The organism is Kutzneria buriramensis (assembly GCF_003387475.1).
GTDB lineage: Bacteria > Actinomycetota > Actinomycetes > Mycobacteriales > Pseudonocardiaceae > Kutzneria > Kutzneria buriramensis.
Map to the genome: position 1 here is coordinate 226730 of NZ_QUNO01000011.1, position 112446 is coordinate 339175.

The window sequence follows — 112446 nt, forward strand, 5'->3', positions numbered from 1 at the left end:
GGGCCGGCGCGGCGGAGGCTGCGGGGGACGGCCTGCGCCACCCCCACCGCTCGGACGGCCGCCACCGCCGGCGCCGCGGCCCGGAGCGGCCGGACGGGGCGGCACACCGCCGCCACGCTGACCGCCGGCGCCTGGAGCAGGACGGCCGGGAGCGCCACCCCGACCCGGCGGCACCTGCCGCGGCGGGGGCGGAGGCGGCTGCCGGTCACGGTCCATCCGCTCACGGTCCGGTCGCTCGCCGCGGCCGGGCGGCGGCGGTGTCGGACGCGTGCGGGCGGCGGCCGGCCGCGGCGCCTGGTCCCGCGGTCCACGCTGGGCGGGCTCGCGCGACGGCGACTCACGATCCTCACGGATCGGCTCGCGCCGCACCGACCGGGCCGGCGGCGGGAAGTCGTCCTCGTCGATCGGGGGCTTGCGCTGAAGGATCAGCCGGATCGCGCCGATCACCACGGTGAGCACGGTGGCGACCGCCATCACCGGGAAGTTGCCGATCAGCGGCGGGCCGATCGCGATGGCCTTGGCGGCGAGGCCGCCGGTGCCGCCGGCGAACAGCGCCAGCACCACGCCGGCCACCAGGATCATGATCAGCGGCGGCTGCACCATGGGCCCGAACAGACTGCGCCGCTTCACGAAGGTCACGGCCGCCACGCAGCCCACGGTGTAGAGGACCTGGAACGGCAGGCCCAGCGCCTTGCTGGTCATCTCGTTCAGCAGCGCGCCGACCGCGGTCAGGGCGAGCGCCGTCAGCACCGCGCCCCACCAGGGCATGGCTCGTGAGCCGAAGGCGGGAGAGTCCCCCCACGAGGAGGTCCCGGGCTCGGTGTCAAGATCGCTTCGGCGATCGCGCGTGGCGGTCACGAGACGACACGGTAGCCCGTTTGTGTCGCGAAGCTTGTGAACGCTCCGTGAGAACGAGCGTCAGTCACCCCTACGGGCTGCCGCCGATGCCCGAGTGACCGGCGAAAACCGTCGAATGATCACCCTCCGTCCCGTGTTTGCTCAGTGTGAAGCGGCTCCGCCATCGGGGTAAACGGGCCCGCCGTGACCTCGTCCGCACGACGCACCGTCGACAGCGGCGTCGGACTGCCCGCCGCGTCGGTCAGCGGCTGCACCGCCCCCCGGAAGCCCTCCAGCGAGTCCAGCTCGCGGCGCCGCGCGGACAGGAAGCGCTGGAGGTGGGTGCTGGACAGGTTGACGGCGTCGATGGCCGTGTTCGCCGCCCGGTTCGCGGCCGCGGCCTGGGTCCGCACCTGCTCGACGTCCGCGGCGATGGCCCGCTCGGTCGCCGCGAACAGCGCCGCCGAGGCCAGCACCGCGAATCCGGTCGGACCGCACAGGAAAACCCGCCGGTCCAACAGCCACCGCAGCAGCTCCGGGTCGGCATCCATGGCCGCGACCACCGCCGCGTCCGACGGCACGAACATCACCGTGCCGTAGATGGCGTCCGCCCAGCGGGCATAGCCCTTGCCCGCCAGCTCCGCCGCCCGCGACCGGATGTTGCGCACGTGCACGCGCAACGCGTCGGCCCGCTCGTCGGCGTCGTCGGCCTCCATCGCCTCGGCCCACACCACCATGCTCATCTTCGCGTCCACCGGCACCTGCCGGCCGCCGCCGACCGAGAGCACCAGGTCCGGCCGGACCGTGCCGCCGCCGGCCAGGTCCGTCTGCAACGTGAAGTGCAGCCCCTCGCGCAGCCCCAGGGTGCGGGCCGTCTCGACGAGCACCTGCTCGCCGAGTTCACCCCTTCCGGTGATCGAGGAGAACGCCACCTCGTACCGGCGCAGCGTCGCCTGCTGCCGGTCGAACCGGGCGCGTTCGGCCTCCACCGCCGCGAACGCCGCGTCGGTCCGACGCACGCTGTCCTGGTACATCCGCCACAGCAGCACCAGGCCACCGGCCAGCAACAGGGCCAGCACGATCGCCGCGGTGCTGATCACTTCCGCACTCACGGTACCCACAGTGCCACTGCCCTCTGACAGTTTTTTCGCCGCCCGTGCCGGGCGGGGCGAGGCCGCTCGTGACCGGTGCCTCGCCCTTGCTGGATTTCGAACGCCGCATCGGCTCGGCGGTGGGTCGGGTCTACTGGCGGCGATCGAAATCCAGCAACCAGGCGAAGCACCGGCGCGGCCTCGCGACTCCGGGCTGGCGGCGTTGTGCCGCTTGCCGGTGTCGCTCGCCTCACTTCAAGACTCGCCGAGCATCCTCCACAGTGTTGTCGGGGTCTGGCCTTAGCTTGGGAGTCCATGCGGGTCCTGCACACCTCCGACTGGCACGTCGGCCGCACCTTCCACGGCCGCGACCTGCTCGCCGACCAGGAGACGGTGCTGGTCGGGCTGGCGTCGATCGTCGAACGCGAGCGGGTCGACGTCGTCGTGGTGGCCGGTGACCTCTACGACCGCGCGGTGCCGTCCGCAGAGTCCGTCGACATGTGCGCACGGGTGCTGGGCGCGATCCGCGAGGCCGGCGCGCGGATCGTGATCACGCCGGGCAATCACGACTCCGCCCAGCGCATCGGCGTGTTCGGCAACTTCGCGGCGGCCGGCGGCCTGCACCTCAAGACGAAGCTGTCCGCGCTGGACACCCCGGTCGTACTGGACGACGTCGCCTTCTATGGACTGCCCTATCTGGACCCGGAACCGTCCCGGCACGCACTCGGTGTGGACGGCCGCGGCCACGCCGCCGTGCTGGGTGAGGCGATGCGCCGCGTTCGTGGCGATTTACGCAACAGAAGCGGACTTGGCACCATGGTTCTCTCGCACGCCTTCGTGACCGGCGGCGAACCCAGCGAGTCCGAGCGCTCCATCCGTGTCGGCGGCATCGACCACGTGCCCGGCTCGGTCTTCGACGGCGTCGACTACGTCGCCCTCGGCCACCTGCACGGCGCGCAGAAGCTGGCCGAGAACCTCCGCTACTCGGGCAGCCCGCTGGCCTACTCCTTCTCCGAGGCGCGGCACCGCAAGCAGGTCCTGCTGGTCGACCTTGACAGCTACGGTTTGCACAAGGTCACGCAGGTCGTGCTGCCTGTTCCGCGCAGGTTGGCCACGGTCGCCGGCCGCCTCGACGATCTTCTCTCCGACCCCCGGCACGCCGGTCTGGAAGAGTGCTACCTGTCGGTCGCGGTCACCGACGACGTACGACCCCTTGACCTGCAACGGAAGTTGCAGGAGCGGTTCCCGTTCGCCGTGCACGCCGAGTGGCGCCCGGACGGCGGTCGGGCCGCGACCGAACTGCGCTACGCCGACGCCGTGCGCGGCCGCAGCGATCACCAGATCGCCGCCGGTTTCGTGCACGACGTGCGGGGCAGCGAGGCGACCGGATCGGAATCGTTGTTGCTGGAGCAGGCTTTCCGGGAGGTGGAGACGGAATGAGGTTGCACCGATTGGAGTTGTGCGCCTTCGGCCCCTATGCGGGCCGTGAGGCGGTGGACTTCGACCAGCTCGGCGCCGACGGCCTTTTCCTGCTGCACGGGGAGACCGGCGCCGGTAAGACGACGCTGCTCGACGCCGTGGCGTTCGCGCTGTTCGGCCGGGTGCCGGGCGCGCGCGGCGACGTGAAGCGGCTTCGTTACGACAACGCCGATCCCGACCTGCCGACCGAGGTCATGCTGGAGCTTTCCGTTCAGGGACAACGGTTTCGGCTCACCCGCAGCCCGGAGTACGACCGGCCCAAGCGGCGCGGCAACGGATTCACCACACAGAAGGCCATTGCCTCGCTGACGTGGCTGAGTTCCGACGCCGAGGGCATCACCCGAAATGACGAGGTCGCGCTCACCGTGGAGCGGTTGCTCGGCATGACCGCCGAGCAGTTCTTCCAGGTTGTGCTGCTGCCGCAGGGGGAGTTCGCCCGCTTCCTGCGCTCGGACACGTCCGAGCGGGAGAAGCTGTTGGAGAAGTTGTTCGGCACGCAGCGGTTCCACAACGTCGAGCAGTGGTTCCGTGATCGGCGCACGGTGGCGTATCGCAAGGTCGAGCAGCACCGGCAGCGCGTCCGCGAGCAGGTGGCCCGCACCGCGCAGGCGGCCGGCGAGCAGATGCCGGATGAGGCCGACGAGCCGTGGCTCATGGAATTGTCAGACCGGGTCGCCACGATGGTCTCCATGGCAGAGGCGTCCGAGTCCGCGAGCCGGGAACGTGCCCGGCAGGCGGAGACCGAGCTGGCGCAGCGACGTGCGCTGGCCGATCGGGTGCGCCGCGTGCGCCGGGCCACCGAGCAGCTCGCGAGTCTGCCGAACGAGGAGCGCGCCGCGTGGAGGGCCGAAGTGGCCGCCGCTCGACGTGCCGTCGGCGTCGCGGCTGCCCACGGGACGTGGCGGCAGATCGAGCGCGAACTGGCGCAGGTGCGTGATCGGGAACAGGCCGGCGTGCGACGGCTCGGCCCGGTCGTGCTGGAGGACGATCCCCGCGGTCAGGCGGGCCGTCTACGTGAGGAAGCCGGGACGCTGAAGCAGTTCGTCGCCGAGGCCGAGCAGTTGGCGGCCGACCAGCGGCGGATCCGTCAGCACGAGCGGCGCCGCGACGAGCTCGCGACCGGCATCCGGCAGCTCGGCGGGGCCCTCGCCCAGCTGCCGGACCAGCTGAGCATCGCTCGGCAGCGCCTCGACCAGGCCCGGGAGGCGCGGGCTCGGCTGGACGGCGTCGAGGACCAGTGGAAGCAGCTGGCCGAGATCGCCGTGGACGCGGATCGGCTGCCGGCGTTGGAACGCGCCCTGGAGCGGGCCGTCGCGGGCGATCGACGGGCCGTCGACGAACATCAGGCGGCATACGATCGGTTCCTGGACATCAGGCAGCGCCGCCTGGACGGCATGGCGTCCGAACTGGCCGCCGGACTCGTCCCCGGCGATCACTGCCCGGTGTGCGGGTCGGCCGACCACCCGGCGCCGGCCCGTGCCGTCGACGGATCGGTCACCCGGGAGCAGGACGTCGCCGCGCAGCGGGCCGAGCAGGAGGCGAAGCAGCGCCGCGAGCAGGCCGCCGCGCGGTTGCGCAGCGCCGAGCAGGAATGCCTGACTCTGCGGGATCGCCTGGCCGGCAAGGATCCCGAGTCGCTGAAGGCCGAGCTGAAGATGCTCACCGACGAGCGGGACGAGCTGCGCGCGGTGGCCGCGTGGGTCGACCGGCTGGTGGCCGAGGTGGGGCGCCTGGAGAGCGAGACGCGGCGGCAGACCGAGCGGCATGCCGAGGCCGAGCGGGAGCTCGCCGTGGTCGTCGCCGAGCTGACCTCGTTGCGAGAGAACGTCGACGAGCGCACCGAACGCGTGCGGCTCGCTCGTGGCGAATTCCGGGATGTGGCGGCTCGCCGTGAGCACCTGCTCTCCGTCGCCGACTGCGTCGAGGCCGTCGCCACCGCCAGGGACGAAGCCGCCGGGGTGGAGAAAAGGCTGGCGGCGCAACGCGAAGCCGTCGTCCAGGCCGCAGCCGCGGCCGGTTTCGACGACGTCTCCACGGCCATCGCCGCCGCGCGCACCGACCAGGCCGTCGCGGCGTTGGAGCGGCGGCTGGAGGAGGTACAGGCCGTCGAGGACTCAGCGCGCGGTGTGCTCGCCGAGCCCGAGCTGGCCGGCGTGGATCCGGCGACCGAGGTCGACGTCGCCACGACCGAGGCCGAGGCGGCGCAGGCCCGTGCGGCCCTGGAGGCCGACGTCGCGGCGCTGCGGTCGGCCCAGCAGCGCCGGATCGAGCTGGCCGAGCAGGGCACCCGGCTCCGCGCGGTGTGGACGTCGCTCGCGCCGGTGCTGGCCGAGTACGACGAACTGGACGCCCTGACCGACGTCGTCATCGGACGCGGTCAGAACGCCCGGGCCATGTCGCTGCGCTCCTACGTGCTGGCCGCCCGGCTGGAGGAGGTCGCCATCGCCGCCTCCCGCCGGCTGCGCCGGATGAGCCAGGGCCGCTACGAGTTCGTGCACTCCGACGCCGCCGGCCCGCGCGGCACCCGGGGTGGGCTCGGCCTGGACGTGTTGGACGACTACACCGGTCGGATCCGGCCGGCCAAGACGCTGTCCGGCGGCGAGTCGTTCCTCGCCTCGCTGGCGCTCGCCCTGGGCCTGGCGGACGTGGTCGCCGCCGAGACTGGTGGCGCGCTGCTGGACACGCTCTTCGTGGACGAGGGCTTCGGCACCCTCGACCCGGAGACCCTCGACATGGTCATGGACACCCTCGACGAGCTGCGGGCCGGCGGCCGCGTCGTGGGTCTGGTCTCGCACGTCGAGGAGTTGCGGCAGCGGATCCCGACCCGGCTGCGGGTGCGCAAGGCCCGCACCGGCTCGCGATTGGAGGTGGTGGCCTAGGCAGCAGCCGCCTCGTGGTCGAGCAGCCAACGCTTGACCTCGGCGCCCCAGCGGAAGCCGCCGATCGTGCCGTCGGTGCGCAGCACGCGGTGGCAGGGCACGAACAGCGTCACGGCGTTGTACGCGCAGGCCCCCGCGGCCGCCCGAACCGCGGTCGGGCGACCGGCCAGCTCGGCGTATTCCTTGTAGGTGACCGGCTTGCCGGCCGGGACGGTGCGCAGCACGCGCCAGGCGTGCTCGCGGAACTCGCCGGACCGCTGGAGGACCTCGATGTCGTCGATCACCAGCAGCTCGCCGGCGTGGTAGTCGCGGACGGCCCGGGTGATGTGACCCAGTTCGGCTCGCTCCTCGATCTCGGTCGGTCGCAGCGACGGCCCCACCTGGGGCAGCAGCTCGCCGAGGTCGGCGGTCCAGCCGGAGGCCAGCACGACGTCCTGGGCGTTGACGACCGTGGTGAACGGCCCGGCCGGGGTGTCCACAGTGGACGAGTACGCGGTGGTCACTTCGAGCTCCTGGGAGTGAGGGTCGACAAGTGGGCGGCCCGCCACAGGTGCATGCCGGCGTACGAGCGCCAGGGCCGCCAGGCCCGGCCGCGCGTCGCCAGGCCGTCCGGGTCGGAGGGCAGGCCGAGGTTGGCCGCGCCCTTGAGCAGGGCCACGTCCGTGGTGAGCAGGACATCGGGCGCGCCGAGCACGCGCATCAGCACGTAGCCGGCGGTCCAGGGGCCGATGCCGGGCAGGGCTTCGAGTTCGGCACGCAGTTCCTCCGGGTCGCGGCCGACGTCGACGGTGAGCGTGCCGTCGGCCAGCGCCGCGCAGGTGGACAGGATGGTGTCGATGCGCCGGCGAGGGCCGGTCAGCACCGCCGCGCCCTCCTTGGCGATGGCCTCGGGGGTGGGGAACAGCCTGGTCAGCGTGCCGTCCGGGGTTTCCAGCGGCTCGCCGAGCTGCTCGGTGAGCCGGGCGAGCGCCGTGCGGGCCGCCGCGACCGTCACCTGCTGGCCGAGCAGCGCGCGCAGCACGATCTCGGGGCCGTCGACCGCGCCCGGCAGCCGGATGCCCGGTGTCTTCGCCACCGACGGCGCCAGGTCCGGGTCTGCCGCGAGCAGGTCGTCGCAGGCCACCGGGTCGGCGTCGAGGTCGAACAGGCGGCGCACGCGTGTCACCGCGCTGCCGAGGTCGCGGAGGTCGGTCAGGCACAGGGTGCAGTCCATGTGCTGCGCCGCCGGTGTCACGCGGACCGTGGCGGTGCCATGTGACAGCCGCAGCGTGCGGGCGTAGCCGTGCTCGCTCGCCTCTTCGACGCCCGGGATCGCCCGGGAGGCGAAGAAGACCAGCAGGCCCGTCGCGTCCAGCGGCGGCCGGTAGGGCAGGCGCAGGGTGATGGTGCCCGGCGCGGCCTCCGCCTGCTTGCGCTTGGCCGCGCCCTCGCGCAGCTGGGACGGGGTGACCGCGAACACCGCCCGCACGGTGTCGTTGAACTGGCGGATGCTGGCGAAGCCCGCGGCGAACGCCACGTCCGAGAACGGGAGGTCGGTGCTTTCGATCAGCAGCCGGGCCGAGTGCGCCCGGTGCGCCCGGGCCAGGGCCAGCGGCGGGGCGCCGAGCTCCGCCGTGAGCACCCTGGTCAGGTGCCGCTCCGAGTAGCCGAGGCGGCGGGCCAGGCCGGGCACGCCGTCGCGCTCGACCACGCCGTCCGCGATCAGCCGCATCGACCGGGCGGCCAGGTCGGCGCGCACGTTCCACTCCGGCGAGCCCGGCACCGCGTCGGGCAGGCAGCGCCGGCATGCCCGGTAGCCGCCGGCCTGGGCGGCCGCCGCCGTCAGGTAGAACTCGACGTTCTCCCGCTTCGGGCGGACCGCGGGGCAGGACGGCCGGCAGTAGATGCCGGTCGTGCGCACCGCGGTGATGAAGTGGCCGTCGAAGCGCGCGTCGCGGGAGGCGACGGCGCGGTAGGCGCGTTCCGGATCGATGAGCACGGTATGAATGCTGCCAGCGCCGGCGGGCAACGGCTGGCGGTTTTCGGACACCAGCGTCGAGCCGCGTAGACTGCTCCGTCGTGAGTCTCACCCTCGGCATCGTCGGTCTGCCCAACGTCGGCAAGTCGACCCTGTTCAACGCGCTGACCCGCAACGACGTGCTCGCCGCGAACTACCCGTTCGCGACGATCGAGCCCAACGTGGGCGTCGTCGCGCTGCCCGACCCGCGGCTGGACAAGCTCGCCGAGCTGTTCCACTCCGAGAAGATCGTGCCGGCCACCGTGTCGTTCGTCGACATCGCCGGCATCGTCAAGGGCGCGTCCGAGGGCGCCGGGCTCGGCAACAAGTTCCTCGCCAACATCCGCGAGGCCAACGCCATCTGCCAGGTCATCCGCGTGTTCGACGACCCGGACGTGGTGCACGTGGACGGTCGGGTGGACCCGTCGTCCGACATCGAGACGATCAACACCGAGCTGATCCTGGCCGACCTCCAGACCCTGGAGAAGGCGCTGCCGCGGCTGGAGAAGGAGTGCCGCACGCAGAAGGACAAGCGGCCCGCCTTCGAGGCCGCCGCCAAGGCCAAGGAGATCCTCGACGCCGGCCGCACCCTGTTCCAGGCGCAGGCCGAGCTGGACGTCGCGCTGCTGCGGGAGCTCAACCTCCTGACCGGCAAGCCCTTCCTCTACGTGTTCAACGCCGACGAGGGCGTGCTGACCGACGAGGCCCGGCTCAAGGAGCTGCGCGAACTCGTCGCGCCGGCCGACGCCGTGTTCCTCGACGCCAAGGTCGAGTCCGAACTGATCGAGCTGGACGCCGAGTCCGCGCGGGAGCTGCTGGAGTCCATCGGCCAGCACGAGCCCGGCCTCGACGCCCTGGCCCGCGCCGGCTTCCACACCCTCGGGCTTCAGACCTACCTCACCGCCGGCCCCAAGGAGTCGCGGGCCTGGACCATCCCCCAGGGCGCCACCGCTCCGCAGGCCGCCGGTGTCATCCACACCGACTTCGAGCGCGGCTTCATCAAGGCCGAGGTCATCTCCTACGACGACCTCGTCGCCGCCGGCACCGTCGCCGCCGCCCGCGCCGCCGGCAAGGCCCGCATGGAGGGCAAGGACTACGTCATGGCCGACGGCGACGTCGTCGAGTTCCGCTTCAACGTCTGACGGGCTTCCCGAGGGTCGGACCGGCTACCGGACGGAGCGGGGACGGGGAATGAAACCCGGGTGCACCGCCCGGGTAAGGCTCCTACCGTTCGCATGTGCAGATCCGTGACGCCTCGGCCGGCGACTGGCCCCTGATCTACCCGTTCTTCGCCCAGGTCGTCGCTGATGGGCGGACATACGCCTATCCCGACGGCCTGTCCCTCGATGAGGCCCGGGGCTGGTGGATGGAGTTCCCGCCGGGGCGCACCGTCGTCGCGGTCGACGGCGACGACATCCTCGGCAGCGCCAAGATGGGGCCCAACCGGCCCGGCCGCGGCTCTCACGTCGCCACCGGCAGCTTCATGGTCGACCCCCGCCACCGCGGCCGCGGCGTCGGCCGCGCCCTCGGCCTGCACGTCGTCGACTGGTGCCGCGATGCCGGCTACCGCGGCATCCAGTTCAACGCCGTCGTCGAGTCCAACACCGCCGCCGTCGCCCTCTGGCGCTCCCTCGGCTTCAGCACCATCGGCACCGTCCCCGCCGCGTTCGACCACCCCGACCACGGCTACGTCGGCCTGCACGTGATGTGGCTGGACCTCACGGCATGACGAAGGGGCCGCTGCTGCGCAGCGACCCCTTCGGGTGACGCGGTGTCAGTGCTCGGAGTTGCGGTGCCGGGCGGCGTAGATGATCACGCCGAAGGCGGCGCCGAGGATGGCCAGGGCGGCGACACCGGCGAAGATCAGGTCGTTGTCGCCCGGTTGTGACTGGGCGGCGACCTGGGGGCTGGCCTGGGCCTGCACGGCGAACAGGACGGCGAGTACGACGGCGGCGGCGCAGGCGGCCGCGGTGCGGCAGAACTTCATCACTTCGAATCCCCTTGTACGGCTTCACTACTGACGACGCATGGGGAGGGGTGATCGTTGCCCGGGTAGCCCAGGTCACAACCTGAGATTCCGCTGTGGACTTGCGGAACCCGGCACGAAGCGAGGTGGGCTCGGCGTTAAAGACGGTGTAAGGCCGACAAGGAGGGCCATCATGACCACTGCATTCGCGAACAACTCGGCGGCCTCGGCGCTGCCCACCCCGCCCACCGGCTGGCCGATCGGCTCCTACGACACCTACGAGCAGGCGCAGCGCGCGGTGGACTTCCTGGCCGACCGGGAGTTCCCGGTTCAGGACATCACGATCGTCGGCGCGGAGCCGATGCTGGTGGAGCGCGTGACGGGCCGGCTGACCTGGGGCCGCGTGCTGGGCGCGGCGGCCGCGTCGGGCGCCTGGTTCGGTCTGTTCGTCGGCATCCTGCTGTCGCTGTTCACGGTCGGCGGCGGCTGGCTGCCGATCGCGATCGGCCTGGTCGGCGGCGTGGGCGCCAGCATGATCTTCGCGGCGATCAGCTACGCCTCCACCCGGGGCAAGCGCGACTTCGTGTCGCAGAGCCAGTTGGTGGCCCGCCGCTACGACGTGCTGTGCCAGCCACGCAACGCGGAGGCGGGCCGCAACCTGCTCTACTCGCTCGGCTGACCGAGCAGCTCCAGCACCCCGTCGATCTCGCCGGCGAGCGTCACGTCCAGCGCCGTGACGCCGCCGGCGCTGTGCGTGCTGCACCGGAACGTGACGGTCCGCCACCGGATGTCGATGTCGGGATGGTGGTTGTCGTTCTCCGCGATCTCGGCCACGCGGTTCACCGCCTGGATCGCCTCCGGGAAGCTGGCCAGCTCGGCGGTGCGCACGATGGCGCCCCCGTCCTGCCGCCACTGCGCCAGTCGTCCCAGCGCCTCGGTCACCTGATCGTCCGTGAGCAATTCCGCCATGCCGTCCATGGTGGTCCCGACCACGCCGGAACGCAGCGTAAGCTCCGGGTGAGCCACGGGAGTCCGGTGTTGCCGGGCTGAGAGGAGAGCGGGCGAGCTCTCGACCGTAAGCACCTGATCCGGGTCATGCCGGTGGAGGGAGGCACTACGGGCGACCTCGCGCACGCGCGAGAGTCACCTGGAGGACATGTGACCGGGACGGCACGGCTGGCGGCCACGACACTGGCGGTCCTGACACTGGCGGGCTGTTCGCTCGCCGGCGGCGGCGACCAGCCCTCGAGCCCGCACACGGTGACGCTGGTCACCCACGACTCGTGGGCGGTCGACAAGACCCTGTGGGCGGACTTCCAGAAGACCTCGGGCATCACGGTGAAGGTCAGCATGAACGGCGATGCCGGCGAGCTGACCAACAAGCTGGTGCTGACCAAGGCGAACCCGATCGGCGACATCGCCTACGGCGTCGACAACACGTTCGGGTCCCGGGCGCTGACGGCGGGCGTCTTCGCCCCGTACACCAGCCCGGACGCCGACCAGGGCCCGCAGCGCTACCAGTTCGACGACACCCACCGCCTGACCGCGATCGACGTGGGCGACGTCTGCCTGAACGTGGACACGGGCTGGTACGCGTCGCACAACCTGCCGGCGCCCGCGTCCTATGCGGACCTGACCGACCCCCGCTACAAGGACCAGATGGTGGTGGAGGACCCGACCCGGTCGTCGCCGGGCCTGGCGTTCCTGCTCGGCACGGTCAAGCAGTTCGGCGCGGACGGCTGGTCGGGCTACTGGACCAAGCTGAAGTCCAACGGCGTGAAGGTCGACGCGACCTGGGAGGAGGCCTACACCCAGGACTTCTCCGGCTCCTCCGGCAAGGGGCCGCGGCCGGTCGTGGTGTCCTACGCGTCCTCGCCGGCCGACGAGGTCGGCCAGGACGGCAAGCCGCGCACCGCGGCGCTGCTGAACACCTGCTATCGCCAGGTCGAGTACGCGGGCGTGCTGAGCGGGGCGAAGAACCCCGACGACGCCAAGAAGGTGCTGGACTTCCTGATTTCGCAACGGTTCCAGCAGCAGGTGCCGGGCAGCATGTTCGTCTACCCGACCCGGTCCGGGGTGTCGCTGCCGGACGCCTGGAAGACGGCGGCCCCGCTGCCGGACGCGCCGGCGCAGCTGCCGGCCGCCCAGGTGGACGCGAACCGTGACAAGTGGGAACAGCAGTGGCGAACGCTGCTTCAAGGCTAGTTCTGCCGCTGCTGGCGTTGCTGCCGATCGCCTTCCTGGTCCTGTTCTTCGCGTGGCCGGTGGCGTCGATCGTGGGCATCGGCCTGGGCGGCAGCGGCGTCACGGCCGTGCTGACCAGCGGTGACACCTGGCAGCTGGTGGCGTTCACGCTCGGCCAGGCCGCGGCCGCGACGCTGGTGGCGGTGCTGGCCGGCATGCCGCTCGCGTACGTCATGGCGCGGTGCAAGCTGCCGGGCATCGGTGTGGTGCGCACGCTGATCCTGGTGCCGTTCGTGCTGCCGACGGTGGTGGTGGGCCTGGCGTTCCGGGCGTTGCTGCCGGACGCCGGCGTGCTGTCGATCGTGCTGGCCAACGCCTTCTTCAACGTGGCGGTGGTCGCGCGCACGGTCGGCGGCCTGTGGGCGCACACGGATCGCCGCGCGGAGGAGGCGGCCCGGGCGCTCGGTGCGTCGCGGTGGCGTGCCTTCACGTCGGTGGTGCTGCCGTCGATCGCGCCGGCGATCGGATCCGCGGCGGCGGTCATATTCCTGTTCTGCGCCACCAGTTTCGGCGTGGTGCTGATGCTCGGTGGGGCGCGTTACCGGACGCTGGAGACCGAGATCTACCTCCGCACGGTCGACCTGTTCGACCTGCCGGGCGCGGCGGCGCTGTCGATCCTTCAGGTGGTGGCGGTGATCGCCGTGCTGGTGATCGGGGCCTTCGCGCGCCGACGCCGTGAGACGGCCTTGCGACTGCGGGGTCGCTTGGAGACCGCCAGAAGGCCGGTCGGCGGCGAGTGGATCGTGGTCGCGGCGGCGCTGGCCGTGATGGTCGCGCTGCTGGTGCCGATCGTCGGCCTGGTGACCAAGTCACTGACCACCTTGGACGGCTGGCGCGCGCTCACCAGCACCGGCGACTCCGGCACGCTGGAGGTGTCGGCCTGGGAGGCGGCGGGGAATTCGCTCCGCGCGGCGACCGACGCCACGATCTTCGCGATGGTCCTCGGCGTCGCGGCGGCCGTGGTGCTGTCGCAGCTTCGTCGCGGCCGCGCGGTCCTCGGCGAGACGCTGGACCTGGCGCTGATGCTGCCGCTGGGCGTGTCGGCGGTGACGGTCGGCTTCGGCTACCTCGTCACCCTCGGCGACCTGCCCTTCGACCTGCGGACATCGCCGCTGCTGGTGCCGTTCGCGCAGGCCCTGGTGATCACGCCGCTGATCGTGCGAACGGTGCTGCCGGTGCTGCGGGCCATCGACGAGCGGCTACGGCAGGCGGCCGGCACGCTCGGCGCGGGCCCGTTCCGGGTGTGGCGCGAGGTCGACCTGGCGCTGGCCGGCCGGTCGCTGATCGCCGCGGCCGGTTTCGGTTACGTGGTCGCGCTGGGCGAGTTCGGCGCGACGAGTTTCCTGGCACGGCCGGACGCGCCGACGCTGCCGGTGGCGATCGCGCGGCTGATCGACCGGCCCGGCGAGTTGAACAACGAGATGGCGTACGCGGCGTGTGTGGTGCTGATGCTGGTCACGGTGCTGGCCGTCGTGGTGATCGAGCGGCTGACGCCGGCCGTCGGGGAGTTCTGATGACACTGGAACTGCAAGGATTGTCCGTCCGCTACGGACCGATCGCCGCCGTGTCCGATGTCGACCTGAGCGTCGCCGACGGCGAGGTCGTGGCGCTGCTCGGCCCGTCCGGATGCGGGAAATCGACGCTGCTCCGGGCGGTCGCCGGCCTGGAACGGCCCGCCGCCGGCACGATTCGGTGGGACGGCGTCGATCTGGCCGGCGTCGCCGTGCACCGCCGGGACTTCGGGCTGGTCTTCCAGGACGGACAGCTGTTCCCGCACAAGGACGTTGCCGCGAATGTGGCGTTCGGCATGCGCATGCACCACGTCGATCGGGCGGAGCGCGCGAAAAGGGTCGACGAGCTGCTGGCGCTGGTCGGCCTCGCCGGTTACGGGCAGCGGCGCGTCACCGAGCTGTCCGGCGGCGAGCAGCAGCGGGTGGCGCTGGCTCGAGCGCTGGCCCCCAAGCCCCGCTTGCTGCTGCTGGACGAGCCGCTGTCCGCTTTGGACCGTGCGCTACGGGAACAGCTCGCCGTCGACCTGGCGGCGTTGCTGCGCGCGACCGGCACGACCGCGCTGGTGGTGACCCATGATCACGACGAGGCGTTCACGCTGGCCGACCGCGTCGCGCTGATGCAGGGCGGCCGGATCCGGCAGGTCGGGCCGCCGGACGAGGTGTGGCGGCGGCCGGCCGACGACGTGGTCGCCGGTTTCCTCGGCTGCACCACTTTCGTGCCGGCGCGGGCGGACCACGACGTGGTGACCAGCCCGCTCGGCGAGCTCCCGCTGCCCGGCTCCGGTGACGGCGCAGTGCTGCTTGGCCTGCGCGCCAACGCCTTGCGCACCGACCCGGCCGGCTTCGTGCGGGGCGAGGTCGTGCAACGCCTGCACCGGCGTGACCACGCTCGGCTCCTGGTGCGCCTCAGCGGCGAGGATGTGCCCACCAACCCCGTCGAGGCCGTCGCGCCCGTCGCCGGTGCCCCGGAGCCCGGCGACGCCGTCCGGCTCGCGCTCGACCCCGACGGCATCGCCCTGACCGGAAACCTCACGTGATTCCCGACTGGCTGCCGGCGTGGTGCCTGGAGCAGCTGAGCAGTGAACCCGGGAAGGTGCTGTTCGAGCTGCACCAGATGTCCACGGTGATCGGTCTCCGGTTGGCCGATGGCAGGGAGGTCGTCGTCAAGGCGCGTGCCGACGACGGCCGGGCCACGTCCTGTGTCGCGGCGCAGCATCGGTTGGCGGAGAGCGGTTTTCCGTGCGCGCGGCCGCTGACGCCGGCAGTCCGCGCCGGTTCGCTGGCCGTTCACGCCGAGGAGTTCCGGCCCGGTGGGGAAGTCCTGCGCGGGGATTCGCCCTACGTCGCCGTCCGTTACGCCGAGGTGTTCGCCCGCTCGATGGCCTTGCTCGCGGATTTCGTCGTCGCGCCGCCACGGCCCAGTCCGCGCTGGTCCCGTTGGGACCACACGGATTCCGGCCTGTGGCCGGCGATCGACTTCCTGGACGAGCGGGACCAGGGTGCTGTGCCTGCTCACGTGATCGACACCGCGGAACGGGTCCGCCGGCGGTTGCTGGCCGCCGGGATGCCCTGTGTGTTGGGGCATGCCGACTACGAGGCGCAGAACCTCCGGTGGCACGGCGACGAGGTGTGGGCCGTGCACGACTGGGACAGCCTGGCCTGGCAGCCGGAGGCCGCGCTGGTCGGCGCGGCGAGTGCTGCGTTCGCCAACGTCGGGCAGCCGACCCTGGCCCCGATCGAGAGCTCCGAGGCGTTCATGGCGACCTACCAGGACGTGCGGGAACGGGTGTTCACGGCGCCCGAACTGGAAGTCGCCTGGGCGGCGAGCTTGTGGACGGCCGCGTACAACGCCCGCTGGGAAGCACTGCACGGGCAGGCGCCGCTGTCCGGTGAGGCAGTCCGGGTGCAGGCCGGTGAACGCCTGCGCCGGGCGGCCGCGTAGAACACGGTGCTGGCGACGCCCTTCCCCGGTGGCGTCGCCAGCAGCTCAGCCCCCTAGCCGTCCTTGCTCGACACCTTGGCGTAGGCGACGCCGAGGCCGATCGCCAGGTAGCAGGCGGCCTTCAGGGTGCTGTTGACGAGCCCGTCCCATGGCATGGGGTCGCGGAGCACGTCGGTCACCGAGGTCCAGCTGCTGGTCAGCAGGTACGGCTGCATCCAGTCGAGCTGGGGGATGAGCGTGATGACGCCGAACACCAAGGCCCCGGCCAGGGTCGCGGCCATCACCACCAGCGGGTGCTCGGTGAAGGCGGACACGGCCAGCGCGATGGCCGCGACGGCCCACACCTGGAAGGTCACCCACAGGACGGCGAGCCCGATCCGGCCGAGGGCGTCGCCGAAGCTCAACGTGTTGCCGGACAGGGTGATCATGCCGTCGGTGCCGACGAGCACGACGCCGGTGATCACACCGACGACGGCGATGCCGAGCACCGCGATGAACACGGTGGTGGCGACGCCGAAGGCCTTCACGGCGAGCAACCGACCCCGGCCGACGGGAGCCATCAGCAGGCCCCGCAGCGTGCCGTGGGACGCCTCACCGGCCAGGGCGTCGGCTGCGGACATCGCCCCGAGCAGCGGCAGCAGCATGGTGAGCAGCAGCGTCAGCGACAGGATCGGCAGCACGAAACCGTTGCCCACCAGGGTGGCGAACAGGCCGCCACCGCCGCCGCGACGGCCGGCGATCGTGACGCCGATGCCGATCAGGATCGGCACGAGCGACAGCAGCACGATGGCGATCACGGTCCGCGGACGGCGCAGCGTCCACCGGAGTTCGGACGCCAGCAGCCGGCTCAGCGGGGCCCGCAGCGGCCGGTCCAGCGCCGGCCGGTCCAGCACGGCGGCGGTCATCGCGGCTCCCCCTCGGTCAACTGGGCGAACAGGTCCTCCAGGCCGGTCCGCCGACGCCGCACCTCGTGCACGGACGCTCCGGCCTCGACCAGCGCCTTCACGACCTGCGGCGCGGTGGTGCCGATCAGCTCGACGAACAGCCCGTCCTCGCTCGATCGGGCGGCGATTCGCTTGTCCCGCAAGGCGTCCAGCGACAGCTCGACGTCCGGGGTGGACACCAGCAGCGCGGGCGCGCCGGCCTCCAGCAGCTCGTCCAGCTCGCCCTGGGCGACCACGGATCCCTTGTGCAGCACGGCGACGTGCGTGCAGGTGGCCTCGATCTCGGCCAGCAGGTGCGAACTGACCAGCACGGTGGTGCCGGCGGCGTGCAGCTCGGCGATCACCCGCCGGATCTCCCGCGTGCCGGCCGGGTCCAGGCCGTTGGTCGGCTCGTCCAGCACGACCAGCCGGCGCGGCAGCAGCAGGACGGCGGCCAGGCCCAGGCGCTGCTTCATGCCCAGCGAGTAGCCCCGGTACCGGCGGTCGGCGGCGTCGGCGAGCCCGACCCGCTCCAACGCCTCGGTCACCGACGAGGCGATCGCCGGCGTCGCCATCAGCGGCTCGGCCGCGGCGACCCGGCGCAGGTTCTCCCGACCCGACAGGAACGGGTGGAAGCCGGGCCCCTCGACCAGCGCGCCGACGTGCGGCAGCGTGATCTGGGCGCCGCTGGGCATCGGGTGCCCGAGCAGCTCCACCTCGCCCGCGGTCGGCTGCACGAGGCCGAGCAGCATCCTGATCGTGGTGGTCTTGCCCGATCCGTTCGGGCCCAACATCCCCAGCACGGCGCCGTCGGGCACGTCCAGATCCACCTGGTCGACGGCGACCGTGCTGCCATACGTCTTGCGCAGGCCCCGAGTCCGCGCGGCGAGAGCGGGGGCGGCCACGGCCGCCCCCACCCCCGGCTCCACGAGGGAGGTACTGGTCACTTCACGCTCGCCAGCGCGGTGATCAGCGCCTGCTCCGGCACGGCGCCCACGGCGATCCGCCCGTCGTCGAGCACCAGCGCGGTGCCGACGGCGGTGCTGATCTCGTAGCCCGAGCCCCACGGCCCGCTCACCCGCTTGCCCAGCTGGCCGAGCAGCTTGGACGGGTCGAAGTTCTCGCCGCCCTTGGTGGTCGCGGACCTGTCCCCGCCCAGCGTGCCCGCCGGCAGCTTCTCCACGAGCACGGTGTCCCAGCCGCTGCCCACGATCTGCGGCTTGGCGGCGTTCTTCAGCTGGTCCGGGGCCTTGTCGGCGACCTTCTTGTCCTCGCCGGTGACCACGTTCGCGCCGGCCGGCGGCGTGAACGTGAACAGCGCCGGGTCCTGCGGCGCGATCTGGAGCGTGGAGAACCCGATCTGCGCCACCGGCTGCGCGTTGCCGTTGGCCAGCACGCTCAGCTGGAGCGGGATCTTCGTCTCCGAGTCGATGGCGATGCGCACCTCGCGCAGCAGCGTCTTCTCGGTCGGCTTCGGCGCCAGCACCAGCTCGTAGGCAGGCCGGCCGGCGACGGTCGCGGTGCCGTCCACCTTCACCGTGCTGTCCTTGTCGATCAGCGCGATGATCTGCTTGGCCGCAGCGGCCGGGTCGGTGGCCATCTCACCGCTGCCGGGCTTGTCCGGGTGCGCCTTCTGCTCGGGCGTGTCGGTGCTCTTGTGCACCGTGTTGTTCTGCGACGTCCAGTCCCACAGCGTGGTGCCGTCGAAGACCATCGTCTCCTCGGAGGTGGCGCCCGGCAGCGACACGCGACCCTTGCCCTTGCCGTCGGTCCACACCTGCGCCTTGGTGGTGCCGTCGGTCAGGAATTTCGACGCCTGGCCGCCCAACGCCGGCACGGCCGGCAGCCCCAGGTTGTTGGTCGCGGACACGGTGCCGGCCAGGGCCGGCACGGTCTTGGTGGTCAGCACGGACTGCACCAGCTGCTCGGCGCTGACCTGCGGCAGGACGGGTGCGGGTCCGGCGCCGGCCGGCAGCGCGAGCACCCCCAGCCCGACCACGCCGGCCAGCACGCCGGCCGCGCCGACGACCAGACCTGCCTGCTTCCCGTTCATGGCTCCCCTTCCAATCACGTCCAGTGAACGCCTCCGAGCGTGGTCAAGGCCAGCTGAGACGGCGCTGAGGAGCTGAGAGACCGCTGAGAGCGACCGCCGACATGCCGGCTGACCGGCCCGAACCGCTGAGAGAAACCTGAGAGTCGCGCCGGGCGTGGCCATACTGGCCGGGTGAGACCACGGGTGCTCGTAGTTGACGACGAGATCGGGGTGCGCCGGGCGCTGGAGCGGGGCCTGACCGCCGAGGGGATGGACGTGGTGTGCGCGGCGGACGGCCCGAGCGGCCTGCGCGCGGCGCTGACCGGCAGCTTCGACGTGGTGCTGCTGGACATCATGCTGCCGGGGCTGTCCGGCTACCGGGTGCTGCAGCACCTGCGGGCGGAGAACGTGGAGACTCCGGTGCTGCTGGTGTCGGCCAAGGACGGCGAGGTGGACCAGGCCGACGGCCTGGACCTGGGCGCCGACGGCTATCTGGTGAAGCCGTTCTCCTTCATGGTGCTGGTGGCCCAGGTGCGGGCGGTGCTGCGTCGCGGGGCGTCGAGCGAGGCGGCGGCCGCACACCTCAAGGTGGGGGAGCTGGTGATCGACCGGGCCGGACGCGAGGTGCGTTGGGCCGGCGAGCAGGTGGTGCTGAGCCCGCGTGAGTTCGCGGTGCTGGAGGTGCTGGTCAGCCGCGCGGGCGCGGTCGTCACGAAGGACGAGCTGCTGCGCACGGTGTGGGGCGACGAGCTCGCGGCGACGCGCAACGCGGTCGAGGTGTACGTGGGCTACCTGCGGCGCAAACTTGAGGCCGTGGGCGCAGGTGACGTCGTACGGACGATTCGGGGGCACGGTTACATGGCGAGCTCGCCTGACCTGGACGCAGCGCTGCGTCGATGAACCCTCGCGTGTGGTGGCGGCGTCGATCGCTGCGCTCCAAGATCACCGTCTCCGCCACGCTGTTCGCGATGGCCTTCCTGCTCGTGCTGTCCCGCCTGGCCGGCGGCGCCATCGGCAATCTGCTGGTCGGTGCCGCCGACACCGAGTTGCACCGGGCGCTCGACGACGCCGTGCCGGCGGTCAGTTCGGGGCAACCGGTGCGGTCGACGCTCGTCGACGTGCAGCTGCGCGTGCTGGACACCGATGGTGCGCCGGTCGACGGCGGCCCGCGGCCCAAGCTCAGCGACCGCGACGTCCACACCCTGATGTCCGGCATGGACGTGCTGCGGCTCGGGGACGATCCGCCGCACCGCTGGATCGGGCAGGTCGTCTACGACCCCACGGGTCTGCCGCGGCTGGTCGCGGCGGGCGCAGACCTTGTCGGGTATGACCAGGCGGTCCGCGAGGGCGCGGACTGGCTGTCCATCGCGGCGGTGCTGGCGTCGCTGCTGATCGGCGTGGCGACGTGGTTCGTCGTCGGGTGGTCGCTGTGGCCGGTACGGCGCATGCGTGCCGCCGCAGGCGAGTTGCCGGCCGGGGAGCGGTTGCCGGTGCCGGAGGCGCACGACGAGTTGCGGTCGCTCGCGGAGGCATTGAACGACCTGTTGTCACGGCGTGACGAGGCCGTGCAACGACTGCGGCGCTTCACCGGTGACGCCGCGCACGAGCTGCGGTCGCCGGTCGCCTCGATCCGTGCGCAGGCGGAAGTCGCGGTGGCGCACCCGGATCCGGAGTTCGCGCAGGAGGTTCTCGCAGCGGTTACGGACGAGTCGGAACGGATGTCGACGCTCGTCACGGACTTGTTGGCGCTGGCGCGATCCGACGCCGGCGAGTCGCAGCCCGTGGGGCGTGTCGACGTGAGCGAGGCCGCGATCGCCGCCGCGGAGCGCTTGTCCGGCAATGGCGGGCCGCGCATCCGTGTCGACGCCCCGCGCGCTGGCGCTGTTGTGCTCTGCGCGCCGGGCGAGGTCGCCCTCGTGCTGAACAACTTGCTCAACAACGCGATTCGGTACGCACGCGTGCAGGTGCGGGTGACTGTCCTGCCGGCGGGTGCGACTGTGCGGTTGCTTGTCGACGATGACGGCCCCGGTGTGCCGATCGAGCACCGCAGCCGGCTGTTCGACCGCTTCTACCGCGTGGACGACGACCGTGCACGGGGGACCGGCGGCGCGGGACTCGGGCTCGCGCTGGTCGCCGAGACCGTGCGACGGCGCGGTGGGACCGTGCGCGTGACCGACTCGCCCGACGGCGGCGCGCGGTTCGAGGTGCGGTGGCAGGCGGCCGGGTTGGCGATGTGGGGCAGGATCTGAGGCGTGACCCAGGTTGTCGTCGCCACCGCCATCGTGCGGGGCGGACAGGTGCTGGCCCAGCAGCGGGCTTATCCCCGCGCCGACGCCGGCCGGTGGGAGTTCCCCGGCGGGCGCGTGGAGCCCGGCGAGTCCGAACAGGACGCCGTGGTGCGGGAATGCCGTGAGGAGCTCGGGGTGGAGGTGCTCGCGGGCGAGGCAGTCGGCGTGGACGTGCCGTTGCGGGGGGGGGATGGTGCTGCGGCTCTACACGGCGTCCCTGGTGGGGGCCGGGGAGCCGGTGGCTGTGGAGCACAGTGCCGTGAAGTGGGTGGGGGCCGACGAGTTGGAGTCGGTGGAGTGGCTGGACGCGGACCTGGCGTTCCTGCCGGCGCTCCGGGCGCTGCTCGGCTGAGCGGCTTTTGCCACATGCGCTTCCTACTTGGCGCTGAGTGCCGAGTGAGAAGCGCATGTGACGAAAAACGTCAGCGTGGAGACGATTCGGATGTGAAGCCTGTCACTAGGGAAATGCCGGTTTCCCGGGTCGGCAGCGACCCGCACCACACGCCGCCGTCACCGAACCGCCGCCTCCGCGCCACCGGAACATGGCCGCCTGCAACCCCGGTCACGCCGCCTTCTTCTTGGCCTTGAGCAGGGCGACCACCGGGCAGCGCTTGCATCGCGGCGTGGACCGGCAGCACTTCTTCTTCACCTTGACCTTGCCCACCCGGCGCTCTCCCGCCCTCGACTCAGCCCACCATAGGTGAGCCTTGCCTAAGTCGGTACCCAAGGGGAGGAAAAGGTACGATGGACAGGGACACACGCGGGCCTGAGCAGGCCGCCGGTGCCCTCCTCCCACCAGCAACGCTCTAGGAGTTCCGCGTGCCCACGGCCACCGCGAGTCAGATCCGCACGGACCTTCGCAACGTCGCCATCATCGCGCACGTCGACCACGGCAAGACCACGCTGGTCGATGCCATGCTGCGGCAGTCGGGGGCGTTCGCCGCCCGCGCCGAGCTGGTCGACCGGGTCATGGACTCCGGCGACCTGGAACGTGAGAAGGGCATCACGATCCTCGCCAAGAACACCGCGGTGCGGCGCAGCACGCCGGACGGGGTCGTCACGATCAACGTGGTCGACACCCCCGGCCACGCCGACTTCGGTGGCGAGGTCGAGCGCGCGCTGTCCATGGTGGACGGCGTGCTGCTGCTGGTCGACGCCAGCGAGGGCCCGCTGCCGCAGACCCGTTTCGTGCTGCGCAAGACGCTGGCCGCTGGCCTGCCGGTGGTGCTGGTGGTCAACAAGGTCGACCGCCCCGACGCCCGCATCGCCGAGGTCGTCGAGGAGACCCACGACCTGCTGCTGGACCTGGCCACCGAGGTCGGCGCGGACGACTCCGTGCTGGACCTGCCGGTCATCTACGCCTCGGCCCGCGCCGGCAAGGCCAGCCTGACCCAGCCGGCCGACGGCGGCCTGCCCGACAGCGAGAACCTGGACCCGCTGTTCGACGTGCTGCTCGGCCACCTGCCGGCGCCGACCGGCGACCCGGAGGCCCCGCTGCGCGCGCTGGTCACCAACCTGGACGCCAGCAGCTTCCTCGGCCGTATCGCGCTGTGCCGCATCCACGCCGGCACCATGCGCAAGGGCGAGTTCGTGGCCTGGTGCCGCGAGGACGGCTCGACCCAGCGCGTGAAGATCACCGAGCTGCTGATCACCGAGGGCCTCGAGCGCCAGCCGGCCGAGCTTGCCGCCGCCGGCGACCTGGTGGCCATCGCCGGCATCCAGGACATCACGATCGGCGACACGCTGGCCGACGCCGAGAACCCCGAGCCGCTGCCCCGGATCACCGTGGACGAGCCGGCCATCTCCATGACCATCGGCGTCAACACCTCGCCGCTGGCCGGGCGCAACGGCGGCACCAAGCTCACCGCCCGCCTGGTCAAGGCCCGGCTGGACAGCGAGCTGGTCGGCAACGTGTCGGTCCGCGTGCTGCCCACCGAGCGCCCGGACACCTGGGAGGTGCAGGGCCGTGGCGAGCTGGCGCTGGCCATCCTGGTCGAGCAGATGCGCCGCGAGGGCTTCGAGCTGACGGTCGGCAAGCCGCAGGTCGTCACCCGCACCATCGACGGCGTGCTCTGCGAGCCCTACGAGCGGCTCACGGTCGACTCGCCCGAGGAGCACCTGGGCGCGGTCACGCAGCTGCTGGCCAACCGCAAGGGCCGCATGGAGCACATGGACGGCCACGGCACCGGCCGGATCAAGCTGGACTACGTGATCCCGGCCCGCGGCCTGATCGGCTTCCGCACCGACTTCCTCACCGAGACCCGCGGCACCGGCATCGCCAACCACGTCTTCGAGGGCTACCACCCGTGGGCCGGCGAGATCCGCACCCGGCACTCGGGCTCGCTGGTCGCCGACAGGACCGGCCCGATCACCGCCTACGCGATGATCCAGCTGGCCGACCGCGGCACCTTCTTCGTCGAGCCCGGCCAGGACGCTTACGAGGGCATGGTCGTCGGAGAGAACCCGCGCGCCGAGGACCTGGACATCAACGTGGCCCGGGAGAAGAAGCTCACCAACATGCGGCAGTCCTCGGCCGACGTGATGGAGACGCTGGCCCGCCCGCGCAAGCTGTCGCTGGAGGAGGCGCTGGAGTTCTGCGCCAGCGACGAGTGCGTCGAGGTGGCGCCGACGGTGATCCGGGTGCGCAAGCTGGTGCTCGACGCGACCACCCGCGGCCGCGAGCGGTCCCGCGCCAAGACCCGCGACCAGAACGCCAAGTAGCGAGGCCCAAGTCGCGAGGCCGCGCCGGTGCTTCGCCCGGTTGCGGCAAGGGCGAGGCACCGCTCACGAGCGGCCTCGCCCCGCGCGGCACGAACACAGCAACCTCCCCGACCCCGCACGCGTCTGTTCACCCGTGTGGTCCATAGTTGACGGCGGAAGCCGGCCGTGGACCACACGGGGCTTCGCCCCTGTCACCCAGCAGTCGGAGGCGGATACGTGCGCGGCAGGCCAGCGCTGCTCGCTCTGGGCGCGGCGGTCTGCGCCCTGCTGACGGCCTGCACCGACTCGCCGCCGCCCCCGCTCGTCAACGCGCCGTCGACCTCGGTCACGCCCACGCATCCCGCCGACCCCACGCAGCTGGTGGTCGGCGTGGACAGCGTGAAGGGCGGGTTCAACCCGCATCTGCTGGCCAACCAGACGACGGTCACCCGGGCGCTGGGGGAACTCGTGCTTCCCTCGGTTTTCCACACCGGGCCCGACGGCAGCCCGCGCCTGGACACCACGCTGATGGCGTCGGCCGAGGTCACCAAGGCCGACCCTTACACGGTCACGTACACCATCCAGCCGCAGGCGGCCTGGGGCGACGGCGCGCCGATCGCCGCCGAGGACCTCGCCTACCTGTGGCAGAACATGCGGTCCCAGCCGGGCGTGGTCGACCCCGCCGGCTACCGCCTCATCACGGGCGTGTCGGCGCGGGACGGCGGCCGCGTCGCGGACGTCACCTTCAGCCAGCCCTATCCGGGTTGGCGGACGCTGTTCAACGACCTGTTGCCGGCGCACGTGCTCAAGGACGCCCCCGGCGGCTGGGCCGGCGCGCTGAGCGAGGCGTTCCCCGCGGCCGGCGGGCCGTTCTCGATCCGCAGCATCGACCCGGAGCGCGGCGAGATCGTGTTGCAGCGCAACGACCGCTACTGGGGCCCGTCGACCAAGTTGCAGCAGATCATCCTGCGCCAGGCCGCGCCGGCCGACGTCTACAACGCGCTCAAGGCGGGCGACGACCAGCTCGCCGTGATCAACCCGAGCGACAGCACGATGCGCGCGCTCAACGAACTGGGCAAGACGGTCGCACTGACCACCGTGCCCAATCCGGTCGTCGTGCAGATACTGCTGCGCCAGACCAGTTCCAAGCTGTCCGATCCGACGCTGCGCGCCGCCGTTTTCGACTCGATCGACCGGGACGCCCTGATCGCACTGGGCACGAACGGCGGACCGTCGGTCTCGATGCACGCCGACTCGCTGGTGATGGCCCCGTCGCAGCCGGGCTACAAGCCGTCCATCCCGGCCGGCGTGGGCACGCCGCACCCCGACACGGTGAATCAACTTCTCACCCAGGCGGGTTATACGAAGACCAATGGCACCTGGGTGCGTGACGGCGTCCCGCTCAATCTGGTCATCGGCGCGCCGAACGACCGCGAGCCCTACGCCCAGCTGGCCGGGGTGTTGCAGCAACAGCTGGTGGCGGCCGGTTTCGGCGCCACCATCATGAACACCTCCGGCGACCAGCTGTTCGGCCAGGTGCTGCCCACCACCACGACCACCACGCCGCCGACGACCACCAGCGCCTCCCAGGCCACCGACCAGACGGGTGACGCCGCGAGCACGGTGGACATCGCGGTCGTGCCGCAGGCGGTGGGTGGCGATCCGGCGAGCGTGCTGGCCGCCTCGTTCGGCTGCCGGGGCGCCCTGCCGGACGGCACGACCGCGCTGCCGGCGGCCAATCCGGCCGGGTTCTGCGACCACGGCCTCCAGCCGACCGTCGACACCGCGCTGAGCGGCGGCATGCCGCTGGACACCGCGCTGGCCACGGTCGAGCCGTCGTTGTGGCAACAACATGTGGCGATGCCGTTGTTCCAACTCTCCGATGTCCTCGCAACCGGTTCCGACATCACTGGTGTGAACGGCGGACCACCCTTGGTCGGACCCTTTGCCGGCGCGCCAACGTGGCGGCGTTCTGTTCGTCGGTGACCCGTTCGTGTTGTTAATTGCTGTTAATTCGGACTCTTCACACGACGCGGCGATTTCAACTCTTGACAGATTTTTCCCCCGTTCGGGTAGCGAACGATCCCGCCCGGTAACGAGTCAATCGCTACGCGCTGTCACCGTGTCACCCTTTGGTCACGATCGCCGTGTCACCAGTGACCGACGGGTATTCCCGTTCTTACGGTGCCTGACACAGCGCGCAGGTCGAGTAGCTTGTGGCGCGCTATGGTCCCCGGGTGCGCGCGTCGACTGATCAGGTCGCGGCCGCCCTGTGCTAGGAGGGCACGTGTCAATGAGGAGATCCAAGGCGATCCCCGCGATCGCGGTGATGGCTGGCGCCGCTCTCATGCTGACCGCATGTGGCGGCTCCGGTGGGGGCGATCAGGGCAGCGGATCGACATCCGGCGGCGCCACCAGTGGTGCCATTGCCAAGGGTGAATCCGGCGACACGTACACCGCGCCGAAGGTCAACGACATGGGCGCCGTGGTTGTTTCCACGGACAAGCCCTTTGTCGCTTACAACAACGCCACCGCCGACTCGGTTCAGTCCTACAACAGCTACGCCCTGATCCAGGTCCTGGCCCGTCCATTCATCCTGGACGGCAACAACAAGGTCCTGTTGAACAAGGACGTCATGGACTCGGTCGACGTCACGTCGACCAGCCCGAACCAGGTGGTGACCTGGAAGATCAAGAAGGGCGTCGAGTGGTCGGACGGCGCCCCGTGGAACTGCAAGGACTTCTACCTGGCGTGGCTCTCCGAGAGCGGCCAGGACGTGAAGCCGGACAAGACCACCTACTTCAACCCGGGCAGCACCACCGGCTACAGCCAGATCAGCTCGGCGAAGTGCCAGGACGACCAGACCCTGGTGACGACGTTCTCCACGCCGTTCGGTGACTACAAGAGCCTGTTCGGCATCTCCGACGAGATCCTGCCGGCGCACATCCTGGAGAAGCAGACCGGCATCTCGGACATCACCCAGGTGACGCCGCAGAGCCCGGCCGACGTGCTGACCAAGGTGTCCACCTTCTGGAACACCGGCTGGAAGGGCTTCAAGGCCGACCTGGCGCCGGCCTCCGGCCCGTACAAGATCAGCAACTGGACCCAGGGCCAGTCCATCACGCTTGTCCGCAACGACAAGTGGAAGGGCAACCCCGGCGGCCCGTCGCAGATCACCCTGAAGGCGCTGCCCGACTCCAACGCCCAGGTGCAGGCGCTGCAGAACGGCGAGGAGCAGGTGCTGTCCTCGGCCCAGCCCGACCCGAACGCGGCGAGCTCGCTGCAGAGCCTCGGCTCGTCCGGCATCACCTACGGCGCGAACGCGGGTCTGAACTTCGAGCACCTCGACCTGAACTTCAAGCGTCCGCTGTTCCAGGACGAGGCGGTCCGCAAGGCGTTCGGCCAGTGCATCAACCGCAACGAGCTGGTGGACAAGCTGATCAAGCAGGTCCAGCCGGACGCCAAGCCGTTCAACAGCGTGATCTTCTTCCCGGGTCAGCCCGGCTACACCGACAACTACTCGGACAAGCTGATCGCCAACCCGTCCACCGCCAAGCAGACGCTGACGGCCGACGGCTGGGCCCCGGGTCCGGACGGCATCATGGCCAAGGGCGGCCAGAAGCTGTCGTTCAAGATCAGCCACACCGACATCCCGCGCCGCAAGCAGACCGTCGCGCTGCTGCAGAGCGAGTGCAAGGCGGCCGGCATCGACATCCAGGACGACACCGACCCGCACTTCCTGGACAAGCGCGTGAGTGACGGCGACTACGACGTGGCGCTGTTCGCCTGGTCGGTCGCGCCGTTCCACTCGGCCGGCATCACCACATACCAGACCGGTGGCAACCAGAACTACCAGGGCATCAGCGTCCCGGCCGCGGACGACGCCTTCAAGAAGGCGCTCGCCCAGACCGACGCCAGCGCCGCCAACGGCGACTACCAGGCCGCGGACAAGGCGATCGCCGAGTCGTACGGCACGTTCCCGCTGTTCCAGCCCCCGAACATGTGGGCCTACACCAGCGGCATCGACAAGGCGTACTTCCAGTCGTACTACGGCGCCCTGTGGGACGCCAACGAGTGGCAGAAGCCGAACAGCTGATCGAGCCGTCCTAACAACAACGGTTGACTGTTCCCCGGCGTCGGTCGCGGTCGCGATCGGCGCCGGGGCGCATCCATGTTCACCACTGACCCCGTCCCCACCCGTCCAGGCAGACCTCGCTCCAGCCGGCAACCCGACCAGCGCCCGGTGAGGTCGTCGAGGAGCAACCCGTGTTCCAGTACCTGATTCGACGGTTGCTGATCTCCATACCCATCCTGCTGATCGGCAGCTTCCTCCTCTTCCTGCTCGTGGCGTCGGCCGGTGACCCGCTGGCCGCGCTGAAGAGCAAGCCCGGCGTCACCGCCGCGCAGATCCACACCCTGTCCGTCCAGCTCGGCCTCGACCACCCGGTCCTGGTCCGCTACTGGAACTGGCTGACCGGCTTCGTCCGCGGCGACTGGGGGGTCAGTGTCGCGCTCGGCGAGGCCCAGACCCCGGTCATCGACACCATCAGCAGCGCGCTGTGGATCACCATGCGGCTGGTCATCGGCGCCGAGCTGATCGCCCTCGTGCTGGGCATCTCGGTCGGCGTGTTCTCCGCCGTGCGGCAGTACTCGATCTTCGACTACATCATGACCAGCGTCGCGTTCGTGATGTTCTCGATGCCGATCGCCTGCGTCGCCGTCGTGATCAAGGGCTACGGCATCCAGTTCAACGACGTGCTGGTGTCGCTGCACCTCAAGCGCTGGCTGACCACCGCGGGGCCGCCCCCCGGCGGCTTCGGCAACAACCTCGGCCAGGTGATCGTCAACTACACCGGCACGTTCATCCTGCCGACGATCTCGCTGATGACCATCAGCTTCGCCGCCTACAGCCGGTTCCAGCGCGCCTCGATGCTGGAGACGCTCAACGCGGACTACGTGCGCACCGCCCGGGCCAAGGGCCTGTCGGCGAGCCGGGTGCTGTTCCGGCACGCGATGCGCAACGCGCTGATCCCGGTCAGCACCCTGTTCGCGCTCAACATCGGCGCCATCATCGGTGGCGCGATCATCACCGAGCACGTGTTCGGCTGGAACGGCATGGGCACCGTGCTGGTCTCCGCCGTCACCAACTACGACCCGCCGACCCTGATGGGCTGGTTCGCGGTGACCGCGACGGTTGTCGTCGTGTTCAACCTGCTCTCCGACCTGCTCTACGGCATCTTGGACCCGAGGATTCGCCTTGGCTAACGTGACCCAGTCCACCGCGGTCGGCACCGCCGCCGCCGTGCGCTCCGAGTTCGACGCCAAGGCGCGTTCCCAGAGCTCGATCATCTTCGGGCGGTTCGTGCGCCACCGTGCGGCCATGATCAGCCTCGGCCTGCTGTTGCTGCTCGTGCTCGCCGCGTTCCTGGTGCCGCCGCTGCTGCCGTACAACTACCAGGACACCAGCTCGGGCGGCTTCCTCAAGCCCGGCGGCGGCCACCTGCTGGGCACCGACCAGCTCGGCCGCGACACCCTGGCCCAGCTGCTGCGCGGCACCCAGTTCTCGCTGGCCATCGCCTTCACCGTGGCGATCAGCTCCACCGTCGTCGGCGTGGTCATCGGCGCCGTCGCCGGCTACCTGAAGGGCTTCCTCGACAACGCCCTGATGCGGCTGGTCGACCTGTTCCTGATCGTGCCGCAGATCGCGCTGGCCGCGATCCTGGTGCACGCCTGGTCCAGCACCTGGTGGGTGGTCTCGATCGTGCTGGCGCTGTTCAACTGGATGAGCATCGCCCGCATCACCCGCGGCGAGGCGCTGTCGCTGTCGGCCCGCGAGTTCATCGAGGCCTCCCGCGCCGCCGGCGCCGGCACCTGGCACATCGTGTTCAAGCACCTGATCCCGAACATGGTCGGGACCATCACGGTGAACGCCACGCTGTCGGTGTCCACCGCCGTGCTGACCGAGGCCGCCCTGTCGTTCATCGGCCTGGGCGTGCAGCTGCCGGACACCTCGCTCGGCCTGATCGTCAACGACAACTACACCCAGGTGCTGCTGCGGCCCTGGCTGTTCTGGGGTCCGTTCCTCGCGATCGTGCTGATCTCGATGACCATCAGCTTCATCGGTGACGGACTGCGTGACGCGTTCGACCCGCGGCAGACGAAGGTGCGTGCCTGATGACCAACGGGATCGAGACGAACGAGCCGCTGCTGCGGGTGTCCGACCTGACGGTCGAGTTCCCCACCGAGGACGGGGTCGTGCACGCCGTGCGCGACCTGTCCTTCGAGCTCAAGCCGGGCGAGGTGCTCGGCGTGGTCGGCGAGTCGGGCTCCGGCAAGTCGGTGTCGTCGATGGCCATTCTGGGGCTGCTGCCCAAGACGGCCCGGGTGGCGGGCTCCATCGCCTACCGCGGCGAGGAGCTGACCGGCCTGAGCTACAACGAGATGCGCAAGTATCGCGGCAACGCCATCTCGATGATCTTCCAGGACCCGATGACCTCGCTGAACCCGGTGTTCACGGTGGGCCACCAGCTCGCCGAGGCCTACCTGGAGCACCACAAGGTGTCCAAGAAGGCGGCGTGGGCCAAGGCCGTGGAGGCCCTGGAGCAGGTCGGCATCCCGCAGCCGGACCGGCGGGCCAAGCAGTTCCCGCACGAGTTCTCCGGCGGCATGCGGCAGCGCGTGGTGATCGCGATGGCGATCATCAACGACCCGGACGTGATCATCGCGGACGAGCCGACCACCGCTCTGGACGTGACCGTGCAGGCGCAGATCCTGGAGACGCTGCTACGCATCCGGGACGAGACGAGCGCCGCCATCATCATGATCACCCACGACCTGGGTGTGGTGGCCGGCATGGTGGACAAGGTGCAGGTCATGTACGCCGGCACCGTCGTCGAGGCCGGCACCGTGGACGAGGTCTTCGACCTGCCGCGGATGCCGTACACGGTGGGCCTGCTCGGCTCCAACCCGGACCCGAGCCTGATCGGCGAGCGGCTGACGCCGATCTCCGGCGCGCCGCCCTCGCTGGTCAACCTGCCGTCGGGCTGCGCCTTCTCGCCGCGCTGCCCGCTGGTGGCGCCGGTGTGCCACGAGTCGGAGCCGGAGCTGTACGAGGCCGGCGGCGCCGTGTCGCACCTGACCCGGTGCCACCGGTGGAACGACCTGGCCGGCTACGAGAACCCGAAGAAGCTGTTCGCGCACAAGGAGATCGGCGCCGAGGAGCCGCTGGCCGCCCTGCTGATCGACAACCCTGAGGCGGTCGTCGAGGAGCACCTCGCCGACAGCGGTGACACGGAGAAGGAGGCCGCGTCGTGAGCACCGGCACCGAGACCAGGCCGGCGGCCGGCGGCGCGGACACCACCGGCACCCCGCTGCTTCAGGTCAACGACCTGTTCAAGTCGTTCCCGGTGCGGGGCGGCGGCATCATCCCGCGCACGGTCGGCCACGTGCAGGCCGTGCACGGCGTGAGCTTCGACCTGGCCGCCGGCGAGACGCTGGGCCTGGTCGGCGAGTCCGGCTCGGGCAAGTCGACCACCGGCCGGGCGATCCTCCAGCTGCACAAGCCCACCTCGGGCTCGGTGAAGTTCGAGGGCAAGGAGCTGACCACCATGCGTGGTCGGGACCTCCAGCAGATCCGCCGGGACATGCAGATCGTGTTCCAGGACCCGTACGCGTCGCTGGACCCGCGCTGGCAGGTCAACGACATCATCGCCGAGCCGCTGCGCATCCACCGGTACGGCACGACGGAGAAGATCCAGGCCCGGATCAACGAGCTGTTGCAGATCGTCGGTCTGAACCCGGAGCACCGCAACCGGTACGCGCACGAGTTCTCCGGCGGGCAGCGGCAGCGCATCGGCATCGCGCGGGCGCTGGCGCTGAACCCGAAGTTCGTGGTGCTGGACGAGCCCGTGTCGGCGCTGGACGTGTCCGTGCAGGCCGGTGTCGTCAACCTGCTGGAGGAGCTCCAGCACGAGCTGGGCCTGGCGTACCTGTTCGTGGCGCACGACCTGTCCGTGGTGCGGCACCTGTCGCACCGGGTCGCGGTCATGTACCTGGGTTCGCTGGTCGAGGTCGGGCCGCGGGAGCTGATCTACAGCAAGCCGATGCACCCGTACACGCAGGCGCTGCTGTCGGCCGTGCCGGTGCCGGATCCCAAGCGCGAGCGGGAGCGTCAGCGCAACCGGATCGTGCTCACCGGCGACATCCCCAGCCCGGTCAACCCGCCGTCGGGGTGCCGGTTCCGCACCCGGTGCTGGAAGGCGCAGGAGATCTGCGCGACGGAGGCGCCGGAACTGAAGAAGCGTGGCGACAGCGAGCTGCTGTCGGCGTGCCACTTCGCCGAGGAGATGCCGGTCGCCTGACCGTGTCCGTTGGCCCGTGGGCCGTTCGACGAACCCCCTTCGTCGGACGGCCCACGCGCCGTTTCACCGGTGTTCCTCCCCACGGTGTCTACGACCCTAGCGAGGGGGTCTGACATTTTCGTGACGCGGCGAGGTCACCGGGTCTTCAGGCTGGTCAGGAAGGCGGCGAAGGCGGCGGCGGGGAAGGTGAGGATGTCGCCGTCAGGGTTCTTGGAGTCACGAACGGCGGTCAGGAGAGGTTGGACGGCAAGCTCGACACAGTCCCCGCCGTTGCCATTGCTGTAGCTGGACTTCCGCCAGCGGATCGGGGTCGCCATGCGGCCCTCCTAGAGTTCGCGCATCACCAGGTCGATCAGCTCCACCGTCTGCGCGGTGCTCAGTGCCGCGCCGAGGAGCCGCTCGAACCTGAGCTACACGCGTCGACCTGCTCTTCCTGGTCCAAATAATCCGCGCTGGTCAGGCTTTCCAGATAGACGATCCGCACGTCATAGGGACTTGGCAGCTGTAGCAACGCAAAGGAACTTCCCATCGCCGCGTGAGCGCCGGTGATGGACGGCAGCACATGAAGCTCGACTGTCGGTAGTTCCGCAACCTCGTGCAGCCGCGCCAACTGCGCCCGCATCACCTTGTTACCGCCGACCACGCGGTAGATCACAGCCTCGTTGAGCACCGCCACGATCCGCGGCGGCGTCTCGTGCTCGAGGAGGCCCTGCCTCTCGGTGCGGCCGGCGACAAGGCGATCGACCTCCTGGGCCGGCCGGGCCGGGTCGGCCGCCGGCGTGACCGCTCGGGTGTGGTCCTCGGTTTGGAACAGGCCCGGGACCAGCTCGTTCTGGCCGACCCGCCCCGACCGCGCCACGGTGGCGCGCCGGGAGCAGGTCGGCGGCGACTAGGACCAGAGCGTGCCGCCGGCGTAGTCGGACGCCAGGGTCGAGTGCACGGAACTCATCACCGCCGAATCGGTGGTGATCAGGCCGAGCTCCCGGTTCTCGGTGAGCGACGCGCTGGAGAAGTTCTCCGAACCCAGGAACACCTTCGCCCCGCTGCGGCCGTAGTCGGCGACGATGGCCTTGGCGTGGATGTAGAGCGGCGCGTCGGCGGCGTAGGTCGAGACCTTGGCGCCGGCCGCGGTGAGGGCGTCGAATTCGGTGGCGTAGTCATTTGCCGTATTTGTCATGATCACCTGCACCGACACGCCGCGCTTGGCGGCGTTCTGCAGTGCCGTTGTCACGGCCGGCAGGCCCATTTCCTCGTTCTCCACCTGGAGCGACGCCGTCGCGCCGTTGATCAGGGCCAGCAGCTGCGGCTCCGAGTCGGTCGGGCGCCACACGAGGTCCGCGCCGTCGCCGGGGGTGATCGACGTGTGCGCGTAGTCGGCGTTGAAGACCTTCTCGATGGCGGTGACGTCGGTCGCGGTGGTGTCGATCACCGCGAAGTCGCGGCTCGTGGCGTAGTACTGGCTGGTCAGGTTGCCGGTCATGATCGCGGACGTCACACCGTCCACGGTGAGCGTCTTCTGGTGCGTGGCGGCGTACTTCGTGTTGGCCCACACCACGTGCACGCCCTTCCCGGACAGCAGCGTGAAGGCCGACTGGTTGTGTGTGCGCTCCCGGTTCGTGTCGAGCACGACCCGCACCGTCACGCCCCGCGCGGCCGCGGCGACGAGGTCGTTCTCGGCGGTGGTGTCTGTCAGCTCGTACATTGTCAGGTCGATCGTTTTTTGCGCGTTGTTCACGAGGTTGTATATGGCCGTGTAACCCTGCTGTGGCTGCGTGACCAGCGTCAACGGTGAATCGGCGGCGGAAGGTAATGTCATGGACAAGACGGCAGGAATGGCGAGTAAAAGAGAGTTCCTCATGCCTTTTTGATAGCGTGAATAGTATTCTTGCGTCGGGCCACTAATTCACGGTTGACGGGCGCCGGCCGCTGCGACACCTTCGCGTCACGGAGACGTCACGCCCCCTTGGTTAGCTATGACCGTCGACGACGGGGGTGTTCCGAGTCGCTGCCGGCCTCGCGGCAGGGGGGAACTCGGAGCGGTTCCGGCGAAGACGCAAGGGGGGAAACGAGGCCGCGTTCGCTGATTCCCCAGTCCCCGGACGCGGTCTCGGCCTCCCCACCACCGATGGGGCTCGGGCCCGACAACTACGCTTGGCGGGTGACCCTGACCGCCCCACCACGGCTCGCGCTGGTGCACGCGCACCCCGACGACGAGAGCCTGTGGACCGGGGGGACCATCGCCCACTACGCCTCGCTCGGCGTGCACGTCACCGTCGTCACCTGCACGCTCGGCGAGGAAGGCGAGATCATCCCCGCCAGCCTGAACGAACTGCGCGCCGAGGCCGCCGACCAGCTCGGCGGCTACCGGGTCGGTGAGCTCCGCTCCGCCTGCGCCGCGCTCCGCGTCAACGACCACCGCTTCCTCGGCGGCATCGGGCGTTGGCGCGACTCGGGCATGGTGGGCGTCGCCGCCAACGGCCACCCGCGCGCGTTCGTCGCCGGCGACACCGCCGTGCAGACCGAGCAGCTCGCCGACGTGTTGCGGCAGGTGAAGCCGCAGGTCGTCGTCAGCTACGACAGCAATGGCGGCTACGGCCACCCCGACCACATCCGCGCCCACGAGATCACCACCGCCGCGGCGGCGCTGGTGCCCGAGGTGCTGCGCGTGTTCCACACCGTGACGTCACGCGACGGCGTGGCCGCCGGGCTGGGGAAGCTGCGCGGCGTCGAGGGCGTGCCGTGGCGGATGCCGGAGCCGGGCGAGCTGTCCGTGGTGGACGACGAGATCATCACCACCCGGATCGCCATCGAGGACCACGTGCCGGCCAAGCTGAGCGCGCTGCGGGCCCATGCCACGCAGGTCAGCGTGTGGCAGAACGGCGAGGGCTCGGCCTGCTACGCCCTGTCCAACGGCATCACCCAGCCGGTGCTGGGCACCGAGTACTACGTGCTCGCCTTCGGCCCTTCGGAGGGCGCCGAGACCGACCTGTTCGGCGGCCTGAACGACGTGGAACGCGCGCGATGAGGCCCGGCGACTGGGCGGTGCTCGTCGTGCTCGTGCTCGACGCGATCCTGCTCGCGGTCGTCGACATCGTGTTCCTGCCCGCCCGGTTCGACGGCGAGGTGCTGCCGGACCTGGGCGGTTTCCCGTTCCCGATCACCATCCTGCTGGCCGCGGTGACCACGCCGCTGCTGGTGCGCGCGGCCGCCCGGCTGCGCCCGGTGACGTGGATCGGCGGCCTGCCCGGATTCGTTTGGCTGGCGGTCAGCCTGTGGCTGACGGTCGGCGGGCCGGGCGGGGAGTTCCTGGTCTATCCGGACTGGCGGATCCTGGCGCTGCTCGCGGCGGGCGCGCTGCCGTCCGCCGTCGTGCTGGGCAACGCACTGGGTCGGGCGGCGAGGCAGCCCGTTTCCGGTGGATGACTCGGAGGTCGTCGCCGCGCTGCGGCCCTTCGCCCGCGCCGCCGGGCAGGTGCTCGCCGTGCTGGCCGAGCCGGACCCGTTCCGGCTGCACGGCCGCGCGATCGGGGCCGTGGCCAACATCGACGGCGTCGACCCCAAGTACCTCGCCCGGCTCGGGACGCTGCCCGACGACCTGACGGCCCGGATCGCGGCACTGGTGCCGCTGCTGGTGGCGTCCACGGGCGTCGACCGGCGTGCGCTCACCCTCGCCGAGCAGGCGCTGGTGGTGTGCGCCGAGGCCGAAACCGTGGAGCTGCGGGTGCGGGTACTGGCCGGGGTGCTCTACGGCCGTGACGTGAACGCCGCGTCCATCGGCGGTGACGAGGACGGCCAGACCACGTACCTGCTTGCCGAGCTCACCGAGGCCAACCGCCGGCACGGTCGCGTCACCGTGCGGGCGTTGGCCGTGACGGCGCGGCGGCTCGGCGACCTGTTGGCGACGATCGACGGGCGCGCCGGCCCGCTGATCGGTGGCAGGCTGGTGTTGTGGCGTCTGCGCAAGCGGGCGCGGCGGTGGATCCGTGAGCACAGCGCGGTCCGATGGGACCCGCGGGGGAGGCAGCCATGAGTGTGCAGCGCAAGGACGACCGGCACTCCAACGACCCGGTCGACGCCATCAAGGCGTTGGTCGACGGCGAGAACGAGAAGGCCAAGCCGAGCACTGGCGGCCCCCAGTTCCGCATCACTGGTGACCTTCGTCACACCGACAAGAAGAAGCCTCAGAGTCGATAGCTTCTGGGTCGCCAGTAGCCGTAGCGGTGGTGCTCGGCGAAGCCGAGCCCCTCGTACAGGCGGATCGCCGCCGTGTTGTGCGTGGCGACCTGGAGCACCGCGCGGTCCGCGCCACGCTCCCGTGCCCACGCGCCCAACGTCGCCAGCAGTCGTTTCGCCACGCCCTGCCGCCGCTGCTCCGGCGCGACGGCCAGGCGGGAGATGTGCAGCGTCGTGTCGACAATGCAGCCGCGGACCACCGCCATCCGCTCCACGTAGCCGAAACCGAGCAGCGGACCCGTGCCCAGCACGTGCCGCTGCGCCGCCGTCGGCTCGCCCACCGCGAGCTCCCACCACTGCCGTGACGGCTTGTCCAGCACCTCGCCCAGCGCCTCTCCGTCGGGCAGCGGACCGGTCATCACCTGCGACTCCGCGCCGCCGGGATGGTCGGTGGCCGGTTGCCAGCCGGCCTCCCGGATCTGCCGTTCGGTTTCCGACCCCTGCGTGACGTGAGCGGCCGGTTCGATGGCGTGCCGCGCGGCGAAGGCGGCATTCGTGGCGAGCGCCGCCGAAATGGGCATGCCCGGGTCACCCGTGGTCAGGGCGCTGTTGGCCCGTCCGGTGAAGCCGCCCGCAGCGCGCAGGCGCCACTGGCCGAGGCGCTCGTCGACCAGCGCCGGCCAGGCGTCGGCGCACAGCAGTTCCAGCTCCGTGATGGCGTCCACCCCGTGACTGTGCCCGGGGCCACATGGCGGATCGAGCAATTTTCCCGGCCCTCGGGACGTACCGTGGCGCTTGGGGTGCCCAGGTGTGAGCCTGACCGGCCAGCCGGGGGATACTGACCGGGTGCGCGCGGACCCCTGACGGTGTCTCGCGGCGGATGAACGAAGAGGGAAGCAGGAGAACGCAGTGACCTACGTGATCGCCGAGCCCTGCGTCGATGTTCTCGACAAGGCGTGCATCGAGGAGTGCCCCGTCGACTGCATCTACGAGGGTGACCGGATGCTGTACATCCACCCCGACGAGTGCGTCGACTGCGGTGCCTGTGAGCCGGTCTGCCCGGTGGAGGCCATCTACTACGAGGACGACGTCCCGGACCAGTGGAAGGACTACACCAAGGCGAACGCGGACTTCTTCAACGAGCTGGGCTCGCCCGGCGGCGCCGCGAAGATCGGCAAGACCAGCAACGACCCGGCGTTCATCGCCGCGCTGCCGCAGCAGGCCGCGCACGAGTGACCGGTAACACAGCGGGGCCGGCGCTGCCGGACTTCCCGTGGGACTCGCTGGCCGACCACGCCGCCACCGCGCGGTCGCACCCTGACGGTGTGGTCGACCTGTCCGTGGGCACCCCGGTCGACCCGGTGCCCGAGCTGATCCGGGACGCCCTCGCGGCCGTCTCCGACCAGCCCGGCTACCCGACCACGCACGGCACCCCCGAGCTGCGCCAGGCCGCCGTCGACGCGATGGCCCGGCGCTTCGGTGTGACCGGGCTCGACCCGGTCGCCGTGCTGCCCACCATCGGGTCCAAGGAGCTGGTGGCGTGGCTGCCCACCCTGCTCGGCGTGCGCGCCGGCGACGTGGTGGCCATTCCCGAGCTGGCGTACCCGACCTACGAGGTCGGGGCCCTGCTCGCCGGCGCCGAGGTGGCGCGGGTGGAGGGGCTCACCGCGCTCGGGCCGCGCCGACCGGCCCTGCTGTGGCTGAACTCCCCGTCCAATCCGACCGGGCGAGTGCTGCCGGTCGAGCACCTGCGCAAGGTCGTCGACTGGGCGCGGGAGCGGGGCACGATCGTCGCCTCCGACGAGTGCTACCTGTCCCTGACCTGGGAATCTTCGGCCGTGTCGATCCTGGACCCGCGGGTCAGCGGCGGCAGCGCCGAGGGGCTGCTCGCCGTGCACTCGCTGTCCAAGTCGTCCAGCCTCGCCGGGTACCGCGCCGGGTTCGTCACCGGCGATCCCGCGCTGGTCAAGCGGCTGCTGGAGATCCGCAAGCACGCCGGCATGATCGTGCCGCGGCCCGTGCAGTCGGCGATGACCGCCGCGCTGAGCGACGACCAGCACGTCGTCGAGCAGCGGTCCCGGTACGAGGCGCGGCGCAAGGTCCTTCGGGAGGCGCTGCTCGGCGCCGGCTTCCGCATCGACCACTCCGAGGCCGGGCTGTACCTGTGGGCGACCCGGGACGAGGACGCGTGGGACACCGTCGCCTGGCTGGCGTCCCAGGGCATCCTGGCCGCTCCCGGCACGTTCTACGGCCCGACCGGCAACCGGCATGTGCGTATTGCACTGACCGCCACCGACGAGCGCATCGCCGCCGCGGCGGCGCGCCTCGCCAACTGACAACCCTCTTTTTGCCACATGCGCTTCCTATTTGGCGTCTGGTGACACATCGGAAGCGCATGTGGCAAAAAAGGCGGCTGTCAGCGTAGGGCGGCTTTAGCCTGGCGGTCGACCGTCCGCCACACCTCTCGCCACTGGTCGCGGGTGGTGACCCGGCGGACGTGCTCCCGCTCCACCAGCCGCCCGGCCACGAACACCAGGTCCCAGTCGACGACGTCGCCCTGGGCCGCCACCAGCCGGCGCACCTCCTGCTCGGCGACGCAGGCGTCCTGGTGCTCGCCGAGCACCTCCTGGAGCTCCTTCGCCGCCGCCAGCAGCTCCCGGATCTGTTTGCCGGCGATGGGCTTGACCAGCTCGGCGGCGTACCGCAAACGCTTGCCATAGATGCGCAGGCGGTGCAGGTCCTCGTCGGGCGGGTCGGCGGGCAGTGCCCGGACCGCCCGACGCAGCCGACGGAACGGGGCCCGGACCAGGTCCATCAGCTCGGGCTGGACGGCGTCGTCCACTTCGGAGTTCGCGGCCTGCGCCAGATGCGTCAGCAGCGTCCGGTAGCGCGGGCTGTCCAGCGCCGAGTTGAGGTGTTCACGGGCCGCGAGGCGCTCGGCGACGAGGCCGTCGAGCAGCGTGGTGGCGGCGGCCCGCTCGTCGTCCGAGAAATCGTCGGTCTCGGCACGCAGCCGGTCGATCAGCACGTCCAGGTCCCGCACCGGCCCGAGCGCGCCGCCGAGCCAGCCCAGCTCGGCCCGCAGCCGTGTGCAGTCGGGCACACTTTCGGGCGCCGACTTGAGCACGGCTCGCAGCCGCCGCACCGACACCCGCATCTGGTGCAGATCCTCGGGATCCTCACCGGTGCGCGTGCCCGGCTCGTAGTGCAGCATGGCCAGCGTCTGGGCATGGAGGGCCGCTCGGACGTGGCGGGCCACCGAGTCCCGGGCCGTCGCCGGGACCGGCTGCGGCGCAAGGCCGAGCCGCTCCGGCGTGACCGGCCGGCGGGCCGTGGTGGTCTGGCTCATCGATGAATGGTAGGTGACGAACGGATGAATGGCTCCCCCGAACGGATGGATGCCGACCTGCTCGAGGCCGCCGTGCGCGAGGCCCGCGCCGGCCGGGCCGAAGGCGGGATTCCCATTGGGGCTGCGCTGTTCCATGTGGACGGCACGCTGCTCGGCGCCGGCCACAACCGGCGCGTGCAGGACGGCGATCCGTCGATGCACGCGGAGACCGCCGCCTTCCGCAACGCAGGCCGCCGGCCCACCTACCGTGACACGATCATGGTGACGACGCTGTCGCCGTGCTGGTACTGCAGCGGCCTGGTGCGCCAGTTCAACATCGGCCGGGTGGTGATCGGCGAGGCCCGCACCTTCCACGGCGGCCACGACTGGCTGGCCGAGCACGGCGTCGCCGTGACGGTGCTCGACGACGACGAGTGTGTGGGCATGATGACCGAGTTCATCGCCGCCGAGCCGCAGCTGTGGTTCGAGGACATCGGGGAGACGCAGTGACCACGTCAGTGCCGAGCATCGACCTCCAGCCGTGGTTCCACGGCGACGACCGGGACCGCGCCGAGGTGGCCGCCCGCGTCGACGAGGCCTTGCAGACCGCCGGCTTCCTGCTGATCACCGGGCACGAGGTGAGCACCGACCTGCGCGACGACACCCGGGCCGTGGCGCGGGAGTTCTTCGCGCTGCCGGAGGACGTCAAGCAGCGCTACGCCACCGCCGTCGGCGGCCGGGGCTGGCTGCCGCCCGGCGCCGAGGCCAACGGCTACGCCGAGGGCACGCCCACGCCACCGGACCTGAAGGAGTCCTTCACCGCGGCCTGCGACAACCCGACCGGCGATCCCCGCGTCGACGCCGAGTGGTTCGCGCCGAACGTGTGGCCGGCCGAGCTGCCGCGGATGCGGGAGGTCGTCGGCGAGTACCTGGACGAGATGCACGCCCTGTCCGACGAGCTGATGGCGCTCTGCGCCGTCGCGCTGGGCCTGGACGTCGACTACTTCGAGCCGTTCCTGACCGAGCCTACGTACGGGTTCAACATCAACTGGTACCCGCCGCTGACGCGGGTCGGGCCGCCGGCCGAGGGCCAGTTCCGGATCGGGCCGCACACCGACTTCGGCACCGTGACGGTGCTGGACCGGGAGCCGGGGCTCGGCGGGCTGCAGATCTACACCCAGGACGGGGAGTGGGTCGACGCGCCTTTTGATCCGGCGGCGTTCACCGTGAACATCGGGGACTTGATGGCCCGGTGGACCGGCGACCGCTGGCGCTCCACCCGGCACAGGGTCCTGCCGCCGTCGCCCGACGCGCCGGCGGAGGACCTGATGTCGCTGGTGTTCTTCTACGAGGCCAACCACGACGCGGTGGTGGAGTCGCTGGCCCCGCCGATCGGCCGGCGCAGCTACCCGCCGACCAACTGGGGCGCGTACCTCAAGGAGAAGCTGGCCGCGATCACGGTGAGCTGACGCCGATGCAGGTAAGGCGTCCTTCCCTGCATTCGACGCAGGGAAGGACGCCTTACCTGCGTCAGGTCAGTTCGCGTGGAGGGCGGCGTTGAGGGTGATGCCCTGGCCCTTGCGGGGGCGGACCTCGACGGCGCCGCTCACCGAGTTGCGGATGAACAGCAGCCCCGACTGGCCGGACAGCTCCAGCGCCTTGACGACGCCGCCGTCCGGCAGGGTGACCTTGGTGGCGGCGGTGACGTACAGGCCCGCCTCCACCACGCAGTCGTCGCCGAGAGTGATGCCGACGCCGGCGTTGGCGCCGAGCAGGCAGCGCTGGCCGATGCTGATGACCTCCTTGCCGCCGCCGGACAGCGTGCCCATGATCGACGCGCCGCCGCCGACGTCCGAGCCGTCGCCGACCACGACGCCGGCGGAGATCCGGCCCTCCACCATGGAGCTGCCCAGGGTGCCGGCGTTGTAGTTGACGAAGCCCTCGTGCATGACGGTGGTCCCGGCGGCCAGGTGCGCGCCGAGCCGGACCCGGTCGGCGTCGGCGATCCGCACGCCGGCCGGCAGCACGTAGTCGACCATGCGCGGGAACTTGTCCACGCCGTACACGGTGACCGGCCCGCGGGCTCGCAGCCTGAGCCGGGTGGCCTCGAAGCCGTCGACGGCGCACGGCCCGAAGTTCGTCCACACGACGTTGGCGAGCTTGCCGAAGATGCCGTCCAGGCTCAGGCCGTGGGGCGCGACCAGCCGGTGCGAGAGCAGGTGCAGCCGCAGGTAGACGTCGTGGGTGTCGACCGGCGCGGCGGCGAGGTCCTCGATCACCGTGTCCACGACGACGGTCTGCACGCCGCGGGCCTTGTCCTCGCCGACGAGGTCGGCGAAGTCGGGCTTGTCGGCGGCGGGGGAGCCGAGGGTGGGCGACGGGTACCAGGTGTCCAGGACAGTCCCGTCGTTGGTGATGGTGGCGAGGCCGGTGCCGTAAGCGCTGGTGGTCACGGCACAACGGTAACCTGCCGAAGGTGACGACATCGCTGGACCTGACCGCCGATCCCGTCGAGCTCACTGCCGCGCTGGTGGACGTGCCGAGCGTCTCCGGCGACGAGGATGCGCTGGCCGGCGCGGTCAAGGCCGCCCTGGCCGAGCAGGCGCCGCACCTGGAGTTGGCGGTGTCGGGGAACACGGTCCTGGCGCGCACGAACCTGGGTCGCCCGTCCCGCGTGGTGCTGGCTGGCCACCTCGACACCGTGCCGATCAACGACAACCTGCCGCTGCGCCGCACCGGCGCCGGCGGCGATCTCGTCCTGCACGGCTGCGGCACCGTCGACATGAAGGGTGGCGACGCTGTCTTCCTGCACCTGGCCGCGACCATCGCCGAGCCGGCGCACGACCTCACCTTCATCTTCTACGACTGCGAGGAGATCGAGGCGTCCCGCAACGGCCTCGGCCGGATCGAGCGGGACCTGCCCGAATGGCTGCGCGGCGACCTCGCGATCGTCGGCGAGCCGTCCAACGGCGTGATCGAGGCCGGCTGCCAGGGCACACTGCGGATCGAGTTGCGCACCAAGGGAATCCGAGCGCACACGGCCCGGGCCTGGATGGGCGAGAACGCCATCCACGCGATGGCCCCGGCGCTGCACAAGCTGGACGAGTACGAGCCGCGCGAGGTGGACATCGACGGCTGCCGCTACCGCGAGGGCCTGCAGGCCGTGAAGATCACCGGCGGCGTGGCCGGCAACGTGGTGCCGGACGAGTGCGTGCTGACGATCAACCACCGGTTCGCCCCGGACCGCACCGCGGCCCAGGCGGTGGACCACCTTCGGGTGCTCTTCGAGGGCTTCGAGCTGACGGTCGTCGACACCGCCGAGGGCGCGCTGCCCGGTCTGTCCGCGCCGACGGCCCGTCAGCTGGTCGAGGCCGCGGGCGGCACGCCGGTGGCCAAGCTGGGCTGGACCGACGTCGCCCGCTTCGCCGCGCTGGGCATTCCCGCCGTCAACTTCGGGCCGGGCGACCCGACGCTGGCCCACACCCAACAGGAGCATGTGGCGGCCGGCCAGATCACGCACTGCGCCGAGGTGCTGCGCCGCTTCCTGAGTAGAGTTTCCCGATGAACGAGAACCAGGAGCAGCCGCTGAAGGAGCGGCAGCGCGGCCCCGTGACGCTGCGCCGGGACCGCTCCAGCGAATCCACCACCACCGACCAGCGCCTGCTGGACGCCCGCGGCCCGTCCGACTGGGTGCACACCGACCCGTGGCGGGTGATGCGCATCCAGGCCGAGTTCGTGGAGGGCTTCGGCGCGCTGGCCGAGCTGCCCAAGGCGGTCACGGTGTTCGGCTCGGCCCGCACCAAGCCGGACCACCCCGAGTACGAGATCGGCCGCAAGCTGGGCGGCGCGCTGGCCGAGGCCGGCTTCGCCGTGATCACCGGCGGCGGCCCGGGCTCGATGGAGGCGGTCAACCGCGGCGCGTCCGAGGCCGGCGGCTACTCCGTCGGCCTGGGCATCGAGCTGCCGTTCGAGCAGGGCCTGAACCCGTGGGTCGACCTCGGCGTCAACTTCCGCTACTTCTTCGCCCGCAAGACCATGTTCATCAAGTACGCCCAGGCCTTCATCTGCCTGCCCGGCGGCTTCGGCACGCTGGACGAGCTGTTCGAGGCGCTGACCCTGGTGCAGACCAAGAAGGTCACCAAGTTCCCGGTCGTCCTGTTCGGACGGTCCTATTGGCAGGGCCTCTACGACTGGCTCCACGATTCGGTGGAAGCGGGCGGAAAGATCGGTGCCAAGGACATGCAGCTGCTACATCTGACGGACGACATCGACGACGCCGTTCGGGTGGTCCAGGACGCCTATCGGGCGTGGGAGCAGGTGCACTGATTCCCAACTTTCGGACCTGACGGCCGGCGCGCGGGACCCCCTTGAATGGGCGGGGTCGGCTGATCAGGAGGAAAGCCATGGGGCGACGAACGGTCAAAACCGCGGGCGTGCTGGTGGCCGGGGCCGCGCTGGCGCTGGGCGGCGTCGCCGCCGCGCCCGCAGGCGCGGCGCCCGCGCCGGGACACCACACCTTCAGCAAGGCGGCGGCGTCCTTCGTCGGCGCCACCACCGTCGAGCAGAAGGTCGCGCGCATGGAGGCCGTGCTGGCCGGCATGACCCGGCTTGGCACGGCCTACGACGTAAAACCCTTGTGGGACAAGGGCACCAAGGGTGACGGCATCACGGTCGCCACGCTGGTGTCCTACGGCGACGCCAACATCCAGGCGGTCATCGACTCCTACGATTCGCGCAACGGACTGCCCAAGGCCAACGTGCAGGTCATCGCCCCGGTCGGGCACGTGCCCGGCTGCAACGACTCGGGCGTGGACACCGCGACCTGCCAGAGCTGGGGCGGCGAGACCGACCTGGACGTGGAGATGATCCACACCATCGCGCCGAACGCGAAGATCGTCGTCGCCGCCACCCCGGTCGCCGAGACCGAGGGCATCACCGGCCTGCCCGAGATGATGCAGGCCGTCGACTACATGACGACCAATCACGTCGCCGACATCATCTCGATGAGCTTCGGCACCGCCGAGCCCAACTTCGACTCGCCGAGCCAGATCACCGGCCTCGACCCGGCGTTCCAGCGTGCCAGCGCCGCCGGCGTCACGCTGCTGGCCTCCTCCGGCGACACCGGCGCCAGCGGCAACACGAAGAGCGGCGGCTTCTGGAACAAGCAGGTCGCCAGCTGGCCGGCGTCGGACCCGAACGTGACCGCCGTCGGCGGCACCAACTCGGTGCGCAACGTGCCGTCCACCGTGCTGTGGCCCGACTCGGGCGGCGGCCTGTCCGCGGTCTACGACCGGCCGAGCTGGCAGGACAGCGTCTCGAAGACCACCAACAGCACCAAGCGGGCCTTCCCCGACATCACCATGGAGGGCACCAGCGGCACCTCCGAGGCCTCGCCGCTGTTCGCCGGCGTGCTGGCGCTGGCCGCGCAGACCAAGGGCGGCCGGCTCGGGCAGGTCAACACCGCGCTGTACACCGGCAAGCTCGCCGGCATCGTCGACGTGACCAGCGGCAACAACACCTTCAACGGCGTCAAGGGCTTCGCCGCCGGCAAGGGCTACGACATCGTGTCCGGCTGGGGCACCGTCGACGCCGCCAAGTTCGTGCCGTCCCTGGTGGCGGCTCTCCACTGACGGTAATCCTCTCCATGCAGGGAAGGACGCCTTACCCGCATCCGGTGCAGGTAAGGCGTCCTTCCCTGCGTCAAAAAGGTGACTAGGAGTGATGATGAGCGGTAGAAGTCTGGCGGCGGCGGTGGGCGTGGCGTTAGCCGCGACGGCGCTGGCGGCGGTCCCGGCGGCGGCGAGCCCGACGCCGAAGGCGGCGCAGCAGGCGCACCACACGTTCAGCGCGGCGGCGTCGTCGTTCGTCGGCGCGACCACCGTGCAGCAGAAGGTGGACCGCCTCCAGGCGGCGACGGCCACGCTGCCCCGGCTGGCCAAGGCCTACAACACCCCGGCGCTGTGGAACCAGGGCCTGACCGGCGCCGGCGCCACGGTCGCGACGCTGGTGTCCTACGGCGACGCCGATATCAAGGCCGTCATCGACGCCTACGACCAGCGCAACGGCCTGCCGCCTGCGGACATCTCGGTCATCGCGCCGGCCGGCCCGGTGCCGGGCTGCACCGACTCGGGCGTGGACACCGGCACCTGCCAGAGCTGGGGCGGCGAGACCGACCTGGACGTGGCCATGTTCCACACCATGGCGCCGGCGGCGAAGATCGTGATCGCGGCGACGCCGATCGCCGAGACGCAGGGCTTCACCGGCCTGCCGGAGATGATGGCGGCGGTCGACTACATGACCCAGCACCGCATCGCCGACGTGATCTCGATGAGCTTCGGCACGGCCGAGGACACCTTCCCGTCGCTGGACTCGGTGAAGAGCCTGGACCCGGCGCTGGTGCGGGCCAGCAAGGCCGGCGTCACGCTGGTCGCCTCCTCCGGCGACTTCGGCGCCACCAATCCGGTGCTCATCGGCGACGGCACCTTCCCGTACCGGGCGGCCAGCTGGCCGGCGTCCGACCCGAACGTGACGGCCCTGGGCGGCACCATCATCTCCCTCGACGCCAACGGCAACCGCACCCAGCCGGACGTGCTGTGGCCGCGGTCCGGCGGCGGCGTCTCCAAGACCTACGCCCGGCCGAGCTGGCAGAACTCGGTGAAGGCGACCACCGGCAAGTTCCGGTCGTTCCCGGACATCACCATGGAGGGCATCTCCGGCACCTCCGAGTCCGCGCCGCTGTTCGCGGGCGTGCTGGCGCTGGCCGTGCAGGCCAACGGCGGGCACCGGCTCGGCCAGATCAACCCGGCGCTGTACGGCAAGCTCGGCCCGAAGGCCGCCAAGTCCGGCATCATCGACGTCACCAGCGGTGACAACAGCTACGCCAACGTGCCCGGCTACACCGCGGCCGCCGGCTTCGACGTGGTGTCCGGCTGGGGCACCCTCGACGCGTCGAAGTTCGTGCCCGCGCTGGTGAAGGCGCTCAAGTAGCGGGCCGGAAGGCGGGGTCCCCGCGCCGGGACCCCGCTTTCCGTGTCACTGCACCGGAACCGTCAGCGTGCCGGACAGCGCGACCGTGCTGCCCAGCTTGCTCGACGTCAGGTACCGCGGGTCGACGGTGTCGACGACCAGCGCGAGGTGGTGCCCCGCCGGCACGTTCCAGGCGATCGGCTCCAGGCCGAGGTCGATCGTCCTGGCCACGCCCGGCGCCGCACCCAGCAGCGAGTACGGCTTGTGCGTGATCAGCGACCCGGCGCCGAGCGGCCCCACGTCGTACAGATACGCGAAAAGCGTTGTGTCGGCGGCACTCGGCGTCACGGTCAGCTCGGCGTGCGGCGCGCCGTCCACCTCGAATCCCTGTGACGTGACCGGTCCCGACCAGATGCCGGCGGCGAGCGGCGACACCAGCGGCATCGCGACGCCGGTCGGGATGTTCAGGTAGCCCTGGAGAATCCCGCTCACGAACACGGTGCCGCTGTCGGCGACCGTGTCCACGCCGGCGCCGAACGTCTTGCTGGCCAAGGGAATCGTCTGCTGCTGCCAGGGGAATCCCGCGGACCCCTGCCAGCCGCCGCCGTTGGCCGGCTTGACCTGCACCGGCTGCTCGCGGTCGATGCCGTTGTCCACGCCCAGCAGGTAGTGGTCGAACCAGCGGTCGGCCGCGTCCCACACCTCGTTGGGCAGCCCGGCCGCGCCGAACACCTCGGGCGTGGCGTGGTCGCCGGGGGTGAGCATCAGCCGCTTCGGTCCGGTCAGCCTGCCGTAGAAGTCGACCAGCTGGCTCGGCGGGAAAAGCGAGTCCTCCCAGGCGTTGGCCATCATCACGGCGGTGCCGTGGGCGTTGATCGCGTCGATCTTCGTGGCCGCCGAGCGGGGCGGTGCGATCGGCAGCGCGTCGGCGAAGTCGCCGGCCAGGTAGTCCTTCTCCGCCTGCTGGAGCTCCGGCCCGGGCCGCCCGGTCAGGTGCCCGGCGGCCAGCAGCAGGTCCACGCCCTGCGAGCTGACCGTCTGGTTCGGGTACAGCGACGCGGCCAGGTCGGTCCAGCCGCTCATCGAGACGACGGCGCGGATCCGCGGGTCGGCCGCGGCCGTGAGCAGGCTGATGCCGGCGCCGTAGGAGATGCCGCCCATGCCGATCCGGGCCGGATCGATGTTCGCGTTGGCCTGCGCCCAGTCGATCACCTTGCTGGCGTCGGCCACGTCCTGCGGGCCCGCCACCTCGATCTGGCCGCCGGAATCCCAGAAGCCGCGGGCGGTGTAGCTGACCACCACGTAACCCGACTGGTACGCGAGTTTGGCCGCCGCGCCCACGTACTCGATGTCGTTCACGCCCCAGCTGCTCGGCATCACGACGAGCGGGAACGGTCCGTCGCCGCGGCCGGTGGGACGGATGACGAAGGCGTGCAGGGTGGTGCCGCCGTCGCCCGGGATCGCCTGATAACTGGTGCTGAAGCCGGTCGACGGCGCGGCGGTGGCCGTGCCGGCCAGTCCCGCGATGGTCGCCAACACCAGCAGCAGAGTCGCCATTGACCTGCGCAATTGCCCTCCAGAGTGACCTTGGTCACGACATGGCTACTGGAGAGTTAACTAAAACCTACTCTGGAGTAGCAATTGACTGTGACACGCGTCACGACCGAACGGCGGTGTCACTCCCCCACGAGGGTGACACCGCCGTCCGAGCATGCCTCGACGGCTGCCACGGCGAGTGGTCTGCCTCTGTGACCGTGGTGGCTGCCAAGGCGAATGCCGGTGCCGCCGGTGTGGCACCGGCGGCACCGCCCCGACCTAGTGGTTGCCCACGCCGCCGGAGTTGCCGCCGCCGACCGTGTTCCCGGAACCGCCGTTGCTGTTGCCGTTGCCGCCGTTGTTGTTGTCGCCGATGTTGTTGCCGTTGCCGCCCACGTTGCCGCTGCCGGCGTTGTTGCCCGAGCCGCCGTTGGTGTTGCCCGGCCACCAGTCACGCGGCAGCGTCAGCGACCGCGCCCGCGAGATCGCCGGCGGCGGCGTGACGCGGTAGCGGTGGTTGCCGATCCCGCCGGAGTTGCCGCCGCCCACGGTGTTCCCGGAACCGCCGTTGCTGTTGCCGTTGCCGCCGTTGTTGTTGTTCCCGATGTTGTTGCCGTTGCCGCCCACGTTGCCGTTGCCGGCGTTGTTGCCGCCCCCGGAGTTGATGTTGCCCGGGCCGGCGTCGAGGCTGCGACCCAGGTACGGGTTCTCCGGCAGGGTGACGGGGTCCCCGCCGCCGTTGCCCGCGCCGCCGCTGTTGCCGCCGCCCACGGTGTTGCCGGAGCCGCCGTTGCTGTTGCCGTTGCCGCCGTTGTTCGCGGAACCGATGTTGTTCCCGTTGCCGCCGGTGTTGCCGTGACCGGCGTTGTTACCCGCGCCGCCGTTGGTGTTGCCGGGCCCGGTCGCCGGCACGTCCGGGCCGCGGAGGAAGTCGGAGAAGGGGACCGAGGCCGCCTGGGCGAGCCGGGTCAGGCCGTTGTGCGCGCCGCCGGAGTTGCCGCCGCCGACCGTGTTGCCGGAGCCGCCGTTGCTGTTGCCGTTGCCGCCGTTGTTGTCGTCGCCGATGTTGTTGCCGTTGCCGCCGACATTGCCCTGGCCGGCGTTGTTGCCGTTCCCGCCGTTCGTGTTGCCGGTCGGCACCACGTTCTGGCTGAGGACATTCACGTTGGAAACGAGTGGCTGTTGGAAAAGGGGGTTGTCCGACGGTGCTGCCGCCGCGAATGCCGGTGCCCCGATGACCAGCATTCCGGTAGCGGTCACCGCCACGACAAGTGCCTTCTTGGCCACGGTCTCTCCTTTTTGATCTTGTATTGTGCGCCGATCTCCGCGGGCGGAAGTGCGCCCCCTCCAGCCCGCGGTGCCCCTCGGCCCGACCGAGGCTAGCTGTCGGATCGGTGTGAACCCCGGCCGTTGGCTCGTTCGGGTGGACCGCAATTCGGTAATTGCTGTCCCTCGCTCGTGGCGATTCGCTAGGCCGAATGGGTAAAAGTGCAAGTGAGGGCGTCGGGTGGAATACCCGGCCGGGGGACAATGATCGTCCCGCGCTGATTTGCCCGCTCTTCGACGCCTGTGGCATACAGGAGGGTCGGCCCGCGGCCGGCGCGAAATATTTGTGTCGGCAACCGTGATGGACATTACTCCGAACAGGTGCCGGCCGCGCGTCGTGGCACGATGGCCGGCGTGCGACCGCTGCGATTCGGGACCAGGCAGGCCGGAACGGACCGCGCCCTGGTGATGGCGATCGTCAACCGCACCCGGGACTCCTTCTACGACCGCGGCGCCACCTTCGCCGAGGACGCCGCCATGGCCGCCGTGGACGCGGCCGTCGCTGACGGGGCCGACATCGTGGACATCGGCGGTGTGCGCGCCGGCGCGCAGGGCGAGACCGTGGACGCGGCCGAGGAGGCGCGGCGGGTGGTGCCCTTCGTCGCGAGGGTCCGTGAACGCCACCCGGACGTCGTGATCAGCGTGGACACCTGGCGGCACGAGGTCGCCGCGCAGGTCTGCCGCGAGGGCGCGGACCTGATCAACGACACCTGGGCCGGCGCGGACCCGCGGCTGGCCGAGGTCGCCGCCGAGCATCAGGTCGGCATCGTCTGCTCGCACACCGGCGGGCTGCCGCCGCGCACCGACCCGTTCCGCCCGCGTTACCACGACGTCGTCGCGGCGGTGGTGGACGAACTCGTCGGCGCGGCCGAGCGCATGGTGGCGCTGGGCGTGCCGGCCGATGGCATCCTCATCGACCCCACCCACGACTTCGGCAAGAACACCTGGCACGGGTTGGAGCTGCTGCGCCGCGTGGACGAGCTCGTCGGCACCGGCTGGCCGGTGCTGATGGCGTTGTCCAACAAGGACTTCGTCGGCGAGACCCTCGGCGTGGGCCTGGAGGAACGGGTCGACGGCACGCTCGCGGCGACCGCCGTCGCGGCGTGGGGCGGCGCACGCGTGTTCCGGGCACACCAGGTGCAGCAGACCCGGCGGGTGCTGGAGATGGTGGCCAGCATCGCCGGCACCCGACCGCCGTCGACGGTGTTGCGGGCACTGGCCTGATGCTGCCCACGACCGAGCGGTGGTTCCGCGACCGCACCTGGCAGGAACCCGCGTGGACCGCGGCGGAACTGGTGCGCGCCAAGGGTGATCGCACCGTGAGCGTGGTGCTGCCGGCGCTCGACGAACAGGAGACGGTCGGCGGCGTGGTGGCCGCGGTTCGCCCGCTGCTGGGCTCGCTGGTCGACGAGCTGGTGGTGATCGACTCCGGGTCCACCGACCGAACGGTCGAGGCAGCGCGGGCCGCCGGCGCGCGGGTGGTGCTGCGCACCGACGTCCTGCCCGAGCTGGAACCGTTGCCCGGCAAGGGAGAAGTGCTCTGGCGGTCGCTCGCCGCGACCACCGGCGAGCTGGTGGTGTTCCTCGACTCCGACCTCGTGGACCCGGATCCGGGCTTCGTGCCGGCGCTGGTGGGCCCGTTGTTGACAGCTCCGGGCGTGCAGCTGGTGAAGGGCTTCTACCGGCGGCCGCTGCGGTTGGAGAGCACCGGCGGCGGCCGCGTCACCGAGCTGCTGGCCCGGCCGGTGCTCGCCGCGCTGCGGCCGGAATTGTCCGGCGTGGTGCAACCGCTCGGCGGCGAATACGCCGCGACGCGCGAACTTCTCGAGTCGGTGCCGTTCGCGGCCGGCTACGGCGTGGAGATCGGGCTGCTGCTCGACACGTACGCGGCATACGGCCTGGACGGCCTCGCACAGGTCAATCTGGGTGTGCGCAAGCACCGGAACCGGTCCCTGCTGCAACTCGGCGCGATGGCCAGCCAGATCCTCGGCACGGCACTGGCCCGATGTGGTACGGACGTGGGCGAGGCCACCGTGCTGACGCAGTTCGTGCAGGTAGACGGCGAATGGCTGCCGAATCCGACCACCGTGTCGACCGCCGACCGGCCGCCGATGAAGATCGTCCGCGGCGCCGGCGGGCGGGTTTCGGACGACCCACGTGCACGGGTGGCCCCGGACGTGCCACGATCGATGCCGTGACCACCGTACTTCTCTACCTCGTCGTGATGGCCGTGGTGGCGGGCGTGGTGTTCCTGGCCGCGTCGCTGGTCTTCGGCCGCGGCGAGGAGCTGGCCCCGCTGCCGCCGGGCGCGTCGCCGACGCGGCTGCCCGCCGACGAGGTCACCGAGCAGGACATCCAGGACCTGCGGTTCCAGCAGGTGTTCCGCGGCTACAAGATGTCCGAGGTCGACTGGGCGCTGGACCGGCTGGGCCGCGAGGTGACCGAGCTGCGTGCCCGGGTGGCCGAGCTGGAGGAACAGCAGCAGTCCGTGGAGGAGGGCGCGCGGTGACCGAAGTGGTCCGCTGCGCGTGGGGTGACTCCACAGAGGACTACCAGCGCTACCACGACGAGGAGTGGGGCGTCGAACTGCGCGGCGAGTCCGAGATGTTCGAGCGGCTCACCCTCGAGGGCTTCCAGTCCGGCCTGTCCTGGATCACCATCCTGCGCAAACGCGAGGCGTTCCGCGCCGCGTTCGAGCGCTTCGACGTGCAGAAGGTCGCCGCGTTCGGCGAGGCGGACGTCGAGCGGCTGATGGCCGACCCGGGCATCGTGCGCAACCGGCAGAAGATCGCCGCCGCGGTCCGCAACGCCAACACCGTGCTCGGCCTGGACCAACCGCTGGACGACCTGCTCTGGTCGTTCGCGCCGACCGGCCGCCGCCGCCGCCCGCGCACCATCGCCGACGTCCCGGCGGTCACGCCCGAGTCGACCGCGATGGCCAAGGCGTTGCGCAAGCTCGGATTCGTGTTCGTGGGCCCGACCACGTGCTATGCGCTCATGCAGGCGACCGGCATGGTCGACGATCACGTCGCCACCTGCTGGCGGGCCCGCCGCTGACCGTCCATAACGGACCGGGTGTGACCGCCGCGGCCGCCGACCGGCGTGCCGATCGGCGGCAGGGCCGCTGACTTGCCAAGATGGTCCTGGTGGGCGTGTGGGCGGCCGGCGGTGAAAAGATCGGTTCGGTTTCACGCCCGATCGTGGATGGGGGAGAATGGACCAGACCCGACAGGCTGGGAGGCGGTCGGGCCTAGCTGGACAGATGGAGGGAGCACGCTATGGCGGCCATGAAGCCCAGGACCGGCGACGGTCCCCTTGAGGTCACCAAGGAGGGGCGCGGCATCGTGATGCGGGTGCCCCTCGAAGGTGGTGGGCGCCTCGTCGTCGAGATGTCGGCGGAGGAGGCGAGCGAACTGGGCGATGCCCTCAAGGGCGTCGTGAACTGACGCTGCCGCTCCCCGTGTTCCCCCAGCCCCGGTTTCCCACGTGGAGCCGGGGCAGAATTCGTTCCCCTGCTGGAGGTTCCCTTGCGTTCGACGGCGCCCGCCGTGCCCACTCCGCTGCCCGTGATCGAGGTGGCCGCCACCCCGAACCGCAGCCTCCCTGCCGTCGTGGTGGTCGCCGACGGCCCCGCCTACGGGCCGGGGCGTGACCGTCTCGACGCGGACGCGCTGGCCGCGTTCGAGCCCACCGGCAAGACCGGCGAGGTGCGCCAACTGGGGCGGCACTGGGTCGTCGGCGTCGGCGAGGGCGCCGCGAAGGACTGGCGGTCCGCCGGCGGCGCGCTGGTCCGGGCGGTGGACGAGCGTGAGGTCGGCCGCTACCAGGTGCTGCTGCCCGAGAACGTGACCGCCGAGCAGGCCGCCGCGTTCTCGCTGGGCCTCGCGCTGGGCGGCTACAAGTTCAAGGTCACCGGCGACACGCCGGCCGCGCGCACCAAATCCGTGCTGCTCGTCACGTCGGCCGATGTGGCCGTTGCCGTCGCCGAGGCCGTGACCCTCGCCACCGCCACCGCGTTGACGCGGGACCTCGCCAACACCCCGTCCAACGTGAAGGATCCGGCCTGGCTCGCCGGCACCGCCGCCCGGCTGGCCGCCGGCGTGACCGGGCTGAGCGCCGAGGTGCGTGACGAGAAGTGGCTGGCCGAGCAGGGCTTCGGCGGCGTGCTCGCGGTCGGCGGCGGTTCCGCCCGCCCGCCGCGGTTCGTCGAGTTGACGTGGCGTCCGCGCGGATCGTCGAAGGCGCCGCATCTGGTGTTCGTGGGCAAGGGCATCACCTTCGACACCGGCGGCATTTCCATCAAGCCGGCCGCCGGCATGCACCTCATGCGCACGGACATGGCCGGCGGCGCCGCAGTGATTGCGGCCGTACTGGCGATCGGCGCACTGAAACTGCCCCTTCGTGTCACTGGTCTCGTGCCGTGCGCCGAGAACCACGTGTCCGGTTCGGCCTACCGGCCCGGCGACATCGTCCGGCACTACGGCGGCAAGACCACCGAGGTCGGCAACACCGACGCCGAGGGCCGCATGGTGCTGGCCGACGCCATGACCTGGGCCGTGCGCAAGCATTCCCCGGACGTGCTGGTCGACGTCGCCACCCTGACCGGCGCGATGAAGGTCTCGCTCGGCGTGCGGACCGGCGGTCTGTTCGCGACCACCGACGAGCTCGCCGCCCGGGTGGTCGAGGCCGGCGAGCAGGTCGGCGAGGCGCACTGGCGGATGCCGCTGCTGGAGGACGTCGCCGAGGCCGTGCGCAGCGAGGTCGCCGACGTCAAGCAGGCCCCCGGCGGCCCCGGCGCCATCGCCGCCGCGATGTTCCTGCGGGAGTTCACCGGCGGCCGGCCGTGGATCCACCTCGACATCGCCGGCCCCGCCCGTGCCGAGAGCACGTACGACGAGATCGTGCCCGGCGCGACCGGCTTCGCGGCGCGGACGCTGGTGAGGTTCGCCCAGAACTACCTCTGATCGGCGACGAAGGCTCGGAACAGCTCGGCGGCCGGGGGCAGCGGCACGCCGGCCGCCCACACCAGGCCGATGGTGCGGCTGGCGGTCGGCGTCAGCCCCAGCTCGACGACGCCGTTCAACGCCGTGTCGGACTGCGGCAGCAGCGCCACGCCCAGACCGGCGGCGACGAGCCCGCGCACGGTGTCGACCTCCTCGCCCTCGAAGGCCAGCACCGGCAGGAAGCCCGCCCGCTCGCACAGGTCGTCGGTGATGCGGCGCAGGCCGTAGCCGGCCTTCATGCCGACGAACTGCTCGTCGGCGATCTCCTCCAGCCGGATCCGACGGCGTCCGGCCAGGGCATGCCCGGTCGGCACGGTCAGCAGCAGCGGCTGCTCGTACAGCGGCAGGCACTCCAGGTCGGGCTCGTCCACGGGCAGCGGCGCGGTCAGCGCGAGGTCGACGTCGCCGGCCCGGACCCTGGCCAGCATCTCCTCGTGCGCGGCCTGCTTCAGCGCGAACCGCACCTGCGGATGCGATGTGCGAAACGCACGCAGCAGCTCGGGCACCCGCACCCCGCCCATGGTGTGCAGAAACGCCAGCACGACCTGCCCGCGTTCCGGATCGGCCTCGCCGATGGCCCGCCGGCAGCCCGCTTCCAACACGCCCAGCGCCTGCTCGGCGGCCTCGGCCAGGATCTGCCCGGCCTTGGTCAGCCGCACGCCACGGCCGTTGCGGACGATCACCGGCGTGCCCAGTTCGGCGCTCAACGCCGCCAGCCATCGGCTGACGGTCGGCTGCGGCACGCCGAGCCGGTCGGCGGCCCGCGTCACGTGCTGCTCGGCGGCCAGGGCCCGCAGCAGCGCGAGCCTCGGCGCGAGCCCGGCGGCCAGCTGCTCGTGCGTCATCCGAAGTCCAGGGGCAGGTCGATCGGCGCGGCGCCGGCGGTGATGTCCACCCGGCCGAGGGCGGTCACCTGCACCGGACCCGTGTTCACCCCGATCTTGACCGACTTCACCGCCGCCGGCACCTCGAACACCAGCGCGGCCGGCAGCAGGTCGCCGTCGTAGCGGACGCCGACCAGCGGGGCTTTGCCTCCGTCGGGCAGCGTCAGCGTGAACGAGTTCTTGGTCACCTGACCGGCCATGATCGCCGGCAGCTGCCCGGAGGTCTTGATCGCCACCTCCAGCAGGGACTTGCCGGCGGCGCTCTCGGTGACGAGCTGGTAGTCGCCGCTGTCCAGCTTGATCGGGCGCTGCCAGCCCAGCCGCACGCCGGTGACGGTCAGCTGCGCGGCGTGATCACCGGCCGGCAGGCCGCCGTACGGCACGGCGGTCCGCACGGTGATCGGCTGGGACGCGTTCGCCGGTGCCTTGCTCACGCCGCTCGGCGTCAGCAGCGCGTCCGGCGGCGGGGTGGCCCGCTGGCCGCCGGGCACCTCCAGGCGCTGGTCCAGCGACTTCGCCCCGACGCTGCTCAGCACCAGCGACTCCGGACCGGCCTTGTCCGGGACGGTGTAGATGACGAAGACGTCGCCGGAGTCCGGCAGCCGGTCGGGGGACAGCACAGTCGTTCGACCGTCGATGACCAGCGACAACGTCGACTGCTGCGGCGCGAAGCCCGACCACTGCTGCGCCGCGAACGCGGGATCGGTCTTGCCCGGGCGCTCCACGTGGAGGCGCAGCACCCGCAGCTGCACGCCCTTGTCCGGGACGAGCGTGGCGCCGCCGCCGATCGGGAAGGTGGCCGGACGGCCGTAGCCGGTGGCGTTCACCGCGAGCAGGTCGTCGTGCACGCGTACGGCCACCTTCTCGGTGAGGCCGAGGTCGACGTTCGACTTGTGCTCGGTGTCGGTGAGCACGGCGACGAAGTTGGCCCGTGCGGTGCGGTTGACCGTCGCCTTCGGGTCGGTCGTGGAGCCGTCGGCCCGCAGCAGTTCGTCACCGACGGGCGTGCTGCGGTTGCCCGGCTGCGGCACCTGCGGATCCTGCACCGAGAGCTGGATCTGGCTGGCGTTCTCGCCGGTCTTGATCATCGGGATCGGCACCCACGCGTTGGCCGGCGGGCTGCCCGGCACCTGGACCGGGCCGCACCACAGCCGGCCGTCGACCTGGCCGTCCGTGCCGACCCGGGCGAACCAGCACTGCGGCTTCCCGGCGCCGGACGCCGACACGTAGCCGAAGCTGACCGCGGAGGCCAGCTCACGCTCCCCGGCGGCCTGCAACCCGGCCGGATCGAGGATCTGCTTGCCTTCGACGGTCAGGGTGGGCGGGGTGGAGCCGCTGCTGGCGTGCGAGGTCGAACAGGCGGCCGCGCCGAGTACCAGCGCGGCCGCCGACAGCAGGCGCACGGCACGGCCCCCAGGCCCGTGCACGGTGGGTGACACCGGTCCTCCGATAGCTCGAACAAGATCGCTCTATCGGTAAAGGTGGCTGGCGCGGGCCGAGGGTTGCATGACTGGATTTGAAGTGATCTAGCTCACACTGCGGTATACCTCGACGGTCTGGGCGGCCACGCCCGACCAGGAGAACTCCCGCACCGCCCGATCCCGACCGGCCGCGCCCATCGCCGCGGCCCGGGCCGGGTCGGCCAGCAACCGGGAGATCGCCGCCGCCAACTCGTCGCGGTACGTCTCGACGTCGTTCTCGTCGTAGTGCACCAGCAGCCCGGTCTCGCCGTCGGCCACCACCTCGGGAATGCCGCCGACGTCGGAGGCGACCACCGCGGTGCCGCAGGCCATCGCCTCCAGGTTCACGATGCCCAGCGGCTCGTACACCGACGGGCACACGAACACCGTCGCGTGGCTGAGGACCTGCTTGACCTCCTCGGTCGGCAGCATCTCCTGGATCCAGAACACGCCCGGCCGCGCCTTGGCCAGCTCCGCCACCGCCGCCTCGGTTTCGGCGGCGATCTCCGGCGTGTCCGGCGCGCCCGCGCACAGCACCAGCTGCGCGTCCTCGGAGATCCGGTGCGCCGCCGCCACCAGGTGCCCGACGCCCTTCTGCCGCGTGATCCGCCCGACGAACGCCACGATCGGCTTGGACGGGTCGATGCCGTGCCGCTCCAACGCGTCCGTGCCGGACACGCGCTCGTACAGCGAGGTGTCGATGCCGTTGCGGACCACGTGCACGCGGGCCGGATCCAGCGCCGGGTAGCAGTCCAGGACGTCGGCGCGCATGCCGTCACTGACCGCGATGATCGCGTCCGCTGCGTCGTACGCGGTGCGTTCCACCCACGACGACAGCCGGTAGCCGCCGCCGAGCTGCTCGGCCTTCCAGGGCCGCCGCGGCTCCAGCGAGTGCGCCGTGATCACGTGCGGCACCCCGTGCAGGATCTTCGCCAGGTGGCCGGCGAAATTCGCGTACCACGTATGTGAATGCACGAGGTCGACGCCCTCGACCGCGGCGGTGATCTCCAGATCCACCGACAGCGTGGACAGGGCCGGGTTGGCGCCCCGCAGGTTCGGCGCCGGCTGGTGCGCGACCGCGTCGGGCCGCTCGCCACCGAAACAGTGCACGTCCACGTCGACCAGCTCGCGCAACCGGGGCACGAGGAATCCGACGTGAACGCCTGCCCCGCCGTACACCTCGGGCGGGTACTCGCGTGTCAGTAATCCGATCCGCACAGCTGACAACCTAGTGCCCGGCGGATAGGGTCACTGATCGTGAAGGGGCAGCCCCACGTTCTGGGAATCGTGCTGGCCGGCGGCGAGGGCAAGCGGTTGTGGCCCCTGACGGCGGACCGAGCCAAACCCGCAGTGCCGTTCGGCGGCAACTACCGTCTGATCGACTTCGTGCTGTCCAACCTGGTCAACGCCGGCATGAGCAAGCTGTGCGTGCTGACGCAGTACAAATCGCACTCGCTGGACCGGCACATCTCCACCACGTGGCGGCTGTCCAGCGTGCTCGGGCAGTACATCACCCCGGTGCCGGCGCAGCAGCGGCTCGGGCCGCGCTGGTACACCGGCAGTGCCGACGCGATCTTCCAGTCGCTGAACCTGGTGCACGACGAGAAGCCGGACTACATCGTGGTCTTCGGCGCCGACCACGTGTACCGGATGGACCCCGGGCAGATGGTCGAGCAGCACATCGAGTCCGGCTGCGGGGTCACCGTCGCCGGCATCCGGGTGCCGCGCGCCGAGGCCAAGGCGTTCGGCTGCATCGACTCCAACGCCGAGGGCCGCATCACCCGGTTCCTGGAGAAGCCGGCCGACCCGCCGCACGTGCCCGACGACCCGGACGTCACCTTCGCGTCCATGGGCAACTACGTCTTCACCACCGAGGCGCTGCTGGACGCCCTGCGCACCGACGCCGCCGACCCGGACTCCGACCACGACATGGGCGGCAACATCATCCCCATGCTGGTCGACGCCGGCAGTGCGTACGTCTACGACTTCGACGACAACGTCGTGCCCGGGGCGACCGAGCGGGACCGCGGCTACTGGCGGGACGTCGGGACCCTGGACGCCTACTACGACGCCCACATGGACCTGGTGTCCGTGCACCCCGTGTTCAACCTCTACAACCAGGCGTGGCCCATCCGGACCGCGACCCCGCCGCTGCCGCCGGCCAAGTTCGTCAACGCCGGCATGGCGCAGGAGTCGATCGTCGGCCCGGGTTCGATCATCTCCGGCGCCTCGGTGCGGGAGTCGGTCGTCAGCTCCGACGTGGTGGTGGAGTCCGGCGCGACCGTCGAGGGCAGCGTGCTGCTGCCGGGCGTGCGCGTGGGCAAGGGCGCGGTGGTGCGGCGGGCCATCCTGGACAAGAACGTCGTCGTCGCCGACGGGGCGATGATCGGCGTGGACCGCGGGCACGACCTCGAGCACTACACGGTCAGCGCGAGCGGCGTGGTAGTTCTCGGCAAGGGCGCCCGCGCCGAGTGAGCTTTTCCGCCACATGCGCTTCCTACTTGTCGCCTGACGACAAGTAGGAAGCGCATGTGAAAAAAGCCCGGTGTCAGCGCTTGGCCGCGACCAGCAGGCCGTCACCGACGGGGAGCATGATCGACACCAGCCGGTCGTCCTCGCGCACGGCCCGGTTGGTCTCCCGGATGGCCTGCGTCTCGGCGTCCCGCTCCGCGGGATCGGCCACCTTGCCCTTCCAGAACACGTTGTCGAACGCGATCACGCCGCCGGGCCGCAGCATCCGCACCCCGTGCTCCAGGTACCGCGGGTACTCCTGCTTGGCGGCGTCCACGAACACCAGGTCGTAGCCGCCGTCGGTGAGCCGGGGCAGCACGTCCAGCGCCTGGCCCATGATCAACCGGGTCCGGCTGGGCCCGATCCGGGCGTCGGCGAAGGCCTGTCGGGCCACCCGCTGGTGCTCCGGCTCCACGTCGATCGAGGTCAGCACCCCGTCCCGGGCCATGCCGCCGAGCAGCCACAGGCCGCTCACGCCGGCCCCGGTGCCGATCTCCACCACGGCCCTGGCCTGCAGGGACGCGGCCAGGAAGCGCAGCGCCGCGCCGCCGGTGACGCCGATCGGCACACAGCCCAGCTCGGTCCCCCGGGCCCGTGCGGCCGAGATGACCTCGTCCTCGGCGGGGTAGCCGTCCACGTACTCCCGGAGCGTCACAAGGTGCGAGGTTAGCGGTGACCGGCGCGTTTGCGGGTGAACAACCCGCATCGGTGCTTTCTCAGACTGCTCTCAGCCGCTTCTCACGATCGTTATAAGCGAGCCCGTCACAGTGGCGGGGAACAACGGGGACGTCCGCCACGTTGTCCCCGACGAAGGGCAGCCGCCCGCTGGAGGTGCCGAAACCACCGATGCGCACTCAGACGACCGACCCGGCCACTGAGCCGGTCGCCGCCGCCCCCGTCGCCATCGCCCCGACGGAGGCCGCCTGGACACCGCCATCGTGGGACGAGGTCGTGCGCGAGCACGCCGACCGTGTCTACCGGCTCGCCTACCGCCTGTCCGGCAACCAGCACGACGCCGAGGACCTGACCCAGGAGACCTTCATCCGGGTGTTCCGGTCGCTCGCCTCGTACAAGCCGGGCACGTTCGAGGGCTGGCTGCACCGCATCACCACGAACCTGTTCCTGGACATGGCCCGCCGCCGCTCGCGGCTGCGCATGGAGGGCCTGCCCGAGGACACCGACCGCATCGTGGGCGACGACCCGAGCCCCGAGCAGGTCTACTCCGACACCCACCTGGACCCGGATCTCCAGGCCGCGCTGGACGAGCTGCCCCCGGAGTTCCGCGCCGCCGTCGTCCTTTGTGACGTCGAAGGCCTGTCCTACGATGAAATCGGCGCCACGCTCGGCGTGAAGCTGGGCACCGTCCGCAGTCGGATCCACCGCGGCCGCCAGGCCCTGCGCGCGAGCCTGGAGCGCCGCGCCGAGCTCGCACGGAAGGACGTTGGATGACCGAGCTGCGCGGGTGGAGTCTGCCGAGCCTGCCGGAACAGCATCTGCTGCCCGACGCGGTGGTGGCCTTCGTCGACGGTGAGCTGTCGGCGACCGCCCACGACCGTGCCGCCGCGCACCTGGCCCGCTGCCCCTTCTGCGCCGCCGAGGCCGCCACCCAGCGGCAGGCCCGGTCCATGATGAAGGCCGCCCCGGCGCCGTGCGCGCCCGCCGGCCTGCTCGCCTCGCTGATGAACATCCCGCAGGACGTGGAGCTGCCCAGCGGCCCCGACAACCTCGCGGTCACCGAGGACGGCCAGCTCGTCACCGTGCTGCGTCCCGGCAAGGCCACCGAGAAGCTCCGCCCTTTCGGTAGCGCGCCCGCCTTCGGCTCGTCGGCGCCGCTCGGCAGCGGCCCCAACGTGCTCGGCAACCGCGTGTCCCGCCGGACCAAGCAGGGCGCCGGCGTGGTCGTGTCCGGGCTGGTGCTCGGCGCTCTCGCCATCGTGACCATGCACGGCGACACCCCGCCGTCCGGCGACAACTCGACGCCGCCGATGGACGCGCGCCCGGTCGCCCAGGTGCAGCCGACGTCCACCACCCACACCACCGTGGCCCAGCTGCCCACACGGTGAATTCACCGCTGCTGCGGCAGGCTGGCGGTTGATGAACGAGCAGCAGCCCAGCCCCGAGCAGCCGCCGGTCACGCCGGTCTCGGGCGTTGACGACGGTCAGGGCCGCCGCATCGGTCCCCGGCCGCTCGACCGCCCCGCGGTCGACCCGGAGCTGACCGCCGAGTTCGGCCGGCCCCAAGGCGTGGACAGCGCGTTCGCACCCCGTGCGACCCAGCCCGCCAACGGTTCCATCGCGCTCGCCCCGCCGCCGCCCGAGGCGTTGAGCATGGCCTTCGGCCGCCCCGACAGCGCCGGCGACGTCGTCTTGCAGCGCGCGCCCGGCTCGCTCCCGTACGGGTCGGAGCCCGAGGTCGAGCCCGTGTTCTGGCAGGACTCCGCCGACCGCGACCCGTGGCGCGACCCGGCCGCCGGCGCGATCCTCGGGCCGCCCGCGGCCACGACCGAGGAGCCCGGCGAGGAGAAGGCCAAGCCCGCCACCCAGAGCGGCCCCATGCTGTCCGTGCCCGAGCTGATCTTCGGCCGCCGGGTCAAGCCCACCGCGTTGGGCGCGCTGGCCGGCGTCGCGCTGCTGATCGGCGTCGGCGGCGGCATAGCGGGCTGGGCCATCGCGCAGTCCGGCAACCCGCTGACCAGCTCGGTGACGCTGAGCCAGGTCGACCCCGGCAAGGAGCGCGCCGCCGGCTCGATCGCCGACATCGTCAAGCGCGCCCAGGCCGCCGTGGTGCAGATCGAGGTGCAGGTCGGCAGCGGCGGCGGGCTCGGCTCCGGCGTCATGATCGACAGCGGCGGCTACATCCTGACCAACAACCACGTGGTGTCCGCGGCGGCGTCCGACCCGTCGGCCACGCTGCGGGTCGTGTTCGCCGACGGCACCAAGACCGATGGCAAGATCGTCGGCCGGGACCCGAAGACCGACCTGGCCGTGGTCAAGGTGTCGGTGACCAACCCGACCGTCATCCAGCTCGGCAAGTCCGGCTCGCTGGCCGTCGGCGACCAGGTGATCGCCATCGGCTCGCCGCTGGGCCTGTCCAGCAGCGTCACCAGCGGCATCGTCAGCGCGCTCAACCGGCCGTTGCAGGCCAACGGCGAGGGCGGCGACCCGCCCGTCACCTACGACGCCATCCAGACCGACGCCGCCATCAACCACGGCAACTCCGGCGGCGCGCTGCTCGACGACACCGGGGCCCTGGTCGGCATCAACAGCGCCATCCTGTCGCCCAACGACAGCGGCTCCATCGGCATCGGCTTCGCCATCCCGATCGACTTCGCCAAGCGCGTCGCCGAGGGCCTGATCCGCGACGGCCAGGTCAAGCACGCCGACATCGGGCTCAACGCCCGGTCGGTGTCCGCGGTGTCCACCGACGGCGCCCAGGTCCAGAACGTCAAGCAGGGCGGGGCGGCGGACAAGGCCGGCGTCGCCGAGGGCGACGTGATCACCAAGTTCGGCGACCGGGTCATCCGCACCGCCGACGAGCTGAGCGTGGCGGTGATCGAACGCAACATCGGCGACACCGTGCCCGTGACGGTCGTCAGGCAAGGCAGGCAGATGGTGCTACAGGTCACCACGCAGTCCGATTAGGCTGGGAGACGTGTTCGGAATCAGCTGGGGTGAGTTCCTCGTCCTGATCGTCGCCGGCCTGTTCATCCTCGGGCCCGAGCGACTGCCGGGCGCTGCCGCCTGGCTGGCCAAGGGCGTGCGGCAGGTGCGGGACTACGCCAACGGCGCCCGGGAACAGCTGCGTTCCGAACTGGGGCCGGAGTTCGACGAGCTGCGCAAACCACTGGAAGACCTGCGGCAGCTGCGGGAGTTCAACCCCAAGCGGGCCATCACCCGGCACCTGCTGGACGACTTCCCCGAGGACACCGGCTACAAGCCCAACGGCTTCCCGGCCGCCACCACCCCGCCGACCAACCAGCGCGAGGAGCAGCGTCCGCTGTCGCCGGGGGAGCGCCCCCCGTTCGACCCCGACGCCACCTGATCCCGCCGGCGGGATCCGTCTTGATGCAGGGAAGGACGCCTTACCCTCGCTGAATGCACGTAAGGCGTCCTTCCCTGCATGTCCGAGGGTGCCGGTGCGAACGATTGCGTCGAAGACATCGGCTGGTCCGGGCGGGGACCCGGGAGCGATGCCGGAGCCGGGTGGCGGGCGCCCGGCCTGGGGAAACGGCGTCGCTCAGGGGGCCTCGGGCAGCGGCGGCGAGGCCGAGGCCAGCTGCTCGCAGGTGCGCCCGAAGACGGCGATCTCGGCCTCGCCCAGCGCGTCGACGAAATGCCGCACGACGCCGGCCAGGTGAGTGCCGGACGCGCTGCGTAACCGATCAAGTCCCGTCTGGGTGAGCACGGCAACGACGCCGCGGCCGTCGCCGTCGGCCCGCTCGCGGCTCACCAGCCCGGTGCGCTCCAGCCGGTCGACCAGCCGCGTCACGCCGGAGCGGGACAGCAGCACGGCGTCGGCCAGCTCCGTCATCCGCATCCGCCGGCCCGGCGCCTCCGCGAGCTGCACCAGGACGTCGTAGGACGCCAGCGACAGGCTCTGCTCGGCGACGAGCTCGGTCTCCAGATGTCGGACGATGCGGGCGTGTGCCCGCAGGAATGACCGCCACACGGCTAACTCGGTCCGGGTGGGAAGTCGGGTCCTACCTGTGTCCAGCACGACCCACCATGTTACGGAACGCGTCCAGATGATCGCGCAGTGCCCCTATCGTGATTCGGCGAACTCCCGCTGACCGGTCGGTAACAACGGCTCGTAGCATGGGTCTCGTGACTTCACTCCCGAGTGCCGACGCCGTGCGGGCCGCCCTGGGCGGCGTCCAGGATCCGGAAATCCGCCGCCCGATCACCGAGCTTGGCATGGTGAAGGACGTCACCATCGGCGCGGACGGCGCGGTGACCGTCGCCGTCTACCTGACCGTGGCCGGCTGCCCGCTCCGCGACAAGATCACCGCGGACGTGACGGCCGCGGTGAGCAAGGTCGACGGCGTCACCGGCGTGCGCGTCGAGTTGGACGTGATGAGCGACGAGCAGCGGTCCGAGCTGCGCAAGTCGCTGCGCGGCGACGCGGCCGAGCCGGTCATCCCGTTCGCCCAGCCCGGCTCGCTGACCAGGGTGTACTGCGTCGCGTCGGGCAAGGGTGGGGTCGGCAAGTCGAGCATGACGGTCAACCTGGCCGCCGCGATGGCCGCGCGCGGGCTGTCCGTGGGCATCGTCGACGCCGACATCTACGGCCACTCCATCCCGCGCATGCTCGGCGCCGACGGCCGGCCCACCCAGGTCGAGAAGATGATCATGCCGCCGCAGGCCAACGGCGTGAAGGTCATCTCGATCGGCATGTTCGTGCAGAACAACGCCCCGGTCGTGTGGCGCGGGCCGATGCTGCACCGGGCGCTCCAGCAGTTCCTGGCCGACGTCTTCTGGGGCGACCTGGACGTGCTGCTGCTGGACCTGCCGCCCGGCACCGGCGACATCGCCATCTCGGTGGCGCAGCTGATCCCCAACGCCGAGATCCTCGTGGTCACCACGCCGCAGCAGGCCGCCGCCGAGGTCGCCGAGCGGGCCGGGGCGATCGCCATGCAGACCCGGCAGCGCGTGGCCGGCGTCGTCGAGAACATGTCGTGGATGGACATGCCCGACGGCAGCCGGATGGAGCTCTTCGGCTCCGGCGGCGGCAAGATCGTCGCCGACTCGCTGACCAAGGCCATCGGCTCCGAGGTGCCGCTGCTTGGCCAGGTGCCGCTGGACCAGCGGCTGCGCGAGTGCGGCGACGCCGGCACGCCCCTGGTGCTCGCCGACCCCGAGGCCCCGGCGTCCAAGGTGCTGACCGAGGTGGCCGGCAAGCTCACCGTCAAGTCCCGCGGCCTCGCCGGCCGCCTGCTGTCGGTCAGCCCCGCAGGCCGCCGCTAGGCGACCCGCCGGCGTCGGAGGTCGCCCCGCCGGCTCCCGGACAGGGTGCCCCGCGGGCCTCCCGGACGGGTGTGAACCGGCGGGTGTCCGGACGGGTTGCCCTGCGGGCTCCTGGACAGGTTTGACCCGCCGGTCTCCGGACAGGGTGCCCCGTCGGCTGCTGGACGGGTTGCCCCCCGCCGGCCGCTGGACCAGGGCGAATTGAGCAGCCCCCGAATCAATCCAACCACTCGGGTCTGACATTTCGGGTCGGGCGAGTCCCTGTCGGACCGCCGTCACCGCGAACTGTCAGACCCCTGTGCTTGGCTGGCTGCGTAGGACTCTTGGGGGAGGCTGCTCCTATCGAAGATCAACTCTTGTTGCGGACGGGTTCCTCGTCGTCGTCCCAGCGCGGATCGTCGCGGATCTGCTCCGCGGACGGGCTGGATGCCTTGCGCGACCGCTTCTTGGACCCGGCGAGCTCCGCCCGCAGCCGGTCGAGCTCGCTGCGCAGGTAGTCACGGGTGGCGACCTCGCCGACGGCCAGCCGCAGGGCGGCCAGCTCGCGGGCCATGAACTCGGTGTCGGCCTTGGTCTGGGCGGCCCGCGCCCGATCCTCCTCCAGCGAGATGCGGTCCCGGTCGTCCTGGCGGTTCTGCGCGAGGAGGATCAGCGGCGCCGCGTAGGCGGCCTGGGTGGAGAAGGCCAGGTTGAGCAGGATGAACGGGTACGGGTCCCACTGGAGGGTCACCGCGAACAGGTTGAGGCTGATCCAGACGACCACGATGAGCGTCTGCCAGAACAGGAACTTGCCGGTGCCCAGGAACCGGGCCAGCCGTTCGGAGAACCGGCCGAACGCCTCGGGGTCCACCTCGATGGCCCACCGGCGCGGCGCTCTGGGCTGGTCGAGCCGCCGTCGTGAGGTCAGCTCAGGCATTGGCGACGCCCTCCTCCTCGTGGTGCAGGGTCTCCCGCCAGTCGTCCGGCAGCAGATGGTCCAGCACGTCGTCAACGGTGACGGCGCCGAGCAGGTGGTCCTCGTCGTCCACCACGGGCGCGCACACCAGGTTGTAGGTCGCGAAGTACTTCGTCACCTCGATCAGCGAGGCGGTCGGCCCCAGCCGGGGCAGGTCGGTGTCCAGCGCGCCGGCCACGAGATCCGACGGCGGCTCCCGTAGCAGCCGTTGCAGGTGGACGCAGCCGAGGTAGCGGCCGGTGGGCGTGGCGGTCGGCGGCCGGCAGACGAACACCATGCTGGACAGGGCCGGCGTCAGCTCGGGGTTGCGGGCCCGGGCCAGCGCCTCGGCGATGGTGGCGTCCGGGGTGAGCGCGACCGGCTCGGGCGTCATCAGACCGCCGGCGGTGTCGAACGAATACTCCAGCAGCCGCTTGACCGGCGCGGACTCCTCCGGCTCCATCAGCTCCAGCAGCCGGTTCTTGTCCAGCTCGGGCAGCTCGGCCAGCAGGTCGGCGGCGTCGTCGGGGTTCATCGCCTCCAGGATGTCGGCGGCGCGCTCCTCGTCGAGGTGGGCCAGCATGTCCTTCTGGTCGTCCTCGGGCAGCTCCTCGATCACGTCGGCGAGGCGCTCGTCGTCCAGGGCGTCGGCGACCTCGTAGCGGCGCTTGGCCGGCAGATCGCGCAGCGCGTTGGCGACGTCGGCGGCGCGCATGGTGTCGAACTGCGCCAGCAGCTGCTGCGCGCCCTGCGGTTGTGAGGACAGCTCGGCCATCCCGAGCCCCACCACGTCCTCCCAGCGCAGCACCTGCACGGGCCCGCGGCGACCGAGCCGGCCGGTTCGCTCACGCACGGCGACCCGGCTCATCTCCCAGTCGCGGGTGCGGGTCGGCTCCATCGCGACGTCGACGACGACCGCGCTCACCGCGCCGCTCTCGACGCCGATCCGGGCGTCCAGCAGTTGCCCGACGGCAACCACTTCGTTGGGGCGCTGGTGGAAGTGCCGCATGTTCACCGAGCCGGTGGACAGCACCACGGCGTGCGGCTCGATGCCGGCGACCCGCAGCATCGGCACGAAGATTCGCCGCCGGGTGACCAGCTCCACCACGATGCCGAGCACCCGCGGCGGCTGTCGGTCCGTCCGCAGGCTCGCCACCACGTCGCGAACCTTGCCGATCGCCTCACCATCCGGGCCGAATACCGGCAATCCGGCCAGTTGGGCGACAAAAATCCTGTCTGTGGCTGCCACACGCAAAGGCTAACGTTGTCCGGTGACGACGCTGCGTTTCGATGTGCTCGACGTGTTCACCGACACCCCGTTCACCGGCAACCAGCTCGCCGTGGTGCACGGCGCCGAGGACCTGTCCGCCGAGCAGATGCGGACAATTGCCGCGGAGTTCGGCTACTCCGAGACGACGTTCCCGCTGCGGCCGACCCAACCCGGCGCGGACTACCGGGTTCGGATCTTCACGCCGAGTGAGGAGTTGCCGTTCGCCGGTCACCCGAGTGTGGGAACGTCCTGGCTGCTGGCCCGCGACGGCGTCATCGGCTTCGGACCGGCCGTGCAGGAGTGCCTCGCCGGCCTGCTGCCGGTGGTGGTGGACGAGCGCGGCTCGCGGATCACCGGCGGCAAACGCACCGTCGGCCCGAGTCTGGACCGGGCCGCGCTGGCGGCGTCGGTCGGGCTCACGGTAGACGATCTGTCCGATGTGGACCCCGGTATCGCCGGCTGCGGCCTGGACTGGGCGTACCTGGGGGTCAAGCCGGACGCGGTAGCCCGGACCGTGCCGAACCCGGCGGCGATTCTGGCCGCGGGCGCGGAACACGGTGTGCAGGTGTTCTCGCTGGTCGACGGTGAGGCCCACGCCCGGGTGTTCGCCGGCGACATCGAGGACGCCGCCACCGGCTCGGCGGCGCTGGGCCTGTGCGCGTTCGCCGTCGACCGCGGACTCATCGGCGAGACGGCGGACATCGTTGTGCGGCAGGGCATCGAGATGGGGCGATCGTCCACTCTGTACTGCTCGGTGACACCGGAGGCGGTGACGGTCCGGGGTGACGTCGTGCACATCGCCAGCGGCCAACTGAGCTGGGCCGGCTGATTGCCACATGCGCTTCCTACTTGCGCGCTGACGCCACATGCGCTTCCCATTTGCCACCATCGCGCAAATGGGAAGCGCATGTGGCATAAAAGGCGGGGGATGGGCTAGCGGCCGGCTAGGGTGGTGGCGATGACGCCACAGCGCTCGGCGGGCCAGCCGTCCTCCTCGGCCCAGTTCACCACGGCCGAGACGAACGTCCATGCCCGCGCCTTGTCGGCGTCCAGGTCCTCGATCTCCACCAGCATGTCGAGCCGGCGGCGGATCCGGTCCGGCTCGAAGCGGTTCCACAGCAGCGTGGCCAGGCCGAACTCGGGATCGGCGGCGAGCACCTTGGGGTCGATCACCAGCCACGGCTCGCGGTCGCCGGCCAGGATGTTCTGGAAGTGCTGGTCCTCGTTGACCATCTGGCCCAGCGCCCGGGGTCCGAGGGTGCGGCAGTGGTCGACGGCCTCGTCGATGATCCGCCTGGGCACGCCCTGAGCCCGCGGCAACTGCTCGGCCCAGCGGGCGGCGTTGGCCCGCAGGGTGCGCATCCGGTGCGGGGCGGGCCGCCGAAGGCGTCTGCGCAGCGTGGCGGCGATCCTCAGAGCGTCCTCGATGGGTTGGTCGGCAAGGGTTTCCGGACGCAGCCGCTCCAGCAGCAGCACGCCCTCCTCGCCCTCGTGGTCGAGCAGTCGAACCGCACCGTCACCGTCCCACATGGACAGTGCGAGCCACTCGTGCTCGGATTCCTCGTGCGGCAGTCCGAGTTTGAGCATCGCCGGCGTGCCGTCGGCCCGGCGCACCGGCTGCACGACGCTGACGAACCCGTTGACGGGCCGGCCGTCCAGCGTCAGGTCCCAGCGGTCCAGGTACTCGCCGGCCAGTTCCGGCAGCCCGTGCAGCCAGCGCGTGGCGTCGTCGTCATCCCAGCTGAGCACCGTCTTCGCGAAGTCCTTGGGAATCCGGATCAAGTCGGTACACCTCTGTCCAGAGCGGCTCCGCGTTGAGTCTGGCCGCCCGGAGCGCGTCCGTCACCTCTTTTTCCGGCTCGACCAGCGAGGCCGTCGCGGGCACGTCGGCCAGGTGGGAGTGCGTGGTGGGGGACCGAACGGTGATCGTGCAGGTCACGCCGTCGCCCAGGCCCGGCACCTGCTGCTCGTCGCCGCCGACCGCGACCCACAGCGCGCCGTCCCGCCACAGCGCCCAGACCAGCCGCGGCCGGTCGTCGACGGTGATCCAGACGGCGGCGGCCTTGCGCAAGGCGTTGTCCAGCAGACGGGTCATCTCCACCGGTTCAGCTTCGCACGGGCCTGTGACGGGTGACTCAGCGAATGGCGGGCACCCCGAGGTCGTGCCAGCATCGCCGTAAGTTACCGGTCAGTACGAGGAGGTACCGCCGTGCCGCGTCCCCGCCGATCCTGTCTCGCCGTCCCCGGCTCCAGCCAGAAGATGATCGACAAGGCCCGGACGCTGCCGGCCGACCAGGTCTTCCTGGACCTGGAGGACGCCTGCGCGCCGCTGGCCAAGCCGGACGCCCGCAAGACGATCGTGGCCGCGCTCAACGAGGGCGGCTGGGGTGAGCGGACCCGGGTGGTGCGGGTCAACGACTGGACCACCGAGTGGACCTACCGCGACGTCGTCGAGGTGGTCGAGGGGGCCGGCGCCAACCTGGACTGCCTGATGCTGCCCAAGGTGCAGACCGCGCAGCAGGTGCAGGCGCTGGACCTGCTGCTCACCCAGATCGAGAAGACCATGGGTTACGAGGTCGGCCGGATCGGCATCGAGGCCCAGATCGAGAACGCCCGCGGCCTCGTCGAGGTGGACGCCATCGCCACCGCCTCGCCCCGGGTGGAGACGATCATCTTCGGCCCGGCCGACTTCATGGCGTCCATCAACATGAAGTCGCTGGTCGTCGGCGAGCAGCCGCCCGGCTACGACGTCGGCGACGCCTACCACTACATCCTCATGCGCATCCTGATGGCCGCCCGCGCCAACGACGTGCAGGCGATCGACGGGCCGTACCTCCAGATTCGGGACGTGGACGGCTTCCGCCGCGTCGCCGGCCGCGCCGCCGCGCTCGGCTACGACGGCAAATGGGTGCTGCACCCCGGCCAGATCGACGCGGCCAACGAGGTGTTCAGCCCGGACCAGTCCGACTACGACCACGCCGAGAACATCCTGGACGCCTACGAGTACTTCACCTCCGACGCCGGCGGAAAGCGCGGCGCGGTGATGTTGGGCGACGAGATGATCGACGAGGCGTCGCGGAAGATGGCGCTGGTGATCGCCGGCAAGGGGCGCGCGGCTGGCATGTCCCGCACGGACAAGTGGGCCCCGCCGGCGGAATGATCGCGGCCGTGTTCTGCGCGGACGAGTGGGCGCCGTTGGCGGAGTGATCGCGGGTGAGTGGATGCCGCCGGTGGAGTGATCGCGGCCGTGTTCTGCGCGGACGAGTGGGCGCCGTTGGCGGAGTGATCGCGGGTGAGTGGATGCCGCCGGTGGAGTGATCGCGGCCGTGTTCTGCGCAGACAAGCTGGCTCGGCCGGCGGCATGGACGAGCGTGGTGTCGGCGCGGATTCCTGCCGCGCCGGCATTTGATCCGTGTCTCGTGAACGCGTAGGAACGTGTTACTGTTTGTGAGGCGGATCAAAGATCAGACTACACAAATCGCGGCATTCGACTACGCCGCGTGGTGAATCACGGTGAGATAACGCACAGAAGGCAACCTTGGTTTGCCTCGCACCCCCGGTGTCGGTTCAGGCTGGTCCCCATGTCCAAGCACTCGAAGGGGATTCACCTGTTCCGCCGCCGTCGCCACGACGATCTGCTGGAGCGCAGCTTCGTGCCGTGCGCCGGCTGCGGCCGGTCGGTCTACGTGTTCGCGGAGCAGTGCCGGTCCTGCGGCGACGCCGTCCAGGTCCGCGCCAGCTGAACCGATCGGGTGAGCACCTTCACAGGGTGAGACGTCGCGGGGTTGGGGATACTCACCGGTAACCAGTCAGCGACGACAAGGGGACCATCATGGCCCGGCTCGCCCAGACCGCCGGTCTCACCGAGGTGCAGCAGGAGATCCTGAACACTGTTCGCGACTTCGTGAACAAGGAGATCATCCCGCACGCCCAGGCGCTGGAGCACGACGACGCCTACCCGGCGGACATCGTCGAGGGGATGAAGGAGATGGGGCTGTTCGGCCTCACCATCCCCGAGGAGTTCGGCGGGCTCGGCGAGTCGCTGCTGACCTACGCGCTGGTCGTGGAGCAGATCGCCCGCGGCTGGATGAGCGTCTCCGGCGTGATCAACACGCACTTCATCGTCGCGCACATGATCAAGCAGCACGGCACGGACGCGCAGAAGGCGCATTACCTGCCGAAGATGGCCACCGGCGAGATCCGCGGCTCGTTCTCCATGTCCGAGCCGGACCTCGGCTCCGACGTCGCCGCGATCAAGACGCGGGCCCGCAAGGACGGCGACTCCTACGTCATCGACGGTCAGAAGATGTGGCTGACCAACGGCGGCACCTCCAACCTGACCGCGGTCCTCGTCCGCACGGACGAGGGCGCGGACAAGCCGCACAAGAACCTCACGGCCTTCCTGGTCGACAAGCCGGTCGGCTACGGCGAGGTGACGCCCGGCCTGACCATCCCCGGCAAGATCGCCAAGATGGGCTACAAGGGCGTGGACACCACCGAGATGGTGTTCAGCGGCTACGAGATCGCGGCCGACCAGGTGCTCGGCGGCGTCACCGGCCAGGGCTTCTCGCAGATGATGGACGGCGTCGAGGTCGGCCGGGTCAACGTGGCCGCCCGCGCCTGCGGCATCTCGATCCGCGCCTTCGAGCTGGCCGTCGAGTACGCCCAGCAGCGCAAGACCTTCGGCAAGCAGATCGCCGACCACCAGGCGATCGCGTTCAAGCTGGCCGAGATGGCGACCAAGGTCGAGGCGGCGCACCTGATGATGGTGAACGCGGCCCGGCTCAAGGACTCCGGGCAGCGCAACGACGTCGAGGCCGGCATGGCCAAGCTGATCGCCTCCGAGTACTGCGCCGAGGTGACCCAGGAGTCCTTCCGCATCCACGGCGGCTACGGCTACTCCAAGGAGTACGAGATCGAGCGCCTCATGCGGGAGGCCCCCTTCCTGCTGATCGGCGAGGGCACCAGCGAGATCCAGAAGACGATCATCAGCCGGGGACTGCTCCGGGAGTACCAATCCCGGGGTTGATCTCGGCCCGTCCGGCACGCCCGGTTCGCGTGGTTCGTTGGTCGTGAGGACAATGGGAGGCCACCGACCGCGAACGAGGTGATATCGGTGACGAGTTCGTTCTCATCGCAGGACCGGCCGACCGGCCCGCCGCGACTGCCGACGAAGCCGACCGGCTGGCCGATCGGCTCGTACGAGGAGTACGGGCAGGCGCAGCGCGCCGTCGACTTCCTGGCCGAGAGCGAGTTCCCGGTGCAGGACGTGACCATCGTCGGCGTCGACCTGATGCTGGTGGAGCGGGTCACCGGCCGGCTGTCCTGGCGCCGCGTGCTGGGCGCCGGCGCGGCCTCGGGCGCGTGGTTCGGCCTGTTCGTGGGCGTGATGCTGAGCCTGTTCACCGGCGGCCAGTCGGCGGGCCTGCTCCAGATCGCCGTGTGCCTGGTGCTGGGCGTGCTGTTCTTCGTGGTGTTCGCGGCCGTCGGCTACGCCTCCACCCGCGGCCGGCGCGACTTCCAGTCCTCCAGCCAGCTGGTGGCCGGCCGCTACGACGTGCTGTGCCAGCCCCGCAACGCCGAGCAGGGCCGTGACCTGCTGGCCAAGCTGGCGATGCGCCCGGCCGCCGGGCCGCTCTAGCGCGAACCGCCCGCCGGTGGGGTCTCCGCCGGCGGGCCTTGGTACATCTGGGCAAGAGGCACGCCCGGTGTCTGAATCGTTGCCCCAATCGCTTGCGGCCGCCAAAACGGCGGTCCTAGGTTCGGCTGCACCGGTCCGCCGGGGCGGGCCGGGGCACATCGGGGTGCCGGGCTGATCTGGTGGACTTCGTGGGTGTCCGCCGGTACGTGCGCGGGTTCGGCCCCCTTCAGCGATGGGAGGCAGGACCGATGGCACAGCCAACCGGTCGGCGCCCGCGGTGGCGACGGGGCGCGGTGGCGATGGCCGCCGCGGCACTGGCCGCACCGATGGTGGCCGCCTGCGGGGCGGGTGCCGGCGAGGGCGTCACGATCACCGTGTACTACCCGCCGGAACAGCACTTCCAGAACGTCGTCGACCAGTGCAACCAGCAGGCCGGCGGCGCGTACCACATCGTCGACGTCACGTCGCCGCGCGATGCCGACGGCCAGCGCGAGCAGATGGTGCGAAGACTGGCCGCCGGGGACCCCAGTCTCGACATCCTCGGCCTGGACGTGACCTGGACGTCGGAGTTCGCCGGCGCGGGCTGGATCGAGCCGTGGACCGGCGCGAACGAGGCGCAGGCGCGCCAGGACGTGCTCGCCGGGCCGCTGGCCTCGGCGTCCTACAACGGAAAGCTCTACGGGGCGACGAAGAACACGAACGTGCAGCTGCTGTGGTACCGCGGCGATCTGGTGAGCACACCACCGTCCACTTGGGACGAGATGATCGCCGACGCGCAGCAGCTCAAGCAGCGGGGCAAGAAGTACAAGATCGGCTTCACCGGCGCGCAGTACGAGGGCCTGGTGGTCGGCTTCAACACGCTGACCGCGTCCGCGGGCGGCACGCTGGTCTCCGACGACGGCACGAAGGCGGTCGTCGACGACGGCGCGGTGCAGGCGCTGGCCATGCTCAAGAAGTTCGCCACCGCCGGCGTCACCGACGCCGGCCTGTCCAGCGCGCAGGAGCAGCAGATCGCGCTGCTGATGGAGAACGGCGACTCGGCGTTCGAGCTGAACTGGCCGTACGTCTACGCGGCGATGCAGCAGGACAAGCCCGACCTGTTCAAGAACTTCAAGTGGACCCGGTACCCGAGCCTGACGCCGGGCGGCCAGGCCAAGGTCACCATCGGCGGCGAGAACCTGGCGATCAGCACCTACTCGCAGCACAAGGACGAGGCGTTCAAGGCGGCGCTGTGCCTGCGCAGCCCGCAGATGCAGGACTACTCCGCGGTCAACGACGGCGTGCCGCCGACGATCGCCAGCGTCTACGACGCGCCGGACATGGCCAAGGCGTACCCGATGAAGGACGACATCAAGGCGGAGCTGGCCACCGCCGCGAGCCGGCCGATCACGCCCGCCTACCAGAACGTCTCCACCATCATGCAGAACCTGCTCTCGCCGCCGTCGGCCATCGATCCGCAGGCCACCGCGGACAAGATGCGGCAGGCGATCCAGGACGCGCTGGACTCCAAGGGGGTGCTCCCGTGAGTCAGACCACCGAGGCGGCCCGGCCCGCCACCACGCACCGGGCCAAACCCGTGCTGAGCGAGGGAAAACGGGCCGAGCGGCGGCTGGGGCTGCTGCTGTGCGCGCCGGCGGCGATCGTGATGCTCGCGGTCACCGGCTGGCCGATCATCTACTCGGTCTGGCTGTCCCTGCAACGCTATGACCTGCGGTTCCCGGACAAGCAGGAGTTCGTCGGGCTGGCCAACTACGGCACCGTGCTGTCCAACGGCTACTGGTGGACGGCCTTCGGCACCACCGCGCTGATCACCGTGGTGTCGGTGGCGATCGAGCTGGTGCTGGGCATGGCGCTGGCGCTGATCATGCACCGGACGCTGGTCGGCCGCGGCCTGGTCCGCACGGTTTCCCTGATCCCGTACGGGATCGTGACGGTGGTGGCCGCGTTCAGCTGGAAGTTCGCCTGGACGCCGGACACCGGCTACCTGGCCAAGCTGGTCGGGCCGGACACCGCCGTGCTGACCGAGAAGCTGCCGGCGCTGAGCGCGATCATCCTGGCCGAGGTGTGGAAGACCACGCCGTTCATGGCCCTGCTGCTGATGGCCGGGCTCGCCCTGGTGCCGGACGACCTGCTCAAGGCGGCGTCGATGGACGGCGCCGGGCCGTGGCAGCGGTTCACCAAGGTCATGCTGCCGGTGATGAAGCCGGCGATCCTGGTGGCGCTGCTGTTCCGCACCCTGGACGCGTTCCGCATCTTCGACAACATCTTCATCCTCACCGGCGGCTCGCAGGGCACCGGCTCGGTGTCCATGCAGACCTACGACAACCTGATCCGCGGCCTGAACCTGGGCATCGGCTCCACCATGTCGGTGCTGATCTTCATCGCGGTGGCGATCGTCGCCTTCGTGTTCATCAAGGTGTTCGGCACCGCCGCGCCCGGCTCCGACCCGGGGAGGCGATGATGGCCGTCATCACGACCGGAAAACGCGTCCGGTGGACGATCATCGACGTCATCGTGGTGGTGTACGCGCTGGTGCCGGTGCTGTGGACGCTGTCGCTGTCGTTCAAGTCCAAGGCGACCATCGGCGACGGTTCGTTCATCCCGCAGGAATGGTCGGTGCAGAGCTACGTCGACATCTTCCAGACCAACGACTTCCTGCTGGCGCTGGTCAACTCCATCGGCATCTCGCTGATCGCCACCGCGATCGCCGTGGTGCTGGGCACGATGGCCGCCTACGCCATCGCCCGGCTGGACTTCCCCGGCAAGACCGCGCTGGTCGGCTTCTCCCTGCTGGTGGCCATGTTCCCGCAGGTGTCGCTGGTGTCGCCGCTGTTCTCCATCGAGCGGTCGCTGAGCCTGTTCGACACCTGGCCGGGGCTGATCCTGCCGTACATCACCTTCGCCCTGCCGCTGGCCATCTACACGCTGTCGGCGTTCTTCCGGGAGATCCCGTGGGAGCTGGAGAAGGCGGCCAAGATGGACGGCGCGACGCCGGCGCAGGCGTTCCGGCGGGTGATCGCGCCGCTGGCCGCGCCGGGCGTGTTCACCACCGCCATCCTGGTGTTCATCTTCTGCTGGAACGACTTCCTGTTCGCCATCTCGCTGACGGCGACCACCCGCTCCCGCACGGTGCCGGCGGCCCTGCAGTTCTTCACCGGCGCCTCGCAGTTCGAGGACCCGACCGGGCAGATCTGCGCGGCGGCGGTGGTGATCACGATCCCGATCGTGTTGTTCGTGCTGTTCTTCCAGCGTCGCATCGTGGCGGGGCTGACCTCCGGCGCCGTGAAGGGGTGAGGCCGTCGTGGCCGAGATAGTTCTGGACAAGGTGACCAAGCGCTACGCGGACGGCGCGCTGGCCGTCTCCGACGTGAACATCGAGATCGCCGACGGCGAGTTCGTGATCCTGGTCGGGCCCTCGGGCTGCGGCAAGTCCACCACGCTCAACATGATCGCCGGGCTGGAGGACATCACCGGCGGCGAGCTGCGCATCGGCGGCGTGCGGATGAACGAGAAGGCGCCCAAGGACCGGGACATCGCCATGGTGTTCCAGTCCTACGCGCTGTACCCGCACATGACCGTGCGGGAGAACATGGCCTTCCCGCTGAGACTGGCCAAGGTGGACAACGCGACGGTGACGAGGAAGGTGGAGGAGGCCGCCGCGATCCTGGACCTCAAGGCGCACCTGGACCGCAAGCCGGCCAACCTGTCCGGCGGCCAGCGGCAGCGGGTCGCGATGGGGCGGGCGATCGTGCGCAGCCCCAAGGCGTTCCTCATGGACGAGCCATTGTCCAATTTGGACGCCAAGCTGCGCGGGCAGATGCGCACCTCGGTGTCGCGGCTCCAGAAGCAGCTGGGCACCACCACCGTGTACGTGACCCACGACCAGACCGAGGCGATGACGCTCGGCGACCGGGTCGTGGTGCTGCGCGGCGGGCTCGTGCAGCAGATCGGCGCGCCGCAGTTCCTCTACGACCACCCGGCCAACCTGTTCGTGGCCGGCTTCATCGGCGCGCCGGCAATGAACTTCCTGCCGGCCACGCTGGAGAACGGGTCGCTGTCGACGCCGCTGGGCACGGTCGCGCTGACCGACCGGGTCCGGCGGGCGGCGGAGGCGGCGGACGCGCCCCGTGAGGTGATCATGGGCGTGCGGCCGGAGCACTTCGAGGACGCGTCCCTGGTGGACGCGGCGGCGCTGGACCGGGGCGCGTCCTTCGACGCGCAGGTCGAGGTGCTGGAGTCGATGGGCGCGGAGAAGTTCGCGTACTTCTCGGTGGAGGGCGGCGAGGCGCACGCCTCCGACCTCGCGGACCTGGCCGCCGACGCCGGATCCGCGGGTGTGCCGGACACCGGAAGCCAGGTGGTGACACGGCTGTCCGCGGCGTCGGCGGTGGCCGAGGGCCAGCCGGCGAAGTTCTGGTTCGACACCGACAAGGTCCAGCTGTTCGACCCGGCCTCGGGAGCGAACCTCACCTATTCGGCGGATTGAGCGCCACCGACCGGGGCTTTCCTCGCCGAGGAAAGCCCCGGTTGGCCGCTGATATCCGATCCGTCCCGGTGCGACCATCGGACCGGGGTGATCCACATGGCGATCGGCGACCGGGCCCGGCTCACGGACTGGCAGCTCACGGTCGAGGCCCGGGCCCGACGGACGCGGGCCGACCTGGCCGAGCTGGAGGGCGTGGCCGGCACGGACCGGGAGCGGCGGTCGGCGGTCGAGTCGCTGGCCGTGGTGGACCGGGTGCTGGACCACCGCGAGCGGTTCTGGCGGCTGCCGGCGTCCTGGTGGTCGGGCTGGCACATCGAGCGGGCCTGGCGGGCGCTGCACGAGGCCGAGGTGTGCACGGCGGCCGCGCTGCCGGACCTGGCCGGCCGGCTGCCGGGCCTGCGCCAGCGGATCTCGGGCCTGCTGTCGGAGGACGACCTGCGCCGGCAGGCCCTGGACACCCTCGAACCCGGACGGCCGCCGGGGCCCACGGATCGGGCGATCGTGGTCGACGCCCTGCGCGCGGCCTTCGACGCCTCCGACGACGCCCACGCGGCGGCCCGGGCCCTGCGCAACAAGATGGTGGCCGCGGCGCTGCTGCTGTTCGTCGTCAACACCGCGCTGGGGCTGGTCGGCCTGCTGCGGCCGGAGTTCCTGCCGATGTGCGCGCACCTGCCCGCGAACGAGCAGATCCGCGCCTGCGCCACCGGCGCGAAGACCCCGGCGCCGCTGGACGTCTGGCTGGTGCAGCTGATCGGGGCGTTCGGCGCCATGGTCGCGGCGGTGGTCCTGCTGCTGCGCCGCCGGCCCAGCCTGTCCCCGTACATCCTGATCGGCTACCAGGCGCTGATCAAGGTGCTGCTCGGCGCCGCGCTGGCGGTGATCGGCGTGCTCGCGCTCAGCGCCGGCGTCGCCGAGGGGCTGACCTGCATCACCTCGCAGGCGGCGCTGCTGCTGTGGGCGGCCCTGCTCGGCTACTCCCAGCAGGTGGGCACGCGGCTGCTCGACAACTACGCGGACCGGGTGATGAACCACGTCCGGCCGCTGCCTGATGTGTCGCGCTGACCGCCAGCGCCGGAGCGGCTAGCGTGCACGTGTGCTGGCGAAGTTGTTCCGGGACATCTCGGAGACCTGCCGACCGGGCAGCCCCCTGACCTACCACCTGCTGAACTCCGCCGCGGACGACCTGGACGCCGGCGGCGTCACCGCCCGCGTGATGGCGGGGTCGGAGCGGGACCGCCCGGGCACGGTGCCGGGGCTGCGATTCGCGGGCGCGGTGCACCGGGTGGTGCTCGACGGCCGCGCGCCCAACCTGGCGGCGCACTACCCGTCCATGGGTGGCACGCCCCGGTTCGAGGCGCTGTGGCCGGACGTCGAGGCCGTCCTCAAGGAGCACGAGTCCGAGGTGCGCCAGCTGGTGCGGGGCAGTGCCGTGCAGACCAACGAGCCGGGGCGCAACGGGCCGCTGTACGGCGGTCTGCTGGTGGCGTCCGAGCGTGTCGGTGGGTTCCCGGTGCGGCTGCTGGAGGTCGGTGCCAGCGGCGGCCTGAACCTGCGTCCGCACAAGGTCGCCTACGTGCTGCCGGACCGGGTTCTCGGCGACCCGGACAGCGTGCTCCAGCTCGACCCGGAGTGGACGGGGCTGCCCCCGGCGGACCTGAGCCGGTCGCTGGAGATGCACAGCCGGGCCGGCTGCGATGTGAATCCCGTTGACGTGACGGCAAAGGAGGGCCAGCTGCACCTGTCCTCCTTCGTGTGGGCGGACCAGGTGCACCGCATGGAACGGCTGCGTGCCGCGATGCGGCTGGCCGCCGCCGATCCCGTACGGGTGGAGCGCGCCGACGGCGCGGAGTGGCTGGAACGCCAGCTCGCCGAGGCGCACGACGGCGTGCTGACGGTCGTGTGGCATTCGGTGATGTGGCAGTACGCCTCGCCGTCGGAGCGGGAACGTGGCCGCGCCGCCCTCGCGGAGGCGGCGGCGCGGGCCACCGAACGGACCCCGTTGGCGTTGCTGGTGTTCGAGCCGCGCCGGGCCACCGCGCAGTTCGAGCTGCTGCTCAAGCTGTGGCCGGCCGGGCTGTCGTTGCGGCTGGGCCACGGCCGCGGGCACGGCCTCCCGTTCACCTGGGCCGAACAGCCCTGGGGCCGGTGATCCCGCGGGCGGGATCACCGGCCGTCCGGCTCAGGTGCTGCCGTTCGCGATCGTGACCGGTCCGGCGTTGGTGCGGTCGGCCGCGGCGTCGGCCTGACCGAACGGGTCCCACGTGCCGTCCGCGTGGCGGACGGTGTGACCCATGCCGGACTCCACGCCGGCCCCGACGACCTGGAGCTCGCTGGCGGCCGGCGCGGCCTGTGCCGCCGGCAGTGTGCGATCACGCGGCCCCGGCCGGCGCCGGCGGAACGAGCGTGCGAATGATGCGGGACATTTCTGTTCCCCCATGGAGTTCTGATGAGAAGTTGTCCACAATGGACGAACTTGAGCGGCGGCCATCGCCGTGAGATTCAGAAAAGGTGACGGCGAGCCCGCTCGAAAGTTGCTGCTTGTCGGGCGAGAGCCGGATTCCAGCTCTCCGTGCGGCGGTCGGACGCCGGCCCGTCACCGCGGAGCGTGCGAACTTCGTTGCGTTCCATGGTCTTTCCCCCGCGTCATCCCTTCTGACATGAGGGAGACGTGTCCCGGCGGGCTCGGGTTGCCCTCCGCCCGGTCCAGCTCTTTCCCGCCGGCCCCGGCGGGAAAAAGCTGGCGGCGAAGGGAAGTTCAGTTCTGGCGCGCGATGATCAGGGTGATGGTGGCCAGCCACAGCAGGACGGCGGTCATCACCCAGAACAGCGGGTTGCTGAGGATCTTGGACATGGCGAGGCTCCGGTCGCTCGGAGGGGTGAGGGGCTACAGCCAGCGGTTGCGACGGAGTATTCGGTAGAGCAGCAGGCAGACCAGCACGATGACGGCCAGCGCCAGCGGATAGCCGAATCGCCAGTGCAGCTCGGGCATGTCCTCGAAGTTCATGCCGTAGATGCCGGCGATCATGGTCGGGATGGAGATGATCGCGGCCCATGCGGTGATCTTGCGCATGTCCGTGTTCTGCTGGAGCGTGATCTTGGCCAGCGCCGCGTCGATGAGCGTGCTGAGCAGCTCGTCGAAGCTGGCGATGTGCTCGGACACCGTGGTCAGGTGGTCCTCGACGTCCCGGAAGTAGGAGCGGACCTCCTCGGGCACCAGCGTGATGTAGCCCTCGGACAGCCGGCGCAGCGGGGTCGCGAGCGGCGTCACCGCGCGCCGCAACTCCAGCACTTCCCGCTTCATCAGGTAGATCTGCTCGGAGTCGACGGCGGTGCGCGGCGCGAAGACCTGCACCTCCATCTCGTCGATGTCGTCCTCGATGGCCTCGGTCACCGCGAGATAGGCGTCCACGGCCATGTCGGCGATCGCGTGCAGCACCGCCGCCGGGCCCATGGCCAGCCGCTCCGGGTCGGCCTCCAGCTGCCGCCGCAGCGTGCCCACGCCGGCGTGCTTGCCGTGCCGGACCGTGACGACGAAGTCCTTGCCCAGGAACACCATCAGCTCGCCGGTCTCGACGATCTCGTTGGCGGTGTCGGGTGAGTCGTGCTCGATGTAGTGCACGGTCTTGAGCACCATGAACAGCGTGTCGTCGTACCGCTCCAGCTTGGGCCGCTGGTGCGCCTGCACGGCGTCCTCCACGGCCAGCTCGTGCAGCCCGAACGTCTCGGCCACGCCCTGGATCTGCTCCTCGTCGGGCTCGTACAGGCCGATCCAGACGAAACCCTCGCGCCGCTTGCGCACCTCGTGCACCGCGTCGGTGTGCGTCCAGCGCCCGGGCAGACGCTTGCCGTCGATGTACACGCCGCAGTCGACGACGTACGCGGACAGCGGCACCGGGATGGGCGGCGCGACCCGCCCGTTGGTGCGGGCGGCTCGGCCGCGCAGTCCGCTGAACGAGGGCAGGCTGGGCATACGGCCTCCGAGGATGGACGGTTCGAACAGGGCGAACGCGTCCGGGCCGGGCCAGGCGCTTACACGAAAGAATGAACCTGGTCGGCGGGGACGCGGTACCTACTACTGGCACTGGACATCTGGCGTCCCTCACCTCCTAAGGTCGGTCGGTGTGGTGTCGATGGAGCGGTGGAGTCGCTCACACACCGTTGCAGAGACTACTCCTCGCGGGGCCACACTGTCGTCCCCGGCCGCCGAGGTCCGGGCCACACCTGGAGGTGGACGTGCAGTTCGGGCGTTACTACGAGGAGTTCGAGGTCGGCGCGGTCTACAAGCACTGGCCGGGCAAAACGGTCACCGAGTACGACGACCACCTGTTCTGCCTGCTGACCATGAACCACCACCCGCTGCACATGGACGCCCACTACGCGGGCGAGACCACGGATTTCGGTAAGAACGTGGTGGTCGGCAACTACATCTACTCGCTGCTGCTGGGCATGTCCGTGCCGGACATCTCGGGCAAGGCCATCGCCAACCTCGAGGTGGAGTCGCTTCGGCACATCGCGCCGACCTTCCACGGCGACACCATCTACGGCGAGTCCGAGGTGCTGGACAAGACCCCGTCCAGGTCCAAGGACGACCGCGGCATCGTGTACGTCGAGACCCGCGGCTACAAGCAGGACGGGACGGTGGTGTGCGTGTACCGGCGCAAGGTGATGGTGCCCAAGCGCTCCTACGGCGACAGCCGTGGCGGCGAGCAGCCCGGCCGTCCCGAGCCGAAGCTGTAGCGCGCATGAGCGAGCCGAGCGAATCGTTCAACGCGGAGCGTCCGCGAACGCGGACACCGAGCGCCAGCGAGGTGCAGCAGTGAGCGCCGCGACCCGGCTGCGCGAGTTCGCCGACTCCGACGCCGCCGCCAACTCCCCGCTCTACCAGCTGCTCGCCGGCCAAGCGGCCGGCGACGCGGAGGTCGCGGCGCTGCTCGGCGACCGCGATCCGCTGCTGCTGCTCGCGGCGGCGCACCGGCTCGTGCAGGCCGACCCGATCCACCCGCTGTCCGCCTACTACGCCACCCTCGGCGGCGCGTCCGGCCCCGACGAGGGGACCTGGCCGATGTGGCGGCAGTTCGTGCTGGAGCGGGCCGACAAGGTGCGCGAGCTGGTGGCGGGCCGCGAGCTGCGTACGGATGACGTGCGCAAGGCCGCCCTGCTGTACCCGGCGGTGGCGCTGGCGGCCAAGCAGGCGCGGGGCCCGGTCGCGCTGCTGACGGTCGGGTCGTGTGCCGGGTTCCTGCTGTTGATGGACAAGTTCGGCTACCGCTACCAGGTCGGCGCCGCCGGTCAGTTCGCCGCCGGGCCGACCAAGACCCCGCTGGGCCTGCACTGCGTGCTCGGCGGCGAGCCGCCGACGCTGCCGAAGAAGCTCGCCGTGAAGGCGCGCGTCGGCCTGGATGCCTCGCCGGTGGACGCCGACGACCCGGACGAGTTCGCCTGGCTGGAGGCGTGCGTGTGGGCGGACCAGCCGGAACGGGTGCGCTGGCTGGGCGTGGCGGCGGCGATGTTGGCCAAGGAGTCGCCGGAGCTGGTGGCCGGCGATCCGGTGGACGGGCTGGCCGACGCCGCCGGCCGGCTGCCGGCGGAGCTGCCGCTGGTCGTGGTGGACAGCGGGCTGCGGCTGGGCGAGCGGGCCGGCGACTACGTGGCGGCGCTGGGCAAGCTCGCCGCCGACCGGTCGATGTGGTGGGCCAGCGACGAGCCGTACGAGTCGGGTCTGCACGTGCTGATGCCGGGCCGCGATGATCTTCCGGGTGAACCTGGCGAGGGCCTGCTGGGGTTGGTCCGTTGGTTGGACGGCCGTCCCCAGGCCCAGGCACTCGCCCGGACCGGCCGGCACGGCGCGCGGCTGGAGTGGTTGCCTCCCACCGGGTGACACTCGTGGCGTGGCCGCGGTAGCCGGATTGGTGCTTTCGGGCGGTTTTGCGAACGGTCGAGATCCCTTGCTTCGATGATCAAACCATGATCATCGAGGCAGGACGTTCCACGAGGTCAGGGCGTCCGCGAGACCCTCCGTGAGCAGGTTGCGCCGCTCGAGTGTGGCGAAGGTCTCGGCGTCCACCCAGGCCGCCTCGGCGGCGTCGTCGCCCGGCCGGAGCGTGCCGCCTATTGGCTGGCAGGAGTAGTCGTGGATGTCGAAAACGCCCACGGGAGCCGGACGGACGACCGATCCGATCAGGTGACCGACGATGACTCTGAGTCCGGTTTCCTCCCAGAGCTCGCGTTCGACCGCCCGCTCGTCGGACTCGCCCTGCTCCACTCGGCCGCCCGGCACGGACCACAGTCCCTGACCTGGAGGTTTGCCTCGCCTAACCAACAGCAACCGGCCCCGCGCGTCGTGTGCGATCCCGCCGACACAGCGGGTACGCTGGCCTTCGTCCGAGTCCATGAACACGCAGCGTAGCCGGATCTGGTGTCAAGCCAGTGGCGCTGACCCATGCGCAGTACAAAGCTCCCGAACCGAACCTTGGTGCGGTACAACCTTGTGCAGCGAGGGTGTGAAGGCTGCTGCAAGTACTTGGACGGGGTTGGTCGCCGTGAACCTGAAGAAGCTACTGATCTGGGCCGGCGTTGCGTTGGCGCTCTTCTTCCTGGTAAGTGCGCCCGCGTCGGCTGCTGGACTGGTGCACAATGTCCTTGGCGCCCTGCGGGGCGGAGCCGAGGGAGTGATCAGTTTCGCGCAGAACCTGTTCTAGCGCAGCTGGCGGGAGGGGAACGCGTCCGTGTTCGCACCCAGGGATCCAGACGAGTACCTGCTCGGCACCGAGCGCAGGGTCATCCGGGTGCGACGGCACTGGGCCACACTGCTCTGGGACATCTTCGAGGCGGCGGCCCTGCTCACCGGGGCCGTGCTGATCTCGCACCTGCTGCCGTCCGATGCCACGATCTTCCAGAGCATCCTGTGGTACGCGGCGCTGCTGGTGCTGCTGCGGTTCGCCTACTTCGTGATCGAGTGGTGGGTGGAGCGCATCGTCGTCACCGACAAACGGTTCATGATCACCAGTGGCGTGTTCGTGACCAAGGTGGCGATGATGCCGGTCACCAAGGTCACCGACCTCACCTACGAGCGGAGCCTGGGCGGGCGCATGTTCGGCTACGGCACGCTGATCGTCGAGTCCGCCGGCCAGATCCAGGCGCTCAACAAGATCGAGTACCTGCCGCGGCCGGAGGAGGTCTACGACGCCATCTCGGAGCTGGTCTTCGGTGACAAGAAGGCGCAGGCCGAGCGCTTCTCGATGATCAAGGCGCAACGCGCCGCCCGAGGCAAGAAGATGGTTCCCTAGGAGACCCTTCGAGCTGTCGACACGGCCCCGTCCCAAGGACGGGGCCGTGTTGTATCGCCGGTGAGTGGTCGGTCGCGAGGCCGCCGCCGATGCCTGGACCGCGGGCAGTTTTCGATCAAGTCTTTCCATTGATCGAAAACTGACAAGGGAAGGCATCGGCCTCGTGGGCGGCCGAGCCGCCGCGCGGGACGCGCGGCAAACTAGCACGGTGCCCATTGACCTGCATGCCCACACTTCCCGGTCCGACGGAACGGACTCGCCTGCGGAGTTGATGGCGGCCGCGGCCGCCGCCGGCCTCGACGTCGTGGCGATCACCGACCACGACACCACCGCCGGCTGGGACGAGGCGGCCGCGGCGGTGCCGCCGGGCGTGCGGCTGGTGCCGGGGGCGGAGCTGTCCTGCCTGTCGCCGGACGGTCTCGGCGGCACCTGCACCGTGCACCTGCTGGCCTACCTGTTCGACCCGGAGTCGCCGGCGCTCAAGACGGAGCAGAGCCGGCTGCGGGCGGAGCGCCGGCTGCGGCTGCGGCGGATGGCCGAGCGGATGGCCGCCGACGGTTTTCCCGTCGACGCGGACGACGTCATGGGCCGGCTGCCGGCCGACTCGCCCGGCGGTCGGCCGCACCTGGCGCAGGCGCTGATCCGTGCCGGCGTCGTGAGCAGCGTGGACGAGGCGTTCGCCAAGTACCTGGGCACCGGCAGCAGCTATCACGTGCCGCGCACGGACACCCCGGTGGAGACGGCCATCAACATGATCGCCGACGCCGGCGGCGTCACCGTGCTGGCGCACCCGTTCGCCCGCTCCCGGGGCCCGATCGTGACGGCCTCGGTGGTCGCCGACCTGGCCGATCTGGGCCTGTCCGGCGTCGAGGTGGACCACCCCGACCACGACCGGCCGACCCGGGACCGGCTGCGGGCGCTGGCCGCCGACCTGTCGCTGGTCGTCACCGGGTCGAGCGACTACCACGGCACGAACAAGGTCGTCAGGCTCGGACAGGAGACCACCGCGCCCGACATGCTGGACGCGCTGGTCGACAAGGCGAGCGGAAGCCAGGTGGTCGTCGGGTGATCTTCAACGTCACGCTGTACCTCACGGCGACCATCACGCTGACCGTGATCATGGACCCCACCGGCAACATCCCGGTGTTCCTGAGCCTGGTCGGCCGGCGCAGCCGCGAGTCCCGCAACAAGGCGGCCCGGCAGGGCGTGCTGGTGTCGCTGGCGGTGATCTCGCTGTTCGCCATCGGCGGCGAGGCGATCCTGTCCTACCTCGGCATCGGCATCCCCGCGCTGCAGGGCGCGGGCGGCCTGCTGCTGTTGCTGATCGCGCTGGACCTGTTGACGGGCAAGGGACTCACCGAGCCGCAGGCCGTCGAGGACGTCAACATCGCGCTGGTGCCGCTGGGCACGCCGCTGATGGCCGGCCCCGGCGCGATCGCCGCGACCATCGTGTTCGTGCGGCAGGCCAACGGGCAGATCGCCAGCTACCTGGCGCTGGCTGCGGCGATCCTGACCGTGCACCTGATCAACTACCTGGTGCTGCGCTACTCCGGCATCGTGATCCGGCTGATCAAGGACAGCGGCATCGTGCTCGTCGCCAAGATCGCCGGCCTGCTGCTGGCCGCCATCGCCGTGCAGCTGGTGGCCGAGTCGGTGAAGGGGTTCATCGGCGGCGCGGCGTGACCGCTACGGTGGGTCGGTGCCAGATCAGCTCGGACTGTTCGAGAGCATGCCGCCCAAACTGGTGCGCGTCACGCCCGCCAAGCTCGCCACCTGGACGGACTGCCGCCGCCGCTACCGGATGAACTACCTGGACCGGCCGACACCGCCCAAGTCCGGCGCGTGGGCGCACAACACGCTCGGCGCGGTGGTGCACAACGCGCTGCGCGCCTTCTTCGACCTGCCGGTCGAGCGCCGCACGCCGGAGCAGGCCGCGTCGATGGTCACCCGCAACTGGAAGGGCGACGGCTTCCGCGACGTCGACCAGCAGGCCGAATACCGGGATCGGGCCCGGGACTGGGTCGCGCACTACGTCGAGGACACCGACGTCAGCGAGGACCCGATCGGCCTGGAGCGCTGGGTTTCCGCGCCGGTGGGCCGGATCATCGCCGAGGGCCGGGTCGACCGCATCGACGTGCGCGACGGCGAGCTGGTGATCGTCGACTACAAGACCGGCCGGCACGCGCTGACCACCGACGACGCGCGCGGCTCGCAGGCCCTCGCGCTGTACGCGGTCGCGGCCCGGCGCACGCTGCGCAAGCCGTGCCACCGGGTCGAACTTCACCACCTGCCGACACGGTCGGTGGCAGCCTGGGAGCACACCGACGACACGCTCGCCCGGCACGTGGCCCGCGCCGAGGAGAGCGCCGACGAACTGACGGTGGCCGGCGACACGCTGGCCGCGGGCGGCGACGCCGACATCCTGTTCCCGCCGGAGCCGGGCCGGCAGTGCTCCTGGTGCGACTTCCGGCGCAGCTGTCCGGAGGGCTCCGCCGTCGCCGAGGACCTGGAACCATGGTCCATGTTGGCGCCGTAGTCCACGGAGGTGACGTGACCGACACGATGACCGAGCCGACGAAGAAGACGGCCGGCCGCGGCGCGCTGCGCGGCGCCAGCGGCGCGGTGGCCGCATGCCTGGTGTTGCTGCTGCTCGCCGTCCTCGCGTCGCAGATCTTCTTCCAGTTCCAGGGATATCCCGGCCTGGGCTGGCCGGCCGTCGGCGGGCACGCGCTGGCCGCGGTGATCGCCGTGCTGCTGCAACGCCTCGCCGACCGGCGCGGCGGCGCGGCCTCCGTGCTGGCCTCGCTCGCCGTCATCGTCGACGCGGCGCTGACCTTCTGGCTCTTCTGGTGGTCCTGACCTAACGGGCGTCGGCCAGCCAGGCCCGCCAGGTTGGCAGGACCGTGCCGAGCAGGCCGTCCGGGTTCTCCGTGTTGGGGGAGTGCTTGGCCCCGGTGACCACCGCGAAGTCGGCGTCGAGCCGGTCGGCCATGTCCCGCTGCGAGGCCACCGACCACGCGTCGTCCTGCTCGCCGCAGATCACCAGCGCCGACGCGCCCGCGGTGCGCAGGGCGGCGGCCAGCTTGGTCACCAGGTCCGGTTCGTAGCGCAGGCCGTCGGCCATGCCGAGCAGGCCCGCCTGCGTGGAGCGCAGGAACCGCTTGCGCTTGAACTCCTTCAGCTCGACCGGCACGTCCGCCCAGCCCGGGTCCTCCGCGGCGCGGGACTCCAGCACCTGGTGCGCGGCCTCCACGCCGTGCTCACGCAGGATCACCTCGCCCGTGTCCAGGGCGCTGCGGCGGTCACCCGGCGGCAGCTCGGCCGGCCCGGAGTCCATCAGCGTCAGGCCGGTGACGGGGGCGTGCGCCAGCACGGCGGCGCGCACCACCAGGCCGCCGTAGGAGTGCCCGAGCAGCAGCACCCGCCGGCCGTCGGCGACGATCTTGGCGACGAGATCGGCCAGCACCGTGCCCAGCGGCGCCGGCCGGTACGAGGACTCCTGCTCCGGCCCCGGCGACTCGTACTGGCCGGGCATGTCGATCGCCAGCACCTCCATGCCGGCGTCCGAGATCGGATCGACCAGCGGCGCGAAGTCCTCCTTGGAGCCGGTGTAGCCGGGCACCAGCAGCGCCGTCGCGCCCAGGTCCGCGCCGGCGGCGGGCGCCCGCAGCGCGGCGATCGGCCCGTACCGTCCGGGCAGGTCCACCCGGGCGGCGCGGTTGGCGGTCAGCTGAGACGGTGGCGCGGCGCTCATGGCTGGGAGTCTGCCGCACCGTGCACGCAGCGTGTAGTACCGGATCAGCGCATGGCGACGAGAGTGTCGCCACGCTGCTCCACCAGCACGTTGCCGAGCGTGGTCAGCCGCACCTGCCCCTGGTAGCCCTTGCGGTCCACCTTCACGTCCGTGCCGCGCACCCCGGTCACCGGATCCATTGAGGCCAGTCCACCCGGGACGGGCACGAGGATCTTGTCCGCGTACACCGTGCCGGCGCCGAAGGCGTCCATCGTCCACAGTGGCTCGAGGGTGGACCCGGACAGCGCCACCGTCTTGGCGCCGGTGAACCAGGTGATCACCCGCGCGCCGCCGGTGTTGGTGGTGGTCCAGCTGTTCGGCTCGCACTTGCCGGACTGATCGGGCGTCTGGATGCAGGTCATCGCCACCGTCGACTGCACCTGCGAGTCGGGCGTGGCCGTCAGGTCGACGTTGTCGAGCGGCACGGTCTCGATCTGCGAACCGGTGTTGTTCCAGATCACCAGCCGGGCCGGATTGGGCAGCGCGATCGCCTCACGCTGGTCGGTCAGCGCCACGATCCGGCCGCCGTCGCCCGGCACCTGCACGCTGAACAGCACGTTCGGCCGCTCCGCGTCGTTGTCGGTGCCGCCCGGCCGCAGCAGGGTGAACCGGTTGTACTGCTCGTCCGGGCAGCGCTCGATCACGCCCAGCAGGCCGGGGCCGGCCAGCTCCGAGCTGTACACGCAGTTCAGCCGCGGCTGCTTGTCGTGGTTCACGATCGCCGTAACGGTGCCGTACTGCTGGGTCTGCACCAGGTCGGACCGCCACGTGTCGACCAGCTTGGTGCCGCTGCTGGAGACGTAGGTGCCGTCGTACATGAGCTGGGTGTTCAGCTCGGCGTCGCCGTTGCGCTGCGCGCCGCGCTTGCCGGTCACGCCGTCCAGCTCGGTGACCTCGCTGCAGTTGTGCGTCTTGTGGTAGACGGCGAGCGCCTTGCCCCAGGCGGCGATGACCGTGCACAGGTCGAGGTTGCTGCGGTCGTAGCTCCACCGCGCCGCCCCGGTGACCGGGTCACGCCCGGTCACGGTGTGCTGGTCGCCCGTCACGACGGACGGGCCGACCGCCACGGGGTCCTTCGTGGCGCCGCTGGCCGCCCGCCACAGCTCCTTGAACTCCGGCGGCACCGACGTCGGCTTCGGCGGCACGGTCACGTCGCCCGAGCCGGTCACCGACGCCGTCGCGGCGGCGTCGCTGGTCTTCCACCACAGCGTGCCGCCGGCGGCGACGACCAGCACGATCAGCACGACCACGGCGTAGTCGCGCTTGCGTCGGAACCGCGTGCGCGGACCCGGGGGCGCCGGCGGCGGGACGTGCTCGGCGGACTCGTCGAGCACGTCCTCCTCGACCTCGGCGGCCACGGGTGCGCTCTGCTCGGGGCTCTCCACGGGCCCTAGTCTGCCGAACGCTCCGTGTCGCCCGTGTTGGCCTGGTCGCCCGCGGCCACGTCGGCGCCCGCGCGGCGACGGCGGCGCACCCGGCGCGGCCGGTCGGCCTTGGGCGTGTCGTCGCCGTCCGAAGCGCTGGCCTGGGCCTCGGCGGCGGGAGCGCCCTCGCCCTGGTCCACACCGCCGCGGCTGCGGCGGCGCTTGCGACGCGGCTTGGTCTCGCCCTGCTCGCCGTCGGAGGCCTGGCCCTGTTGCCCGGTCGGGCCCTGACCGGCCGGGCGGGACGCGCCGCCCCGGCTGCGGCTACGGCTGCGGCCGCGCGCCTTCTTGCCGCCCGACAGGTCCTCCTCGACCTCGGCGGCCAGCCCGGCGCGGGTGCGCTGGCTCAGCGGCAGCCGGCCGGTCACGTCGGTCGGCACGTCCAGGTCGGTGAACAGGTGGTCGGAGGTGGAGTAGGTCTCCACCGGCTCCGGGATGCCCAGGCCGAGCGTGTCGGAGATGAGCTTCCAGCGCGGCTCCTCGTCCCAGTCGACCAGCGTGACGGCCACGCCCTCGCGACCGGCCCGGCCGGTCCGGCCGATGCGGTGCACGTAGGTCTTCTCGTCCTCGGGGCACTGGTAGTTGATGACATGCGTCACACCCTCGACGTCGATGCCGCGCGCGGCGACGTCGGTGGCGACCAGCACGTCGACCTTGCCCGAGCGGAACGCGCGCAGCGCCTGCTCGCGGGCGCCCTGGCCCAGGTCACCGTGCACGGCGGCGCTGGCGAAACCGCGCTCGACCAGGTCGTCGGAGATCTTCTGGGCGGTCCGCTTGGTCTTGGTGAAGATCATCGTCAGGCCGCGGTCGCGGGCCTGGAGCACGCGGGCGATCAGCTCGGCCTTGTCCAGCGAGTGCGCCCGGTAGACGAACTGCTTGGTCCGCTCGTGGATCGCGCCGGCGTCGTTCTCCTCGGCGCGGATGTGCGTCGGCTGGTTCAGGAACGTGCGGGCCAGCTTGATGATCGGGCCGGGCATGGTGGCCGAGAACAGCATCGTCTGCCGCTCGTCGGGGACCATCCGCAGGATGCGCTCGATGTCGGGCAGGAAGCCCAGGTCGAGCATCTCGTCGGCCTCGTCCAGCACCAGGTTGCGGACCTTGCCCAGCACCAGGTGGCGCTGCTCGGCCAGGTCCAGCAGCCGGCCGGGCGTGCCGACGACCACGTCGACGCCCTTGCGCAGGGCGGCGATCTGCGGCTCGTACGGGCGGCCGCCGTAGATGGCCTCGACCCGCACGCCGAGGTGCTTGCCGGCGTCGGAGATGTCGTGCGTGACCTGGAGGCACAGCTCGCGCGTGGGCACCACGACCAGGGCCTGCGGCACGCCGTCGCCCGGCGTGACGACGCGCTGGAGCAGCGGCACGCCGAAGCCCAGGGTCTTGCCGGTGCCGGTGCGGGCCTGGCCGATGACGTCGTCACCGGCGAGCGCGATCGGCAGGGTCAGTTCCTGGATCGCGAACGTGCGTTCGATGCCGGCCTCGGCCAGCGCGCGCACGATCTCCTCGCGCACGCCCAGCTCGGCGAAGGTCGGCGCCTCCGTGCGCACGGGGGCGCCGGCGGTCAGCGGATGGGACGTGTCGACCTCGGGCAGGCCGGCCTCGCTGTGCTCCAGCGTCACCGGGTCCAGCCGGGTGTTGTTGCTGACGGTCAGAGTGATCGCCTCTCTCGTACCAGCGCGCACCGGCCTGGCTGGGCCGCTCGACCACGGCCGGGACGTTGTGTCTCGCCCGGCGGGCCGCGGGAGGGCCGACGAGGTTGTCGTGCGCGCACCCTGTCCGCATGGCGGCGATGGGGCCGCCGTGCTCGGTCAGCCCGGTGATGAGGTGGGACTCGTGGGGGTCGTCCCCAGGTCGCGCCGCCGCCATTACCAGGCGTCAGGGCCGGAGTCTACCTGCCCGGACGTGGTTTTGGCGCGCCCCGCGGCGGCTAGGCTCTGCGCACATGAGCGAGGCGGACGAGGTTCTGGCTGAGGGCGTCGCGGATCTGTTGGGGGTGTTGGCATACGGCGAGCTGTCGGCGTTCGACCGGCTCGCCGAGGACGCCCGCAGCGCGCCGACGCTGGCGGGGCGGGCGGCGCTGTCCAGCATGGCGGCCGCCGAGATCGGCCACTACCAGCTGCTGGAGCGGTACCTGGGGGAGCACGGCGTGGCCGTGGCGGACGCGATGGCGCCGTTCGCGGGCGCGTTCGACGCGTTCAACGCCTCCACCGCGCCGCGGTCGTGGCACGAATCACTGGTGAAGGCCTACGTCGGCGACGGGCTGGCCGCCGACTTCTACCGGGAGGTCGCCGGCTGGCTGGACGAGCCGACCCAGAAGCTGGTGCTGGAGGTGCTGGCCGACACCGGGCACTCGGCGTTCGCCGAGCGCGAGGTCAAGGCCGCCTGCGAGGACGACCGCAAGGTCCGCGACCGGCTCACGCTGTGGGGCCGGCGGCTGCTGGGCGAGGCGTTGACGCAGGCCCAGCACGTGGTGGCCGAGCGGGACGGGCTGGCCGAGCTGATCATCCGCGGCTCCGGCGACCTGGCCGGCATCGGCGCCCTGTTCCGCCGCCTCCAGCAGTCCCACACCAAACGCATGTCCGCCCTAGGCCTCGGCTGAATCCCCGCGAGTCGCGCTCTGGGACACCCCGAATGTCAGTTTCGGGCAGAAACGAGCCTCGGGTCTCAGATGTGCCTGAAACCTGCATTCCTTGTGTCCGTGAGCGCGACTCGCGGGGGTGTTCGCCGATGGCGGATGGGTCGGTGGCATGGGGGGACGGTTCGTTCTACTAGCCTGGTCGGCGAGAGCATGTTCGGATCCGGAGGTCAGCGTGGAGATCAAGATCGGCGTCGTTGAGAGCGCACGGGAGCTCCTTGTCGCCAGCGACCTGTCGCCGGACGAGGTCGAGGCGCTCGTCGCCGACGCGTTGGACGGCAAGCGGGCGGTGCTGACGCTGGTCGACGAGAAGGGCCGCCGCTTCGTGGTCCCGTCGTCGCGGATCTCCTACGTCGAGATCGGCGCCGCCGACCAGCGCAAGGTGGGCTTCGCCTAGGACGCCAGCCGCGAACGGCCCGGGCGGCATCCCTGCCGCCTGGGCCGTCGCAGTGTCCGGAACAGTCCGAACCGTCAGTCGTGGGCCGGCGCCGTCTCCACCGCGAACGGCGGCCGGGACGTGCCGGTGACGCGGTAGCGCTGCCACGGGTCCGGATCGGACAGCGTCGCCGTCGCCTCGCCCTCCGGCGTCCGCAGCAGCAGTTCGCGGCGGCCGCCCTCGACCAGGTCGGTCACCGCCGGGTCGGCGTCGAGGCGGCCGTACCAGTGGTAGTAGCCGTCGATGGGCTGGAAGTGGCCGCGCAGCACGGCGCGCACCTTCAGCTCGCGCTCGCCGTCGACCAGCACGGCGTCGCCGGCGTAGCCCTCATCCCCGTGCTCGTCGGTCATCGCCGTCCTCTCCCTGCGTGTCGGGTTCCACCAGCCGCAGCGGCGGGTTCGGCTGGAGGCTCAGCGGCACCTGCGGGTCGATCGCGATGCCGCCGGAGCGCAGCAGGCCGTCCACCGCAAACCAGATGATCTTGGTGAGGTAGTCGCTCAGGCTCTGCCGGGTCATCGACTGCCGCTCCAGCCACCAGTCGCCCGCTGCCTGCACCATGCCGACGGCCGCGTGCGCCCAGGGCTCGGCGCCGCCGGAGTCCATGTCGAACGCCCGCAGGTAGTCGCCGAGCAGGCGGGCCAGCGTGTTGGCGATGATCCGCTTGTCCTCGGTGGCGATGTCGGTCTCGACCGGTTTGTCGGTGAACGACCGCCGCACCACGAAGTGGTAGAGCTCGGGGAACTCCTCGATGGTGGCCAGGTACGAGTCGACCGCGCGGTAGATCCGCTCGTACGGCGTGCCCTCGTCCACCAGGGCCGGCTTGAGCCGGTTCATCAGCAGGTCGGTGCCGCGCTGGCCTACGGCCAGGTACAGGTCGGACTTGTCGGCGAAGTGCCGGTAGAGCACCGGCTTGGTCACGCCCGCCTCGGCCGCGATCTCGTCCATGCCGACGTCCGGCCCGTGCTTGGTGAGCGCGCGGATGGTGGCGTCGACGAACTCCTCGCGCCTGGCCTCGCGGTGCGCCCGCCACCGCTCGCGGCGCGCGTCCCCGCCGTCCGAGGACCTCTTGACAGCTCGAGCCATGTGACCCACGCTACCAGAGTTACCGTTACTTCCGGTAACACTAATCCGACTGGACCGAGCGGAGGAGCGATGGCTCGATCGTTGAAGGTCGCCGACCGGGAGAAGACCGCCGAACGGCTGCTCAACTCCTCGGCCGACCGGTTCTACGACCCCGAGGTGGACATCGACTGGGCGGCGCCGCTGGCCGAGGACAAGTACTACATCCCGCAACACCGCAGTTCGCTGTACGGCACGGCGCTGTGGGACGGCCTGACCGAGCAGCAGCGCATCGAACTGACCAAGCACGAGGTGGCCAGCGTGGCCTCCGTCGGCCTGTGGTTCGAGGTGCTGCTGATGCAGATGTTGGTCAAGGCTGTCTACAACGCCGATCCCACCACGAGGCACGCACAGTACGCCCTCACCGAGGTCGCTGACGAGTGCCGGCACTCGACGATGTTCGCGCGCATGGTGGAACGCATCGGCTGCCCCGCCTACGGGCCGCGCCGGTACGTGCACCGACTGGGTAAGCTGCTGCCGACCATCGGCTACGGCCCGGCGATGTACGGCTCGATCCTCATCGCCGAGGAGGTCCTGGACCGCATGCAGCGCGAGGCGATGCAGGACGAGTCGGTGCAGCCGCTGGTCCGCATGGTCAACCGCATCCACGTCCTCGAGGAGGCCCGGCACGTCCGGTTCGCCCGCGAGGAGGTCGTGCGCGGCATGGAGAACATGGGCCGCGCCGAGCTGATGTACCAGCGCGAGCTGATCGCGTTGGTGGGCTTCTTCATCTGCCGCAGCATCATCAACCCGCGCGTGTACGCCGCCGTCGGGATCGACCCGAAGGTCGGCGAGCAGGCGGCGCTGCACAACCCGCACTACCGCGACACCATCCACTGGGCCGGTGAGCGGATCGTGAGCTTCCTCGACGAGGTGGGTCTCGTCGGCAACCCGGGGATGTCGTTGTGGCGCAAGTCCTTCCTCGTTCGGTGACGCCCTGGGACGTGGCCGCGCGCAGCCGGTTCGTCACCTCCGACGGCACCGCTCTGCACGTGGTCGACGAGGGGCCGGCCGACGCGCAGACGACGGTGGTGCTGGTGCACGCCTGGACCCTGGACCACACCTCGTGGGACCGCGTGGCGGCGACGCTGTCGCGGACGGTCCGGGTGCTTCGGTTCGATCACCGCGGACATGGCGGCTCGTCGCCCGCGCCCCGCGGCACGGCGACGATCGCCCAGCTCGCGGACGATCTCGCCGAGCTGATCGCGGACCGGGTGCCGACCGGCCGGATCGTGCTGGCCGGCCACTCCATCGGCGGCATGACGATGATGGCGCTGGCGGAGCGAAACCCCGACCTGGTGGCGTCTCGCGTGACGGGGGCCGCTTTCGTGGCGACCTCCTCCGGTGGCCTGGACGCGTTGTCGCTCGGACTGCCGGAGCCGGTCGCGCGGGTGGTCCGTCGCGGCGAACGCGTCGTCAACCTGCGGCTGGCGAAGATGGAGCACCGCGCGCTGCTGCACAAGCCGCGGCTCGCGGAACCCGGCCTGCGCTGGCTGCTGTTCGGTCGCCGGCCGCGCCGACAGGACGTTGCTGCCACGGCCGAGCAGGTCGCCCGCGTGCATCCGGCGTCCATGGCGGGCTTCCGGTTCTCCCTGAGCGAGCACGACCGTCGGGCCGCGCTGGCCGTGTACGGCGGGATTCCGACCGTCGTGCTCGCCGGCGGCGCCGACCGGCTCACCCCGCCCGGGCACTCCCGGGTGATCGCCGCCGAGCTGCCGGCCGCCGAGCTGGTGATCTATCCCGGGGCCGGGCACATGCTGCCGCTCGAACGCTCGTTGGAAGTGACCACCAGGATCGGAGGACTGGCATGATCGCCGACCGCGAGCGGACCGCCGAGCGGCTGCTCAACTCCTCGGCCCGCAACTCCTACGACCCCGACGTCGACATCGACTGGGAGGCGCCGCTGGCGCCGGACAAGTACTTCCTGCCGGCGCACCGGTGCACGCTGTACGGGACGCCGCTGTGGGAAGGGCTCACGCAGGAGCAGCGGATCGAGCTGACCAAGCACGAGCTGGCCAGCATCGCGTCGGTCGGGATCTGGTTCGAGGTGATCCTGATGGAGCTGCTGGTCCGGCACTCCTACAACGCCGATCCGCTCACCCGGCACACCCAGTACGCGCTCACCGAGGTCGCCGACGAGTGCCGGCACTCGGTGATGTTCGCGCGGCTGATCGAGCGGGTCGGCTGCCCCGCGTACGGGCCCGGCCAGACCGCCCAGCGGCTCGGCCGGTTGTTCAAGTCGATCGCCTTCGGACCGTCCATGTACGCGGGGATCCTGGTCGCCGAGGAGATCACCGACGCGTTGCAGCGGGAGTCGATGAACGACGACACCGTGCAACCGCTGGTGCGGATGGTGAACCGGATCCACGTCATCGAGGAGGCCCGGCACGTGCGGTACGCGCGGGAGGAGGTGCTGCGGGACACGCCCAAGCTGTCACGGGCCGGCCTCGCCTACCACCGCGCCATGCTCGCCCGGACCGCGTTCATCGTCACCCGGGCGCTGGTGCACCCCAAGGTGTACCGGTCGGTCGGGCTCGACCCGTACGAGGCGCGGCGGGTGGCGTGGGCGAATCCGCACCACCGGGACACCATCCGCTGGGCCGGCTCGAAGCTGGTGTCCTTCCTCGACGAGAACGACCTCATCGGCGGCCCCAGCCGCCGCGTGTGGCAGGCGGTCGGACTGGTCTGACCTGCCGATTCCCCGCTGTCCACAGGCCCCGACTTGTCCACAGGCGGCCCCGTTCCAAGATCGCCCGGACGCCCCCGGCGATAGGATGGAGCGGGGCCGGCCCCCAGGGATGGGTGGGGGCTGCTTTGTTGCCGGGCCGCGCGAATCCATTGGTCAGAGGCGTCGTCAGGTGCCGTTGGTCCCGCAGGCGACCGATGCGAGGCCTCCGCGGTGTGCATCCGGCAGCCCGACATTCGCGAGGCCCCGCCGATGCTTCGCACGGTTGCTGGATTTCGATCGCCGCCACACACGCACCCACCACGGAGCCGATGCGGCGTTCGAAATCCAGCAAGGGCGAGGCATCGGCTCCAAAGGGGCCGAGCCCCGCGCGGAACGCGCGGCAATGACTCAGTGCTGCAGGGGGAAGCCGCCGCCGATGCCGCGCCAGGCCAGGGTGGAGATCATCGCCACCGCGTCCTCCTTGGACACCCGGCGGTCGGTGTCCAGCCAGAACCGGGCCGTGACCTGGCTCAACCCGGTCAGGCCGACGGCCAGCAGCCGCGCCCGGTCCCGGTCCAGCGCCGCGTCGGCCATGATCGTCTCGGTGATGGCGTCGACGCTGGCGGAGGTGGCCCGCTCGATGGCCTGCTGCACGGCCGGCTCGCCGCGCAGGTCGGACTCGAACACCATCCGGTACGCCTGGCCCTCGTTGTCGACGAAGTCGTAGAAGGCGCCGACGGCGGCCATCACGCGCTGCTTGTTGTCGGTGGTGGACTCCATGGCCTCGCGCACCGCGGCGACCAGCGCGTCGACGTGGCTCTCGAGCAGCGCCAGGTAGAGCTCCAGCTTGCCGGGGAAGTGCTGGTACAGCACGGGCTTGCTGACGCCCGCCCGCTCGGCGATCTCGTCCATGGCGGCGGCGTGGTAACCGTTTGCCACGAACACGTCCTGCGCGGCGGCCAGCAGCTGGGCGCGTCGTGCCGACCTGGGCAGCCGCACGCCACGCCCGATGCCCTGTTGTGCCGTCTCCGTCATCTCGCCTCCCACAAGCGTCACTCCGTGGCCGTGGCGACGGGGTCAACAAACCTTACTCGCCGGTAGTGCCGTGTGGTGACTTCCCTGCGTCCAGACATGTACAGAAGGTGTCCGGACTTCGCTATTGAGGTGAACAACAGGCATCCTGGTGGCATGACGACCGTATCCTCGGCCGCGCCGCTCGGGGCCGGCATCCCGCTGACTCTGCCGACGCGCCCGCGGACGCAGTCGCTGACGAACGTGCCGCTGTCCACCGCGACGCTGCCCGCGCTCGATCTGACGATCCCGCCCTGGCCCGGCGAGATGATGACGTCCGGCGGCCTGACGCTGCACGTCCGCCGCGCGCCCGGCCCGGGCCCGGCCGCCCCGACCGCGGTCTTCGTGCACGGCCTCGGCGGCTCGTCCACGAACTGGACCGACCTCATGGGCCAGCTGGCCTCCCGGGTCAACTGCATCGCCCTCGACCTGCCGGGATTCGGCCGCACGGCGCCGCCGGACGGCTACGACTTCAGCATGACCACCCACACCGACACGGTGGTCCGCTTCCTCGCCGGCCTGGACGGCCCGGTGCACCTGTTCGGCAACTCCATGGGCGGCGCGATCGCCCTGGCCGTCGCGGCCCAGCGGCCGGACCTGGTGCGCTCGATGACGCTGATCTCCCCGGCCGTCCCGGATCTGCGGCCGGACCCCCGGCGCTGCGCCAACCCGAAGCTGCCGCTGACGTACCTGCCGGTGATCGGCCGGCGGTTCCGCAGCCGGCTGACGCCCCGCGAGCAGTCCCTCCAGATCCTCCGGCTGTGCTTCGCCCAGCCGGGCCTGATCCCCGAGCACCGCATCGACGAGGGCGTGCGCGAGACGATCGAGCGCAACGGCCTGCCGTACTACCGGGGCGCGCTCGCCGCCACCACGATCGGGTTGATTCGATCTTGGTTGGTGCCGGCCAACAGGTCGCTCTGGCGGGTGGTGCCCAAGGTCACCGCGCCGTCCCTGGTGGTGTGGGGCAACCAGGACCGCCTGGTCAGCGTGCGCAAGGCGCCGAGGACCGCTCAGCTGCTGCAACGCGGCCGGCTGCTGGTGCTGCCGAGGGTCGGACACTGCGCCCAGATCGAGCGCCCGGTCACGGTCGCCCGGGCCGTGCTGGGCATGTGGGAATCGGTCGACCGCGACCGGTGGTGAGGCCCGCCTGCGCGGCGGTCCGTCACAACTGTGGCACTCTGGGCCGGTGACTCGGACGACACAGGAAGGCCGTGGCGGTGAGGGCAGCCCCGCCAAGCCCACGCCCAGCAACGTGTCGCCGATCCGTCCTGCCGTCACCCGCCGTCCCCCGGAGGAGCGCTACAGCAGCGGCGGCCGCCGAACGGCGGCGCAGCCGCTGACGGCGTCCTGGCGGCCCGAGCGCGGCGAGGGCAAGGCCGAGCCCGGTCGCGGCAAGCCCCGCAAGGGCGTGAAGGGCTTCGCCGCCACGTACGGCTGGCGGGTGTACGCGCTGCCGGTGCTGGTCGTCGTGACGGCGCTGGTGGTGTTCAACGTGGCCCGCTCGCCGGCGCCCGGCCCGGGCGGCAGCGGCCTGGACGGCTTCGCCGGCCAGAGTCCCACGACGACCACCAGCGGCCCACCGGTGGCCACCGAGAACAAGGCCGTGCCGGTCGACCCCAAGAACGGCACCGCCGTGCTGCCGCAGGGGGACAACTTCCCGCAGGCCGGCACCGGGACCTGGCACCTCGTGCCGGGCAGCGGCGCCAAGGTCGGCAACGGCCCGCACCTGTACCGCTACCAGGTGGCCGTCGAGGACGGCATCGATCCGACGGTCTACGGCGGCGACGACGCGTACGCGAAGACCGTGGAGAACATCCTGTCCGATCCGCGCAGCTGGATCGGCAGCGGCTCGATCTCGCTCCAGCGGGTGGGCCCGGACTTCAAGAACCCCGACTTCATCGTCAGCCTCACCACGCCCAACACCGACCACCGGCCGGACATGTGCGGCTACCAGATCCAGTACGAGGCGTCGTGCTGGAACGCCGACCAGAACCGCGTGGTGATCAACCTGGCCCGATGGATCCGCGGCGCGATGGCCTTCAACGGCGACATCGGCCTGTACCGCGAGTACGCCATCAACCACGAGGTCGGCCACGTGTTCGGCAACCCGCACGTGGGCTGTGGCACCGACGGCGGGCTGGCGCCGGTGATGATGCAGCAGACCTTCGGTGTGTCCGACGACTACGTGTGGCAGCTCAACCAGGTCGACCCGTTCAACCGGACCGCGGTGCAGAAGGACGGCAAGGTGTGCCGGCCCAACGCCTGGCCGAACCCGCAGGGCGCGCCCGGCGGGCAGCCCACGCAGTAGTCCGCCCATAGGGTGGGACGGGTTTCCCAGCGGGAAGACACTGGGGCAGTCTGGACGTTGCAGAGGGGGCAGGATGAATTCCCCCTGCGTCGAGGAGGAGCAGATGCCGCTTCCGCCGCTCGTTGAGCCAGCCGCGGAGCTGACCAAACAAGAGGTCGAGCGCTACAGCCGCCACCTGATCATCCCGGACGTCGGGGTGGACGGGCAGAAGCGGCTGAAGAACGCCAGGGTGCTGGTGGTCGGCGCCGGCGGCCTCGGCAGCCCGGCCCTGCTGTACCTGGCCGCGGCCGGGGTCGGCACGCTCGGCATCGTGGAGTTCGACGTCGTCGACGAGTCCAACCTGCAGCGCCAGGTCATCCACGGACAGTCCGACGTCGGGCGGCCCAAGGCCGAGTCGGCCCGCGACGCCATCGCCGAGATCAACCCGTTCGTCAAGGTGAACCTGCACCAGCTGCGCCTGGACTCGGAGAACGCGCTGGACGTGTTCCGGGACTACGACCTGATCCTGGACGGCACCGACAACTTCGCCACCCGGTACCTGGTCAACGACGCCGCCGTGCTGCTGGGCAAGCCCTACGTGTGGGGCTCGATCTTCCGGTTCGAGGGCCAGGCCAGCGTGTTCTGGGACGACGCGCCCAACGGCCAGGGCCTGAACTACCGCGACCTCTACCCGGAGCCGCCGCCTCCCGGCATGGTCCCCTCCTGCGCGGAGGGCGGCGTGCTGGGCGTGCTGTGCGCGTCCATCGGCTCGATCATGGTGACCGAGGCGATCAAGCTGATCACCGGCATCGGTGAGACGCTGCTCGGCCGCCTGATGGTGTACGACGCGCTGGAGATGACGTACCGGACGATCAAGATCCGCAAGGATCCGGAGGCCAAGCCGATCACCGAGCTGATCGACTACGAGGCGTTCTGCGGTGTCGTGTCCGACGACGCCCGGTCCGCCGCCGCCGGCCACACCATCACGCCGCTCGAGCTCAAGCAGAAGATCGACGCGGGTGACGACTTCCTGCTGGTCGACGTGCGGGAGCCGCACGAGTACGAGATCGTCAAGATCCCGGGCTCGGTGCTGATCCCCAAGGACCGGATCCTGTCCGGCGAGGCGTTCGCCGAGCTGCCGCAGGACAAGCCGCTGGTGCTGCACTGCAAGTCCGGCGCCCGGTCCGCGGAGGCGTTGGCCGCGCTGCACCAGGCCGGCTTCAAGGACGCCGTGCACGTCGGTGGCGGCGTGCTGGCCTGGGCCCGCGAGGTCGACCCCAGCCTGCCGACGTATTGATGCCGCCCGTTCCGGGCGGGGCTCGGCCCCTTCGGGGCCGATGCCTCGCCCTTGCCGGATTTCGACCGCCGCATCGGCTCCCTGGTGGGGCGCGTCGGGTGGCGGCGATCGAAATCCGGCGTGCGGGCGAAGCATCGGCGGGGCCTCGCGATTGACCCTGTGGCGGTCCCCCAATTCGTCGGGGGCACAAGGTAGCGTCGCTCCCCGTGACGACCTCCCCGCAGCCTCCGCCGCCCCATGTGTGCGCGGCCTTCGGTGCGAGGGGCAGCGAGCCGGAGCTGATCGACGGCGGTCCGGTGTGGCGCTGCGGCGACGCGGCGATCCGCCCGGCGCCCAACCCGGCGGAGGCGGCCTGGGTGGCGCAGACGCTGGACGGGCTGGCCGTGGACAACCTCCGGCTCGGCCGCCCGCTGCGCTCGACGGACGGCCGCTGGGTCGTCGGCGGCTGGTCCGCCACCCGATACCTGTCCGGTCGCGCGGAGCCCCGGCACGACGAGGTGGTGGCGGTCTCGGTGCGCCTGCACGGGTCCACCGACACCATGCCGCGGCCGCGTTTCCTCGAGGCCCGTAAGGACGTCTTCGCCACGGCCGACCGCGCCGCATGGGGCGAGGAGCTCGTCGAACTGGATCACGACAAGGGCGGCCGGCTGTTCGAGCTGGTGAGCCCGACGCGGGTGCCGATCGGGCTGAAGTCCCAGGTGGTGCACGGCGATCTGTTCGGCAACGTGCTGTTCGCGGGGGACTCGCCGCCGGCGCTGACCGACTTCGCGCCGTTCTGGCGGCCGCCGGAGTGGGCGGCGGCGGTGATCGTGGTCGACGCGCTGGCCTGGGGCGGCGCGGACCAGGGCATCCTCAAGCGCTGGGCGCACCTGTCGGAATGGCCGCAGGCGCTGGTCCGGGCGCTGCTGTTCCGGCTGGCGGTGCACGCCCTGCACCCGCGCTCGACGCCCCAGTCGCTGCGCGGGCTGGAGCGGGCCACCACCCAGATCCTCGACCTGGTCTGAGCCTCGCACCACGTTCTGACCTGCGGTGGGAGGACCACGTAACTCGCGTGCAACGCGGGTGACGCCGCGGGGTCACGGATTCTGCACAGCATTGGCCCCATGACGCGGACACTGGTCGTGATCGGCAACGGGATGGTGGGCCACCACCTCGTGCGCACGCTCACCGAACGCGGCGGCGACTGGCGGATCGTCGTGCTGGCGGAGGAGCCGCGTCCGGCCTACGACCGGGTGGCGCTGTCCTCGTACGTGGACGGCTGGGACGCCGGCAAGCTGGAGCTGGCGCCGGTGGACGTGGAGACCCGGCTCGGCGACAAGGTCGTGGAGATCGACCGCGCCGCCCGCAAGGTCGTGACGGAGCAGGGTTTCGTGCAGGACTACGACGCCCTGGTGCTGGCCACCGGCTCGTATCCGTTCGTGCCGCCGGTTCCCGGCCACGACCGCGCGAACTGCTACGTGTACCGGACCATCGAGGACCTGGACGCGATCCGGGCCCACGGCGGCGTGAACGGCGTGGTGATCGGCGGCGGCCTGCTCGGCCTCGAAGCGGCGAATGCCTTACGGCTCATGGGGGTTCGCCCGCAGGTCGTGGAGCTGGCGCCGCGGCTGATGCCGTTGCAGATCGACGAGGGCGGCGGCGCCCTGCTGCGCCGCGAGGTCCTGCGACTCGGCCTCGATGTCCACTGTGGAGTTTCGGTCGCCGGCGTCGAGGACGACCGCGTGGTGCTGTCCGACGGCAGCGAACTTCCCGCCGACATAGTGGTTTTCTCCGCCGGTGTTCGTCCCCGTGACGACCTCGCCCGCACTGTGGGGCTGGAGATCGGCGAACGCGGCGGCATCGTCGTCGACGAGGGCTGCCGCACCTCGGACGAGTCGATCTACGCCGTCGGCGAGTGCGCCTGCATCGACGGCCGCGTCTACGGCCTGGTCGCCCCCGGCTACGCGATGGCCGACGTCGTCGTCGACCGGCTTCTCGGTGGAACCAAGGCCTTTCCCGGCGCTGACACCTCGACCAAGCTCAAGCTTCTCGGCGTGGACGTGGCCAGCTTCGGCGACGCCCACGCGACCTCGCCGGGCGCCCTCGAGGTCGTGCACAACGACCCGGTCTCCGGCTCGTACAAGAAGATCGTGGTCTCCGACGACGCCCGGACCCTGCTCGGCGGCGTCCTCGTCGGCGACGCCGGCGCGTACGCCACGCTCCGCGCCTTTGTCGGCCGCCCGCTCCCGGCCGACCCCGGCTCGCTGATCGCCCCGGCCGGCGCCGCCACCAACACCGCGCTGCCCGACGACGCCCAGGTCTGCTCCTGCCACGGCGTCACCAAGGCGGACATAGTCAAGGCGATCGGCGGCGGGTGCGCCGACGTGCCGTCGCTGAAGACGTGCACCAAGGCCGGCACCGGCTGCGGATCCTGCGTGCCGACGCTCAAGCAGCTGCTCACCAGCTGCGGCGTCGAGCAGTCCAAGGCGGTGTGCGAGCACTTCACCCAGTCCCGGGCGGAGCTGTTCGAGATCATCCGCGCGACGAACATCCGCACGTTCAGCCAGCTGGTCGCCGAGCACGGCACCGGCAGCGGCTGCGACCTGTGCAAGCCGGTCGTCGCCTCCATCCTGGCCTCGCTGAACAGCGGGCACGTGCTGGAGGGCGAGCAGGCCGCCCTCCAGGACACCAACGACCACTTCCTGGCCAACCTCCAGCGCAACGGCACCTACTCGGTGGTGCCGCGCATCCCCGGTGGCGAGATCACCCCGCAGAAGCTGATGGTGATCGCCGAGGTCGCCCAGGACTTCGGGCTCTACACGAAGATCACTGGCGGGCAGCGCATCGACCTGTTCGGGGCGACCGTGGACCAGTTGCCGCTGATCTGGCGCCGGCTCGTCGACGCCGGCTTCGAGTCCGGCCACGCGTACGGAAAGGCGCTGCGCACCGTCAAGTCCTGCGTCGGCAGCACGTGGTGCCGCTACGGCGTGCAGGACTCCGTCGGCCTGGCCATCGAGCTGGAGCTGCGCTACCGCGGGCTGCGCTCGCCGCACAAGCTCAAGGCCGGCGTCTCCGGCTGCGCCCGGGAGTGCGCCGAGGCGCGCAGCAAGGACTTCGGCGTGATCGCCACGGAGCACGGCTGGAACCTCTACGTGGGCGGCAACGGCGGCTTCACGCCCCGGCACGCCGACCTGATCGTGTCCGATGTGGACACCGTGGAGCTGGTCCGGATCATCGACCGGTTCGTCATGTTCTACGTCCGCACCGCGGACCGTCTCCAGCGCACGTCCGCGTGGCTCGAGGCCATGGAGGGCGGCCTCGACCACCTGCGGGACGTGATCGTCAACGACAGCCTGGGCATCTGCGCCGACCTCGAGGCCGCCATGGCGGCCCACGTGCGCGACTACGCCGACGAGTGGCGTGGCGTGCTCGAGGACCCGGTCAAGCTGGCGCGGTTCAGCTCGTTCGTGAACGCGCCCGGCGTGCCCGACCCCACGATCTCGTTCCGCGAGGAGCGCGGTCAGCGTGTACCCGTCAAGCTCGGAATCCCGGAGGTGTCGGCCCGATGACTGCCGTACAGGAACGCACCTGGACCACCGTCTGCCGCTACGAGGACCTGCTGCCCGGGCGGGGCGTCGCCGCGCTGCTGGCGTCCGGCGAACAGGTCGCGGTGTTCCGCACGCAGGACGGTCTCCACGTATTGTCCAACCATGACCCGTTCAGCTGCGCGGCCGTGCTCTCCCGCGGCATCGTCGGCGATCGTGGCGGCGTGCCCGTCGTCGTCTCGCCCGTCTACAAGCAGGCTTTCGAGCTGGCCACCGGCCGGTGCGTGGACGACGTCGAGGTCAACGTGGCCACCTATCCGGTCGACGTCTGGGACGGGTACGTCCGGGTGGGCTCCCCGTGACTGAGGTCGACCCGCTCGCCGGCTACACCGTGGGGCTCACCGCCGCGCGGCGGGCCGAAGAGCTGGCCGCGCTGCTGGTCCGGCGCGGCGCGGCGGTGCAGCACGCGCCGGCGATCCGGATCGTGCCGCTGCTCGACGACGCCCAGCTGCGGGCCGGCACCGAGCAGCTGATGACCCGGCCGGTGGACATCGTCGTGGTCACTACGGCGATCGGCTTCCGGGGCTGGATCGAGGCCGCCGACGGGTGGGGTCTCGGCGAGGACCTGATCAAGCACCTCGGCGACGCCGAGGTGCTGGCCCGGGGCCCCAAGGTCCGGGGCGCGGTGCGGGCGGCCGGGCTGTCGGAGGCGTGGGCGCCCGAGTCCGAGAGCAACGCCGAGCTGCTGGCCTACATGCTCGACAAGGGCGTCGCCGGCAAGCGGATCGCGGTGCAGCTGCACGGCGAGCCGCTGCCGGACTTCGTCAACGCGCTGCGCAACGCCGGCGCGGACGTGACGGAGCTGTCCGTCTACCGGTGGACCGCCCCCGCCGACACCAACCCGTTGGATCGGCTGCTGGACGCCATCGTCGGACGGCAGGTGGACGCCCTGGTCTTCACCAGCGCGCCTGCCGTCGCGTCAACTCTGGCGCGCGCCAAGGCCACCGGCCGGCGCGAGGCCGTGGTGACCGCGCTGCGCAGCGACATCCTCGTCGCCTGTGTCGGCACCATCTGCGCCGGGCCGTTCACGCCGTACAACGTGCCGTGCGTGATCCCCGACCGGGCGCGGATCGGCGCCCTGGCGCGGACGCTGGCCGTCGAGCTGCCCGCCCGGGCGCAGCGGATCCGGTTCGCCACCGCCGATGTGCAGGTGCGGGGCCAGGCCGTCATCGTCAACGGCGATCTTCGGCCCATCGCTCCCGCGCCCATGGCCGTGCTGCGGGCGCTGGCCGAGCAGCCCGGGCACGTCGTGTCGCGGCAGCGGCTCATGGCCGCGCTCCAGCGGGATTCCACTCCCGTGCAGGAACACGCCGTCGAGACCGCCGTCGGGCGGCTTCGCACCGCCCTCGGGGAGCCTCGGCTCGTGCAGACCGTCGTGAAACGTGGTTATCGGTTGGCCTTGGAGGCTTGATGACGCTGGTGCTGGCCGCTCACGGCACCCGGGACCCGGCCGGCGCCCTAGTCGTGGAGGACATCGCCGCCGCCGTTCGGCAACGCCTGGCCGTCGACGTCGAGGTCGCCTACGTCGATGTCCGTTCGCCGTCGCTCGCCGACGTCCTCCGCTCGGTCGACTCCGCCGTTGTCGTGCCGCTGTTCCTCGCCGCCGGCTATCACGTGCGCGTCGACGTGCCGTCCCAGGTTCTGGCGTCCGGCTGCTCGTCCGTGGTGGTGACGCCGGCCCTCGGCCCCGCTCTGTTGATGCTCGACGCCGTGTACGCCCGCCTTGTCGGTGCCGGGTGGGAGCATGGGAACGCCGTCGTTCTCGCCGCCGCCGGCTCGTCCGATGCGCGGGCCGTCGCCGACGTCCACCGCGCCGCCCGGCGGTTGTCGCTGCTGACCGGCTCGGACGTGCAGGTCGGCTTCATCACCTCCGCCCAGCCCTCGGTGCCGGCGGCGGTGGCCGCTTGTTCGGCCGGCCCGGTCGCCATCGCGTCGTGGCTGCTCGCGCCCGGCCTGTTCCACCAGCGGCTCGCCGACATGGGCGCCGACCTGGTGTCGGAGCCCATCGGCGGTCATCCCCGCGTCGTCGACCTGATCGTCCGGCGCGCACAGGACGCCGGAATAGTTGACCTCTCAACAATGTTGGTGGGACAGTAGGCACATCCCGACGAGGAGGCCCCTCATGCCCGCCGTCACCGCCGACACGCTGACCCTGCCGCGGCTGCCCGAGCTGCCCGCCGTCACCATCGAGTGGCGGCCCGTGCTGAAGGTCGTCACCGCGGGCAAGTTCCTGGAGGGCGAGGGATTCCAGGTCCGCCGGCCGTTCCCGAGCGCCGAGATGCCACTGGCCGACCCGTTCCTGCTGCTCGACCACATGGGGGCCGTCGAGTACGGCCCCGGCGAGGCCAAGGGCGCGCCGTGGCATCCGCACCGGGGCTTCGAGACCGTCACGTACATGATCGACGGCGTCTTCGAGCACGAGGACTCCACCGGTGGCGGCGGCATCATCACCGACGGTGCCACCCAGTGGATGACCGCCGGCGCGGGGGTGCTGCACAGCGAACTGCCGTCGCAGGAGCTCGTGGCCAAGGGCGGCCTGTTCCACGGCGTGCAGCTGTGGGTCAACCTGCCCAGGGCCGCCAAGTGGACGCCGCCCCGGTACCAGGACATCGGTGCGCGAGATGCCGCACTGGTGTCGAGCACGGACGGTGGGGCGCTGGTTCGTGTCATCGCCGGCGACCTCGACGGGCACAAGGGGCCCGGCGACACGTACACACCGATCATCTACCTGCACGCCACCGTCGCCGCCGGCGCGCAGCTCGACATGCGCTGGCCCACCAACTTCAACGCCATGGTGTACGTGCTGTCCGGTCGCGGCACCGTCGGTCGCGAGGGGCGACCCATCGAGGAAGGGCAACTCGCCGACTTCGGCTTCGGCGAGGCCGTCACGCTCCGTGCCGCGGACACCCAGCCGCAGGCCGCCGCCAACGCCATGGACGTGCTCGTGCTCGGCGGTCGCCCCATCCGCGAGCCGGTCGCGCGCTACGGCCCGTTCGTCATGAACACCAAGGAAGAGATCTACCAGGCCATGGACGACTTCCAGGCCGGGCGGCTGGCCACCGTGCAGCCCCAGCACCTCGCCCACCGCAGCGACGCCGACACCGATCTCTGACCTCAACGGCCGCTCGATCGGGCCCGATTCGGGAACCCGGTTGAGCGGCCGCTGCCGCTCGTATAGCAATGCCCCGTGATACGTGGCGAGAAGACCGGGCTGCGGGCCCGGCAGGAGAGCGACGTCCCGGTTCTCCACTCCGAGCTCTACGACGACGTGGCGACCCGGTCGCGCGCCGACTCTCGTCCATGGCAACCCGTGCCTTCGGGACACTCACCTTTCGCCGTGACCGGACCGTCGGACGAGGCAGCCTGCTTCTCCGTGGTCGAGCTGGAATCGCAGGAGTTGGCCGGCGAGGCCCTGCTCTGGGGCATCGACACGCACAACCGGATGGCGCACATCGGGATCGCCCTGCGACCGGCATTCCGCGGCCGTGGGCTCAGCGTCGACGTCCTGCACACGTTGTGCGAGTACGGATTTGCCGTGCGCGGGCTGCAGCGCCTCCAGATCGAGACCCTCACGGACAATGCTCCGATGCTCGCGGCGGCGGCAAAGGTCGGGTTCGTCCGCGAGGGAACGCTGCGGCGCTCCGCTTGGGCGTACGGCGAGTACGCGGACGGGGCCATCCTCGGCCTTCTCGCGGATGAATGGACGCCGCGGAGTTGAGCCAGCCACAGCACGACGCCGGCTTGGCGGACGTCATCGCCGGGTTGGACGCCCGCGATCTCGGCATCCAGCGGCGACACGACGACCGCCACCCGGTGAGCAAGCTCGCCGCCGACGACCCGGAATCCGTCGCCCGGCAGCTGCGCGATGCCTTCCCGGAAACGGGCTACTGGCCGCTGCTGTTGTTGGAGGACATCACCTTCACGCCGGAACTGCCGGTGGACGCCGCCGACGGCTGGCGTCCCGAAGACCTGGCGACCGGCCTCGAGGCGGTGGAACTCGCCGCCGGCATCAGCCTCGACGAGGCCCCGCGCTGCGGCTTCTTCGGCAGCACACCGGCCGCCGAAAGGCTTCCGTTCCAACCATTCCCACCACGTCCCGACGAGGCGGCGACGCTCGGCCGGGGCTGGACCCAGCGCCAGCCGGCGCTCCTCGTCATGCCGACCCGCACGCCGGCGGACAGTCTGGCGCACATCGGATTCGGCGGCTGGAACGAAAGCCCGGCGACCACCGGCCACGTCCGATTCCACCGCCACCTCTGGGAAATCTGCGAGGGCATGGTCACCGCCGTGGGCTACAGCCGGATGAACGTGTCGATGCCCGGGCGCCCGCTGGAACCGCTACAAGCCTTCGAACTGGCCGACCGGATCTTCGACTACTGCAACGACATGGAGACCGTGCTGGCCGACTTCCTGTACGCCGACCCCGACGAGGAGGACTTCGTCGCCCTGCTCGCCGGCACGTTCACCGCCGGCCTGCCGACGCTGCCGCTGTGGTGGGACTGACCGTCACGGCCGGTGCCGCTCCACCTCCGCCGCCATCTCCTCGTCGCCGCGCTCCCGCAGTCCGCCGATCACCCCGTCGATGTCCGCCGCCGGTCGGTTCTGGCTGAGCTTGACCTTCGCCTCCACCCGGCTGATCGCCACCTCCACACCGACGATCGCCCGCAGCTGACCGGCGACGAACGCCGGCGGGGCATCGTCCACGGACCACGTCGAGTCGTGCCGAGAAGTGAGCCGCCGCACCACATCCTCAACCCATACCGGATCGTCGTGCACGGTCAAGGTCCCGTACACGTGGGCGGTGACGTAGTTCCAGGTCGGCACGACACGGCCGTGTTCGGCCTTGCTGGCGTACCAACTCGGCGAGACGTAGGCGTCGGGCCCGCGCACGATCACCAGTGCCTCGCCGGAGGAACGCCGCCACTGGTCGTTGTTACGGGCGACGTGCCCGAGCAGGGCATGATGGTCGGCCTCGTAGACGAACGGCAGCAGGGTGGCGACGAGACCGTCGGCGGTGGCGGTGACGAGGTCGGCGGCGCCGTGGTTGGCGAGCAGCGCGCGAACGTCCTCGTCGGTGGCAGCGAAGTGCGCGGGCACGTACATCAGAACAGTCCCAACTGCGGTTGCTCGGGCTGCTCCGGCACAGCCTCCTCCCAACGGTACTTCCGCAGGTCAACCTTGCCGTCCACGGACGGAACGCCCTCGGCTTCGAGCAGGCTGAGCTGCTCGTCGGCCAGGTGCGGCGCGCACGTCCCGTTGGCCCGCAGCACCCGCTGCCACGGCAGGTCGTGCCCGTTCTGCAACACCCGCCCGACCAGCCGCGCCGACGGCGCCCGCGAGATGTCGGCGACGTCGCCGTAGGTGGCGACGCGTCCGGCGGGAATCCGGGCGATCACGGCCCGCACCTGCTCGACGATCACCGGGTCGAGGATCTCGGCATCCATCGGTCAAGCCTCGCAGAGGAACTCGCGCACCAGCGCACCGACTTCCACCGGCAGCATCAGGTACAGCGCGTGCCCGCTGTCCACCTCGTGCACGGTCAGGTCGTCGCCCAGCCGGTCACGCAGCGCCGCGACGAGTTCCGGTGACACGAAGTCCGCCTTCGTGGCGGGAAGCAGGAGTGTCCGCATACCTGGTGGCGGCAGCACCGGCCGCCGTGCCATCTCGCTCCACGCGGCCACCGCCATCACGGTCGAGTACCGCCGACGCCACTGACCATCCGGTTGCTGCACGAAGTTGGCGGGCACCTCCACCTCGACCGCCTCCGGCCGCCAGACGTCGGCGAAGGTGGCCCGTGCGGCGTCGAGGTCGGGCCACGTCTCCGGCTCCAGTTCCTCGAGCGCGACCTCCTCGCACGTCACCGGCGACAGCCCGGTCGACGGGTCCAGCAGGGCGAGCCGCGAGATGCGTTCCGGCGCCATCGCGGTCACGTGCATCGCGGTCGCCCCGCCGAACGAGTGCCCGACCAGCGGCACCCGGTCGAGCTCCAGGGCGTCCAGCAGGTCGACCACGTCGGCGGCGTGCTGTTCCAACGTCCACGGCGGCAGCCGGGTCGAGTCGCCGTGACCACGCAGATCCGGCGCCACCACACGGAAACCCGGCAGCTGCTCGGCGAACCGCCGCCACCGGCCGCCGTGCCCGGACAGTCCGTGCAGAAACACGACGGGCCTGCCGTCGGCAGGCCCGAACTCGTGGACGTGAAGTGTCATGCGCGGATTATGCGCTGTCATCCCACCGATGCAGGAGGGATGCGGGGCCACCGCCGATCCGCCGCCAGCTCGACGGGGGCCCCGCAAATCGTGGTCAGCCGGTGAACTTCCCGATCACCTTGCTGAAATCGTTCGCACCCTGGGAGACACCGCTGCAGGTGTCGCCGTCGGTGCCGGAACCGCAGGCGCGGTCCCGATTGGCCGACCAGTAGGTCAGCCGGGCCAGGTGGTTGCCCTGGGCGTAGGACAGGATGCTGTTGAAGTTGGCCAGCGTCACGGTCTCGCCCGCGTTGTCGGTCTTCCCGTTCATGGACGAGATGCCCATGTGCGCGTATGCCTGCGCGTCGGTCCAGCCGAAGGCGCTCTTGAGCTGTCCCTTCAGCCCTTCGGCCGCGGACTTGGTGTGCGCCCACATGTCGCCGCCGCTGCTGAAGTCGAACGGCATGATCGACCAGACGTCCACGCCGGCGCCCAGCGCCTTGCCCTGCTGGATCAGCCGCTGGCCGTCCGCGTCGGGACCGGACGTCGTGGTGCCCATGGTGACCACGACCTTGAGCCCGGGGTTGTTCTGCTTCACGGTCTTCAGCGCGCCGAGCACCCGGTCCTGCACCGAGTGGGTGCTCATCTCCGTGGCCTCGATGTCGATGTCGATCGCCTTGAGCGAGTACTGCGTGATCACCTTCTGGTAGGCCGCGGCCAGCGCGGACACGCTCGAGCAGTGCTCACCCAGCTTCGCCCCGCCCCAGCCGCCGAACGACACGATCACGTCGCCGCCGGCCTTGCGCACCGCGTTGATCGTGTTCGACGCGGCGGTGGCGCCGCCGTCGAAGGTCGGTGTGCAGCCCCCGTTGGACAGCACGAAGGCGATGGTGAACGCCTTGAGCCCGGTCGCCGACATCGTCGAGGCGAC

General features: G+C 71.0%; 115 protein-coding genes, 1 pseudogene and 1 riboswitch (2 of these 117 only partly in view). Of the genes and pseudogenes, 78 read left to right on the plus strand and 38 right to left on the minus strand.

Annotated features, from left to right (window positions below):
* Together BCF44_RS30885 and rmuC are read right to left on the minus strand one after the other, a co-directional pair.
* Nucleotides 1–768 carry the 5' portion of a DUF6542 domain-containing protein gene (locus BCF44_RS30885; protein ID WP_116177935.1) on the minus strand. The gene continues 24 nt to the left of window position 1, outside the view, so only the first 768 of its 792 coding nucleotides appear in the window; it begins with the start codon at nt 766–768; the stop codon falls past the left edge of the window.
* Nucleotides 769–977: 209 nt separating this feature from the next.
* A complete protein-coding gene (gene rmuC, locus BCF44_RS30890) occupies nt 978–1949 on the minus strand; it encodes a DNA recombination protein RmuC (RefSeq protein WP_116177936.1) in 972 nt (323 codons plus the stop codon).
* Between the two features lie 294 nt (nt 1950–2243).
* Between rmuC and BCF44_RS30895 the strand changes: the two genes are divergently transcribed.
* Both BCF44_RS30895 and BCF44_RS30900 read left to right on the plus strand, forming a co-directional pair.
* Entirely contained in the window at nt 2244–3368 is a 1125-nt protein-coding gene (locus BCF44_RS30895; RefSeq protein WP_116177937.1) for an exonuclease SbcCD subunit D, read from the plus strand.
* Nucleotides 3365–6286 carry an AAA family ATPase gene (locus BCF44_RS30900; protein WP_116177938.1) on the plus strand — a complete coding sequence of 974 codons (2922 nt, stop codon included), beginning with the start codon at nt 3365–3367 and terminating at the stop codon, nt 6284–6286. Before BCF44_RS30895 ends, BCF44_RS30900 begins: the two co-directional genes overlap by 4 nt.
* Here the strand turns inward: BCF44_RS30900 and BCF44_RS30905 are convergent.
* Together BCF44_RS30905 and BCF44_RS30910 are read right to left on the minus strand one after the other, a co-directional pair.
* Nucleotides 6283–6789 carry a methylated-DNA--[protein]-cysteine S-methyltransferase gene (locus BCF44_RS30905; protein ID WP_116177939.1) on the minus strand — a complete coding sequence of 169 codons (507 nt, stop codon included), beginning with the start codon at nt 6787–6789 and terminating at the stop codon, nt 6283–6285. The two genes, BCF44_RS30900 and BCF44_RS30905, sit on opposite strands and share 4 nt — an antisense overlap.
* Complete coding sequence (locus BCF44_RS30910) at nt 6786–8264, minus strand: AlkA N-terminal domain-containing protein (protein ID WP_116178099.1); 1479 nt, start codon at nt 8262–8264, stop codon at nt 6786–6788. The genes BCF44_RS30905 and BCF44_RS30910 overlap by 4 nt, the downstream gene beginning before the upstream one ends.
* An 80-nt stretch (nt 8265–8344) precedes the next feature.
* Between BCF44_RS30910 and ychF the strand changes: the two genes are divergently transcribed.
* Entirely contained in the window at nt 8345–9424 is a 1080-nt protein-coding gene (gene ychF, locus BCF44_RS30915; RefSeq protein ID WP_116177940.1) for a redox-regulated ATPase YchF, read from the plus strand.
* Nucleotides 9425–9519: 95 nt separating this feature from the next.
* The gene (locus BCF44_RS30920) at nt 9520–10011 is read left to right on the plus strand and encodes a GNAT family N-acetyltransferase (protein WP_116177941.1); all 492 of its coding nucleotides are present in this window, start codon (nt 9520–9522) and stop codon (nt 10009–10011) included.
* A 45-nt stretch (nt 10012–10056) separates the two neighbouring features.
* Here the strand turns inward: BCF44_RS30920 and BCF44_RS30925 are convergent, their stop codons facing one another.
* Nucleotides 10057–10272 carry a hypothetical protein gene (locus tag BCF44_RS30925; protein WP_147328701.1) on the minus strand — a complete coding sequence of 72 codons (216 nt, stop codon included), beginning with the start codon at nt 10270–10272 and terminating at the stop codon, nt 10057–10059.
* Between the two features lie 169 nt (nt 10273–10441).
* Here BCF44_RS30925 and BCF44_RS30930 point away from each other — a divergent pair, with 169 nt between their 5' ends.
* Nucleotides 10442–10927, plus strand: a complete 486-nt coding sequence (locus BCF44_RS30930; protein WP_116177943.1) for a YflT domain-containing protein — start codon at nt 10442–10444, stop codon at nt 10925–10927.
* Here the strand turns inward: BCF44_RS30930 and BCF44_RS30935 are convergent.
* On the minus strand, nt 10912–11217 hold the full coding sequence (locus BCF44_RS30935; RefSeq protein ID WP_116178100.1) for a 4a-hydroxytetrahydrobiopterin dehydratase: 306 nt from the start codon (nt 11215–11217) through the stop codon (nt 10912–10914). The genes BCF44_RS30930 and BCF44_RS30935 overlap by 16 nt on opposite strands.
* Before the next feature lie 45 nt (nt 11218–11262).
* A riboswitch (TPP riboswitch) is annotated at nt 11263–11375 on the plus strand.
* A gap of 31 nt (nt 11376–11406) precedes the next feature.
* Between BCF44_RS30935 and BCF44_RS30940 the strand changes: the two genes are divergently transcribed.
* The 4 genes from BCF44_RS30940 to BCF44_RS30955 all read left to right on the plus strand — a co-directional run bounded on the left by BCF44_RS30940 (nt 11407) and on the right by BCF44_RS30955 (nt 15945).
* Entirely contained in the window at nt 11407–12453 is a 1047-nt protein-coding gene (locus BCF44_RS30940) for a thiamine ABC transporter substrate-binding protein (protein WP_246015766.1), read from the plus strand.
* A complete protein-coding gene (locus tag BCF44_RS30945) occupies nt 12429–14006 on the plus strand; it encodes an ABC transporter permease (RefSeq protein ID WP_246015767.1) in 1578 nt (525 codons plus the stop codon). The genes BCF44_RS30940 and BCF44_RS30945 overlap by 25 nt, the downstream gene beginning before the upstream one ends.
* The gene (locus BCF44_RS30950) at nt 14006–15040 is read left to right on the plus strand and encodes an ABC transporter ATP-binding protein (protein WP_116177945.1); all 1035 of its coding nucleotides are present in this window, start codon (nt 14006–14008) and stop codon (nt 15038–15040) included. Before BCF44_RS30945 ends, BCF44_RS30950 begins: the two co-directional genes overlap by 1 nt.
* Before the next feature lie 77 nt (nt 15041–15117).
* Nucleotides 15118–15945, plus strand: coding sequence for an aminoglycoside phosphotransferase/kinase family protein (locus BCF44_RS30955; RefSeq protein ID WP_425460095.1), 828 nt, complete (start codon nt 15118–15120; stop codon nt 15943–15945).
* A 53-nt stretch (nt 15946–15998) separates the two neighbouring features.
* On the opposite strand, the gene BCF44_RS30960 is transcribed toward BCF44_RS30955, so the two are convergent.
* The 3 genes from BCF44_RS30960 to BCF44_RS30970 are packed head-to-tail and all read right to left on the minus strand — an operon-like array spanning nt 15999 to nt 18921.
* A complete protein-coding gene (locus BCF44_RS30960) occupies nt 15999–16850 on the minus strand; it encodes an ABC transporter permease (RefSeq protein WP_116177946.1) in 852 nt (283 codons plus the stop codon).
* On the minus strand, nt 16847–17815 hold the full coding sequence (locus tag BCF44_RS30965; RefSeq protein WP_116177947.1) for an ABC transporter ATP-binding protein: 969 nt from the start codon (nt 17813–17815) through the stop codon (nt 16847–16849). Before BCF44_RS30965 ends, BCF44_RS30960 begins: the two co-directional genes overlap by 4 nt.
* Nucleotides 17812–18921, minus strand: coding sequence for a LolA family protein (locus BCF44_RS30970; RefSeq protein WP_116177948.1), 1110 nt, complete (start codon nt 18919–18921; stop codon nt 17812–17814). Before BCF44_RS30970 ends, BCF44_RS30965 begins: the two co-directional genes overlap by 4 nt.
* A gap of 171 nt (nt 18922–19092) precedes the next feature.
* Between BCF44_RS30970 and BCF44_RS30975 the strand changes: the two genes are divergently transcribed.
* The 10 genes and pseudogenes from BCF44_RS30975 (at nt 19093) to BCF44_RS31020 (ending at nt 32248) form a co-directional block, all read left to right on the plus strand.
* A complete protein-coding gene (locus tag BCF44_RS30975) occupies nt 19093–19800 on the plus strand; it encodes a response regulator transcription factor (protein WP_116177949.1) in 708 nt (235 codons plus the stop codon).
* Nucleotides 19797–21149: an ATP-binding protein gene (locus tag BCF44_RS30980; RefSeq protein ID WP_116177950.1), complete on the plus strand. Its 1353-nt coding sequence runs from the start codon at nt 19797–19799 to the stop codon at nt 21147–21149. The genes BCF44_RS30975 and BCF44_RS30980 overlap by 4 nt, the downstream gene beginning before the upstream one ends.
* A 3-nt stretch (nt 21150–21152) precedes the next feature.
* Nucleotides 21153–21540, plus strand: a pseudogene (locus BCF44_RS30985) ((deoxy)nucleoside triphosphate pyrophosphohydrolase).
* Nucleotides 21541–22007: 467 nt separating this feature from the next.
* On the plus strand, nt 22008–23909 hold the full coding sequence (gene typA, locus BCF44_RS30990; RefSeq protein ID WP_116177951.1) for a translational GTPase TypA: 1902 nt from the start codon (nt 22008–22010) through the stop codon (nt 23907–23909).
* A gap of 216 nt (nt 23910–24125) precedes the next feature.
* Nucleotides 24126–25874: an ABC transporter family substrate-binding protein gene (locus tag BCF44_RS30995; protein ID WP_116177952.1), complete on the plus strand. Its 1749-nt coding sequence runs from the start codon at nt 24126–24128 to the stop codon at nt 25872–25874.
* A 307-nt stretch (nt 25875–26181) separates the two neighbouring features.
* Nucleotides 26182–27984, plus strand: a complete 1803-nt coding sequence (locus BCF44_RS31000) for an ABC transporter family substrate-binding protein (RefSeq protein WP_116177953.1) — start codon at nt 26182–26184, stop codon at nt 27982–27984.
* Between the two features lie 170 nt (nt 27985–28154).
* Entirely contained in the window at nt 28155–29153 is a 999-nt protein-coding gene (locus BCF44_RS31005) for an ABC transporter permease (RefSeq protein WP_116177954.1), read from the plus strand.
* Nucleotides 29146–30063 (plus strand): ABC transporter permease, encoded by a 918-nt coding sequence (locus tag BCF44_RS31010; protein WP_379799532.1) that lies wholly within the window; start codon nt 29146–29148, stop codon nt 30061–30063. Before BCF44_RS31005 ends, BCF44_RS31010 begins: the two co-directional genes overlap by 8 nt.
* The gene (locus BCF44_RS31015) at nt 30063–31202 is read left to right on the plus strand and encodes an ABC transporter ATP-binding protein (RefSeq protein WP_116177955.1); all 1140 of its coding nucleotides are present in this window, start codon (nt 30063–30065) and stop codon (nt 31200–31202) included. Before BCF44_RS31010 ends, BCF44_RS31015 begins: the two co-directional genes overlap by 1 nt.
* Entirely contained in the window at nt 31199–32248 is a 1050-nt protein-coding gene (locus BCF44_RS31020; protein ID WP_116177956.1) for an ABC transporter ATP-binding protein, read from the plus strand. Before BCF44_RS31015 ends, BCF44_RS31020 begins: the two co-directional genes overlap by 4 nt.
* 134 nt (nt 32249–32382) lie before the next feature.
* Here the strand turns inward: BCF44_RS31020 and BCF44_RS31025 are convergent, their stop codons facing one another.
* Genes BCF44_RS31025 through BCF44_RS31035 form a run of 3 tightly spaced genes read right to left on the minus strand, consistent with a single transcriptional unit; the run spans nt 32383 to nt 34064 of the window.
* On the minus strand, nt 32383–32565 hold the full coding sequence (locus tag BCF44_RS31025; protein WP_116177957.1) for a DUF397 domain-containing protein: 183 nt from the start codon (nt 32563–32565) through the stop codon (nt 32383–32385).
* Between the two features lie 59 nt (nt 32566–32624).
* Nucleotides 32625–33107 (minus strand): DUF5753 domain-containing protein, encoded by a 483-nt coding sequence (locus BCF44_RS31030; protein ID WP_116177958.1) that lies wholly within the window; start codon nt 33105–33107, stop codon nt 32625–32627.
* A gap of 30 nt (nt 33108–33137) precedes the next feature.
* On the minus strand, nt 33138–34064 hold the full coding sequence (locus BCF44_RS31035) for a phospholipase D-like domain-containing protein (RefSeq protein ID WP_116177959.1): 927 nt from the start codon (nt 34062–34064) through the stop codon (nt 33138–33140).
* A 342-nt stretch (nt 34065–34406) separates the two neighbouring features.
* On the opposite strand from BCF44_RS31035, the gene mshB reads away from it, so the two are divergent.
* The 4 genes from mshB to BCF44_RS55790 are packed head-to-tail and all read left to right on the plus strand — an operon-like array spanning nt 34407 to nt 36442.
* Nucleotides 34407–35273, plus strand: coding sequence for an N-acetyl-1-D-myo-inositol-2-amino-2-deoxy-alpha-D-glucopyranoside deacetylase (mshB, locus tag BCF44_RS31040; protein ID WP_116178104.1), 867 nt, complete (start codon nt 34407–34409; stop codon nt 35271–35273).
* The gene (locus tag BCF44_RS31045; RefSeq protein ID WP_116177960.1) at nt 35270–35671 is read left to right on the plus strand and encodes a hypothetical protein; all 402 of its coding nucleotides are present in this window, start codon (nt 35270–35272) and stop codon (nt 35669–35671) included. Before mshB ends, BCF44_RS31045 begins: the two co-directional genes overlap by 4 nt.
* Nucleotides 35664–36278 carry a hypothetical protein gene (locus BCF44_RS31050; RefSeq protein ID WP_116177961.1) on the plus strand — a complete coding sequence of 205 codons (615 nt, stop codon included), beginning with the start codon at nt 35664–35666 and terminating at the stop codon, nt 36276–36278. Before BCF44_RS31045 ends, BCF44_RS31050 begins: the two co-directional genes overlap by 8 nt.
* Nucleotides 36275–36442: a hypothetical protein gene (locus tag BCF44_RS55790; protein WP_170217840.1), complete on the plus strand. Its 168-nt coding sequence runs from the start codon at nt 36275–36277 to the stop codon at nt 36440–36442. Before BCF44_RS31050 ends, BCF44_RS55790 begins: the two co-directional genes overlap by 4 nt.
* Here the strand turns inward: BCF44_RS55790 and BCF44_RS31055 are convergent.
* On the minus strand, nt 36430–37146 hold the full coding sequence (locus BCF44_RS31055; RefSeq protein WP_116177962.1) for a GNAT family N-acetyltransferase: 717 nt from the start codon (nt 37144–37146) through the stop codon (nt 36430–36432). The genes BCF44_RS55790 and BCF44_RS31055 overlap by 13 nt on opposite strands.
* Before the next feature lie 184 nt (nt 37147–37330).
* Between BCF44_RS31055 and fdxA the strand changes: the two genes are divergently transcribed.
* The gene (gene fdxA, locus BCF44_RS31060; RefSeq protein ID WP_116177963.1) at nt 37331–37657 is read left to right on the plus strand and encodes a ferredoxin; all 327 of its coding nucleotides are present in this window, start codon (nt 37331–37333) and stop codon (nt 37655–37657) included.
* Nucleotides 37654–38757 (plus strand): succinyldiaminopimelate transaminase, encoded by a 1104-nt coding sequence (dapC, locus tag BCF44_RS31065; protein ID WP_116177964.1) that lies wholly within the window; start codon nt 37654–37656, stop codon nt 38755–38757. The genes fdxA and dapC overlap by 4 nt, the downstream gene beginning before the upstream one ends.
* Before the next feature lie 80 nt (nt 38758–38837).
* Here dapC and BCF44_RS31070 read toward each other — a convergent pair whose 3' ends face one another.
* Nucleotides 38838–39770, minus strand: coding sequence for a CHAD domain-containing protein (locus BCF44_RS31070; RefSeq protein ID WP_116177965.1), 933 nt, complete (start codon nt 39768–39770; stop codon nt 38838–38840).
* A gap of 24 nt (nt 39771–39794) precedes the next feature.
* Here BCF44_RS31070 and BCF44_RS31075 point away from each other — a divergent pair, with 24 nt between their 5' ends.
* Both BCF44_RS31075 and BCF44_RS31080 read left to right on the plus strand, forming a co-directional pair.
* Nucleotides 39795–40259, plus strand: coding sequence for a nucleoside deaminase (locus BCF44_RS31075; RefSeq protein WP_379799518.1), 465 nt, complete (start codon nt 39795–39797; stop codon nt 40257–40259).
* Nucleotides 40256–41218 (plus strand): isopenicillin N synthase family dioxygenase, encoded by a 963-nt coding sequence (locus BCF44_RS31080; protein ID WP_116177967.1) that lies wholly within the window; start codon nt 40256–40258, stop codon nt 41216–41218. Before BCF44_RS31075 ends, BCF44_RS31080 begins: the two co-directional genes overlap by 4 nt.
* A 66-nt stretch (nt 41219–41284) precedes the next feature.
* On the opposite strand, the gene dapD is transcribed toward BCF44_RS31080, so the two are convergent.
* Nucleotides 41285–42235 carry a 2,3,4,5-tetrahydropyridine-2,6-dicarboxylate N-succinyltransferase gene (gene dapD, locus BCF44_RS31085; protein WP_116177968.1) on the minus strand — a complete coding sequence of 317 codons (951 nt, stop codon included), beginning with the start codon at nt 42233–42235 and terminating at the stop codon, nt 41285–41287.
* Here dapD and dapE point away from each other — a divergent pair.
* The 4 genes from dapE (at nt 42226) to BCF44_RS31105 (ending at nt 46736) form a co-directional block, all read left to right on the plus strand.
* Entirely contained in the window at nt 42226–43314 is a 1089-nt protein-coding gene (gene dapE / locus BCF44_RS31090) for a succinyl-diaminopimelate desuccinylase (RefSeq protein ID WP_116177969.1), read from the plus strand. The two genes, dapD and dapE, sit on opposite strands and share 10 nt — an antisense overlap.
* Nucleotides 43311–44075 carry an LOG family protein gene (locus BCF44_RS31095; protein ID WP_116177970.1) on the plus strand — a complete coding sequence of 255 codons (765 nt, stop codon included), beginning with the start codon at nt 43311–43313 and terminating at the stop codon, nt 44073–44075. Before dapE ends, BCF44_RS31095 begins: the two co-directional genes overlap by 4 nt.
* A gap of 77 nt (nt 44076–44152) precedes the next feature.
* Nucleotides 44153–45379 carry a S53 family peptidase gene (locus BCF44_RS31100; protein ID WP_116177971.1) on the plus strand — a complete coding sequence of 409 codons (1227 nt, stop codon included), beginning with the start codon at nt 44153–44155 and terminating at the stop codon, nt 45377–45379.
* 94 nt (nt 45380–45473) lie between these two features.
* On the plus strand, nt 45474–46736 hold the full coding sequence (locus BCF44_RS31105) for a S53 family peptidase (protein ID WP_116178105.1): 1263 nt from the start codon (nt 45474–45476) through the stop codon (nt 46734–46736).
* Between the two features lie 45 nt (nt 46737–46781).
* Here the strand turns inward: BCF44_RS31105 and BCF44_RS31110 are convergent, their stop codons facing one another.
* Both BCF44_RS31110 and BCF44_RS31115 read right to left on the minus strand, forming a co-directional pair.
* Nucleotides 46782–48272 (minus strand): CocE/NonD family hydrolase, encoded by a 1491-nt coding sequence (locus BCF44_RS31110; RefSeq protein WP_116177972.1) that lies wholly within the window; start codon nt 48270–48272, stop codon nt 46782–46784.
* Between the two features lie 258 nt (nt 48273–48530).
* Nucleotides 48531–49538 (minus strand): hypothetical protein, encoded by a 1008-nt coding sequence (locus BCF44_RS31115; protein WP_116177973.1) that lies wholly within the window; start codon nt 49536–49538, stop codon nt 48531–48533.
* Between the two features lie 384 nt (nt 49539–49922).
* Between BCF44_RS31115 and folP the strand changes: the two genes are divergently transcribed.
* From folP to BCF44_RS31145, 6 genes are all read left to right on the plus strand, one after another.
* Entirely contained in the window at nt 49923–50801 is an 879-nt protein-coding gene (gene folP, locus BCF44_RS31120; RefSeq protein ID WP_116178106.1) for a dihydropteroate synthase, read from the plus strand.
* Complete coding sequence (locus tag BCF44_RS31125) at nt 50801–51775, plus strand: glucosyl-3-phosphoglycerate synthase (RefSeq protein WP_116177974.1); 975 nt, start codon at nt 50801–50803, stop codon at nt 51773–51775. The genes folP and BCF44_RS31125 overlap by 1 nt, the downstream gene beginning before the upstream one ends.
* A complete protein-coding gene (locus BCF44_RS31130) occupies nt 51772–52086 on the plus strand; it encodes a DivIVA domain-containing protein (protein WP_116177975.1) in 315 nt (104 codons plus the stop codon). The genes BCF44_RS31125 and BCF44_RS31130 overlap by 4 nt, the downstream gene beginning before the upstream one ends.
* Nucleotides 52083–52634 carry a DNA-3-methyladenine glycosylase I gene (locus BCF44_RS31135; protein WP_116177976.1) on the plus strand — a complete coding sequence of 184 codons (552 nt, stop codon included), beginning with the start codon at nt 52083–52085 and terminating at the stop codon, nt 52632–52634. Before BCF44_RS31130 ends, BCF44_RS31135 begins: the two co-directional genes overlap by 4 nt.
* Before the next feature lie 221 nt (nt 52635–52855).
* Nucleotides 52856–53023 (plus strand): DUF3117 domain-containing protein, encoded by a 168-nt coding sequence (locus tag BCF44_RS31140; protein WP_184861929.1) that lies wholly within the window; start codon nt 52856–52858, stop codon nt 53021–53023.
* An 81-nt stretch (nt 53024–53104) separates the two neighbouring features.
* Nucleotides 53105–54541 carry a leucyl aminopeptidase family protein gene (locus BCF44_RS31145; RefSeq protein ID WP_116177978.1) on the plus strand — a complete coding sequence of 479 codons (1437 nt, stop codon included), beginning with the start codon at nt 53105–53107 and terminating at the stop codon, nt 54539–54541.
* On the opposite strand, the gene BCF44_RS31150 is transcribed toward BCF44_RS31145, so the two are convergent.
* From BCF44_RS31150 to glgA, 3 genes are all read right to left on the minus strand, one after another.
* Complete coding sequence (locus tag BCF44_RS31150) at nt 54532–55425, minus strand: LysR family transcriptional regulator (protein WP_116177979.1); 894 nt, start codon at nt 55423–55425, stop codon at nt 54532–54534. The genes BCF44_RS31145 and BCF44_RS31150 overlap by 10 nt on opposite strands.
* Nucleotides 55422–56903: a hypothetical protein gene (locus tag BCF44_RS31155; protein WP_147328702.1), complete on the minus strand. Its 1482-nt coding sequence runs from the start codon at nt 56901–56903 to the stop codon at nt 55422–55424. The genes BCF44_RS31150 and BCF44_RS31155 overlap by 4 nt, the downstream gene beginning before the upstream one ends.
* A gap of 87 nt (nt 56904–56990) precedes the next feature.
* Nucleotides 56991–58142, minus strand: coding sequence for a glycogen synthase (gene glgA, locus BCF44_RS31160; RefSeq protein ID WP_116177981.1), 1152 nt, complete (start codon nt 58140–58142; stop codon nt 56991–56993).
* Between the two features lie 39 nt (nt 58143–58181).
* Here glgA and glgC point away from each other — a divergent pair, with 39 nt between their 5' ends.
* Nucleotides 58182–59399, plus strand: coding sequence for a glucose-1-phosphate adenylyltransferase (gene glgC / locus BCF44_RS31165; RefSeq protein WP_116177982.1), 1218 nt, complete (start codon nt 58182–58184; stop codon nt 59397–59399).
* Nucleotides 59400–59472: 73 nt separating this feature from the next.
* Here glgC and BCF44_RS31170 read toward each other — a convergent pair whose 3' ends face one another.
* Nucleotides 59473–60141 (minus strand): O-methyltransferase, encoded by a 669-nt coding sequence (locus BCF44_RS31170; RefSeq protein WP_116177983.1) that lies wholly within the window; start codon nt 60139–60141, stop codon nt 59473–59475.
* Between the two features lie 140 nt (nt 60142–60281).
* On the opposite strand from BCF44_RS31170, the gene sigE reads away from it, so the two are divergent.
* From sigE to BCF44_RS31190, 4 genes are read left to right on the plus strand one after another with little or no spacing between them, the layout of a single operon-like run.
* Nucleotides 60282–60884: an RNA polymerase sigma factor SigE gene (sigE, locus tag BCF44_RS31175; protein WP_246015768.1), complete on the plus strand. Its 603-nt coding sequence runs from the start codon at nt 60282–60284 to the stop codon at nt 60882–60884.
* Nucleotides 60881–61498 (plus strand): anti-sigma factor family protein, encoded by a 618-nt coding sequence (locus BCF44_RS31180; RefSeq protein ID WP_116177984.1) that lies wholly within the window; start codon nt 60881–60883, stop codon nt 61496–61498. Before sigE ends, BCF44_RS31180 begins: the two co-directional genes overlap by 4 nt.
* 31 nt (nt 61499–61529) lie before the next feature.
* The gene (locus tag BCF44_RS31185) at nt 61530–63077 is read left to right on the plus strand and encodes a S1C family serine protease (RefSeq protein ID WP_116177985.1); all 1548 of its coding nucleotides are present in this window, start codon (nt 61530–61532) and stop codon (nt 63075–63077) included.
* A 10-nt stretch (nt 63078–63087) separates the two neighbouring features.
* Nucleotides 63088–63477, plus strand: a complete 390-nt coding sequence (locus BCF44_RS31190; protein WP_116177986.1) for a sec-independent translocase — start codon at nt 63088–63090, stop codon at nt 63475–63477.
* Nucleotides 63478–63672: 195 nt separating this feature from the next.
* On the opposite strand, the gene BCF44_RS31195 is transcribed toward BCF44_RS31190, so the two are convergent.
* A complete protein-coding gene (locus BCF44_RS31195) occupies nt 63673–64152 on the minus strand; it encodes a MarR family transcriptional regulator (RefSeq protein WP_116177987.1) in 480 nt (159 codons plus the stop codon).
* Between the two features lie 107 nt (nt 64153–64259).
* On the opposite strand from BCF44_RS31195, the gene BCF44_RS31200 reads away from it, so the two are divergent.
* Complete coding sequence (locus BCF44_RS31200; RefSeq protein WP_379799498.1) at nt 64260–65399, plus strand: Mrp/NBP35 family ATP-binding protein; 1140 nt, start codon at nt 64260–64262, stop codon at nt 65397–65399.
* Nucleotides 65400–65748: 349 nt separating this feature from the next.
* Here BCF44_RS31200 and BCF44_RS31205 read toward each other — a convergent pair whose 3' ends face one another.
* Both BCF44_RS31205 and BCF44_RS31210 read right to left on the minus strand, forming a co-directional pair.
* Nucleotides 65749–66315 (minus strand): DUF1003 domain-containing protein, encoded by a 567-nt coding sequence (locus BCF44_RS31205; protein ID WP_116177989.1) that lies wholly within the window; start codon nt 66313–66315, stop codon nt 65749–65751.
* Nucleotides 66308–67582: a magnesium transporter MgtE N-terminal domain-containing protein gene (locus tag BCF44_RS31210; RefSeq protein WP_116177990.1), complete on the minus strand. Its 1275-nt coding sequence runs from the start codon at nt 67580–67582 to the stop codon at nt 66308–66310. Before BCF44_RS31210 ends, BCF44_RS31205 begins: the two co-directional genes overlap by 8 nt.
* 22 nt (nt 67583–67604) lie before the next feature.
* Between BCF44_RS31210 and BCF44_RS31215 the strand changes: the two genes are divergently transcribed.
* Nucleotides 67605–68432 (plus strand): PhzF family phenazine biosynthesis protein, encoded by an 828-nt coding sequence (locus BCF44_RS31215; protein WP_116177991.1) that lies wholly within the window; start codon nt 67605–67607, stop codon nt 68430–68432.
* Between the two features lie 104 nt (nt 68433–68536).
* On the opposite strand, the gene BCF44_RS31220 is transcribed toward BCF44_RS31215, so the two are convergent.
* Together BCF44_RS31220 and BCF44_RS31225 are read right to left on the minus strand one after the other, a co-directional pair.
* On the minus strand, nt 68537–69385 hold the full coding sequence (locus BCF44_RS31220; protein WP_246015772.1) for an aminoglycoside phosphotransferase family protein: 849 nt from the start codon (nt 69383–69385) through the stop codon (nt 68537–68539).
* The gene (locus BCF44_RS31225) at nt 69336–69698 is read right to left on the minus strand and encodes a hypothetical protein (RefSeq protein ID WP_246015809.1); all 363 of its coding nucleotides are present in this window, start codon (nt 69696–69698) and stop codon (nt 69336–69338) included. The genes BCF44_RS31220 and BCF44_RS31225 overlap by 50 nt, the downstream gene beginning before the upstream one ends.
* 114 nt (nt 69699–69812) lie before the next feature.
* On the opposite strand from BCF44_RS31225, the gene BCF44_RS31230 reads away from it, so the two are divergent.
* From BCF44_RS31230 to BCF44_RS31270, 10 genes are all read left to right on the plus strand, one after another.
* Complete coding sequence (locus BCF44_RS31230; RefSeq protein WP_116177993.1) at nt 69813–70763, plus strand: HpcH/HpaI aldolase/citrate lyase family protein; 951 nt, start codon at nt 69813–69815, stop codon at nt 70761–70763.
* 421 nt (nt 70764–71184) lie between these two features.
* Nucleotides 71185–71346: a hypothetical protein gene (locus tag BCF44_RS55795; RefSeq protein WP_170217841.1), complete on the plus strand. Its 162-nt coding sequence runs from the start codon at nt 71185–71187 to the stop codon at nt 71344–71346.
* Between the two features lie 89 nt (nt 71347–71435).
* Complete coding sequence (locus tag BCF44_RS31235; RefSeq protein ID WP_116177994.1) at nt 71436–72632, plus strand: acyl-CoA dehydrogenase family protein; 1197 nt, start codon at nt 71436–71438, stop codon at nt 72630–72632.
* Between the two features lie 81 nt (nt 72633–72713).
* The gene (locus BCF44_RS31240) at nt 72714–73244 is read left to right on the plus strand and encodes a YflT domain-containing protein (RefSeq protein ID WP_116178109.1); all 531 of its coding nucleotides are present in this window, start codon (nt 72714–72716) and stop codon (nt 73242–73244) included.
* A gap of 248 nt (nt 73245–73492) precedes the next feature.
* On the plus strand, nt 73493–74770 hold the full coding sequence (locus BCF44_RS31245; protein WP_116177995.1) for an ABC transporter substrate-binding protein: 1278 nt from the start codon (nt 73493–73495) through the stop codon (nt 74768–74770).
* On the plus strand, nt 74767–75705 hold the full coding sequence (locus tag BCF44_RS31250; RefSeq protein WP_116177996.1) for a carbohydrate ABC transporter permease: 939 nt from the start codon (nt 74767–74769) through the stop codon (nt 75703–75705). Before BCF44_RS31245 ends, BCF44_RS31250 begins: the two co-directional genes overlap by 4 nt.
* Nucleotides 75702–76538, plus strand: coding sequence for a carbohydrate ABC transporter permease (locus BCF44_RS31255; RefSeq protein WP_379799486.1), 837 nt, complete (start codon nt 75702–75704; stop codon nt 76536–76538). Before BCF44_RS31250 ends, BCF44_RS31255 begins: the two co-directional genes overlap by 4 nt.
* A gap of 7 nt (nt 76539–76545) precedes the next feature.
* Nucleotides 76546–77730 carry an ABC transporter ATP-binding protein gene (locus BCF44_RS31260; protein ID WP_116177998.1) on the plus strand — a complete coding sequence of 395 codons (1185 nt, stop codon included), beginning with the start codon at nt 76546–76548 and terminating at the stop codon, nt 77728–77730.
* A 96-nt stretch (nt 77731–77826) separates the two neighbouring features.
* A complete protein-coding gene (locus BCF44_RS31265; protein WP_116178110.1) occupies nt 77827–78792 on the plus strand; it encodes a hypothetical protein in 966 nt (321 codons plus the stop codon).
* 31 nt (nt 78793–78823) lie between these two features.
* Entirely contained in the window at nt 78824–79879 is a 1056-nt protein-coding gene (locus BCF44_RS31270; RefSeq protein ID WP_116177999.1) for a DUF2332 domain-containing protein, read from the plus strand.
* Between the two features lie 735 nt (nt 79880–80614).
* Here the strand turns inward: BCF44_RS31270 and corA are convergent.
* Nucleotides 80615–81700, minus strand: coding sequence for a magnesium/cobalt transporter CorA (corA, locus tag BCF44_RS31280; RefSeq protein WP_116178001.1), 1086 nt, complete (start codon nt 81698–81700; stop codon nt 80615–80617).
* 263 nt (nt 81701–81963) lie between these two features.
* Here corA and BCF44_RS31285 point away from each other — a divergent pair, with 263 nt between their 5' ends.
* The gene (locus tag BCF44_RS31285; RefSeq protein ID WP_116178111.1) at nt 81964–82467 is read left to right on the plus strand and encodes a MaoC family dehydratase; all 504 of its coding nucleotides are present in this window, start codon (nt 81964–81966) and stop codon (nt 82465–82467) included.
* Between the two features lie 79 nt (nt 82468–82546).
* The gene (locus BCF44_RS31290) at nt 82547–83608 is read left to right on the plus strand and encodes a DUF2332 domain-containing protein (protein WP_116178002.1); all 1062 of its coding nucleotides are present in this window, start codon (nt 82547–82549) and stop codon (nt 83606–83608) included.
* A 90-nt stretch (nt 83609–83698) separates the two neighbouring features.
* On the opposite strand, the gene BCF44_RS31295 is transcribed toward BCF44_RS31290, so the two are convergent.
* Nucleotides 83699–84121 carry an NUDIX hydrolase gene (locus tag BCF44_RS31295; RefSeq protein WP_116178112.1) on the minus strand — a complete coding sequence of 141 codons (423 nt, stop codon included), beginning with the start codon at nt 84119–84121 and terminating at the stop codon, nt 83699–83701.
* A gap of 148 nt (nt 84122–84269) precedes the next feature.
* On the opposite strand from BCF44_RS31295, the gene BCF44_RS55800 reads away from it, so the two are divergent.
* The 6 genes from BCF44_RS55800 to BCF44_RS31320 all read left to right on the plus strand — a co-directional run bounded on the left by BCF44_RS55800 (nt 84270) and on the right by BCF44_RS31320 (nt 87875).
* A complete protein-coding gene (locus BCF44_RS55800; RefSeq protein WP_170217842.1) occupies nt 84270–84428 on the plus strand; it encodes a hypothetical protein in 159 nt (52 codons plus the stop codon).
* 27 nt (nt 84429–84455) lie between these two features.
* Nucleotides 84456–85016: a PH domain-containing protein gene (locus tag BCF44_RS31300; protein WP_116178003.1), complete on the plus strand. Its 561-nt coding sequence runs from the start codon at nt 84456–84458 to the stop codon at nt 85014–85016.
* Nucleotides 85017–85224: 208 nt separating this feature from the next.
* On the plus strand, nt 85225–86085 hold the full coding sequence (locus BCF44_RS31305; RefSeq protein WP_116178113.1) for a PHP domain-containing protein: 861 nt from the start codon (nt 85225–85227) through the stop codon (nt 86083–86085).
* On the plus strand, nt 86082–86699 hold the full coding sequence (locus BCF44_RS31310) for a MarC family protein (RefSeq protein ID WP_281283158.1): 618 nt from the start codon (nt 86082–86084) through the stop codon (nt 86697–86699). The genes BCF44_RS31305 and BCF44_RS31310 overlap by 4 nt, the downstream gene beginning before the upstream one ends.
* Nucleotides 86700–86745: 46 nt before the next feature.
* On the plus strand, nt 86746–87552 hold the full coding sequence (locus tag BCF44_RS31315) for a RecB family exonuclease (protein WP_116178004.1): 807 nt from the start codon (nt 86746–86748) through the stop codon (nt 87550–87552).
* A 14-nt stretch (nt 87553–87566) separates the two neighbouring features.
* A complete protein-coding gene (locus BCF44_RS31320) occupies nt 87567–87875 on the plus strand; it encodes a hypothetical protein (protein WP_170217843.1) in 309 nt (102 codons plus the stop codon).
* Nucleotide 87876: 1 nt separating this feature from the next.
* On the opposite strand, the gene BCF44_RS31325 is transcribed toward BCF44_RS31320, so the two are convergent.
* From BCF44_RS31325 to BCF44_RS31335, 3 genes are read right to left on the minus strand one after another with little or no spacing between them, the layout of a single operon-like run.
* Complete coding sequence (locus BCF44_RS31325) at nt 87877–88770, minus strand: alpha/beta fold hydrolase (protein ID WP_116178006.1); 894 nt, start codon at nt 88768–88770, stop codon at nt 87877–87879.
* A 44-nt stretch (nt 88771–88814) separates the two neighbouring features.
* Complete coding sequence (locus tag BCF44_RS31330) at nt 88815–90194, minus strand: Rv3212 family protein (protein ID WP_147328703.1); 1380 nt, start codon at nt 90192–90194, stop codon at nt 88815–88817.
* 5 nt (nt 90195–90199) lie between these two features.
* Nucleotides 90200–91849, minus strand: a complete 1650-nt coding sequence (locus BCF44_RS31335; protein ID WP_211353306.1) for a DEAD/DEAH box helicase — start codon at nt 91847–91849, stop codon at nt 90200–90202.
* A 323-nt stretch (nt 91850–92172) separates the two neighbouring features.
* On the opposite strand from BCF44_RS31335, the gene BCF44_RS31340 reads away from it, so the two are divergent.
* The gene (locus tag BCF44_RS31340; protein ID WP_116178009.1) at nt 92173–92829 is read left to right on the plus strand and encodes a ferritin-like fold-containing protein; all 657 of its coding nucleotides are present in this window, start codon (nt 92173–92175) and stop codon (nt 92827–92829) included.
* Nucleotides 92830–93040: 211 nt separating this feature from the next.
* Entirely contained in the window at nt 93041–93262 is a 222-nt protein-coding gene (locus BCF44_RS31345; RefSeq protein WP_116178010.1) for a DUF3107 domain-containing protein, read from the plus strand.
* 74 nt (nt 93263–93336) lie between these two features.
* Here the strand turns inward: BCF44_RS31345 and BCF44_RS31350 are convergent, their stop codons facing one another.
* Entirely contained in the window at nt 93337–93651 is a 315-nt protein-coding gene (locus BCF44_RS31350; protein WP_116178011.1) for a DUF4873 domain-containing protein, read from the minus strand.
* On the minus strand, nt 93629–94384 hold the full coding sequence (locus tag BCF44_RS31355; RefSeq protein WP_211353297.1) for a TetR/AcrR family transcriptional regulator: 756 nt from the start codon (nt 94382–94384) through the stop codon (nt 93629–93631). Before BCF44_RS31355 ends, BCF44_RS31350 begins: the two co-directional genes overlap by 23 nt.
* Nucleotides 94385–94453: 69 nt before the next feature.
* Between BCF44_RS31355 and BCF44_RS31360 the strand changes: the two genes are divergently transcribed.
* Genes BCF44_RS31360 through BCF44_RS31370 form a run of 3 tightly spaced genes read left to right on the plus strand, consistent with a single transcriptional unit; the run spans nt 94454 to nt 97109 of the window.
* The gene (locus BCF44_RS31360) at nt 94454–95353 is read left to right on the plus strand and encodes an AurF N-oxygenase family protein (RefSeq protein ID WP_116178013.1); all 900 of its coding nucleotides are present in this window, start codon (nt 94454–94456) and stop codon (nt 95351–95353) included.
* Complete coding sequence (locus BCF44_RS31365; protein WP_246015774.1) at nt 95350–96231, plus strand: alpha/beta fold hydrolase; 882 nt, start codon at nt 95350–95352, stop codon at nt 96229–96231. The genes BCF44_RS31360 and BCF44_RS31365 overlap by 4 nt, the downstream gene beginning before the upstream one ends.
* Nucleotides 96228–97109 carry an AurF N-oxygenase family protein gene (locus BCF44_RS31370; RefSeq protein WP_116178015.1) on the plus strand — a complete coding sequence of 294 codons (882 nt, stop codon included), beginning with the start codon at nt 96228–96230 and terminating at the stop codon, nt 97107–97109. Before BCF44_RS31365 ends, BCF44_RS31370 begins: the two co-directional genes overlap by 4 nt.
* 387 nt (nt 97110–97496) lie before the next feature.
* On the opposite strand, the gene BCF44_RS31375 is transcribed toward BCF44_RS31370, so the two are convergent.
* On the minus strand, nt 97497–98123 hold the full coding sequence (locus tag BCF44_RS31375) for a TetR/AcrR family transcriptional regulator (RefSeq protein WP_116178115.1): 627 nt from the start codon (nt 98121–98123) through the stop codon (nt 97497–97499).
* 153 nt (nt 98124–98276) lie between these two features.
* Between BCF44_RS31375 and BCF44_RS31380 the strand changes: the two genes are divergently transcribed.
* The 11 genes from BCF44_RS31380 (at nt 98277) to BCF44_RS31430 (ending at nt 109830) form a co-directional block, all read left to right on the plus strand.
* Complete coding sequence (locus tag BCF44_RS31380) at nt 98277–99299, plus strand: alpha/beta fold hydrolase (protein ID WP_116178016.1); 1023 nt, start codon at nt 98277–98279, stop codon at nt 99297–99299.
* Between the two features lie 46 nt (nt 99300–99345).
* Nucleotides 99346–100467 (plus strand): DUF3152 domain-containing protein, encoded by a 1122-nt coding sequence (locus tag BCF44_RS31385; RefSeq protein WP_116178017.1) that lies wholly within the window; start codon nt 99346–99348, stop codon nt 100465–100467.
* A 103-nt stretch (nt 100468–100570) separates the two neighbouring features.
* Nucleotides 100571–101743 carry an adenylyltransferase/sulfurtransferase MoeZ gene (gene moeZ, locus BCF44_RS31390; protein ID WP_116178018.1) on the plus strand — a complete coding sequence of 391 codons (1173 nt, stop codon included), beginning with the start codon at nt 100571–100573 and terminating at the stop codon, nt 101741–101743.
* Nucleotides 101744–101949: 206 nt separating this feature from the next.
* A complete protein-coding gene (locus tag BCF44_RS31395) occupies nt 101950–102747 on the plus strand; it encodes a TIGR02569 family protein (RefSeq protein WP_116178019.1) in 798 nt (265 codons plus the stop codon).
* A gap of 99 nt (nt 102748–102846) precedes the next feature.
* Nucleotides 102847–105291: a nitrite reductase large subunit NirB gene (gene nirB / locus BCF44_RS31400; protein WP_116178020.1), complete on the plus strand. Its 2445-nt coding sequence runs from the start codon at nt 102847–102849 to the stop codon at nt 105289–105291.
* Nucleotides 105288–105629, plus strand: coding sequence for a nitrite reductase small subunit NirD (nirD, locus tag BCF44_RS31405; RefSeq protein ID WP_116178021.1), 342 nt, complete (start codon nt 105288–105290; stop codon nt 105627–105629). The genes nirB and nirD overlap by 4 nt, the downstream gene beginning before the upstream one ends.
* On the plus strand, nt 105626–106738 hold the full coding sequence (locus BCF44_RS31410; RefSeq protein WP_116178022.1) for a uroporphyrinogen-III synthase: 1113 nt from the start codon (nt 105626–105628) through the stop codon (nt 106736–106738). The genes nirD and BCF44_RS31410 overlap by 4 nt, the downstream gene beginning before the upstream one ends.
* Nucleotides 106738–107424, plus strand: coding sequence for a sirohydrochlorin chelatase (locus tag BCF44_RS31415; protein WP_116178023.1), 687 nt, complete (start codon nt 106738–106740; stop codon nt 107422–107424). Before BCF44_RS31410 ends, BCF44_RS31415 begins: the two co-directional genes overlap by 1 nt.
* A gap of 25 nt (nt 107425–107449) precedes the next feature.
* Nucleotides 107450–108439: a pirin family protein gene (locus tag BCF44_RS31420; protein ID WP_116178024.1), complete on the plus strand. Its 990-nt coding sequence runs from the start codon at nt 107450–107452 to the stop codon at nt 108437–108439.
* Between the two features lie 75 nt (nt 108440–108514).
* Nucleotides 108515–109045, plus strand: a complete 531-nt coding sequence (locus BCF44_RS31425; RefSeq protein ID WP_116178025.1) for a GNAT family N-acetyltransferase — start codon at nt 108515–108517, stop codon at nt 109043–109045.
* The gene (locus BCF44_RS31430; protein ID WP_116178026.1) at nt 109027–109830 is read left to right on the plus strand and encodes a DUF4253 domain-containing protein; all 804 of its coding nucleotides are present in this window, start codon (nt 109027–109029) and stop codon (nt 109828–109830) included. Before BCF44_RS31425 ends, BCF44_RS31430 begins: the two co-directional genes overlap by 19 nt.
* 3 nt (nt 109831–109833) lie before the next feature.
* On the opposite strand, the gene BCF44_RS31435 is transcribed toward BCF44_RS31430, so the two are convergent.
* From BCF44_RS31435 to BCF44_RS31450, 4 genes are all read right to left on the minus strand, one after another.
* Complete coding sequence (locus BCF44_RS31435) at nt 109834–110430, minus strand: FMN-binding negative transcriptional regulator (protein ID WP_116178027.1); 597 nt, start codon at nt 110428–110430, stop codon at nt 109834–109836.
* On the minus strand, nt 110430–110771 hold the full coding sequence (locus BCF44_RS31440; RefSeq protein WP_116178028.1) for an MGMT family protein: 342 nt from the start codon (nt 110769–110771) through the stop codon (nt 110430–110432). Before BCF44_RS31440 ends, BCF44_RS31435 begins: the two co-directional genes overlap by 1 nt.
* 3 nt (nt 110772–110774) lie before the next feature.
* Nucleotides 110775–111536 carry an alpha/beta fold hydrolase gene (locus BCF44_RS31445; protein ID WP_116178029.1) on the minus strand — a complete coding sequence of 254 codons (762 nt, stop codon included), beginning with the start codon at nt 111534–111536 and terminating at the stop codon, nt 110775–110777.
* Between the two features lie 94 nt (nt 111537–111630).
* Nucleotides 111631–112446, minus strand: partial view of a chitinase gene (locus tag BCF44_RS31450; RefSeq protein WP_116178030.1) — the 3' portion only. Its footprint extends 156 nt past the window's final position; only the last 816 of its 972 coding nucleotides appear in the window; the start codon falls outside the window, past its right edge — the gene reads right to left on this strand; the stop codon is at nt 111631–111633.

What these genes read in the sequence shown, in the direction of transcription:
- BCF44_RS30895 (WP_116177937.1), top strand. Translation starts at nt 2,244, where the DNA reads ATGCGGGTCCTGCACACCTCCGACTGGCACGTCGGCCGCACCTTCCAC.
- BCF44_RS30900 (WP_116177938.1), top strand. Translation starts at nt 3,365, where the DNA reads ATGAGGTTGCACCGATTGGAGTTGTGCGCCTTCGGCCCCTATGCGGGC.
- BCF44_RS30930 (WP_116177943.1), top strand. Translation starts at nt 10,442, where the DNA reads ATGACCACTGCATTCGCGAACAACTCGGCGGCCTCGGCGCTGCCCACC.
- BCF44_RS30935 (WP_116178100.1), bottom strand. Translation starts at nt 11,217, where the DNA reads ATGGCGGAATTGCTCACGGACGATCAGGTGACCGAGGCGCTGGGACGA.
- BCF44_RS30950 (WP_116177945.1), top strand. Translation starts at nt 14,006, where the DNA reads ATGACACTGGAACTGCAAGGATTGTCCGTCCGCTACGGACCGATCGCC.
- BCF44_RS30955 (WP_425460095.1), top strand. Translation starts at nt 15,118, where the DNA reads ATGTCCACGGTGATCGGTCTCCGGTTGGCCGATGGCAGGGAGGTCGTC.
- BCF44_RS30960 (WP_116177946.1), bottom strand. Translation starts at nt 16,850, where the DNA reads ATGACCGCCGCCGTGCTGGACCGGCCGGCGCTGGACCGGCCGCTGCGG.
- BCF44_RS30970 (WP_116177948.1), bottom strand. Translation starts at nt 18,921, where the DNA reads ATGAACGGGAAGCAGGCAGGTCTGGTCGTCGGCGCGGCCGGCGTGCTG.
- BCF44_RS30980 (WP_116177950.1), top strand. Translation starts at nt 19,797, where the DNA reads ATGAACCCTCGCGTGTGGTGGCGGCGTCGATCGCTGCGCTCCAAGATC.
- BCF44_RS31000 (WP_116177953.1), top strand. Translation starts at nt 26,182, where the DNA reads ATGAGGAGATCCAAGGCGATCCCCGCGATCGCGGTGATGGCTGGCGCC.
- BCF44_RS31015 (WP_116177955.1), top strand. Translation starts at nt 30,063, where the DNA reads ATGACCAACGGGATCGAGACGAACGAGCCGCTGCTGCGGGTGTCCGAC.
- BCF44_RS31025 (WP_116177957.1), bottom strand. Translation starts at nt 32,565, where the DNA reads ATGGCGACCCCGATCCGCTGGCGGAAGTCCAGCTACAGCAATGGCAAC.
- BCF44_RS31035 (WP_116177959.1), bottom strand. Translation starts at nt 34,064, where the DNA reads ATGACATTACCTTCCGCCGCCGATTCACCGTTGACGCTGGTCACGCAG.
- BCF44_RS31045 (WP_116177960.1), top strand. Translation starts at nt 35,270, where the DNA reads ATGAGGCCCGGCGACTGGGCGGTGCTCGTCGTGCTCGTGCTCGACGCG.
- BCF44_RS55790 (WP_170217840.1), top strand. Translation starts at nt 36,275, where the DNA reads ATGAGTGTGCAGCGCAAGGACGACCGGCACTCCAACGACCCGGTCGAC.
- BCF44_RS31070 (WP_116177965.1), bottom strand. Translation starts at nt 39,770, where the DNA reads ATGAGCCAGACCACCACGGCCCGCCGGCCGGTCACGCCGGAGCGGCTC.
- BCF44_RS31075 (WP_379799518.1), top strand. Translation starts at nt 39,795, where the DNA reads ATGAATGGCTCCCCCGAACGGATGGATGCCGACCTGCTCGAGGCCGCC.
- dapD (WP_116177968.1), bottom strand. Translation starts at nt 42,235, where the DNA reads ATGTCGTCACCTTCGGCAGGTTACCGTTGTGCCGTGACCACCAGCGCT.
- BCF44_RS31095 (WP_116177970.1), top strand. Translation starts at nt 43,311, where the DNA reads ATGAACGAGAACCAGGAGCAGCCGCTGAAGGAGCGGCAGCGCGGCCCC.
- BCF44_RS31100 (WP_116177971.1), top strand. Translation starts at nt 44,153, where the DNA reads ATGGGGCGACGAACGGTCAAAACCGCGGGCGTGCTGGTGGCCGGGGCC.
- BCF44_RS31105 (WP_116178105.1), top strand. Translation starts at nt 45,474, where the DNA reads ATGAGCGGTAGAAGTCTGGCGGCGGCGGTGGGCGTGGCGTTAGCCGCG.
- BCF44_RS31110 (WP_116177972.1), bottom strand. Translation starts at nt 48,272, where the DNA reads ATGGCGACTCTGCTGCTGGTGTTGGCGACCATCGCGGGACTGGCCGGC.
- folP (WP_116178106.1), top strand. Translation starts at nt 49,923, where the DNA reads ATGGCCGGCGTGCGACCGCTGCGATTCGGGACCAGGCAGGCCGGAACG.
- BCF44_RS31125 (WP_116177974.1), top strand. Translation starts at nt 50,801, where the DNA reads ATGCTGCCCACGACCGAGCGGTGGTTCCGCGACCGCACCTGGCAGGAA.
- BCF44_RS31140 (WP_184861929.1), top strand. Translation starts at nt 52,856, where the DNA reads ATGGCGGCCATGAAGCCCAGGACCGGCGACGGTCCCCTTGAGGTCACC.
- BCF44_RS31150 (WP_116177979.1), bottom strand. Translation starts at nt 55,425, where the DNA reads ATGACGCACGAGCAGCTGGCCGCCGGGCTCGCGCCGAGGCTCGCGCTG.
- BCF44_RS31170 (WP_116177983.1), bottom strand. Translation starts at nt 60,141, where the DNA reads ATGCGGGTTGTTCACCCGCAAACGCGCCGGTCACCGCTAACCTCGCAC.
- sigE (WP_246015768.1), top strand. Translation starts at nt 60,282, where the DNA reads ATGCGCACTCAGACGACCGACCCGGCCACTGAGCCGGTCGCCGCCGCC.
- BCF44_RS31180 (WP_116177984.1), top strand. Translation starts at nt 60,881, where the DNA reads ATGACCGAGCTGCGCGGGTGGAGTCTGCCGAGCCTGCCGGAACAGCAT.
- BCF44_RS31185 (WP_116177985.1), top strand. Translation starts at nt 61,530, where the DNA reads ATGAACGAGCAGCAGCCCAGCCCCGAGCAGCCGCCGGTCACGCCGGTC.
- BCF44_RS31205 (WP_116177989.1), bottom strand. Translation starts at nt 66,315, where the DNA reads ATGCCTGAGCTGACCTCACGACGGCGGCTCGACCAGCCCAGAGCGCCG.
- BCF44_RS31225 (WP_246015809.1), bottom strand. Translation starts at nt 69,698, where the DNA reads ATGACCCGTCTGCTGGACAACGCCTTGCGCAAGGCCGCCGCCGTCTGG.
- BCF44_RS55795 (WP_170217841.1), top strand. Translation starts at nt 71,185, where the DNA reads ATGTCCAAGCACTCGAAGGGGATTCACCTGTTCCGCCGCCGTCGCCAC.
- BCF44_RS31235 (WP_116177994.1), top strand. Translation starts at nt 71,436, where the DNA reads ATGGCCCGGCTCGCCCAGACCGCCGGTCTCACCGAGGTGCAGCAGGAG.
- BCF44_RS31245 (WP_116177995.1), top strand. Translation starts at nt 73,493, where the DNA reads ATGGCACAGCCAACCGGTCGGCGCCCGCGGTGGCGACGGGGCGCGGTG.
- BCF44_RS31255 (WP_379799486.1), top strand. Translation starts at nt 75,702, where the DNA reads ATGATGGCCGTCATCACGACCGGAAAACGCGTCCGGTGGACGATCATC.
- BCF44_RS31265 (WP_116178110.1), top strand. Translation starts at nt 77,827, where the DNA reads ATGGCGATCGGCGACCGGGCCCGGCTCACGGACTGGCAGCTCACGGTC.
- corA (WP_116178001.1), bottom strand. Translation starts at nt 81,700, where the DNA reads ATGCCCAGCCTGCCCTCGTTCAGCGGACTGCGCGGCCGAGCCGCCCGC.
- BCF44_RS31295 (WP_116178112.1), bottom strand. Translation starts at nt 84,121, where the DNA reads ATGGACTCGGACGAAGGCCAGCGTACCCGCTGTGTCGGCGGGATCGCA.
- BCF44_RS31315 (WP_116178004.1), top strand. Translation starts at nt 86,746, where the DNA reads ATGCCGCCCAAACTGGTGCGCGTCACGCCCGCCAAGCTCGCCACCTGG.
- BCF44_RS31325 (WP_116178006.1), bottom strand. Translation starts at nt 88,770, where the DNA reads ATGAGCGCCGCGCCACCGTCTCAGCTGACCGCCAACCGCGCCGCCCGG.
- BCF44_RS31340 (WP_116178009.1), top strand. Translation starts at nt 92,173, where the DNA reads ATGAGCGAGGCGGACGAGGTTCTGGCTGAGGGCGTCGCGGATCTGTTG.
- BCF44_RS31350 (WP_116178011.1), bottom strand. Translation starts at nt 93,651, where the DNA reads ATGACCGACGAGCACGGGGATGAGGGCTACGCCGGCGACGCCGTGCTG.
- BCF44_RS31355 (WP_211353297.1), bottom strand. Translation starts at nt 94,384, where the DNA reads ATGGCTCGAGCTGTCAAGAGGTCCTCGGACGGCGGGGACGCGCGCCGC.
- BCF44_RS31360 (WP_116178013.1), top strand. Translation starts at nt 94,454, where the DNA reads ATGGCTCGATCGTTGAAGGTCGCCGACCGGGAGAAGACCGCCGAACGG.
- BCF44_RS31370 (WP_116178015.1), top strand. Translation starts at nt 96,228, where the DNA reads ATGATCGCCGACCGCGAGCGGACCGCCGAGCGGCTGCTCAACTCCTCG.
- BCF44_RS31375 (WP_116178115.1), bottom strand. Translation starts at nt 98,123, where the DNA reads ATGACGGAGACGGCACAACAGGGCATCGGGCGTGGCGTGCGGCTGCCC.
- BCF44_RS31380 (WP_116178016.1), top strand. Translation starts at nt 98,277, where the DNA reads ATGACGACCGTATCCTCGGCCGCGCCGCTCGGGGCCGGCATCCCGCTG.
- moeZ (WP_116178018.1), top strand. Translation starts at nt 100,571, where the DNA reads ATGCCGCTTCCGCCGCTCGTTGAGCCAGCCGCGGAGCTGACCAAACAA.
- nirB (WP_116178020.1), top strand. Translation starts at nt 102,847, where the DNA reads ATGACGCGGACACTGGTCGTGATCGGCAACGGGATGGTGGGCCACCAC.
- nirD (WP_116178021.1), top strand. Translation starts at nt 105,288, where the DNA reads ATGACTGCCGTACAGGAACGCACCTGGACCACCGTCTGCCGCTACGAG.
- BCF44_RS31415 (WP_116178023.1), top strand. Translation starts at nt 106,738, where the DNA reads ATGACGCTGGTGCTGGCCGCTCACGGCACCCGGGACCCGGCCGGCGCC.
- BCF44_RS31420 (WP_116178024.1), top strand. Translation starts at nt 107,450, where the DNA reads ATGCCCGCCGTCACCGCCGACACGCTGACCCTGCCGCGGCTGCCCGAG.
- BCF44_RS31430 (WP_116178026.1), top strand. Translation starts at nt 109,027, where the DNA reads ATGGACGCCGCGGAGTTGAGCCAGCCACAGCACGACGCCGGCTTGGCG.
- BCF44_RS31435 (WP_116178027.1), bottom strand. Translation starts at nt 110,430, where the DNA reads ATGTACGTGCCCGCGCACTTCGCTGCCACCGACGAGGACGTTCGCGCG.
- BCF44_RS31440 (WP_116178028.1), bottom strand. Translation starts at nt 110,771, where the DNA reads ATGGATGCCGAGATCCTCGACCCGGTGATCGTCGAGCAGGTGCGGGCC.
- BCF44_RS31445 (WP_116178029.1), bottom strand. Translation starts at nt 111,536, where the DNA reads ATGACACTTCACGTCCACGAGTTCGGGCCTGCCGACGGCAGGCCCGTC.